This is a genomic window from Caballeronia sp. LZ065, assembly GCF_031450975.1.
Classification (GTDB): domain Bacteria; phylum Pseudomonadota; class Gammaproteobacteria; order Burkholderiales; family Burkholderiaceae; genus Caballeronia.
On sequence record NZ_JARUXV010000002.1, the window covers coordinates 1,132,494 to 1,243,356 of the forward strand.

Annotated in this window: 103 protein-coding genes and 3 pseudogenes (1 of these 106 running past the window's edge); 49 read left to right on the top strand and 57 right to left on the bottom strand. The window is 63.6% G+C overall.

Annotation, left to right across the window (positions count from 1 at the left end):
* From QCE63_RS19250 to QCE63_RS19270, 5 genes are all read right to left on the bottom strand, one after another.
* Window positions 1-844, bottom strand: partial view of a chloride channel protein gene (locus QCE63_RS19250; protein WP_309835195.1) — the 5' portion only. The gene continues 464 nt to the left of window position 1, outside the view; 844 of the gene's 1,308 nt are visible here — the first part of the coding sequence; its start codon is at window positions 842-844; its stop codon lies beyond the left edge, outside the window.
* Window positions 845-924: 80 nt separating this feature from the next.
* A complete protein-coding gene (locus tag QCE63_RS19255) occupies window positions 925-1,350 on the bottom strand; it encodes a MarR family winged helix-turn-helix transcriptional regulator (protein ID WP_309835196.1) in 426 nt (141 codons plus the stop codon).
* Window positions 1,351-1,457: 107 nt separating this feature from the next.
* On the bottom strand, window positions 1,458-1,706 hold the full coding sequence (locus QCE63_RS19260; RefSeq protein WP_309814785.1) for a pentapeptide MXKDX repeat protein: 249 nt from the start codon (window positions 1,704-1,706) through the stop codon (window positions 1,458-1,460).
* A gap of 66 nt (window positions 1,707-1,772) precedes the next feature.
* The gene (locus QCE63_RS19265; RefSeq protein ID WP_309835491.1) at window positions 1,773-2,549 is read right to left on the bottom strand and encodes a molybdopterin-dependent oxidoreductase; all 777 of its coding nucleotides are present in this window, start codon (window positions 2,547-2,549) and stop codon (window positions 1,773-1,775) included.
* Window positions 2,550-2,565: 16 nt separating this feature from the next.
* On the bottom strand, window positions 2,566-3,198 hold the full coding sequence (locus tag QCE63_RS19270) for a cytochrome b/b6 domain-containing protein (protein WP_309835197.1): 633 nt from the start codon (window positions 3,196-3,198) through the stop codon (window positions 2,566-2,568).
* Between the two features lie 264 nt (window positions 3,199-3,462).
* Here QCE63_RS19270 and QCE63_RS19275 point away from each other — a divergent pair, with 264 nt between their 5' ends.
* Both QCE63_RS19275 and QCE63_RS19280 read left to right on the top strand, forming a co-directional pair.
* Window positions 3,463-4,011, top strand: a complete 549-nt coding sequence (locus tag QCE63_RS19275) for a sigma-70 family RNA polymerase sigma factor (protein WP_309835492.1) — start codon at window positions 3,463-3,465, stop codon at window positions 4,009-4,011.
* Entirely contained in the window at window positions 4,008-4,649 is a 642-nt protein-coding gene (locus tag QCE63_RS19280; protein WP_309835198.1) for a DUF1109 domain-containing protein, read from the top strand. The genes QCE63_RS19275 and QCE63_RS19280 overlap by 4 nt, the downstream gene beginning before the upstream one ends.
* A gap of 8 nt (window positions 4,650-4,657) precedes the next feature.
* Here the strand turns inward: QCE63_RS19280 and QCE63_RS19285 are convergent, their stop codons facing one another.
* Together QCE63_RS19285 and QCE63_RS19290 are read right to left on the bottom strand one after the other, a co-directional pair.
* The gene (locus QCE63_RS19285; protein ID WP_309835200.1) at window positions 4,658-5,059 is read right to left on the bottom strand and encodes a hypothetical protein; all 402 of its coding nucleotides are present in this window, start codon (window positions 5,057-5,059) and stop codon (window positions 4,658-4,660) included.
* 28 nt (window positions 5,060-5,087) lie between these two features.
* Window positions 5,088-8,330: an adenylate/guanylate cyclase domain-containing protein gene (locus QCE63_RS19290; protein WP_309835201.1), complete on the bottom strand. Its 3,243-nt coding sequence runs from the start codon at window positions 8,328-8,330 to the stop codon at window positions 5,088-5,090.
* A 194-nt stretch (window positions 8,331-8,524) separates the two neighbouring features.
* Here QCE63_RS19290 and QCE63_RS19295 point away from each other — a divergent pair, with 194 nt between their 5' ends.
* Window positions 8,525-8,785, top strand: a complete 261-nt coding sequence (locus QCE63_RS19295; protein ID WP_309835203.1) for a hypothetical protein — start codon at window positions 8,525-8,527, stop codon at window positions 8,783-8,785.
* A 181-nt stretch (window positions 8,786-8,966) separates the two neighbouring features.
* Window positions 8,967-9,929, top strand: a complete 963-nt coding sequence (locus QCE63_RS19300; RefSeq protein WP_309835204.1) for a DUF1177 domain-containing protein — start codon at window positions 8,967-8,969, stop codon at window positions 9,927-9,929.
* A gap of 34 nt (window positions 9,930-9,963) precedes the next feature.
* On the opposite strand, the gene QCE63_RS19305 is transcribed toward QCE63_RS19300, so the two are convergent.
* The gene (locus QCE63_RS19305) at window positions 9,964-11,130 is read right to left on the bottom strand and encodes a mandelate racemase/muconate lactonizing enzyme family protein (RefSeq protein ID WP_309835205.1); all 1,167 of its coding nucleotides are present in this window, start codon (window positions 11,128-11,130) and stop codon (window positions 9,964-9,966) included.
* Window positions 11,131-11,221: 91 nt separating this feature from the next.
* Between QCE63_RS19305 and QCE63_RS19310 the strand changes: the two genes are divergently transcribed.
* Complete coding sequence (locus tag QCE63_RS19310) at window positions 11,222-12,193, top strand: LysR family transcriptional regulator (protein WP_309835493.1); 972 nt, start codon at window positions 11,222-11,224, stop codon at window positions 12,191-12,193.
* Between the two features lie 30 nt (window positions 12,194-12,223).
* Here QCE63_RS19310 and QCE63_RS19315 read toward each other — a convergent pair whose 3' ends face one another.
* The 5 genes from QCE63_RS19315 to QCE63_RS19335 form a co-directional block, all read right to left on the bottom strand.
* Window positions 12,224-12,520, bottom strand: a complete 297-nt coding sequence (locus QCE63_RS19315; protein WP_309835206.1) for a DUF4148 domain-containing protein — start codon at window positions 12,518-12,520, stop codon at window positions 12,224-12,226.
* A gap of 81 nt (window positions 12,521-12,601) precedes the next feature.
* Entirely contained in the window at window positions 12,602-14,002 is a 1,401-nt protein-coding gene (locus QCE63_RS19320; protein WP_309835494.1) for an FAD-dependent oxidoreductase, read from the bottom strand.
* Between the two features lie 273 nt (window positions 14,003-14,275).
* A complete protein-coding gene (locus tag QCE63_RS19325) occupies window positions 14,276-15,418 on the bottom strand; it encodes a substrate-binding domain-containing protein (RefSeq protein WP_309835207.1) in 1,143 nt (380 codons plus the stop codon).
* Between the two features lie 74 nt (window positions 15,419-15,492).
* A complete protein-coding gene (locus QCE63_RS19330) occupies window positions 15,493-16,497 on the bottom strand; it encodes an ABC transporter permease (RefSeq protein WP_309835208.1) in 1,005 nt (334 codons plus the stop codon).
* Window positions 16,494-18,086: a sugar ABC transporter ATP-binding protein gene (locus QCE63_RS19335; RefSeq protein WP_309835209.1), complete on the bottom strand. Its 1,593-nt coding sequence runs from the start codon at window positions 18,084-18,086 to the stop codon at window positions 16,494-16,496. The genes QCE63_RS19330 and QCE63_RS19335 overlap by 4 nt, the downstream gene beginning before the upstream one ends.
* A gap of 238 nt (window positions 18,087-18,324) precedes the next feature.
* Here QCE63_RS19335 and QCE63_RS19340 point away from each other — a divergent pair, with 238 nt between their 5' ends.
* Together QCE63_RS19340 and QCE63_RS19345 are read left to right on the top strand one after the other, a co-directional pair.
* Window positions 18,325-18,657: a cupin domain-containing protein gene (locus QCE63_RS19340; RefSeq protein WP_309835210.1), complete on the top strand. Its 333-nt coding sequence runs from the start codon at window positions 18,325-18,327 to the stop codon at window positions 18,655-18,657.
* 176 nt (window positions 18,658-18,833) lie between these two features.
* Window positions 18,834-19,031: a hypothetical protein gene (locus QCE63_RS19345; RefSeq protein ID WP_309835212.1), complete on the top strand. Its 198-nt coding sequence runs from the start codon at window positions 18,834-18,836 to the stop codon at window positions 19,029-19,031.
* A gap of 10 nt (window positions 19,032-19,041) precedes the next feature.
* On the opposite strand, the gene QCE63_RS19350 is transcribed toward QCE63_RS19345, so the two are convergent.
* Complete coding sequence (locus QCE63_RS19350) at window positions 19,042-20,340, bottom strand: citrate synthase (RefSeq protein ID WP_309835214.1); 1,299 nt, start codon at window positions 20,338-20,340, stop codon at window positions 19,042-19,044.
* 293 nt (window positions 20,341-20,633) lie between these two features.
* Between QCE63_RS19350 and QCE63_RS36880 the strand changes: the two are divergent.
* The 3 genes and pseudogenes from QCE63_RS36880 to QCE63_RS19370 form a co-directional block, all read left to right on the top strand.
* Window positions 20,634-21,863, top strand: a pseudogene (locus tag QCE63_RS36880) (MFS transporter); the annotation flags it as partial.
* A 1-nt stretch (window position 21,864) separates the two neighbouring features.
* Window positions 21,865-22,854 carry a 4,5-dihydroxyphthalate decarboxylase gene (locus QCE63_RS19365; protein WP_309835215.1) on the top strand — a complete coding sequence of 330 codons (990 nt, stop codon included), beginning with the start codon at window positions 21,865-21,867 and terminating at the stop codon, window positions 22,852-22,854.
* Between the two features lie 27 nt (window positions 22,855-22,881).
* Complete coding sequence (locus QCE63_RS19370) at window positions 22,882-23,643, top strand: class II aldolase/adducin family protein (RefSeq protein ID WP_309835217.1); 762 nt, start codon at window positions 22,882-22,884, stop codon at window positions 23,641-23,643.
* 21 nt (window positions 23,644-23,664) lie between these two features.
* Here the strand turns inward: QCE63_RS19370 and QCE63_RS19375 are convergent, their stop codons facing one another.
* The 9 genes from QCE63_RS19375 to QCE63_RS19415 form a co-directional block, all read right to left on the bottom strand.
* Window positions 23,665-24,813, bottom strand: a complete 1,149-nt coding sequence (locus tag QCE63_RS19375; RefSeq protein ID WP_309835219.1) for a porin — start codon at window positions 24,811-24,813, stop codon at window positions 23,665-23,667.
* 241 nt (window positions 24,814-25,054) lie between these two features.
* A complete protein-coding gene (locus QCE63_RS19380) occupies window positions 25,055-26,140 on the bottom strand; it encodes an amidohydrolase family protein (RefSeq protein ID WP_309835220.1) in 1,086 nt (361 codons plus the stop codon).
* A 52-nt stretch (window positions 26,141-26,192) separates the two neighbouring features.
* Window positions 26,193-27,536 (bottom strand): MFS transporter, encoded by a 1,344-nt coding sequence (locus QCE63_RS19385; RefSeq protein WP_309835221.1) that lies wholly within the window; start codon window positions 27,534-27,536, stop codon window positions 26,193-26,195.
* 61 nt (window positions 27,537-27,597) lie between these two features.
* A complete protein-coding gene (locus QCE63_RS19390; RefSeq protein ID WP_309835223.1) occupies window positions 27,598-28,326 on the bottom strand; it encodes an aldolase/citrate lyase family protein in 729 nt (242 codons plus the stop codon).
* Window positions 28,327-28,355: 29 nt separating this feature from the next.
* Window positions 28,356-29,546 carry an LLM class flavin-dependent oxidoreductase gene (locus QCE63_RS19395; RefSeq protein WP_309835225.1) on the bottom strand — a complete coding sequence of 397 codons (1,191 nt, stop codon included), beginning with the start codon at window positions 29,544-29,546 and terminating at the stop codon, window positions 28,356-28,358.
* Between the two features lie 59 nt (window positions 29,547-29,605).
* The gene (locus QCE63_RS19400; RefSeq protein ID WP_309835226.1) at window positions 29,606-30,292 is read right to left on the bottom strand and encodes a nitroreductase; all 687 of its coding nucleotides are present in this window, start codon (window positions 30,290-30,292) and stop codon (window positions 29,606-29,608) included.
* Window positions 30,289-31,458, bottom strand: coding sequence for a CoA transferase (locus tag QCE63_RS19405; RefSeq protein ID WP_309835227.1), 1,170 nt, complete (start codon window positions 31,456-31,458; stop codon window positions 30,289-30,291). The genes QCE63_RS19400 and QCE63_RS19405 overlap by 4 nt, the downstream gene beginning before the upstream one ends.
* A gap of 38 nt (window positions 31,459-31,496) precedes the next feature.
* Window positions 31,497-32,378, bottom strand: coding sequence for a CoA ester lyase (locus QCE63_RS19410; protein ID WP_309835229.1), 882 nt, complete (start codon window positions 32,376-32,378; stop codon window positions 31,497-31,499).
* A 42-nt stretch (window positions 32,379-32,420) separates the two neighbouring features.
* Window positions 32,421-33,338, bottom strand: a complete 918-nt coding sequence (locus tag QCE63_RS19415; protein ID WP_309835232.1) for an amidohydrolase family protein — start codon at window positions 33,336-33,338, stop codon at window positions 32,421-32,423.
* A 129-nt stretch (window positions 33,339-33,467) separates the two neighbouring features.
* Here QCE63_RS19415 and QCE63_RS19420 point away from each other — a divergent pair, with 129 nt between their 5' ends.
* From QCE63_RS19420 to QCE63_RS19445, 5 genes and pseudogenes are all read left to right on the top strand, one after another.
* Complete coding sequence (locus tag QCE63_RS19420) at window positions 33,468-34,409, top strand: LysR family transcriptional regulator (protein WP_309835233.1); 942 nt, start codon at window positions 33,468-33,470, stop codon at window positions 34,407-34,409.
* Between the two features lie 141 nt (window positions 34,410-34,550).
* Window positions 34,551-35,084: a YbhB/YbcL family Raf kinase inhibitor-like protein gene (locus QCE63_RS19425; RefSeq protein ID WP_309835234.1), complete on the top strand. Its 534-nt coding sequence runs from the start codon at window positions 34,551-34,553 to the stop codon at window positions 35,082-35,084.
* A gap of 66 nt (window positions 35,085-35,150) precedes the next feature.
* Window positions 35,151-35,681, top strand: a complete 531-nt coding sequence (locus QCE63_RS19430; protein WP_309835235.1) for a GNAT family N-acetyltransferase — start codon at window positions 35,151-35,153, stop codon at window positions 35,679-35,681.
* A gap of 57 nt (window positions 35,682-35,738) precedes the next feature.
* The gene (locus QCE63_RS19435) at window positions 35,739-36,017 is read left to right on the top strand and encodes a hypothetical protein (protein ID WP_309835236.1); all 279 of its coding nucleotides are present in this window, start codon (window positions 35,739-35,741) and stop codon (window positions 36,015-36,017) included.
* Window positions 36,018-36,353: 336 nt separating this feature from the next.
* Window positions 36,354-37,206, top strand: a pseudogene (locus QCE63_RS19445) (CPBP family intramembrane glutamic endopeptidase).
* Window positions 37,207-37,226: 20 nt separating this feature from the next.
* Here the strand turns inward: QCE63_RS19445 and QCE63_RS19450 are convergent.
* Both QCE63_RS19450 and QCE63_RS19455 read right to left on the bottom strand, forming a co-directional pair.
* Window positions 37,227-37,664, bottom strand: a pseudogene (locus QCE63_RS19450) (efflux RND transporter permease subunit); the annotation flags it as partial.
* A 142-nt stretch (window positions 37,665-37,806) separates the two neighbouring features.
* A complete protein-coding gene (locus QCE63_RS19455; protein ID WP_309835237.1) occupies window positions 37,807-38,466 on the bottom strand; it encodes a peroxiredoxin-like family protein in 660 nt (219 codons plus the stop codon).
* Window positions 38,467-38,571: 105 nt separating this feature from the next.
* Between QCE63_RS19455 and QCE63_RS19460 the strand changes: the two genes are divergently transcribed.
* From QCE63_RS19460 to QCE63_RS19500, 9 genes are all read left to right on the top strand, one after another.
* Window positions 38,572-39,474 carry a LysR family transcriptional regulator gene (locus QCE63_RS19460; protein WP_309835238.1) on the top strand — a complete coding sequence of 301 codons (903 nt, stop codon included), beginning with the start codon at window positions 38,572-38,574 and terminating at the stop codon, window positions 39,472-39,474.
* A gap of 70 nt (window positions 39,475-39,544) precedes the next feature.
* A complete protein-coding gene (locus QCE63_RS19465; RefSeq protein ID WP_309835239.1) occupies window positions 39,545-41,029 on the top strand; it encodes a HAMP domain-containing sensor histidine kinase in 1,485 nt (494 codons plus the stop codon).
* Window positions 41,014-42,384: a sigma-54 dependent transcriptional regulator gene (locus tag QCE63_RS19470; protein WP_309835240.1), complete on the top strand. Its 1,371-nt coding sequence runs from the start codon at window positions 41,014-41,016 to the stop codon at window positions 42,382-42,384. The genes QCE63_RS19465 and QCE63_RS19470 overlap by 16 nt, the downstream gene beginning before the upstream one ends.
* A 140-nt stretch (window positions 42,385-42,524) precedes the next feature.
* The gene (locus QCE63_RS19475; RefSeq protein WP_309835241.1) at window positions 42,525-43,268 is read left to right on the top strand and encodes a hypothetical protein; all 744 of its coding nucleotides are present in this window, start codon (window positions 42,525-42,527) and stop codon (window positions 43,266-43,268) included.
* Between the two features lie 33 nt (window positions 43,269-43,301).
* Window positions 43,302-43,853: a hypothetical protein gene (locus tag QCE63_RS19480; protein ID WP_309835242.1), complete on the top strand. Its 552-nt coding sequence runs from the start codon at window positions 43,302-43,304 to the stop codon at window positions 43,851-43,853.
* Window positions 43,854-43,885: 32 nt separating this feature from the next.
* Window positions 43,886-45,001 carry a metallophosphoesterase gene (locus QCE63_RS19485; protein ID WP_309835244.1) on the top strand — a complete coding sequence of 372 codons (1,116 nt, stop codon included), beginning with the start codon at window positions 43,886-43,888 and terminating at the stop codon, window positions 44,999-45,001.
* A 3-nt stretch (window positions 45,002-45,004) separates the two neighbouring features.
* Window positions 45,005-46,243 (top strand): MFS transporter, encoded by a 1,239-nt coding sequence (locus QCE63_RS19490; RefSeq protein WP_309835245.1) that lies wholly within the window; start codon window positions 45,005-45,007, stop codon window positions 46,241-46,243.
* Window positions 46,240-47,493, top strand: a complete 1,254-nt coding sequence (locus QCE63_RS19495; protein WP_309835247.1) for an arsenic transporter — start codon at window positions 46,240-46,242, stop codon at window positions 47,491-47,493. The genes QCE63_RS19490 and QCE63_RS19495 overlap by 4 nt, the downstream gene beginning before the upstream one ends.
* Window positions 47,494-47,808: 315 nt before the next feature.
* Complete coding sequence (locus QCE63_RS19500; RefSeq protein ID WP_309835248.1) at window positions 47,809-48,780, top strand: transporter; 972 nt, start codon at window positions 47,809-47,811, stop codon at window positions 48,778-48,780.
* Here the strand turns inward: QCE63_RS19500 and QCE63_RS19505 are convergent.
* From QCE63_RS19505 to QCE63_RS19520, 4 genes are all read right to left on the bottom strand, one after another.
* Window positions 48,777-51,359, bottom strand: a complete 2,583-nt coding sequence (locus tag QCE63_RS19505) for a fused MFS/spermidine synthase (RefSeq protein WP_309835250.1) — start codon at window positions 51,357-51,359, stop codon at window positions 48,777-48,779. The genes QCE63_RS19500 and QCE63_RS19505 overlap by 4 nt on opposite strands.
* A 75-nt stretch (window positions 51,360-51,434) precedes the next feature.
* Entirely contained in the window at window positions 51,435-53,114 is a 1,680-nt protein-coding gene (locus QCE63_RS19510; RefSeq protein ID WP_309835251.1) for an arylsulfatase, read from the bottom strand.
* A gap of 25 nt (window positions 53,115-53,139) precedes the next feature.
* Window positions 53,140-54,213 (bottom strand): HAD family hydrolase, encoded by a 1,074-nt coding sequence (locus QCE63_RS19515; RefSeq protein WP_309835252.1) that lies wholly within the window; start codon window positions 54,211-54,213, stop codon window positions 53,140-53,142.
* Window positions 54,176-55,249 (bottom strand): formylglycine-generating enzyme family protein, encoded by a 1,074-nt coding sequence (locus QCE63_RS19520; protein WP_309835498.1) that lies wholly within the window; start codon window positions 55,247-55,249, stop codon window positions 54,176-54,178. Before QCE63_RS19520 ends, QCE63_RS19515 begins: the two co-directional genes overlap by 38 nt.
* Before the next feature lie 441 nt (window positions 55,250-55,690).
* On the opposite strand from QCE63_RS19520, the gene QCE63_RS19525 reads away from it, so the two are divergent.
* The 15 genes from QCE63_RS19525 (at window position 55,691) to QCE63_RS19595 (ending at window position 72,606) form a co-directional block, all read left to right on the top strand.
* Window positions 55,691-56,650, top strand: a complete 960-nt coding sequence (locus QCE63_RS19525) for a MoxR family ATPase (RefSeq protein WP_309835254.1) — start codon at window positions 55,691-55,693, stop codon at window positions 56,648-56,650.
* 19 nt (window positions 56,651-56,669) lie between these two features.
* On the top strand, window positions 56,670-57,632 hold the full coding sequence (locus tag QCE63_RS19530; protein ID WP_309835256.1) for a DUF58 domain-containing protein: 963 nt from the start codon (window positions 56,670-56,672) through the stop codon (window positions 57,630-57,632).
* On the top strand, window positions 57,629-58,144 hold the full coding sequence (locus QCE63_RS19535; protein ID WP_309835257.1) for a DUF4381 domain-containing protein: 516 nt from the start codon (window positions 57,629-57,631) through the stop codon (window positions 58,142-58,144). The genes QCE63_RS19530 and QCE63_RS19535 overlap by 4 nt, the downstream gene beginning before the upstream one ends.
* Window positions 58,131-59,150, top strand: coding sequence for a VWA domain-containing protein (locus QCE63_RS19540; protein WP_309835258.1), 1,020 nt, complete (start codon window positions 58,131-58,133; stop codon window positions 59,148-59,150). Before QCE63_RS19535 ends, QCE63_RS19540 begins: the two co-directional genes overlap by 14 nt.
* 1 nt (window position 59,151) lies before the next feature.
* Entirely contained in the window at window positions 59,152-60,732 is a 1,581-nt protein-coding gene (locus QCE63_RS19545; protein ID WP_309835259.1) for a VWA domain-containing protein, read from the top strand.
* Window positions 60,729-62,042, top strand: coding sequence for a hypothetical protein (locus QCE63_RS19550; RefSeq protein ID WP_309835261.1), 1,314 nt, complete (start codon window positions 60,729-60,731; stop codon window positions 62,040-62,042). The genes QCE63_RS19545 and QCE63_RS19550 overlap by 4 nt, the downstream gene beginning before the upstream one ends.
* A gap of 1,307 nt (window positions 62,043-63,349) precedes the next feature.
* Window positions 63,350-63,589, top strand: coding sequence for a hypothetical protein (locus QCE63_RS19555; protein WP_309835262.1), 240 nt, complete (start codon window positions 63,350-63,352; stop codon window positions 63,587-63,589).
* Window positions 63,590-63,946: 357 nt separating this feature from the next.
* On the top strand, window positions 63,947-64,675 hold the full coding sequence (locus QCE63_RS19560; RefSeq protein WP_309835263.1) for a gluconate 2-dehydrogenase subunit 3 family protein: 729 nt from the start codon (window positions 63,947-63,949) through the stop codon (window positions 64,673-64,675).
* A gap of 4 nt (window positions 64,676-64,679) precedes the next feature.
* Window positions 64,680-66,458 (top strand): GMC family oxidoreductase, encoded by a 1,779-nt coding sequence (locus QCE63_RS19565; protein WP_309835264.1) that lies wholly within the window; start codon window positions 64,680-64,682, stop codon window positions 66,456-66,458.
* A gap of 10 nt (window positions 66,459-66,468) precedes the next feature.
* Entirely contained in the window at window positions 66,469-67,842 is a 1,374-nt protein-coding gene (locus QCE63_RS19570; protein WP_309835265.1) for a cytochrome c, read from the top strand.
* Between the two features lie 222 nt (window positions 67,843-68,064).
* Window positions 68,065-68,838 (top strand): class II aldolase/adducin family protein, encoded by a 774-nt coding sequence (locus QCE63_RS19575; protein ID WP_309835266.1) that lies wholly within the window; start codon window positions 68,065-68,067, stop codon window positions 68,836-68,838.
* 11 nt (window positions 68,839-68,849) lie between these two features.
* On the top strand, window positions 68,850-69,833 hold the full coding sequence (locus QCE63_RS19580; RefSeq protein ID WP_309835268.1) for an aliphatic sulfonate ABC transporter substrate-binding protein: 984 nt from the start codon (window positions 68,850-68,852) through the stop codon (window positions 69,831-69,833).
* Between the two features lie 19 nt (window positions 69,834-69,852).
* Window positions 69,853-70,668: an ABC transporter permease subunit gene (locus tag QCE63_RS19585; RefSeq protein WP_309835269.1), complete on the top strand. Its 816-nt coding sequence runs from the start codon at window positions 69,853-69,855 to the stop codon at window positions 70,666-70,668.
* A gap of 3 nt (window positions 70,669-70,671) precedes the next feature.
* Entirely contained in the window at window positions 70,672-71,394 is a 723-nt protein-coding gene (locus QCE63_RS19590; protein ID WP_309835270.1) for an ABC transporter ATP-binding protein, read from the top strand.
* A gap of 24 nt (window positions 71,395-71,418) precedes the next feature.
* The gene (locus tag QCE63_RS19595; RefSeq protein ID WP_309835271.1) at window positions 71,419-72,606 is read left to right on the top strand and encodes an acyl-CoA dehydrogenase; all 1,188 of its coding nucleotides are present in this window, start codon (window positions 71,419-71,421) and stop codon (window positions 72,604-72,606) included.
* Between the two features lie 48 nt (window positions 72,607-72,654).
* Here the strand turns inward: QCE63_RS19595 and QCE63_RS19600 are convergent, their stop codons facing one another.
* From QCE63_RS19600 to QCE63_RS19635, 8 genes are all read right to left on the bottom strand, one after another.
* Complete coding sequence (locus tag QCE63_RS19600) at window positions 72,655-73,953, bottom strand: NtaA/DmoA family FMN-dependent monooxygenase (protein WP_309835272.1); 1,299 nt, start codon at window positions 73,951-73,953, stop codon at window positions 72,655-72,657.
* A 14-nt stretch (window positions 73,954-73,967) separates the two neighbouring features.
* A complete protein-coding gene (locus tag QCE63_RS19605; RefSeq protein ID WP_309835273.1) occupies window positions 73,968-74,717 on the bottom strand; it encodes an acyl-CoA dehydrogenase family protein in 750 nt (249 codons plus the stop codon).
* Between the two features lie 114 nt (window positions 74,718-74,831).
* The gene (locus tag QCE63_RS19610) at window positions 74,832-75,197 is read right to left on the bottom strand and encodes an acyl-CoA dehydrogenase family protein (RefSeq protein WP_309835275.1); all 366 of its coding nucleotides are present in this window, start codon (window positions 75,195-75,197) and stop codon (window positions 74,832-74,834) included.
* Window positions 75,198-75,216: 19 nt separating this feature from the next.
* The gene (locus QCE63_RS19615) at window positions 75,217-76,287 is read right to left on the bottom strand and encodes an ABC transporter substrate-binding protein (protein WP_309835277.1); all 1,071 of its coding nucleotides are present in this window, start codon (window positions 76,285-76,287) and stop codon (window positions 75,217-75,219) included.
* A 43-nt stretch (window positions 76,288-76,330) separates the two neighbouring features.
* The gene (locus QCE63_RS19620; RefSeq protein WP_309835278.1) at window positions 76,331-77,149 is read right to left on the bottom strand and encodes an ABC transporter permease; all 819 of its coding nucleotides are present in this window, start codon (window positions 77,147-77,149) and stop codon (window positions 76,331-76,333) included.
* Window positions 77,146-78,051: an ABC transporter permease gene (locus tag QCE63_RS19625; RefSeq protein WP_309835279.1), complete on the bottom strand. Its 906-nt coding sequence runs from the start codon at window positions 78,049-78,051 to the stop codon at window positions 77,146-77,148. Before QCE63_RS19625 ends, QCE63_RS19620 begins: the two co-directional genes overlap by 4 nt.
* On the bottom strand, window positions 78,048-79,124 hold the full coding sequence (locus tag QCE63_RS19630; protein ID WP_309835281.1) for an ABC transporter ATP-binding protein: 1,077 nt from the start codon (window positions 79,122-79,124) through the stop codon (window positions 78,048-78,050). The genes QCE63_RS19625 and QCE63_RS19630 overlap by 4 nt, the downstream gene beginning before the upstream one ends.
* 26 nt (window positions 79,125-79,150) lie before the next feature.
* Window positions 79,151-80,518: an LLM class flavin-dependent oxidoreductase gene (locus QCE63_RS19635; protein ID WP_309835283.1), complete on the bottom strand. Its 1,368-nt coding sequence runs from the start codon at window positions 80,516-80,518 to the stop codon at window positions 79,151-79,153.
* Window positions 80,519-80,759: 241 nt separating this feature from the next.
* Here QCE63_RS19635 and QCE63_RS19640 point away from each other — a divergent pair, with 241 nt between their 5' ends.
* Complete coding sequence (locus QCE63_RS19640; RefSeq protein WP_309835286.1) at window positions 80,760-81,509, top strand: SDR family oxidoreductase; 750 nt, start codon at window positions 80,760-80,762, stop codon at window positions 81,507-81,509.
* Window positions 81,510-81,519: 10 nt separating this feature from the next.
* On the opposite strand, the gene QCE63_RS19645 is transcribed toward QCE63_RS19640, so the two are convergent.
* The 5 genes from QCE63_RS19645 to QCE63_RS19665 form a co-directional block, all read right to left on the bottom strand.
* Window positions 81,520-82,818: an FAD-dependent oxidoreductase gene (locus tag QCE63_RS19645; protein ID WP_309835288.1), complete on the bottom strand. Its 1,299-nt coding sequence runs from the start codon at window positions 82,816-82,818 to the stop codon at window positions 81,520-81,522.
* A 37-nt stretch (window positions 82,819-82,855) separates the two neighbouring features.
* Window positions 82,856-83,380, bottom strand: a complete 525-nt coding sequence (locus QCE63_RS19650; protein ID WP_309835500.1) for a DUF4142 domain-containing protein — start codon at window positions 83,378-83,380, stop codon at window positions 82,856-82,858.
* Window positions 83,381-83,589: 209 nt separating this feature from the next.
* Window positions 83,590-84,324 carry an LrgB family protein gene (locus QCE63_RS19655; RefSeq protein WP_309835290.1) on the bottom strand — a complete coding sequence of 245 codons (735 nt, stop codon included), beginning with the start codon at window positions 84,322-84,324 and terminating at the stop codon, window positions 83,590-83,592.
* Window positions 84,321-84,692 (bottom strand): CidA/LrgA family protein, encoded by a 372-nt coding sequence (locus QCE63_RS19660; protein WP_309835291.1) that lies wholly within the window; start codon window positions 84,690-84,692, stop codon window positions 84,321-84,323. Before QCE63_RS19660 ends, QCE63_RS19655 begins: the two co-directional genes overlap by 4 nt.
* A 154-nt stretch (window positions 84,693-84,846) precedes the next feature.
* Complete coding sequence (locus QCE63_RS19665) at window positions 84,847-85,737, bottom strand: LysR family transcriptional regulator (RefSeq protein ID WP_309835292.1); 891 nt, start codon at window positions 85,735-85,737, stop codon at window positions 84,847-84,849.
* Window positions 85,738-85,837: 100 nt separating this feature from the next.
* Between QCE63_RS19665 and QCE63_RS19670 the strand changes: the two genes are divergently transcribed.
* Both QCE63_RS19670 and QCE63_RS19675 read left to right on the top strand, forming a co-directional pair.
* On the top strand, window positions 85,838-86,779 hold the full coding sequence (locus tag QCE63_RS19670) for an AEC family transporter (protein ID WP_309835294.1): 942 nt from the start codon (window positions 85,838-85,840) through the stop codon (window positions 86,777-86,779).
* A 100-nt stretch (window positions 86,780-86,879) separates the two neighbouring features.
* Window positions 86,880-87,662 carry an SDR family oxidoreductase gene (locus QCE63_RS19675; protein ID WP_309835296.1) on the top strand — a complete coding sequence of 261 codons (783 nt, stop codon included), beginning with the start codon at window positions 86,880-86,882 and terminating at the stop codon, window positions 87,660-87,662.
* Between the two features lie 241 nt (window positions 87,663-87,903).
* On the opposite strand, the gene nadE is transcribed toward QCE63_RS19675, so the two are convergent.
* The 3 genes from nadE to QCE63_RS19690 are packed head-to-tail and all read right to left on the bottom strand — an operon-like array spanning window position 87,904 to window position 92,021.
* On the bottom strand, window positions 87,904-88,737 hold the full coding sequence (nadE, locus tag QCE63_RS19680) for an ammonia-dependent NAD(+) synthetase (protein ID WP_309835297.1): 834 nt from the start codon (window positions 88,735-88,737) through the stop codon (window positions 87,904-87,906).
* A 21-nt stretch (window positions 88,738-88,758) separates the two neighbouring features.
* The gene (locus tag QCE63_RS19685; protein ID WP_309835298.1) at window positions 88,759-90,492 is read right to left on the bottom strand and encodes an ATP-binding protein; all 1,734 of its coding nucleotides are present in this window, start codon (window positions 90,490-90,492) and stop codon (window positions 88,759-88,761) included.
* Window positions 90,489-92,021, bottom strand: a complete 1,533-nt coding sequence (locus tag QCE63_RS19690) for an ATPase domain-containing protein (RefSeq protein WP_309835299.1) — start codon at window positions 92,019-92,021, stop codon at window positions 90,489-90,491. The genes QCE63_RS19685 and QCE63_RS19690 overlap by 4 nt, the downstream gene beginning before the upstream one ends.
* 418 nt (window positions 92,022-92,439) lie before the next feature.
* Here QCE63_RS19690 and QCE63_RS19695 point away from each other — a divergent pair, with 418 nt between their 5' ends.
* Window positions 92,440-93,315 (top strand): manganese catalase family protein, encoded by an 876-nt coding sequence (locus QCE63_RS19695; RefSeq protein ID WP_309835302.1) that lies wholly within the window; start codon window positions 92,440-92,442, stop codon window positions 93,313-93,315.
* A 69-nt stretch (window positions 93,316-93,384) separates the two neighbouring features.
* Window positions 93,385-93,765 (top strand): hypothetical protein, encoded by a 381-nt coding sequence (locus QCE63_RS19700; RefSeq protein WP_309835303.1) that lies wholly within the window; start codon window positions 93,385-93,387, stop codon window positions 93,763-93,765.
* 54 nt (window positions 93,766-93,819) lie between these two features.
* On the opposite strand, the gene QCE63_RS19705 is transcribed toward QCE63_RS19700, so the two are convergent.
* The 6 genes from QCE63_RS19705 to QCE63_RS19730 all read right to left on the bottom strand — a co-directional run bounded on the left by QCE63_RS19705 (window position 93,820) and on the right by QCE63_RS19730 (window position 99,913).
* The gene (locus QCE63_RS19705; protein WP_309835304.1) at window positions 93,820-94,254 is read right to left on the bottom strand and encodes a pyridoxamine 5'-phosphate oxidase family protein; all 435 of its coding nucleotides are present in this window, start codon (window positions 94,252-94,254) and stop codon (window positions 93,820-93,822) included.
* A gap of 79 nt (window positions 94,255-94,333) precedes the next feature.
* Entirely contained in the window at window positions 94,334-96,133 is a 1,800-nt protein-coding gene (locus QCE63_RS19710; RefSeq protein WP_309835305.1) for a methyl-accepting chemotaxis protein, read from the bottom strand.
* Between the two features lie 96 nt (window positions 96,134-96,229).
* Window positions 96,230-98,008, bottom strand: a complete 1,779-nt coding sequence (locus tag QCE63_RS19715; protein WP_309835306.1) for an ABC transporter transmembrane domain-containing protein — start codon at window positions 98,006-98,008, stop codon at window positions 96,230-96,232.
* Window positions 98,009-98,062: 54 nt separating this feature from the next.
* Window positions 98,063-98,395: a hypothetical protein gene (locus tag QCE63_RS19720; RefSeq protein WP_309835307.1), complete on the bottom strand. Its 333-nt coding sequence runs from the start codon at window positions 98,393-98,395 to the stop codon at window positions 98,063-98,065.
* 17 nt (window positions 98,396-98,412) lie between these two features.
* Window positions 98,413-98,985, bottom strand: coding sequence for a sigma-70 family RNA polymerase sigma factor (locus QCE63_RS19725; protein ID WP_309835308.1), 573 nt, complete (start codon window positions 98,983-98,985; stop codon window positions 98,413-98,415).
* A gap of 88 nt (window positions 98,986-99,073) precedes the next feature.
* Window positions 99,074-99,913 carry an oxidoreductase gene (locus tag QCE63_RS19730; protein ID WP_309835309.1) on the bottom strand — a complete coding sequence of 280 codons (840 nt, stop codon included), beginning with the start codon at window positions 99,911-99,913 and terminating at the stop codon, window positions 99,074-99,076.
* Window positions 99,914-100,009: 96 nt separating this feature from the next.
* Here QCE63_RS19730 and QCE63_RS19735 point away from each other — a divergent pair, with 96 nt between their 5' ends.
* Entirely contained in the window at window positions 100,010-100,954 is a 945-nt protein-coding gene (locus tag QCE63_RS19735; RefSeq protein ID WP_309835311.1) for an AraC family transcriptional regulator, read from the top strand.
* Between the two features lie 6 nt (window positions 100,955-100,960).
* Here QCE63_RS19735 and QCE63_RS19740 read toward each other — a convergent pair whose 3' ends face one another.
* The 5 genes from QCE63_RS19740 to QCE63_RS19760 form a co-directional block, all read right to left on the bottom strand.
* Entirely contained in the window at window positions 100,961-102,058 is a 1,098-nt protein-coding gene (locus tag QCE63_RS19740) for a hypothetical protein (protein ID WP_309835312.1), read from the bottom strand.
* Window positions 102,055-103,350: an ATP-grasp domain-containing protein gene (locus QCE63_RS19745; protein WP_309835313.1), complete on the bottom strand. Its 1,296-nt coding sequence runs from the start codon at window positions 103,348-103,350 to the stop codon at window positions 102,055-102,057. Before QCE63_RS19745 ends, QCE63_RS19740 begins: the two co-directional genes overlap by 4 nt.
* Before the next feature lie 19 nt (window positions 103,351-103,369).
* The gene (locus QCE63_RS19750; protein WP_309835314.1) at window positions 103,370-104,083 is read right to left on the bottom strand and encodes a methyltransferase domain-containing protein; all 714 of its coding nucleotides are present in this window, start codon (window positions 104,081-104,083) and stop codon (window positions 103,370-103,372) included.
* The gene (locus tag QCE63_RS36885) at window positions 104,032-105,204 is read right to left on the bottom strand and encodes an aKG-HExxH-type peptide beta-hydroxylase (protein ID WP_404990146.1); all 1,173 of its coding nucleotides are present in this window, start codon (window positions 105,202-105,204) and stop codon (window positions 104,032-104,034) included. The genes QCE63_RS19750 and QCE63_RS36885 overlap by 52 nt, the downstream gene beginning before the upstream one ends.
* A 67-nt stretch (window positions 105,205-105,271) precedes the next feature.
* Window positions 105,272-105,409, bottom strand: a complete 138-nt coding sequence (locus QCE63_RS19760) for a hypothetical protein (RefSeq protein ID WP_309835316.1) — start codon at window positions 105,407-105,409, stop codon at window positions 105,272-105,274.
* A gap of 538 nt (window positions 105,410-105,947) precedes the next feature.
* Between QCE63_RS19760 and QCE63_RS19765 the strand changes: the two genes are divergently transcribed.
* A complete protein-coding gene (locus QCE63_RS19765; protein WP_309835318.1) occupies window positions 105,948-106,715 on the top strand; it encodes a helix-turn-helix transcriptional regulator in 768 nt (255 codons plus the stop codon).
* A 215-nt stretch (window positions 106,716-106,930) separates the two neighbouring features.
* Entirely contained in the window at window positions 106,931-107,620 is a 690-nt protein-coding gene (locus tag QCE63_RS19770) for a response regulator transcription factor (protein WP_309835320.1), read from the top strand.
* A gap of 14 nt (window positions 107,621-107,634) precedes the next feature.
* Here QCE63_RS19770 and QCE63_RS19775 read toward each other — a convergent pair whose 3' ends face one another.
* Complete coding sequence (locus QCE63_RS19775; RefSeq protein WP_309835321.1) at window positions 107,635-108,591, bottom strand: GlxA family transcriptional regulator; 957 nt, start codon at window positions 108,589-108,591, stop codon at window positions 107,635-107,637.
* A 136-nt stretch (window positions 108,592-108,727) separates the two neighbouring features.
* Here QCE63_RS19775 and QCE63_RS19780 point away from each other — a divergent pair, with 136 nt between their 5' ends.
* Both QCE63_RS19780 and QCE63_RS19785 read left to right on the top strand, forming a co-directional pair.
* Window positions 108,728-109,714: a nitrilase-related carbon-nitrogen hydrolase gene (locus tag QCE63_RS19780; protein WP_309835323.1), complete on the top strand. Its 987-nt coding sequence runs from the start codon at window positions 108,728-108,730 to the stop codon at window positions 109,712-109,714.
* Window positions 109,715-109,821: 107 nt separating this feature from the next.
* Window positions 109,822-110,364 (top strand): carbonic anhydrase, encoded by a 543-nt coding sequence (locus QCE63_RS19785; protein ID WP_309835324.1) that lies wholly within the window; start codon window positions 109,822-109,824, stop codon window positions 110,362-110,364.
* Window positions 110,365-110,863: the final 499 nt, after the last annotated feature.

Below are 110,863 nucleotides of genomic sequence, written 5' to 3' on the forward strand. Positions count from 1 at the left end.
ACGCCACCGGATGCGACTGGCGAAAGCTCACGACCGGCGCCGGCATCCAGCGGTGTGTATTCAGCAGCAGCCAGCAGAAGATGCCGCCCGCGACGCCCGTCAGCGCGCCGAGCAGCACCACGGCCAGCGCGAGCGAATTGGGAAACTGCCCGCTCAGGTCGATGGTGCCGAAATACGTGTAGTTGCCTTGCAGTGCAAGCGAAACGACACCTGCAAAAATGATGGCTGTAATGAGCACGCCGCTCGTGCGCTGCTCGAAGCTGCGCGTGAGTTCCTCGATGGCGAACACCACGCCGGCAAGCGGCGCATTGAAGGCGGCGGAGAGGCCGGCCGCCGCGCCCGCCAGCGCGAGATTGCGTTCCAGCGCGCCGCCGCGCATGCTGCGCAGACGCGCGGGATAGAAGCGGCGCAGGCTGAACATCAGGGCCGCGCCTACATGAATGGTCGGACCTTCGCGGCCGATGGTGAAGCCGCCGAGAATCGAAAGAAACGAAATGACGATCTTGCCGACCAGGATGCGCAGCGTGAGCAGTCGCGGGCCGAGTTCGCGCCCGTCATGCAACATTGCGATGACTTGCGGAATGCCGCTGCCCTCGGACCCCGGAAAGAATCGGCGCGTCAGCCAGACGGCCAGCGCGGAGATGGCGGGCGTCAGCAGCAGCGGCAGCCACCAGTGGGCGGCGATCATGCGCAGGAAGGCGTCGTAACCGAAGTCAATCAGCCGCGCATACAGGACCGCAATGAGTCCGGTCGCGACCGCGCCCAGCCAGAACACGCCGTAATGCAGCCACAGCCGCCTGCCGCGCAGCATCGTGCGTCGGTCGATAAATCCAGGGAAGCGCATCGGGAAACGAAGAAGATAATTTAAGGCACATTGTGACATAAATCGAAACAGTCTTCGTCCTCAGCCTTTCAAAAGAGTCATCAGCTTGGCGTCGGCTGCGCCGCGAACACCCAGGAAAACGAGCCGTAATGCGCCTTGTGCTCGGCCGCGAGCTTGAGCAGGCAGCGTGCGCCTTTCGCCGTCAGATGCACTTGCACCTGGCGTCGGTCTGTCTTGTCGGCCTTGCGGGTCACGAGGCCCGCTTCCTCGCAGCGCGAGACCAGCGCGGCCGTGCCGTTCGGCGCCGCTTGCAGCCGCTCCGCCAATTCGCCGACCGTGGCCCATTGCCGCTCGGGAAAACCGCGCACGTGCAAAAGCAGTTGATATTGAAGTGTCGTGATGCCCGCCGCGTTCGATATTTCCTCGGAGACGCGCAGGAACTTGCGCAACTCATAGCGAAAAATCGACATCGCTTCCAGATCGTGCTTGCCCGGAAGCGCGGGCTTGGGTGTGCTGTTCGATGCCATCGGCGATCCTGGTCCGTAGTGGATTCGAGGATCATACCCAGCAGGGATCGCATCGCGCAAAGGACGGTGAGGGATCGGGGCGCTCCCGATCCCCGTGGTTCGCCGCCTTACTGGGACATCGCGCCCGATGCCGGATGACCCATGCCCATCGCGTCGTGCTTCTTCATCTTGCCGCCCTTGCCCATCGAGTCGTGCGACATGCTGTCCTTCTTCATGCCGTCCTTGGACATCGAGTCTTTCGACATCGAATCCTTCGCCATGGAATCCTTCGACATCGCATCGTTCGTCTGCGCGAACGCGGCGCTCGTACCGATGGCCATGGCCGCTGCGATCACTACCGTCATCAATCGTTTCATCTTGCTTCTCCTTGGTCAGTCAAACATGGCATCCGGAACTTCCGGAACCGGTGAGTGGCGCGGGGCTCACGAGCCGCCGAACCAGTTGTATCCCTGATCGACCCAGTAACCGCCCGGGTACGTGTTCGTCACGAATATCTCGACGATATGCTTGGGATTCTTGTAGCCGAGCTTGGTCGGCATGCGCAGCTTCATCGGATAGCCGTACTTCGCGGGCAGGCGCTCTCCGTCGTATTCGAAGGTCAGGAGCGTCTGCGGATGCAGGGCTGTCGGCATGTCGATGCTTTCGTAGTAGTCGTCGGCGCAGCGGAAGCCGACGTACTTCGCACTCGTGTCCGCGCCCACGCGGCGCAGGAACTCGGAGAACGGCGTGCCGCCCCAGCGTCCGATCGCGCTCCAGCCTTCCACGCAGATATGCCGCGTGATCTGCTCCGCGTGCGGCAGCGCATAGAGCTGCGGCAAGGTCCATACGCGCTGCCCGGTAACGAGTCCGCTCACCTTCAGCCGGTAGTCGTCGCCGTTCACGGCGGGCACGTCGTCGATGCCGTAGAACGCGTTGAACGGAAACGGACGCGTGAGTTGCGCTTCGGTATAAGTGGGCGCAAGACGCTGCGGATCGAACAGCAATGCCTGCGCGCGATCGTTGAGACGCGAGACCGCTGTGAGGAAGGTGTTCACGGAGTCGTTGTCGGTGATGGAACATCCGGTCAGCAGCGACAGGCCGCCGAGGGTCAGCATGCGCTTGCCGAACAGACGGCGCGACGGCATGTCCAGTTCGCGACGGGCATCCGCCAGCACGGCCGCACGGTCCACCTGGACGATGCGCCTGGGTTCGTTCTTCATCATGTGATCCCGTCGTTTATTCACGGCCGCGCAGCATCGTGAGCAGCGAGCGCGGTACGAGCGCGACCATCGCCACGTGTACGACGACGAACGCCGCCATGACCGCCATCGCGCAGAAATGCACGACGCGCGCGCGGTCATAGCCGCCCATCAGTTCGCGCAGCAGCGGCAACTGCACCGACTTCCAGATGGCCAGTCCCGAAAGCACGAGCACGATCAGATCGGCGATCACGACGAGGTAAGCCAGCTTCTGCACCGCGTTGTAGCGGCGCGGATCGGCATGCGAAAGCTTGCCGCTCAACGCAGCGCCCAGGTCGCGCAACACCGCGCGCGGCGACAGCGGAAAGAACTTCGACACGAAGCGCCCACTCGCGAGATTGAACGCGAGATAGACGAAGCCGTTGAAGAACAGCAGCCACATGGCCGCGAAATGCCATTGGAGCGCGCCGCCCAGCCAGCCGCCGAGCGTGATCGACGGCGGGATGACAATGCGTTCGAACACCGGCGACGCGTCGTAGATGCGCCAGCCCGAGAACATCATGATCAGCGCGGCGACCGCGTTGAGCCAGTGCGTGACGCGCAGCCAGACCGGGTGCACCGGTGTTCCATGCCGTCGTAATGCGCTTGGCGGCGCGTTCAGGGTGTCCATGCCGGTACTCCTTCCGTTCGTCCGATGTGGGTAAGTTCGCCGCCCATGCCGCGCCGGTTACAGCACGCGAAAAAAGTTTCAGAGCCGCCTGTAACGAGCGGCATGCCGAAAACGAACTGACAGGAAGAGGAGAACCTGGACATGATTCGGAACAACGCCATTGCGGCGCACCATGCCATCGGCTATTCTGAAACGCTCGATCCAAAATGCGGCAGCGCAGCGCTTGAAACCAACTCGTCCAGCCTCTTCCGTTCAACAGGCTCCATGGCGCACGATGCCGAAATCCGTCTGAAAGCATTGCTCACCGGCGGGCTCGAAGGCGACCAGGCCGCCTATCGCGGTTTTCTGCAACTGCTCACGCGGCATCTGCGCGGCTATCTGCGCAAGCGCTTGCCGCATCGGCCCGATGACGTGGAAGACCTCGTCCAGGAAATCCTGCTCGCGGTGCACAACGCACGGCATACCTATCGCCCTGAAGAACCGTTGACGGCCTGGCTGCATGCCATCGCGCGCTACAAGCTGATGGACTTCTTCCGCGCCCACGCGCGCCGCGAAGCGCTGAACGTGCCGCTCGACGATCACGAAGACCTGCTCGCCGCCACCGACGACGAACCCGCCCGCGCGCGTCATGACATCGGCAAGCTGCTCGATCATCTGCCGGACAAGCAACGCCTGCCGATCGTGCATATGAAGCTGGAAGGCCTGTCGGTCACGGAGACGGCGCGCATCACGGGGCTGTCGGAATCGGCGGTGAAGGTGGGCGTGCATCGCGGCCTCAAGGCGCTCGCGGCTAAAATCCGGGGACTGCGATGAATACCGACGACCTCATCTCCCTTCTCTCCAATCAAGTGACACGCGTGGATCGCGCGGCTGTCGCGCGCCGCTTCGTCCAGGCGCTGCTGGCCGGCGCGCTGGGGTCGCTGATCCTGCTGAGCCTCGTGTTCGGGCTGCGTCATGATCTCGGCGAAGTGGCCCGCTCGGGCATCTTCTGGGCGAAGCTGGCGTTTCCGCTGGCAGTGGGCATCGGCGCGCTGCTCACGCTGACGCGCATTGGCCGTCCAGGTGCGCGTGCCGGTCTGACCTGGGCGCTCGTCGCGCTGCCCTTCGTGGCGGTGTGGGGCGCCGGCTGGATGGTCTTCGAACACGCCGAGCCCGCCGCGCGCGCGGCAGTCGTCTTCGGCCACACGTGGCGCACCTGTCCGTTCAATATCCTGCTGTTGTCCGTGCCGACCTTCCCCGCCGCGATGTGGGCCATGCGCTCGCTTGCGCCCACCCGGCTGCGCGTGGCGGGCGCTGTCGCCGGCTTGCTGGCTAGCGCGACGGCAACGGTCGTGTATTGCCTGCATTGCCCGGAGATGAGCCCGGCGTTCTGGAGCGTCTGGTACGCGGCCGGCATGCTGCTGCCGGCCTTGATCGGCGCGTGGCTCGGGCCGAGGCTGCTGCGCTGGTAACGCCGCCGCTACGCGAAGACGCGCGCCCAGAGCGCGCGAACGCGGCGCGCGCGGTCTTCGAAGACGTAGGAGCCGAGCAGCGTCAGCACGCCCGAGGCGAGCCCCGTGATCATGTGCTCGACGAAGGGCAGACGATAGTGGCTCGTGTGCGCGTAGATATCGCCGACTGCCGTGAGCAAACCGACGAGCGCGGCATTGCCGAAGCGGTTCTCGAACAGCCTCGCGGCCGGCGTGAAGGTCAGGAGAATCGCCAGAATGCCGGTGAACAGTCCGGTGCGCAGCGCGTTCGCCCAGTGCGCGCTGCTCGTGATGAACTGCCAGCTACCCGGCATGCAGGTCATGCAGGCGCTCGTCGGCTGCCAGAACCGTTGCGCGAACAGTTTGACGCGAGCCTTCCAGTCCATTTTCATGTGCAGCGTCCTTGTTCAGCGGCTTTGTTCAGCGGCTTCGTCCAGCTTCAGCGAGCGCACCAGCAATGTCCCGTTGCGCATGCAGAAAGCCCAGTTCTGTTGCTTCGACGTCGACACGTGCGAGTTCGTTCAGCACAGCCTGCCCCCTCGCGCCCTTGCCAACCGCCACGAGCGCACGCGCACGCCCCACGAAGAACGCGGAGAAGCGCGACGGCTCGCGGCACGCATAGGCTTCGAGCGCGTCGGCGTGATGCAGGGCGGCGTCCCAGCGACGATGATCGATGCACGCGTCGATGGCGTCGCGCCGGAACAGGAAGTGATTGTGACTGACCGCGCCGGCCGCGAGCACGGCCTCGCCTTCCGCCAGCGCCTGATCGAGTATGTCCGGATTGCTGGTCACGCGGGCAAGCGTGCCGAGATAACTCGGGCCGAGATAGGCCATGCCGGTTTCCCGGCTGAACGCGAGCGCCGCGTTGATATCCTCCAGCACCTCATTCCGCTTTCCCGCCACACGCTGCAACTCGGCGCGCAGCGCCAGCGCCTCGCCTTCGAAGCGCTTCGACTTGAGCTCACGCGCGCAGTGCAACGCGGGTTCGACATGCTCCCACGCACGCGCCCACTCCGCGAGATCGTGCAGGCAATGCCAGGCTGCGTGATGCGCGACAGCCAGTGCCCGCAGATGTCCCACCTTCTCCGCCGCGACGACGCTGGCCAGCGCGGCATCGAGTCCGCCGCGCGCGTCGCCGGTGAACCAGGCGGTGATGGCGCGCATCGGCCGGTTCGCGACTTCGATCCGACCGAATCCGTGGCGCTCGCACAGTTCGACACAGCGGCTGAAGGCATCGTGCGCGCTGATCAGGCGGCCGCGCAGGTATTCGCCATCGCCCAGCCCGCCGAGCGCGGCTGCTTCCTGTTCAGGGTCGGCGGCCGCGCGGGCGAGCGCGAGACTCTGGCCGTGTTCACGCACGCAGCCGTCGGCGTCGCCGCGCGGAAAACACAGGTTGCCCCGCAGGAAGTGAATGCGCGCGGCCTGCGGCAGCAAGCCCTGGGCATCCGCGACGAGGGCAGCCTCATCGAGGTCGGCCCAGGCGCCTTCCAGATCGTCGATCACCCGCTTCACGGTCGCGCGTCCGATCAAGGCCTGGCAGCGCTCGGCGTCCGTCGCGGCGTCGGCGAGCGCGGCTTCGAACGATGCCAGCGCCGACGTCATGTCGCCGGCATCATGCAGGACCGTGCCGCGCAGGCAGGCGAGCGCCACACGATCGGTCGCAGCGCGCGCCTGCGCCAAGCCACGTTCGACGAGCCGCAACGCCAGTTCGTAGCGGTACGCGGCCGCCTGCGCGCGTGCCGCGTCACAATAAGCGCGCGGCGCTTCGCTGTCCGCTGCGCGATCGAGATGTTCGGCCCGCAGGATCAGGTCATGCTCGGCGTACCACGATGCCGCGCGGCGATGCCACTCGCGGCGCCGGCTCTTCAGCAGGCCGTCATAGACGGCATCGCGAATCAGCGCGTGATGAAAGAGGTAGCCCGTGTTCTCGCGGCGCAGCAGAAGACATGCGGCGAGCGATTCCAGCGCGGCCGATGCGCCATCGACGAGACGGTCCAGCACGTCGCGCTCAACGATCTGGCCCAACACCGACGCCGCCTGTAACGCGGTCCTGCCGGCGGGATCGAGCCGGTCCAGGCGGGCCTGTACGAGACTCCGCACCGTTCCGGGCACACCGGTGGTCTCGTCATCCTGCGCGTTGCCGAGCAGTTGTTCCAGAAACAGCGGATTGCCCGCCGCCCGCGCCATGCAGCGCTCCGCAACCTCCTGCGACGCCGCCGGGTACGAGCGCGCCATCCGCTCGGCCTCGTCCGTGCTGAGCGGCGCGAGATCCATCTGCAACACGCGCGCGTTGAACGCTTCAGGCCACGACAGGTCGTGTGCGGGTCGCACGGTCATCGCCAGCATCGCGGGACACGCGCATACCGCCTCCGACAGCACGGCGAGATCGCGTCGTGTCGAAGCATCCGACCAGTGAACGTCTTCGACGAAGATCAGCCGGGGCCGCTCGCGAGCAGTACGCCGCAGGAGCCCGCGCAGTGCATTGGCGCGGCCACGCAGACGTTTCGCGCTGTCCATGGCCTCGTAGACCGTGCGTTCCTCGAGCGTCATCGACACATCGAGCAGGTCCTTGATGAACGGCGCGTCCTCACCTTCGATCATGCCGGTCGCGCTGGCCTGGGCCTCGCTTGCATCGTCGAGTGCGAGCAAGCCGCGCACGATCGTTTGCAGCGCGCCGCGCCCCATGGCCGCGCCGAAATCGAGTACGAGGCCGCCATGAATGGCGAACCCTGCTTTGGCCGCTTCGCGTTTCCACTCTTCCAGCAAGCGTGTCTTGCCGAGCCCGGCTTCGCCGCTGACGATGACCGTCCGTCCTTGTCCGCTCGCCCGGCACGCGGCGAGCATGTCGCGAAACTGCCGCAACTCGTCATGGCGGCCGACGAACGGCCGCACGGATTGAGCGGTGCATCGCAAGCCCGCGAGGCACCACGCCGCGACTGGCTCCACGAAGCCCTTCACGCTCAGCGCCTCGCGCGCGACGCAGTCGAAACGCTCGCCCAATGCGCGCCGCACGCCTTCCGAGATCAGGATTTCTCCGCGACCGGCCGCGCCGGTGAGGCGCGCGGCAAGGTTGACGGTCTCGCCGGTCACGGTATAAGCGCGATGGGTCGCGCTGCCGGTGCCGCTCGCCACGACCTCGCCGCCCGCAATGCCGATGTGCACCGCAAGCGGCCAAGCGGGTTCGCGGTCCAGCGCCGGCATGGCCTCCGCGATGGCAAGCGCCGCGCGCACCGCACGTTCGACATCGTTGCCATGCGAGACGGGCGCGCCGAACACGGCCATGCTGGAATCGCCGATATGTTTGTCGACGTGACCGCCATGCTGCTCGACGATCCGGTCCACCTGCTCGAAGTAACGGTCGAGCACCGCGACGACTTCTTCCGCATCCACCGACCGGCTCATTTCGGTGAAGCCGCACAGGTCCGCGAACAGCACCGTCACCTGACGCCGCTCGCCCGGCTTCGTTAATGAACCGTTTTCATGGGCGCGCAACTCAGCCAGCGCATCGAGCAGCGTGCGGCGATGTCCCACGGACAGCACGCCGAGATCCTTCAGATCATCCGCAGTCAGATGGCGTAGCACGTCGACATCGATGGCGTTCTCGCGGAACACGGCCGCGTAACGTTCCATGCCAAGGCTGTGCAGCCAGAGCGCGATGTCCATGATCCCTCCCATCAGGAAGGCATTCGCTTCCTTTCAACATAGCAGGTTCTGACCGGAGCGCCCTTGCTGCATGGCATGGCTTAAAGCGGGCACCTTTTTTGCGGCAGACATCGCGTTATTCGCATGCGGGTTGATATGACGATTCGCACTCGCGCGCAGAATCGATCCTCACGGCAACGACGAAGGAGAAAACCATGGGACGCGAAAGTCAGCATGCATTTCTGCAAGGCACCGACGCGCACCTGGCAACCGCGAACGAACAGATTCGGCGGCACATCGATCTCGTGCAGACGCTGATCAAGAACGGGCATAGCGCGACGTCCGCCATCGAACTGCTCAACGTGTTTCTCGGCTTGCGGCAGGAAATGATCGACTATAGAAACCTGAGCGCTGCCGTGCTCAAGGAAGCAGAACGCCGCCGTATGCTGACGGACTCAAAGCAAGCCATGCGATAACACTCGCTCGCATTGCATCCTGCAACATTCTTGACAAAATCCTTTCGGCCAATGCGTTATCTTGATGCTCACCCTTGCATGAGCATGGGTGTGTCTTCTTCGCATTTGAATCGCGGATAAAACGTGCAATTCGTTTTGCACTTCTTGTCCGAATGAATTCATCTTCAATCAGGATATCCAAATGGCTCTTTCGCAGGTTCTGACGGCTTACGATTTACTGGATAGCGCGATTGTCACCGGCGCGGACGCCGTTGCCTTGTTCAACTCTTATCAATCGCTTGGCGTCGTCGCGACGAGCACGGCTGTGGCGGACGACCAGCCCGGCACGCAGCCCAGCTGGACCACGTATTTCGTCAAGGTGCTGATTCCCGGCCTCACGGGCAAAACCCTCGGTGGGGCATCGCCCACGCTGGGCATCAATGGCAGAAGCGGCTGCACGGGCGCGCGCCCGCAGCAGATCGGCATGGTGTCGGACGCGGACGGCCCCATCAGCGGGCTCGCGGCGGCGCTCAAACTCGCCGACATGAAGGCAAAAGGCGACAACCTTCCCGGCGATGTGATCGTCACCTTCCATATCAGTCCGCAGGGCTATATCGACAACTCGAAGACACCGCCCATGATGGCGCTGCCGGTGTCGAACGCGACCATGAACCAGTATGAAGTCGATGCCGACATGGACGCCATTCTCTCGGTGGACGCGTCCAAGGCAAATTACCTCCGCAAGCAGCGCGGCTTTGCCCTTTCGCCCACGGCGAAAAACGGATACCTGCTGAAAATGAGCGCCGATCTCGTCGACATCATGGAATCCACCACGGGCCGCCACGCGTTCACTTTTCCGCTGGCCATCCAGGACATCACGCCTTACGACAACGGCATCAGCCACTTCAACAGCATCATGCAGCCGAGCGTCGCGACGGCCGCGCCGGTGGTCGGCGTCGCCATCACAGCGGAATCGCCGGTTTCCGGCGCGGCGCTCAACGCCAATCACGAGGCGGATCTGGCGGAGGCCGTGCAGTTCTGCATCGCGACCGCGAAAGCGTTCACGTCGGGAACCTGCCAGTTCTACGACCCGAACGAATACAACGCGCTGGTGGAGCGCTATGGTTCGCTGAGCGTCTTCCAGACCGAAGGCAACGTGGCCTGAACAGGCTTGGGGCGGACCGTCGCCGAAGTCCTTTTCAGGCCGAGAGCTTCTTCATTTCAGCGATGAGATCCGCCTTGCCTTCGAAGCCGATACCCGGCAAGTCGGGCATGGTCACGAAGCCGTTCTCCACCTTCACGCCATCCGGAAAGCCGCCATAAGGCTGGAACAGATCCGGGTAAGATTCATTGCCGCCCAGGCCCAGGCCCGCGGCAATGTTCAGCGACATCTGGTGGCCGCCGTGAGGAATGCAGCGCGTGCGCGACCAGCCATGTTGATGCAGCATGTCCAGCGTGCGCAGATATTCAACGAGTCCATAGCTTAGCGCGCAGTCAAATTGCAGCCAGTCGCGGTCTGCGCGCATGCCGCCGTATCGAATCAGGTTGCGTGCATCCTGCATGGAGAACAGGTTTTCTCCCGTTGCCATCGGCTTGTCGTAGTAGTTGCGCAGCGCGGCCTGCAATTCGAAGTCGAGCGGATCGCCGGCTTCCTCGTACCAGAACAGATCGTATTGCGAGAGCGCCTTTGCATAGCGCACTGCCGTGTCCAGGTCGAAGCGGCCGTTGGCATCGACGGCGAGTTTTTGCCCGTCCTGCAGCACGCTCAGGATCGAGTCGATACGCCGCAGATCCTCGTCGAGCGAACCGCCGCCAATTTTCTTCTTCACGACCGTATAGCCCCGGTCGAGATAGCTGCGCATTTCGTCCTTCAGCTTCCCGTGGTCCTGGCCCGGATAGTAGTAACCGCCCGCAGCATAAACAAACACCTTGCGATCCGGCTGGCCGTTGCCATAACGGTCCGCAAGCAGCTGGAACAACGGCTTGCCCTCGATCTTCGCAACCGCGTCCCACACCGCCATGTCGATCGTACCAATGGCCACCGACCGCTCGCCATGACCGCCGGGCTTCTCGTTGGTGAACATCGTCGCCCAGATCTTGTGCGGGTCGAGGTTATCGCCCGTGTCGTTCACCAGCGCGGCGGGATCGGCTTCGAGAATGCGCGGAATGAAGCGCTCGCGCATCAGCTTGCCCTGACCATAGCGGCCATTCGAATTGAAGCCATAGCCCACGACCGGCTTGCCGTCGCGTATCACGTCAGTGATGACCGCGACGAGACTCAGCGTCATCTTGCTGAAGTCGATGTAGGCGTTGCGGATGGGCGAACTGATCGGGACGGTTTTCTCGCGAATCTCTACGACTTTCATCTGCGTGCTCCAGGGCATTCGACGGGAGGCCAGCATACTCCCAAAAACCGCTGTTAAACTTCACTTCCATTCATTTCATTCTTCACATCGAGTGAATACTGAAACGCAAGCCGCGAGCGATTTCGAGTTCTTCATTCTGCTGGCGAAACTTCGCAGCCTGTCGGGCGCGGCGCGGGCATTGGACCTGTCGCCGCCGGCTGCCACCAAACGGCTCAGCGTCATCGAACAGCGGCTGGGTGTGCGTCTCGTGAACCGGACCACGCGCAGCGTGAGCCTGACGCCGGAAGGGGAGACCTATCTGCGCCATGCGTTGCAGATCGTCGGGCAGATTCGGGAGATGGAGGAGGAAATCGCCGGTGCGACGCGCGACCCTCAGGGTCTGCTGCGCATCAACGCAACGCTGGGTTTCGGACGGACCACGATTGCGCCGATCGTGTCCGAGTTCGCCCGCAAATTCCCGAGCGTCGAGGTTCAGTTCGAAGTGACCGACCGGCCTGTGGATCTGATAGAAGGCGGCTTCGACATGGCGATCCGCTTCGGCGAATTACCCGACAGCCGCCTGAGCGCGCGGCGCATCATGAGCAATCGCCGCTTTCTGTGTGCGTCGCCGAAGTATCTGGACAGGCATGGAAGACCGGAGCGGGTTGAAGATCTGGCGAATCATCGCTGCATCATCCATCGGCAAAACGACGATGCCTACGGTGTGTGGCGCTACATCGTGAACGATCACATCGAGGCGATCAAGGTCAAGGGCGCGCTGTCGAGCAATGACGGCGATATCGTTCTGCGCTGGGCGCTGGACGGCCACGGCATTTTGATCCGGTCCGAATGGGACCTGGCGAAGTACATCCAGAGCGGCCGGCTGCATCTCGTGCTGCCCAACACCGTTTTGCCTTCCGCCGATCTCTTCGTCTACTACGCGCGGCAGAGAAACCAGACGGCCCGGGCGCGGGCGTTCATCGATTTTCTGGTCAGCCGGTTTCAGGCGCCGTTCACGCCGGTGGAGATCGGCGTCGATCAGCGTGAGCGCAAGCGGCGCAGTTCGCGCGGCGTGAAAGCCTGACGCGAACCGGCCGCCCGTGCACTTCTGCTTCTATTGCGATTGACCCGAGTTCAGCTTCTTCTGGGCGTTCTGAAGATCCTGCGGATAGTTCGGGTCATTGGCCCGTCCGGGGTTGTAGCCCGCGTCTTCGAGCTTCTTCAGTTCGGCGTTCTTCTTCGCGCGCGCCTGCTTTCTCGCGGCCTTCTTCTCGGCCTTGGTGGCGGGCGCGGCCGGGGCCGCGGTGGTGGCGGTGGAACCGTTGTCCTGACCATAAGAGAGTGGAGCGGCCGATACCCCGATGACACCGATGACGAGTGACGCAACAACGCTTGCCAGGCTGGTTCTCACGTTTGATTCTCCGTTTGTTTGAGGTGAAGAAACCGTCGCGCCCAGTATAAGCGGGGAATGCATCAATGTGCCCGATACCCCCTACTTCGCGATGCGCGCCGGCACGGTGGCGAACAGCAGGTTCAGGCCTTCGGTCAAGGTGGGATGAGCGATCGGTGCGTCGCGCAGCACGGTATAGGGCAGTTTGCCGAGCATCGCGATCTGCACGGTCGCGACCACTTCGCCTGCTTCGCTTCCAAACATCGTGAAGCCGAGAATCTCGTCTGACTCGGCCGCGATCAGCGCCTTCATGAAGCCACGCGTATCCGAGTTGGTGCGGGCGCGCGGGACCGCCGCCATCGGCAGTTTCGCGATCCGGACCGCAATGCCTTTCTGGGCCGCTTCGGTTTCGTTCAAGCCGATGCGGCCCAGCTCCGGCTCGATGAAGAGCGCATACGGAATCTCGCGGCCACGCGTCGTTCTGGCTTCGCCACGAAGCTGCGCGCTCAGCACGCGATAGTCATCGAACGATGCATGCGTGAACATCGGCGTGCCGGCGACTTCACCGATCGCATAGACATTCGACGCCGTCGTCCGCAGTTGCTCATTCACCTTGATGAAACCGCGATTGTCGAGCTCGACGCCCGCGAGTTCCAGACCGATATCCTTCGTGTTCGGAATGCGTCCCGTCGCGGCAAGAATATGCGTGCCGTCCACCTGCTCGCCATTGGCGAGTTTCACGCGCACTGGATTGTGCGGATCGCCGGAACGCCCGGACACGGATTCAATCTCGACATTCAAGCGAACATCGATGCCATCCTCCTTCAGCGCGGCGGCAATCGCTTCGCTGACATCGGCGTCCTCGCGCATTGCCACGCGCGGTTCCTTCTGCAGCACTGTCACGCGCGCGCCGAGCCGCAGGAACGCCTGCGCCATTTCCAGCCCGATATAACCGCCGCCGATCACGATCAGATGCTCGGGAATCTCGTCGATGCGAATGGCTTCGACGTGCGTAAGCGGATCGGCTTCGCGAAGACCTGGCACGGAAGGAATGGCCGCATGCGTGCCGGTATTGATGAACACATGCTCGCCTTCGAGCACGCGGACGCCGCCATCGTTGAGATCGACGTGAATCCTGCGCGGCCCGACGAAGCGGCCTTCACCCAGAAGCAGGTCGAAACCTGCCTGGATGAAGCTGTTGAGATTGACATCGACGAGCGCGTCCACCACGCCCTTGACGCGGCTGCTGACACGCTTCATGTCGATACGCGGCTCACCCGCTTCGACGCCGAACGCGCCCGCATGCCGCACGGTGTGCGCGACCCGCGCGCTGCGGATCAGCGCCTTGGTCGGAATACAGGCCACGTTGATGCACGATCCGCCGATCATGCCGCGCTCGACCACTGCAACACGCTTTCCCGCCTTGGCCAGTTCCGTCGCGAGCGATTTGCCGCCCTTGCCGCCGCCGAGGAACAGATACTCGACTTGCTCGATGTTCTGCATGATGAACTCCAGACAGGCATCCATGGATCCGGCGTCTTGCATGGCCGGGCTGAGATCCATGGTAAGGATGCTTGCCCGGCGTGACATGCTTCAGAAGCTCACAATCACTCGCAATCGTCTCAATCGGGTGTGGCGTGACAGGCGGATTGCGTCACATCAGTTGAATGCGACGAGACTGCGACACCGACGCGAGGCGCACCGACACCCGCGTTTCACCATGCAAAAGAGCGAAGCCCGCCAGACTTCGCTCTCCCTTGCTTCCTCGAACCTTCCTCAGTTACAAGCCGGCGCCGCCTTCTTGCACGCATCCGCGAGTTGCGGCGGCGGATCCTTCTTGAACACCGTCTTGTACGACTCCAGCACGTTCGACTGCACCACCGGCAACGACTGCACGCCGATCCACGCAGGCGGCGTCTGGCCGATCAGCGCCTTCATCATCGCCATGGCTTCGGCTACGCCCTGATCGTAGGGACGCTGCGAGCCGGTCGCCTTGAGCGGCCCGCCCTTCGCGATCTCGATGGCCGATTCCAGCCCGAGATCGACCGTCGTCACCGGCGTGTTGATGCCCTGCGCGCGCATCGAGGTCAGCGTATCGAGCGCAGGTTGGTCCCACACCGCGAACACGCCCTTCACATCCGGATTCGCGGTGAGGAAGTCGCCCGCGATCTGCCCGACCTTCGACGGATCCGTGAACGCCACCTGCTTGATCTTGATGTCCGGCCGGTTCTTTTTCAGCCAATCGTTCACGGCCTTGGTGCGCTCCGTCGTGCTGAAATAGTCCACGCCGAAGTTCACCAGCCCCACCGTGCCGCCCTTCGGCACACACGAAGCCAGCACCTTGGCCGCGATCTGGCCGTTGCCTTCGCTGTCGGCGGAAACCATCGCCGCGTATTCCTGCGGATGCTTCAGGCCCTTCGGCACGTTGTCCATGAACACGAGCTTGATGCCTGCCTGCGAGACCTTCTTGTAGGTCGCGGCCGTGGCCGTGCCGTCGACGGGAATCGAAATGATGCCGTCCGGATGACGCTGGATGGTGTTCTCGATGTCGGCGATCTGCTTGTCCACCTGATATTCCGCCGATGCCGTGCCAATCACCTCCACGCCGTATTTCTTGAGCGTGTCCGTGATGCCCGCCACTTGCAGCTGCGACCAGTCGAGGTTCATGGTCTGCATCGAAATGCCAACCTTGAACTTGCCGGCCTTGACCTTCGCGGCCTCGGCGTCCGTGAGCTTCACGGCATCGGACGATGCGGCCTTCTCGCCGTTCGGCCCCTGTCCGACGATGCCCGCGGGCCCGATCGACGCGACCGGCAGTTTCTCGCACGATTGCGCGAATGCCTGCGATGCACACAGCGCCAGGGTCGTCGCCGCTGCGACGCTTGCCAGCCTTGCCCCAGATCCACGACGATGTTTCATGACTTCCCTCCGTTGGTCGTCTTGTTACTGCGTCTCCTGCTTCTTATGGAATCGCGCGCGCTGCGCTCATGTGTTCATTTGCGCGTGAAGGCGACGGCCGCGACGATGATGATGCCCTTGATGACCAGTTGCAGCGACGAGCTCACGCCGAGCAGTACGAGCCCGTTGTTCAGCGTGCCGATGATGAGACTGCCCAGCAGCGTTCCCAGAATGAAGCCGCGTCCGCCGAACAGGCTGCATCCGCCGAGCGTGACCGAGGCGATCACGTCCAGCTCCATGCCTTGCACGACATCCGGCCGCGCGGCATGCGAGCGCGCGGACAAAACGAGCGCGGCGAGGCCCGCCAGCGCGCCCGTCAGCACGAAGGCGAGCGTGGTCACGCGGCGGATGTTGATGCCCGAGTACAGCGCGGCCGTCGGATTGCCGCCCGCCGCATAGATGCGCCGGCCGAACACGCTGTAATGCAGCAGCAGCACGCCGCCGATGACCGCCAGCAAGGTCCACAGGATCGGCACCGGGACGCCCATGATCGAGCCTTCGCCGAAGATGGAGATGAAGGTGTCGTTGGTGATGATTTCGGGGCGCGTCGTGGTGACCATCAGCGCGAGGCCGCGCGCCGCCGAGAGCGAGCCGAGCGTCACGAGAAACGACGGAATGTTGAGGCGCGTCGTCACCAGTCCGTTGATGGCGCCGACGATCGCCCCCGTGCCGATGCCGGCAATCGCGCCAATGATCCAGCTGTCGCCGACATGCGACATCGCCAGCGCGGCGGCCATGCCGGACAGCGCGAGCGACGAGCCCACCGAGAGATCGATCTGCCGCGCGATGATGACGAAGGTCATGCCGATGGCGATGATCGACACCAGCGCGGTCTGCCGGCCGATGTTGAGGAAGTTATCGATCGACAGGAACCAGGGCGAGGCGAAGCTGAACACCACGAGCAGCACGGCGAACGCGATATACAGCATGTAAGGCCGGTCGCCCTGCACGAGCGTGCGCGCGATGCGCCACGCGCGCGAATGGCGCGAAACGGCCTGTTCTCCGGCGGGCAGCGGCGTGGGCGAAACAGAATCGTTCATGTTGCAGGCTCTTCGTGAGTGCGCAAGGTCTGGATGAGGTGATGCAGTTCTTCGGCGTGACGAAGCGCTCCGCGCTCGATGGTCTGCCGGATCGAGCCTTCCACGACAATGGACACGCGGTCACACAGCCGCAGCAGTTCGTCGAGATCCGAGGACACGACCACCACGCCGGTGCCCGCGCGCGCCGCATCGCGCACGACGCCGTAAATCTCCTCGCGCGCGCCGACATCCACGCCGACGGTTGGTTCATCGAGCAGCAGCACGTGCGGGCGCGGGTTGTTCCACTTCGCAAACACCACCTTCTGCTGATTGCCGCCGGAGAGAAACTTCACGCGCGTCGCGGCATCGGGGGCTTTCACGGAAAGCTGCTTCATCGCGCTCAGGGCCTGCTGCGCGGCGGCCTGCGCCCGCAGCCAGCCGCCGCGCGAGAAATGCGGCAGGCGGGGCAAGGTCAGGTTGCGTTCGATCGAATGATCCAGCACGAGTCCCTGCACATGGCGATCTTCCGGCACGAGCGCGATGCCGCGCGCGATGGCATCGGCGGGACGGTGGGCAGCGAGCGGCTGGCCGTCGAGGTCGATGCTGCCGTCCTGAACCGGCAGCAGACCGAAGATGGTTTGCAGGATCTCCGTGCGCCCACTGCCGATCAAGCCCGCCAGACCATGCACCTCGCCTCTGTGCAGCGTCAGGTTCACGTCGCGCAGACGGGCGTTGCTGACGTGCGAAAGCGTCAGCACGGACGGGCTGGTCGACGGTTCGGTGTGTGGCGGCGTTTGCGTCGGCGCGATGCCGGATGCCGTCTCCTGGCGCGCCTGCATCGCCGCATGACGCGGGCCGACGATCGCCGCAACGAGTTGCTTCATGTCGGTTTCGGCGGTGACGAAATGGCCGGCGTTCGCGCCGTCGCGAAAGATGGTCACGCGCTGCGAAATGCGGAACACCTCGTTCAGCCGGTGCGTCACGTAAATCACGCCGACGCCGCGCGCAGTCACGGTGCGGATGGCGTCGAAGAGAATCTGTTCCTCGCCGCCGGTGAGCGCGGACGTGGGTTCGTCGAGGATCAGCACGCGCACGTCGCCCATCAGCGCCTTGCAGATCTCCGTCATCTGCCGATAGGCGAACGGCAGGGAATCCACGGGGGCGCGGGGATCGAGCGGAATGTGGTGTTCGCGCAGAAAGGCGCTGACCTGCGCCATCAGTTCACGCTGCCGGACGAATCCGAAGCGCGTGCGCGGCTCGCGGCCGAGCATGAGATTGGCGCCGACGGAAAGCGATTCGACCAGGCTCAAATCCTGATACACCACCGCCACGCCTGCTTCGCGCGACTTGGCCGGAGAGTCGAAGGCGACCTTCTGCCCGACGATTTCTATCGAGCCTTCGTCGTAGCTATGGACGCCGCTCAGGATCTTGATGAGCGTGGATTTGCCCGCGCCGTTTTCGCCGAGCAGCGCATGCACTTCGCCCGGCAGCACTTCCAGATTCACGCCGCGCAGCGCCTGGACGCCGCCGAATTTCTTGGTGACGCCGGCAACGCGGATCAAGGGCGCACGGGCCGATGAAGCGGCCGCGACCGCAACCGCCTCACTCATCTGTTGTCTCCTTCGCCGCGCGGGCGAATTCTTATGGTTCGCGTCGTGATGCGCGATGTGGGTTGTGATCTTCGCATCACACATTTGGTGCGTCAATCACATTTAACCCCTATTCGGACGGGTGTAAACGAGATGATCACAACAAACACGCACCGTTTTGTGATGATCCTATCGCTTTGGCGCGGGACGCGATCTTCCCTGAACTATTCTTTTGATTGACCTGGAGAGAGGCCGAGACATGCAAATCCGCAGAGGAAATCTTTTCGACGTGCAAACGCAGCGCAGCGCAAAAGAACAGGTCGATGCACTTGCGACCGGGCCCGGCGTCACCGTCGAACGGATCGTGTCGATGGGTCATGCCAGCCCGGCAGGTTTCTGGTACGACGACCCGCGCGCCGAGTGGGTCGTGCTGCTGTCGGGCGAAGCCGTGCTCGAATTCGAAGCCGATGCGAGCCGTCGCCACCTGCGTCCCGGCGATTACGTTCTGATCGAGCCGCACTGCCGGCATCGCGTGGCCTGGACGCATGAGTCGGAGCCCAGCGTCTGGCTTGCGGTCTATCACGAGCGCTGATCCGCTTCCCAAGCATGCTGCCGCGCCAGCTTGCGTCCGAAATCGATCCTTAAAAACTTCCAGCAGACATTTCTTCTCGGGCAGAATTACGCCAAGCGTTCGGCGAAGACCGAAAAAATGACTGAGAGAGCCGTCATGCCGATGACGGCGATGTGTTTGCCTTTCGAGGAGGCGCCATGTCTGCAACAACACCGAGCGCGTCGTTCAGCGTGACCCTGCGCATGGACGGCAGTGGCGCGTGGAGCATCGCCATGCCTCACGCGGAACGCCCGGACGACGTCTTCGTCACGTTCGTCAAGGATCAGGAAGAAGGCACGTGGCTGGCCGAACAAATGCGGCCCGGCTTCAACATCGTGCTGGACGTCGCCACCTGAAGTCGCTTCATCAGGCCAGCGCGCCGGAATCGCCGGAAGCGGACATCTCATATTTCGCGCGCGGACGCAGCAAGAACGCCTGCGTGCGCTGCTCCATCACATGCGCGACCCATCCGGCCGTGCGGCTCACGATCCAGATGGCCGTTGCCGACCCGTCGGGCAAGCCGAGCGCGCGCGCCAGCGTCACGAGACCCAACGCCACGCCCGGATGCGCCCCCAGTTCGCGCCGCATGCGTTCAAGAAAGGCCAGCGTCAGCCCGGTGGCTTCGCCCGCCGCCGGTGTGCATCCCGTGTGCGCCGCGACTTCAGCAGCCGCCTGGAGCATCAGATCCGCGCGGGGATCGCCGCCGGCATACAGCGGATGATTGAAGCCGAACAAGCTCGCACCATACTCGCGCACGCGGTCCGCGCGCGACTCCAGCGCCGACAAGGGTTCGCACAGCAGCAGCGTCTCGACCTTCTCGGTGCCGGTTCCGGTGGAGAAGCCAATGTGCGAGCCGATGGCCGCCGCGACGCAACTGAACATGTCCGCATTCGTCGATGCCGCTACACGCGCGGAGAAAGTGGCGGGCGCCAGTTCGTTGTCGGCGAGCACGACGAGCGCCGTGCCCAGTGCACGCAGCGTCACGGGCGTCACTGGCGCACCCGCCGCGCGCAGGATCTGTCCGGCGATGCTCTCATCGGCCGCACGCGGACAGAACACGCGCGCCGGCCCGAGAAAGCCGACGCAGCCCGCCATGCTCTGCAACATGAGCCGCGCGGCCTGTACCGCGCCGCCATCGGTGATCTCGCGCGTGCCGCGTCCCTGCATGCCCAATGCGAAGGGCACCATGCCCAGCAGCGCGCCGATATCGCCGCTCGCCACCCCGCCTTCATGCACCGACAGGACGCGCAGCACGTCGGGCGGCGTCTCGATGGGCGCCCAGACCGCGAGCCCGCTTTGCCACACGCCGGTCATCAGCAGATGCACGACGGATTCGAACGCGGCGCCTGAACTCGCCAGATCGACGGCCAGACGATTGCGATAACGCGGCCCGTGCGGCGTGACTTGCGTGATGGCCGAATGCAGCACCGGATCGCCGAGACGCAGCGTGGATTCCGCCACCGCGCCGCTGGGCGCGCGGCCGCGTTTGCGCGCGGCGAGCCGTTCGATATCGCGACGCAGATACAGCCGCTTGCGTCCGTCTTCATGGGGCGTCGCGCGCACCAGTCCGCGACTGACGTAGGCATAGAGCGTCGCGGCCTTGATATTGAGCCGCGCCAGCGCTTCCTCGCAGCTCAACACGTCGTTCCAGTTTCCGTCACTCATGTTCCTGGGCCCCCAACAGCTTCAATCTCTTTATATTGATTTTAAAACTCAATATTGATAGCTATAAAGGCTATCAGTAAAGTGACCTCCGGAACATGAAAAAAGGCCGTCGCGAACCATCCGGTTCGAACGACAGGCCACCGATATCCGGAGACACCGCATGACCCTGGACACCACGCCGGCTCAGCGCAATCGGGTTGATCTGCGCGAGACATTGCAGGCCGCGCCGCTCGGCGCTTATCACTTCCGCCTCGCGCTGATGCTCGCGCTGATCCTCTGGTACGACGGCTTCGATCTCTACAACGCGTCGTACATCGTTCACGACGTCACGCCGGCGTGGCATCTTTCGCCGAGCCAGATCGGCCTGTTGCTCTCGTGCGGACTGGGCGGATTTGCGATCGGCTCGGCGGTGTCGGGTCTGTTCGGCGACCGCTTCGGAAGGCGTCGCGTGATCCTGCCGGGCGTGTGGGTATCGAGCGCAATGAGCCTCGCAATCGCTCTCTTCGCTCATGACCTGTCCTCGTTCGTCATGCTGACGTTTCATCATGGGCCTCGCGCTCGGGCTGCTGATGCCGATGTGCGTGACCTATATCAACGAGATCGCGCCGAAGCGTTCGAATAATGTCTTCACCATCGGCTTCTTTTCGCTCGGCTGGATCGGCGGGGCGACTTGCTCGGGCTTCATCGCCGCCTGGCTGATGCCGCGCTTCGGCTGGCAGAGCATGTACTACACCGGCGCGCTGGCGATGGCGCTCGCCGTCGTGCTGCAATTCGTGCTGCCTGAATCCATCGCGTTCCTCGGCAGCCGCAACCGCATGGACGAGGTGCGCACGCAACTGACGCGTTTCTGGCCCGCGCGAGCGGCGGAGTTTCGCGCGGCCGAAGTCGTCGTGCCCGCGCCTACGGTGAAAGCCGGATCGTTCCGCGCGCTGTTCACTGTGCGGTTTCGCCGCCAGACGCTGTGTTTCTGGGCCATGGGCGCGCTCTCGCTGTTCTCGTCTTATGGACTCTCCGGCTGGCTGCCGACCATCCTGCTCAAGCGTGGCGAGAATCTCTCGCATAGCTTCGCGTATGGGTCGCTGCTCGTGTTTGCATCGGCGTTTGGCAGTTTGCTGTCAGGGTTCGTCGCCGATCGCACCGGCAACCGGCGTCTCACCATGTCGATTGCGTGGCTGCTCGGCGCGAGCGCCATCGGCATGCTTGCGCTGCTGGAGAACGCGCAGGTCTTCTGGATCATCGTGATTGCGGGGATGTTCGTGATCGGCACGCAGACGGTGCTCAACAATCTCGTCGCCGTCAGTTATCCCACCGAGATTCGCAGCACGGGCGTGGGCGTGTTCTTCGGCATCGCGCGCTTCGGAGCCATGTGCGGACCGGCCATCTCCGGCGTGCTGCAACAAGCGACCGGCGGGCCCGGCGCGATGTTCTCCGTGCTCGCGGCCTCGCTCGTCACGGCGGCCTTGCTGGTCTTTCTCGTCGAGCGGCCGGAACGCCTGCCCGATGCCACCGCCTTCGGACACTGACATGCCCAGGCTCACGCTATCGCTTGCTGTGAATGACTACGACCACGTGCGCGACCTGCTCGACGCGCGCGTGCGGGCCGAAGGCATCGACCTGATTCCTACGGTATTGCCGGTCGAAGAGATCTTTTATCGCACGACGCATTTCCAGGAGTGGGACGTGTCCGAGATGTCGCTCGGCAAGTACGCCTCGCTGCGCTCGCAGGGCGATGACCGGCTCATTGGACTGCCGGTGTTTCCATCGCGCGTGTTTCGGCTCTCGTCGCTGTATGTGCGGCGTGGGGGCGGTATTGAACGGCCGGGCGACTTGCGGGGAAAGCGCATCGGCGTGCCGGAGTGGGCGCAGACGGCGTCGGTGTATTCGCGCGGCTGGCTGGCGCACGATCAACACGTGCCGCTCGATGAAGTGGAATGGATTCAGGCCGGCGTGAATCAGGCGGGACGCCGTGAGAAGGTCGAGGTGCGTGTGCCCGAGGGCGTGCGCTATCGGCCGGTGCCGGAGCGGTCACTGACGGCGATGCTGCTCGCGGGCGACATCGACGCCATTCTGAGCGCGCGTCCGCCCGCGCCGCCGCCCGGTCATGGCGATGACATCGTGCGCATGTTCGAACCGTTCGAGCCGGTGGAGCGCGCTTATTTCAGCGCGACTGGAATCTTTCCGATCATGCATCTGATCGTGCTGCGGCGTGAGGTGTTCGAGCGGCATCGATGGATTGCAGGGAATCTGTTCAAGGCTTTCACGCAGGCGAAGGAGAACAGTCTCCAGCGTCTCGCGGACATTACCTGCTCGCATTTTCCGCTGCCGTGGATGAACGCGCGCGCCGATGAGGCCCGCGAGTTGTTCGGCGGCGATCCCTGGCCATATGGCGTCGAGCCGAACCGCATCACGCTCGATGCCTTCCTGCGCTACGCGCATGAACAAGGCGTGTGCCATCGACGGCTCGCGCCTGAAGATCTGTTTCCCATCGAGATGTCGGCCGCCGTGCGCGTCTGACCTTTTCTCTAGCCGATGAGTTTGAATATGACGCAAAACACGACCTACACCGCGGCTCCCGTTACGCACGACGCGCTCGATATGCCGCGCCTGCTCGACGACCTTGCCGCCGCCAATCACATCCTCGCGCAGCATGAAGTGCTCGATGGCTTCGGTCACGTCAGCGTGCGCGATCCGCGCGATCCGCTGCGGTTTCTGATCGCGCAGTCCATGGCGCCGGAGCTCGTGCAGCCCGAAGACATTCTCACGCTCGACTTCGATTGCCAGCCGGTGGACGGCGACACGCGCAAGCGTTATCTGGAAACATGGATCCATGCCGAGATCTATCGTGCAAGGCCCGACGTGCAAGCGGTCGTGCATAGCCATTCGCCTTCGGTGATTCCGTTCGCGGCTTCGTCGGTGCGGCTGCGGCCGATTTATCACATGGCGGGCTTTCTCGCGACAGGGTCGCCGGTGTTCGATATCCGCCATTGCTTCGGCTGTACAGACATGCTGGTCCGCAACGGCGCGCAAGGGCGTGCGCTGGCGGAGACGCTGGGGGCGTCGGACGTGGCGTTGATGCGCGGGCATGGTTTCGTGGCGACGGGGCCTTCGTTGCCGGCGGCGGTTTATCGGGCGATCTATACCGAGCTGAATGCAGGGATGCAGCAGAAGGCGATCGCATTGGGTGGAGAGGTCACGTATCTCGATGAAGGCGAAGGCCGCGCCAGCACGGAAACCAATCTCGGCGTGATGGAACGGCCCTGGACGTTGTGGAAACGGCAAGTGGAAGCGCTGCGGCGCCGCTGAGGCGCCCGCAGGCCGCAGACGTCAGAACTTGTGCCGGACGCCCACGACTCCGGCAACCTGCGATTGCGTGCTCGAAGGCGCGCCCGTCAAGAACATCCATGCATGAAGATTGTCGGAGGTTCTTTGATACAGCGCGCTGACATAGACGTTCGTGCGCTTGGACAGGAAGTATTCGAGTCCGAGGCTCGTCTGCCAGTAATTTCCTGAACCCTCGCCCTGGGTTGCATGGGTATAGGTTTCCGCCACGCTGCCGACCAGAAACGGCGTGATGAAGTAACGGATATTGCCTTCGATATTCTGAAACCTGACTGAGCCGGTCTCTCCACCGCTGCCCGTCGTGCCGGAAAAGAGCGATCCGGCAGACGGCCGTTCGAAGATGGCGCCCGTATAGATCAGGCCGATCGTCGCCGGTCCGAAGACATACGCGCCGCCCGCACCGAATTGCTGGACGACCTGCGCCGTCGCCAGCGCCGGTGTAACGGACAGGCTGTAGTAGTTATCGGAGGACGTGGCTCCGCTGCCATCGCGCACGAACGCAGGCTGAGTCAGCCGGATATAGGCGGCCGCAAGCGTGAGCCCGCTCTGTTTGAAGCTGGCGGCAAAGCTATAAGAGCGATTTGCCGCGAAGCCTGGCGCATTCGAAAAGGCATACATTGCTTCAGCCTGGAAGCCGCCGTAGACAGGGCTCTTGTACTTGACCATATTGTTCTCGCGATACGTGTTGCTCGTGTTGTCGTTATCGAGCGGATGGCCGCTGTACACCGACGAGTCCGTCGTGATCGCGGCCGTGAGCGGCGCCAGCATGTCCTGCATCGGGTTGTACTGCCGCCCGAACGACAACATTCCGAACGTCTTCGAGGACAGCCCCACATAAGCCTGGCGACCAAACTCCCGCCCGCCTTGCAGCGCATTGCCGTTCATGACGCTGAAGCCGTTCTCCAGTTGCGCGACGGCGCTGAGACCATCGCCGAGGTCTTCAACGACCCGCAAGCCCCAGCGCGACTGCTGCTGGTTTCCGCTTGCGGCCTGCCATGCCGAATGACCGCCCTGATTGTTGACATAGAGCACACCGGCATCCGCGACGCCGTACAAGGTTACGCCGCTCTGCGCCTGTGCCTCGACGGATGCGGCGCACAGCAGCGAAAGGACAGCAAGCGACTTCTTTTTCATGACTCGATCTCCATTGAATTGTTATTGGCAGGCGGTTTGAATGAGCGCCTGTTCTGTTTCTTTTTGCTTCCCGATCGCACCGTGCGCGCGCGACAAAACTCACCTCGACGCATAGCGCCGAAGTGCATGAACACAGAGTGAAGGGAAAGCGGGCTCGCGCCCGGGATCACGCGCGAGCGATGACATCACCGGCCCCCGATGCCTGGGGCCGGCTGCCGCAGATCAATGCGGCGTCACGGCCTCATACGCGGCTGTCCGGACTCAGATCGAGTCCATATACGCGGCTTGCCGTTCCGGAAAAGAGCGCTGTGCGTTCGTCGTCGCTCGCGTGTTGCGTAAGACGCTTGAACGCGTTCCATAACGCCGCATAAGAAACACCGACCTTCTCGACCGGATAGTTACTCTCGAACATGCAGCGCTCGGCGCCGAACGCTTCAATGCACGGTTCGATCCACTGCCGCCACAAGTCGGCCAGTGCGCTGGAATCGATCGGCCGCTCGGCATGCAGATAGTCGAACGCCGCCGAACGGTTCAGCACGCCATTGAGCTTGCACACCACGTTCGGATAGCGCGCGATGCGCTCCATGCCGCGCCGCCATCTCGCGTAGTTCTCTTCCTTGTTGGCCACGTAAGGGCCATAGCCCAGCGGGCCGCCGCAATGATTGAGGACGATCGTCAGATTGGGAAAGTGTTCGGCGGCATCGGCCACGTCATCGAGCTGGGTGAAGAAGGCATAGCAATCGAACACGAGGTTCATTTCCGCCAGCACGCCCATTCCCTCGCGTACCGCAGCGTCCTTCAACAAGCCCGGGCTCGCGGTTCTGCCGCTCCTGATCGCACTGCTCGCATCCCAGTTGGCCTGGAGCCGGACGCCCTTGAAGAAGCCCTCCGCGACGTTGACATGCGCGTCGAGCACCTCACGCACCGCCCGTCCGAGCCGCAGGTCCGCATGACCGAACATGCCTGCGGCCACGCGTGTCGGACCGTACTGTCCGCTCGCCGATTGCGCCCGCTGGCCCAGCACGAACTCCGTTTCGCCCACGGGCTTCATGGCCTCGGGGCCGCTCGCGCGATACATCGAGGAACAATCGGCATACACGGTCGCCACGACGTTGTGACCGGTCGCCAGATCCGCCGCGAACTCGGGCAGCAGATAGGTATAGCCCGGACGGTCCCAGAGATGATGATGGGGATCGACGATCGGCAGGTCTGAAAACAGGATCGCTTCGGGCACGGCCTTCTCAAGCCATTCGAGATCGGGTGCCGACAAGGCGCCGAACGTCGACCTCGGCGCACTCGCGTCCTGTTTGATGGGTGCTTCAGTCATTCATATGTCTCCGGGGTTCGACGAAGTTCGATACACAAATTTGATCAGGGCGTCAGGCATTCGATGTGCCGTTCACGACACGGTCATCCCGCGCGGCAGGCGAGCGTGCAATCCCGATCAGCACGGCGAACGCGGCCGACACCATGAGCGCGCCGATCATGTAGATGCCGTTGTTCAGACTGCCGGTCGCCGTCTTGATCGTGCCGAGCGCGAACGGACTTGTCACGCCCGCGAGGTCGGAGATGCTGACGATGACGGCAATGCCCGCGACGTTGGCGCGCGCCGACAGCACACCGGTTGCCATGGCCCAGAAGATCGGAATCGACGACGAGATGCACGACTTGGCGATGGCGAACAGCACGATCGACAACCCCAGGCTGTGACTGGTCAGTGAGGTCGCGCACAACGCCGCCGCACCGACGATCATGCCGAGGCCGAAATGCCAGCGGCGTTCTTTGCGGGCATCCGAATGCCGCCCGTAGAGAATCATCGCGCAGGCCGCGCAGATATCCGGGATGGTCGCGTACAGGCCGAGATGCTGGAGATTCTTCACGCCCAGTTCATGAATCATCGTGGGCAGCCAGAAGGCGAGCGTATAGGATCCGCACAACGCGCAGAACAGCGCGAAGCTCAGCACATAGACCCTGGGTTCCATGAACGGCGAACGCGTGGCCGGACCGTGGGCCTCGGCGTGCGCAGCCCCGGCCTCCGCAATCTCGCGGGCGATGATGTCCTTCTCGGCATCGTTCAGCCACCGCGCCTGCGCCGGCTTGTCCACGAGCAGCCAGTAGACCAGCAGACCGAACAGACAAGCAGGCAGCCCTTCGAGCAGGAACATCCATTGCCAGGCCTGGAGGCCGAATGCGCCGCCCATGTTCTGCAGGATCCAGCCGGACACCACGCCGCCCGTGAAGCCCGCCGTGACGGTGGCCAGCATGAACATCGAAACGATCCGTGCGCGCCGCGCCGGCGGATACCAGTAGGTCAGATAGAGAATGATGCCCGGGAAGAAGCCCGCCTCGAACATGCCGACCAGGAATCGCGCGATGTAGAACTGCATCGGCGTCTTGACGAGCATCGTGCCGGCCGATGCAAGGCCCCAGCAGAACATGATGCGCAGGATGGTCTTGCGCGCCCCGATACGCGGCAACATCAGGTTGCTCGGCAGCGTGAACGCCATATAGCCGACGAAATAGACCGCTGCGCCGAGCCCGTAGATGGCGTCGCTGAAATGCAGGTCCTGCTTCATCTGCAGCTGCGCATAGCCGATGTTCAGCCGGTCGAGATAATTGAGCACGTAAGAGATGAACAGCAACGGCAGGATGCGCAGCGTGACCTTCCGGAACAGGGCATCGGATGCCGTGTGCGCGGCGGTGGACGAAGGGTTTGAATACACGATGTCTCCAACTGTTTTTTTCTGATCGATGTGTGAACCTGAAAGCCAGCTTGCGCCGTGCTCAGGCCGGTTCCCGCACGGCCGCGCAATCCGCCGCCGCGGCGCGGCTCAGCAAGGCGGCGTCGCTGATGACCGTGACCATGGAGAAACCCAGTTCGGCCATTTTCCTGGCATAGCCGGGACTCGCGCAGTAGATGCCGACGGTCTTGCCCGCCCGCTTCGCCGCCCCGATGATCCGGCGGTAAGCGTCCAGCAACAGCGCTTCCTCGCGGTCCTGTCCCGGCTCGAGCCCGAGCGCCAGCGCCAGATCGCTCGGACCGACGAACAGGCCCGTGATGCCGTCCACGGCTGCGATGTCATCGACGGCATCGAGCGCCTCGCGCGTTTCGATCATCGCCAGCACTTCGATGGCCTGCGCCGGACCCTTCTGATACGGCAGGCCCCCCGTGCGCAGCGCGGCGAGGACCGGACCGAACGAGCGCCTGCCCTTCGGCGGATACCAGCATGCGTCCGCCAGTGCGCGCGCTTCGTCGGCGCTGTTGATCATCGGCGCGATGATGCCGTCGGCGCTTGCGTCGAGCACCTTGCCGATGTAGCCGGCCTCGTTGCGCGGCACCCGCACCAGACGTCGCGGCCTGGCGTCCGACAGCGCCTGTAGCGATGCAACGATCGTCGCATGGTCGAATAGTCCGTGCTGTGCATCGAGCGTCACGCTGTCCCAGCCGCCGCGTGCAAACAGCCTGTTGGCGAACGTGTCGGGGATGCTCATCCAGCCGTTGATCTGCAACATTGATCTGTCTCCTCGCGATGTGCGGAATGTCATGCCTGCGCGGCAGGCAGGCTGAACTTCTGCCGCAAGCCTTTCGCTTCCAGACGCGGCAGCACGCCCTGCGCCAGACGCGTGATGCCGTCCGCGAAGTCCACGAAGCCGATCAGCAACCCATCCACCCCGCAATCCGATAACGCTTCGAGTTGTTCGGCGACCCGGTCCGCATCGCCGATGATCGGCGTACCGCCCGCGCCAATCCCTGCACGCCGACGGCGGGCGTCGAGATCCGGACGTGAAAGCGCCTTGCTGTTGGCGTTCTGCATCTCGATCCACGCATCGATGGACGCCTTGTCGGCATGATCGATCGCGAAGTGTTTGACGTAGGCTTCCGCTTCCGCGTTGGTGTCGCGCTGCACGATATTGCCCATCACCCACACCTTGACGTCGCGGCCATACTTCTCGCGCGCGAGTTGCTTGTAGGAGTCGACATGCGCGCGACGTTCGGACGGGTCGGTGGAAGCCAGCTGCACGAAGCACATGTCGGCGCTGCGCAAGGCGAACTCACGTCCCGTGCCCGAGCTGCCCGCGCTCATGATGGGCGGATGCGGACGCTGCACCGGCTTCGGCCGCGAGCCTCCGCGAACAATCTTGAAGTGCCCGCCTTCGAAGTCGAATTCCTCGTCTTCGCTCCACAGCCGCTTGACGATGTTCAGCCACTCTTCGAGATGAGCATAGCGCTCCTCGTGTTCCTTCAGCGGGGCGCCGAACATCTCGAGTTCCGGGCGGTTCCAGCCGGCCACCACGTTCAGGCCGAAGCGTCCGCCCGAGATGATGTCGATGGTCGCGCACATCTTTGCAGCGGTGACCGGATGAATGGTCGGCGCATGCGAGGTGGCGAACACGGCCGAATGACGCGTGGCCTGCGCGACGCCCGCAGCCCACGTGAACGGATCGAGCACCACGCCCGACGGATGGTCGAGCTTGCCGAGTTCGTGGCCCTTCCAGCGCGAATAGGCGACGATGGCTTCGAGGCCCGCCGCATCCGCCATTTGCGCGGCGCGAATGATGGTCGGCCATTCCGGACGATGCGCTTCGGGCACGAGCGTGTTGGCCGTGCCCTTGCCATTCAGCCCGAAAATCCCGAGCTTGAGCTTGTTCGGTCCGAAGATCGGATTGGTGCTGCGAACCGCCGCGCCGCCGGTTTCGTCAAGGCTTCTTTCAAGCGTCTGCGTACTCATCATGCAATTCCTCTTCGGTCGATGAAAACACCGCGCAATGGCGGCGGCTGCTCGGTTGCGGCTCAATCCAGGAACGTGACGAAGGCGTCCAGTTCCTCGCGTTCGGTGACGAGCGTATTGGTGGGTTCGTCGGGATCCGCGTGGCCCAGCGCCATGCCGCATATCACGAGTTCGCTCTCTTTTAAGCGGAGATGGCGGCGCAGCACGTCCGGGTAATTGGCGAGCGCGGCTTGCGCGCAGGTATCCAGACCGTGACCGCGCGCCACCACCATGACGTTCTGCAGGAACATCCCGACGTCGAGCCATGCGCCGCGTCCGAGCGTTCTGTCGATCGTGAAGATGAGGCCGACCGGCGCGCCGAAGAACTGATAGTTGCGGGCACGTTGACGATGCGCCGCCTCGCGATCGCCTCTCGATACCCCGGCGAGCTGATACAGCCCCCAGCCCGCTTTCCTGCGCCGGTCCAGATACGGGTCGTGCCATTCGTCGGCGTAGTAGCGATACTCCGGCGCAGTCGGCGCATGGGCGACATGCAGCGCGGTCAGTTCGCTCTTCACGGCGTCGAGCGTGCTTCCGCTCAACGCGTAGACTCGCCACGGCTGGATGTTGCTGCCGCTCGGCGCGCGGCTCGCCACGGTCAGGATGTGCTGCAATTCCTGCTTCGATACCGGACGTGGCAGGAAGCCGCGAATGCTTCGGCGCGACACCACGGCGTCATCGACGGGATTGGCCAGCGTGTCCGGACTCACCGCACCGCTCCTTCGCTGCGCAGCCGTTCGATCTCATCGGCATCGAAACCGAAATCGTCGAGCACTTCGTTGGTGTGCTCGCCCAGCAAGGGCGCGCGCGTGGTGTTCTGCAAGCTCGCGCCCAGACGGACCGCGGTGTTCATCGCGCGGTATTTGCCGACCACCGGATGCTCGTGCTCGACAACCAGATCTTCCGCGAGCACTTGCGGATGATCGAACATGTCTTCGATGCCGCGCACGGCAATCGCCGGCACCTTGCCCAACATCAGCGCTTCCCATTCCTTCGCGGGCCGCGCCAGCAGCGCCTGTTTGAGTTGCGGCATCAGGACGTCCGCATGCTCATAGCGCTTCTTCAGCGTGTCGTAGCGCGGGTCATCGGCGAGTTCGGGCAGGCCGAGAATCGCGCACAGCGCACGCCAGAACGCTGGCGTGCTCGACTGGAAATACAGATAACCTTCCTGCGTCGGGAACGCGCCCGTCACGCGGCCGGCCGACGATTCGCGCGGTACATCCCGCTCTTCGTTCTCGGCCCAGATGAAACGCCCGACCTGCAAGGCCAGCGACGAACGCAACAGCGAAGCCTCCACGTGCTGCCCTTCTCCGGTACGCAAGCGATGCACCAATGCGGACGTGACGCCATACGCAATCAGGCTCGAAGCAAAGAAGTCGACGATGGACCCGCGCAGCACCTGCGGCGAACCGCTTGCTTCGCCCTGCGATTGAGCGATGCCCGTGAAGCATTGCAGCATCTGGTCGTATCCTGGATGACGGCGCAGCGGGCCGCGTTCGCCATAACCGGTCAGCGAGCAATAGATCAGGTCGGCGCGCAAGCCACGCAGCGTTTCATAGTCGATGGACAGCGATTCGGGCACGCCGGGGCGGAAGTTGTGCACGAACACGTCGGCCTTCTTGACCAGCCGGTGCAGCGTTTCGCGGCCCGCCGCCGTCTTGAGGTCGATCACAATCGAGCGCTTGTTCCGGTTTGCGCCCAGGAAGGCGCGGTTCTCGCCGTCGAGAGTGGACGGATACTGGCGCATGTTGTCGCCGGCGGGCGGCTCCACCTTGATGATGGTCGCGCCCACGTCGCCAAGCAGCGCGCATCCATAAGGGCCCGCAAGATAACTGGTGAGGTCCAGCACGATGATGTTGTCCAGCGCAGACGGCATGACAGGGCTCCGTTGAATCAGGTTATCGGCGTTTGCGCTTATGCTTCGCGCGTGGCTTGTTCGATGACTTCGCGCGCCCGGACCACAATGGGATCGTCGATCATCTTTCCATCGAGCAGAAACGCGCCTTCGCCGAGCGCGGCCCTTTCGGCGGCGGCTTCCACCACGCGCCGCGCCCACACCACTTCGTCACGAGTGGGCCGGTAGACCTCCTCGATCACCGCAATCTGTTTCGGATGGATGGCCGACTTGCCGCCATAACCGAGGCGCTTGCCGCGTAGCGCGCTCTCCCGCAGACCTTGTTCGTCGGCGACATCGACGAACACCGAATCGCGCGGACGGCCGAGTCCGGCCGCACGCGAGACGATCGGCACCCAGGCGCGCGGCACCGCGCATTCCGCTTCGTCGCGCGTCCATTCGATGCCGATGTCCGTGGTGAAGTCGCCCATGCCGAAGGAGAGGCGCATGGGCCTCGCGAGCCCTGCCCGCGCTATCTCCACCAGATTGACCACGCCGAGCGCGGTCTCGATCGTGACGCCCAGCTCGATGCTTCCGGGCGCGACCGAAGCGGCCCGTTCCGCCGCGCGGATGGCCTCGTCGATGTGGCGGAGCGCGTCCGCCGTCTCGATCTTCGGCGCAATCAGCCCGCCGATGCCGCTGCTGACGACAGCGGCGAGATCCTCGGCGCCGCAAGCCGAGCCGAAGCTTTTTGTCACCACCAGCGGATTGATGCGGACATGGCAGCGTCCTGGAAGCAGCCGGATCAGTTCGACCGCGCCTGCGCGTGCGGCGGCTTTTTCCGTGCCGGGCACGGCGTCTTCGAGATCGATGAGCACGGTTTCGATATCGAGCTCGACGGCCTTGTCACGCAAGCGGCGCATGTGGCCTGGAACGAACAAGGGTGCAACGGACATAGGCATGGCTTTCCCCGATGGATGCGAAGGACGTATTGACTGGCTGGCTCACTCGATCCGATAGAGGCGAGCCGCATTGCGATAGAAGAGGCGGTCCTGTTCATCGGCGCTGAAATCGCGCACAGTGTCGAGATAGCGCGCCCACAGCGTGTGGTAGGAACACGCGAGACGATCGATCGGGAAGTTGCTTCCGAAGACACAGCGGTCCACGCCGAAGACGTCGATCATCTCCAGCACGACGGGCCGTATGCTCTCAACGCTCCACGCGAGATCGAAGATCATGAACGCGGAGAGCTTCATGTTGACGTTGGGCAAGGCCGCGAGCCGGCGGATGCCCTTGCGCCAGATCTCAAGCAGGTGCGCATCGTGGTAGTTCACGAGCCCGGCGTGATCGATGATGAACACGGTATCGGGCTGCTCCGCGATCACCTCGCTCAGCGCGGCCAGCTGCACGGGATGGAGTTGCAGGTCGCACGACCAGCCGGGCGCCTCGAGCCTGCGCAGGGCCGCGCGCCACGCAGGCGACGCGGAGATGTCCGCATGCTGCGCCGTGACGGCGCCGCTCAGGATCTGCCGGATGCCGCGCAGGTTGCGGTGAGTGTGGTACCAGTCGATATCCGCATCGAGCGTCGGGCTCAGCAAGTCGGCCTTGGGAACGATTGCGTGAGGAAAGCCCTTTGATTGCGCCGTGTCGTCGGCAATGGCCTGCAACCACGCGGTTTCCTTGACCGGGTCGGTGGTTGCGCCGAGATGCACGGACCGCGTCACCGGAAGATCGCCGATGTCCTCGTGGAAATGCTGGATCAGATAGTCCCGGCAGATCGAGGAATAGTCGCCGTACGGCTTCGGTTCGACGCGGTCCGTCAGCACCGGGTAATAGAGCCGGGAAAGGTCCCAGAGATGATGATGCGTATCGATGATCCGCGTCACGCCGTCTTTCGTCGCCGGCGAACCTGAATGGTGCATGAGGCTGTCTCCTGCCGGCGTGGACACCGGTCGTTGATCTGGCATGAGTCGATTGTTCGCGATTACATGTATATGGACAATTTGTTAAATTCGATACACTGATAAGCGTGGTCAATCAGTGAGCGGAACATGCCCATCGCAATGAGAAACACGCTGCAACGTATCGACCTCGCCGAACTCGAGACTTTTATCGCCGTCGCCGAACTGGGTAGTTTTCGCGCTGCTGCCGCTCAACTGAACCTCTCTCAGCCCTCCGTGTCGGGCCGCATCCAGCGACTCGAAACCGCGCTGCATACCAAGCTGCTGATTCGCACGACACGTCATGTGGAGCCGACCGCGGACGGCGCACTGCTGCTCGCCGAGGCAACGCGGGCGCTGGCGTCGCTGGGCGATCTGGTGGAGTCGTTCCTGCAACGCGCGGGACAGGCGCGCCAGCGCGTGAGCATTGCCGCCACGCCGCTGATTGCCGCGCTCTATATGCCTGCGCTCATTCGCGACTACTGCGCGCGTTACACCGATGTCGAGGTCCAGTTGCTGGACCTGCGTTACCCCGAGATCCTCAATGCGCTGGACTCGGGTGAAGCGGACATGGCCGTGGTGTCGTTCGATCGCGCCGACGACCGCTTCAGCGCCACGCCCATTGCCAGCGATGAAGTCGTGATGGTGGTGCCCGAGACCCATGCGCTGTTCGGCGCGGGACGTATCGGGCTGGAGAAGCTGGTGGGCGAGACCCTGATGTTGATCGATCAGTATCAGCCGATGCTCGAGATGATCAACACGGCCATGGAAGCGCGCCGCCTCAAGCCGCCGCGCACCACGACGGTCAGCGATGTGACCACCCTGACCGGCATGCTCGACGCCGGGCTCGGTATCGCCCTGCTCTCGCACAATGTGACCAAGCGGCGGCGCGCGCCCGAAGGGACCGTGGTTCATCTGGACGGTTTGAATCTGCGGCGTAACTACAGCCTGGTGGTATCGCGCAGGGCCGAGCACGGGACTGCGGCGCTCAGCTTCGGCGACTATGTGTGCAAGGCGCTGGCTGACCGGTGGCCGTTGCGGCCGGGCGAGTGAACATGGGCGGTATTGCGAATATCGGCAATTAAGTCGCGCGGTGCCGGGAATGACTTGCGGTATGCGTAGACGCTAGCATTGGCTCTTTGCCCTTTAGCCTTTGTTCGCACGATGCCCATGCTTCTTCTTGATTCTAAATTCTTGCGCCCTTTCACCGGCGCGGCCGCCCTTGCCTTGTCGACGCTCGCCTGCACCGCGCACGCAGCCAGCTTCAGCGTGACCAGTCCCGCGTTCGAAGACGGCGGGACCATCGCCGCACGCTATGCCGGTCCCGGCGTGTGCGGCGGTGAGAACGTCAGCCTGCCCGTGGCTTGGCATGATCTGCCGCCCGCCACCCGCAGCGTCGTGGTCACGCTCACGGACCCGAACGGGCCGAAGGGCATCGGCGTGACGCACTGGATTGCCTATAACCTCGCGCCGGAGCCTTCGAAGCTGGATGCGGGGGCGGTTGCTTCAGCGGCAGCGTCGGTGGGGTTGAATATGACAGGGGCCGCTGAATATCGCGGTCCTTGCCCGCCTGTGGGCGATACGCCGCATCATTATCTGCTGACTGTCACCGCTACTGATCTTGCGCCCGGCGAGTTGCCTGCGGGGCTGAACTATGCGGCGCTGCAAGGGCGGATTGCGGGACATACGCTCACGGGGTCGACGGTTGTCGGGCGGTACCGGCGATGAACGGCCACTCTACAATGGCTTGATGTTTGTCCGACAATCAAGCTCTCTGACTACGGAGCGGGCACGATGAGTGAAAACATAAGCATCCGTGCCCTGCATCCCGGGGAAGCTGCTTCATACATCGATGCGTTGGCCGATGTGCTCATCGACTGCGTAGAAGGAGGCGCTTCCGTCAGCTTCATGCTGCCGATCTCGAGGGAGACCGCGGTCCGCTTCTGGACGGACGTCGCGCATGGCGTGACCCGCAATGAACGGATCCTCCTGATTGCCGAGGACGCAGAAGGCCGGGTGGTCGGCACGGTGCAATTGATCGTCGCGCAGCCGGAAAACCAGCCTCATCGCGCCGATGTAGCCAAGATGCTGGTGCGCCGCGACGCGAGGCGTCGAGGCATCGCCGCGCGGTTGATGGAAGCAGTCGATGACTTCGCGCGTCAGGCCCGCAAGTCTGTGCTCGTGCTGGATACTGTGACGGGCGGCGATGCTGAGCGACTGTACCGACGCACAGGATGGCAATGCGTAGGCGGTGTTCCGAACTACGCGCTGATGCCCGACGGCGGCTTGTGTGGCACGACGTTTTTCCACAAGCAGTTGCGTTGACATGCTGCATGAAGATATTGAAATCCCGGGGCCGGCCGGCCGCTGAGGGGTAGGCTGGTGTCGCCTGCTGCAAGCGATGTTCCGGTAGTGTTGATCGTGCCGGGACCGGGTTCGACCGATAGGGACGGCAACAATCCATTCGGCGTTCAAGCGGCAACCTACCGGCTGCTTGCCGAAGGACTGTTCGATCGAGGTATCGCGTCGGTTCGAATCGACAAGCGCGGCATGTACGGCAGCGCATCAGCAATGCCCGATGCCGATGACGTCACCTCGACGATTACGCGAAAGACATCAAAGGTAAAAGCGCTCGTCCGCTGCGGTGATGAATCCATCTAACGCCCTTCTAATAAATCAGGCTTACATTCATCGCCGGGCGCTGGTTCTCATTCGAGAAACGAAGCGCTTTCTTTCCAGCGGACCGTCGCGGATCTGGCGCTCCACGAGTACGTGGGCATCGTCCGTTACGACATCTTCAACGCGCTCGGATGGAACGCTGCCAGAACCGCGCCGGGTCAGGCGTGAAATCGGGCCTCGCTGATATGGCGTGCCGATGCCACGATTTCTCAAACGGCGATCCGTCCGCCGTGCGCATGCGCATCAGCCGGCTTCGGCTTTAACCCGAAGCCGTCATCATTCACGTCTCGACAGACATACACTCGACGAATCATGCTCATGATCGCCGCACCTTTCATCGCGCTCTTTCTCGCCGTGCCGGCTGTGTGGTCGCCTGCTGCGCGATGGCTCGTCCCCGGTCTGCTCATCCTCGGCTATGCTGCGGCATTGTCCAACGGGCAACTCACGCCGCTTGCCGCCCTGTCACTCGGCCTGCTGCTGGCTGCGGCGTTTGCCGTCGCTCCGCAGCGTCAGGCGTGGATGCGCTATGCCGGGCACGCCGTTTTTATCGTGCTGGCTGTGGCACTGAGCATGCACTGGATGCCGGGTTTCAATAACCTGCGCGTCATCGGACCCGAGCGCTTTACAGCGGACGCCGCGCCGTTCACGATGTTCTTGAATCTCGACAAACCGCTCGTCGGATTCTGGCTGCTGCTTGCCTGCCCATGGATACGGCCGCGCCATGCACCGGCAGCATCGTTGAAAGCGGGCGTCGCAGGCGTCGCGGGAACTACGATCGTCTGTTTGCTGCTTGCGCTGGCGTTGGGACTCGTGAGATGGGAGCCGAAGCTTCCTGCATCCACATGGCTCTTCATGTTGAACAATGTGCTGCTCGTCACGGTGACCGAAGAAGCTCTTTTCCGCGGTTACCTCCAGGGCGGCCTGTCGCGCCTGCTCAAGCGCTTCGCGTATGCGGACGTCATCGCGTTATGCATCGCGGCGCTCGTGTTCGGCCTGGCGCATTTCCCCGGCGGCTGGCAATGGATGGTGCTGGCAACCGTCGCGGGTATCGGCTATGGACTGGCGTACCGCCATGGCGGCCTGGGCGCCGCGATCCTTGCACTTCGGGCTGAACGCGGCGCACTTCCTGCTCTTTACTTATCCGATGCTTCAGGCGCCCGGCATGCCGTAACCGGCGATGCCGCTCGCCTGCGACACGACATTCACGCCCATCGTCAAGGTGGGCGACGACTTCACGGTCATCACGCCGAGCCGCTGCACGTCTTGCGGCAGGCGCGGCAAGGCTTGCGACACACGGTTCTGCACGAGTTGCTGCGCCTTGTCGGGATCGGTGCCGAGCTTGAACGTCACGGTGGTCGTCAGGTTGCCGTCGCTGTTCGCTTGCGACTGCATACACAGCATGTTCTCGACGCCGTTGATCTGCTCCTCGATGGGCGCGGCCACCGTCTCGGCAATCACCTTCGGGTTGGCGCCCGGATACTGCGCACGCACCACCACCGAAGGCGGCACGACTTCGGGATACTCCGCCGTCGGCAGCTTCGTGAGCGCGATGAGCGCGGCGAGCAGGATGACCACCGAGAGCATGGCCGCGAAGATCGGCCGGTCGATGAAGAATTGGGAAATGTTCATGAAGTGCCTCCGGATCTCTTCGCCTGTGCGAGTCCTGGTGATGGCCATGAGTATGGCGATGGCCCGAGCGCGGATAAACGCGCGATCGGGCGACGCTCTGGCGCTTCACACGAGACAATCGAGATCTACATCGCCATGCTTTTCAGGCGGTTTCCTTCATGCGCTGGAGCACGGCAACGAGTTCGCTCGGGTCGGGGCGCTGCGTGTAGTCGGGGCTGACTTCGGCGTAGGCAATCGTGCCGTCGCGTGCAATCACGTAACGCGCAGGCATCGGCAGCGTCCAGCTCGGCTCGCCATTGATGGCGGGCAGATCGACGTTGAAGCCCTTGTACGCATCGATCAGTTCGTCCTGCAGGCGGAAGCGGATACCGAAGGCATCGGCCGTCTTGCCGCCTTCATCCACGAGGATCGGATAGCTGAGCTTGTTCTGACGTTGCGACTTCAGGCTGTTGTCCGCGGTCTGCATCGAGAGCGATACGAGCGTCGCGCCGAGCGCGCGGATCTCGTCCGCCACTTCTTCGATAGCCTGCAAGTCGAGATTGCAGTACGGACACCAGACGCCGCGATAGAACGTGACGACGAGCGGCCCCTGTTCGAGCATCTCCGTCGACGAGACGCGCTCGCCTTCGGCCGTGGTGAGCGTGAAAGTTGGCGCAGGGTCGCCCACCTTGAGCGATCGTTCGGCCTGGCCGCTTGCCACCAGCTCGGCGGTGGTCCGGTGAAAAATCTCGACAACTTCGCGCGGTGCAACCTTGCTTTCGAAGTGCGACTTGAAGGCATCCAGTTTTGCTTGCAGTGTCATGTTCCGCTCCTGATTGACTCGCCGGTGTTGGCGTGAAGTCATAGTGATTCATTCGCACGAAGGCCGGTAGAATGCGCGGATGACTTTCAGTTATCCGCCCGACAAATGAATGACAAGCTTTCGACGCTGCGGCTCTTCGTGCGGGTCGCCCATACATCGAGCTTCAGCCGGGCCGGCCGCGAACTCGGTCTGAGCCAGCCGTCGGTATCGAGGCAGATCGCCGAACTGGAAGCGGACGTCGGCGCGGCGCTCTTTACCCGAAGCACGCGGGCCGTGAAGCTGACCGACGCCGGCGCGGACTATCTGACGCGTGTGGAAGCGATTCTCGACGCGCTCGAAGAAGCGGATCACGTGGCGCGCGGCAGTTCGGAGCTGCGCGGGCAACTGCGCGTGGCGCTGTCGACGAGCTTCGGAATTCGCGAAGTGATTCCGCGCATCGGCCGGTTCATGGCCTTGCATCCGGCATTGCATGTCGAGTTGCTGATGGCGGACGATCGCCAGGACTTGATTGCGGAAGGCGCGGACGTCGCGATCCGTTTCGGCACGCTGCCAGATTCGAGCGCGCGATCGCGCTTGCTGGGGCGTTCCGCCCGCTTGCTGGTGGCCGCGCCAAGTTATCTGGAGCGAGCGGGCCGTCCGCTCGAACCCGCCGATCTGAGCGACCACGCGTTCGTGCTCGGGCCGTCGAGCGTGGCGTCGCTGGGCTGGACGCTCAGGAAGGATAGACGCGAGGTTTCGTTTCGCGGCGAGGGGCGCTTTGCGACTTCCGTGAACGAAGGGGCGACGGCCGCGGCGGTTGCGGGGCTGGGAATACTGACGGTGGGCTATTGGGGATGCCGGAACGAGATCGCCGATGGACGGCTCGTGCGGGTTCTGGAGGACTGGGCGCTCGATCCTGTCGAGGTTCACGCCGTGTTTCCGCCGGGTCGGGGTTCACGGCCCGCCGCGCGCGCGTTGGTCGATTACCTCGTGGAGGAAGTCGCGCCGATTTCAGTCGAGAGAGGTTAAGACCCGCGTCTTACGCTTGGCAGAAGACTTGCTATAAAGTCCGCCACATCAGATCCCTCATGGTCCCTTCATGCCGAGACCGTCGTTTTCAACTCAGCTGCTCACGCTCTGGACGCTCATCGCCGTGCTCTGCGGCCTGCTGAGTGTCGCGGTATGGCTCATGTTGTCGTCAGCGCTGGGCGAGCGTGTCGTCACCGCAAAGCAGCAGGCGGCGGCCGCCTGCACGGCGGTTGCCTCGCGCTACGACCTGTCGATGCAGCGTCCCGGCGAAACCAACGTCGATCTGATGCACGCCGTGCTCGATCTCGTGCTGATCCAGACCGAGGGTATCGAAGGCGGCTTCTGGACCAGCGAACCGCCTTCGAATGCATCGAACGGCTTCATTGCGTACGCGTTTCCGACCTATGGCGGCAGCGGCGTCAAGCGCGACATTCCCGAAGCCGAGACGCCGCTCATTCTGCGCGCGCTGAAGAGCGCATCGAGTGCGGGACAGTTGCAGTCCGATATCGTGTCGAGCGGCAGCGACGCCGTGCTCGCCGTGGCCTGTCCGGTGCCGCGTCACGCGGACCTGCTCGCCTGGACGCTCACGCGCGCGCGCCCGCCGCTCGGACCTTACGGCGAACGCGCCAGCGCGATTCTGGCGGGCGTGCTCGCGGTCATCGTCGTGCTGGCGCTGTTTCTGGCGCTGACGCTCAGGCGATGGAGACGGAACCTCGCCCGGCTGGAACATGCGCTCGCACCCGACAGCGGATTCGAGCAGGGCACGCGGCTCGAGCGTTTCGGCGAGCGCGATCTCGACCCGATCGTCGATGCACTCAACCGCTATGGCGAGCGGGCCGAGCGACTCAAGCGCGATGCCAGCACGCTGAACCAGCAACTCGCACAGGCCGAGCGCTTCAGCACGCTGGGGAAGATGGCGGCGCAGATCGCGCATGAGATTCGCAATCCGGCGGGCGCGATGCGGCTCAAGGCCGAGAACGCGCTGGCCGGCGACGGCGCACGTCGGGAAGCCGCGTTGAAGACGATCATCGAGCAAGTGGGACGCATCGAATTGCAGGTGACGAGCCTGCTGGCTCTGACGCAATCGGTGACGGTCCACGCCCGTGAAGTCGATCTGCGCGCATGGCTCGACGATATCGTTCACACGCACGAATCGCACGCGGAAAGCAGGCATGTCACGCTCGGCGCCGATGTCGCGCCAGGCTCGACGCAGCCGGTGTTCGATCCCGCGCAATTGGCGCGTGCGCTCGACAATCTGCTCGTGAACGCGCTCAGGCATACGCCGACGGGATCGAATGTGATGGTTCGCGCGTACCGGACCGTGGCGGAAGGAAGTGAACGGCTCAGGCTCGAAGTCATCGATAATGGTCCCGGCGTCAGCCCCGCCGAACGGGAGCGGATCTTCGAACCGTTCGTGACGGGCCGTCCTGACGGATCGGGCCTTGGTCTCGCCGTCGTGCGTGAGATCGCGTCGGCGCATGGCGGCCGCGCCTGGCTTGCGGAAGATTCGAACGTGACACGCTTTGTGATCGACTTGCCATGGCGACCATCCTGATCATCGACGACGACGACGCGTTCCGCGAAGGCCTCGCGGAAACCGTGCAGGACCTGGGCTACGCGGCGTCCGAGGCGCGTTCCGGCGACGACGCGTTCGCGCAGTTGCGCGGGCGTCCCGCGCCCGACTGCATCTTTCTCGATTTCCGCTTGCCGGGCGCGGACGGCCTCGTCGTGCTGGAGAAGCTGCGCAACACGCCGGGGCTACAGACCGTGCCGGTCGTGATGCTCACCGCGCACGCCACCAGCGACAACACCATCGGCGCGATGCGGCTCGGCGCGTTCGAGCACCTCACCAAGCCGGTTGGACGCGACGAGATTGCCGCGCTGCTGAAACGCATTCTGTCGGCGCGGGTCGAGACGCCTGCCGCGACCGTGTTCGCCGACGAGGCACGCTCCGATGAGCCGCAACTCCTCGGCGTGAGCGAGGCCATGCGTGAGGTGCAGAAGCGCCTCGGCCGCGCGGCGAGTGGCCATTCGACCGTGCTGATCACCGGCGAAACGGGCACCGGCAAGGAGATCGCGGCACGCGTGCTGCACCGTGCTTCGGCGCGGGCGAGCGGTCCGTTCGTCGCGGTGAACTGCGCGGCCATTCCCGACGACCTGCTCGAAAGCGAACTCTTCGGGCACGGCAAGGGCGCGTTCACCGGCGCGCACAGCGACCGGCGAGGACGCATCGAAGAGGCGCATGGCGGCACGCTGTTTCTCGATGAAATCGGCGACATGCCGCTGTCCATGCAGGCCAAACTCCTGCGCGTGCTTCAGGAGCGGCAAGTGACGCCGTTGGGCACCAACCGGATCGTAACGGTCGATGTGCGCGTGGTCGCCGCCACGCATCGCAATCTCGCCGCGATGGTCGAGACGGGCGCGTTCCGGCAGGACCTGCTGTTCCGGCTGAACGTGATTCCGTTGCATATGCCGCCGCTGCGCGAGCGCGTCGCCGATATCCTGCCGCTTGCCGAGCATTTCCTGGCGGGCGCATCGACTGATGTCGCGCGCAAGCATCTTTCCGCCGATGCCCAGCGCCTGCTCGCCACGTTTGCGTGGCCGGGCAACGTGCGGGAACTGGCCAATGCGATCGAACGGGCCAGCGCGCTTGCGCCCGGACCGGTGCTGACGCGTGAAGACTTCGCGTTTCTGATCGCGACCCGAGACGGAGAGGATGACGCGATTCCTGCTGCGCTGCTCGACCTTCCGCTGCCGCAAGCAGTGGCGCAACTGGAGCGCGCGCTGATCGTTCATGCGCTGTCGGCGTCGGGCGGCAATCGCGCAGAGGCGGCGCGGCGGCTCGGCATCAGCCGCCAGTCGCTCTATACGCGCATGGCGGCGCTGGGCATGTCGGAGGCTTCGGCCTAGAGCGTCAAAGAACCGGACACGTGCTGTCGGGTTCCTTGACACTTCCTCACGGCTCGATCGCGCAACGCCTTGAGCCAGCGGCGTTTTCCGAATGGCATGGCCCTTGCAAATGATTCCTCGCTACGCGAAAGGAGTGAATCATGCCATCGACCCTGTACCCGAACTTGCGAATCGCTGTGCTCTCGGCCTTGCTCGCGGCGAGCGCCGGCTGCGCTGCACAACCCGCTGCAACGCCGAACCCTCCGCCTGTCGGGCCGGATGCGCCTCCGCCGCCCGTCGCCGGAGCGCCGATGCCTCCGCCGCCTCCGCTCGCCGATGCGGCTTCCATGGCGACCACGCAAGGCACGGTCGCGCGCTTCCTGACGAATCCGGATGGCGATGTCGATGGCTTCATGACCGACGACGGCGTTCTCGTGCGCTTTCCTCCGCATATGAGCGCGCAACTGACCTCGGCGGTGCGTCGCGGCGATTCCGTGCAAGTGAGCGGAAGGCGCGAGGAAGGCGGCAGCTTCGCGGCCCAGCGCATCACCGACACGCAGACGGGCCGGCAAGTCATCGACGAACCGCCGATGCGCGGCGACCCGCCGCTGCCACGCGCGGCGCGCGGCGCGGGACTCTCGCCGCTGAGCGCGCAAGGACAGGTGGCGCACATCACGACCGCGCCGCGCGGCGAACCCGACGGCGTGATCCTCTCCGACGGCACGGTCATCAAGCTCACGCCGCCCGTGGCTCAACAGTTCGCGGCGCTGGTGCGTACAGGCGCGACGGTATCGGCGCAAGGCTATGGCACGAAGAATCAATACGGCACCGCGCTTCAGGCAACAGCCTTTGGCTCGCCGGGCAAGCTGACTCCGCTCTACGACCGCAACGCGCCGATGCCCTGAAGCCACGCAACCACAACATAAAGGATCATGAACATGCATTGGATCGACCCCACGAGCCTTCCTGAAACCCGCGGCAAGGTCACACGCTTTTTATTGAACCCGCATGGTGAAGTCGACGGCCTCGTCGTCGGCTCGCGTCAGGTTCACGTTCCTCCGCATCTGTCAAAACAACTCGCGCGTCACGTTGCGCTCGGCGACTCCATACGCGTACGCGGCGTCAAGCCTCGCGATGCCGACATGCTCGCCGCCGTCTCGCTGACCACTAAAAGCGGCGTCGTGATTCTCGACGAAGGCCCGCATCACGACGGCAAGCCGCATCACAAGCCCGACGTCGAACGCAAACCGATGGACGCATCCGGCGAAGTGGCGCTGTCGCTGTTCGGTCCGAAAGGCGAATTGCGCGGGGCGCTGCTGGACGACGGCACATCGTTGCGCATGCCGCCTCATGCCGCCGCCGAACTGGCCTCCTATCTGATGCCGGGCGCGCACGTTCACGCTTGGGGGCATGGCGTGAAGAACCGGCACGGGCGCACGATCGAGGTCGATGAAATTGCCGCACTCGTCGATGCACCCCAAGCCGACTGACAAGGCCGCACCACATTCAAGGAGCATGTGCGATGTTGAGCTGGGTGCATTTCGGCGACCTTCATGCGTCGAACGATGACCGCTATGAAAGCCTCGACCATCTGAAGTCGATGATCCAGCAGGTCAATCGACACTTGGCCGGCCGTGTCGACTTCGCCTTCCTGCCGGGCGACAACGCCAATAACGGAACGCCCGAGCAGTTTCATCGCATCTTCGCTGAAGTGTCGAAACTGAAGCCGCCGCTCCATGCCATTCCCGGCGATCACGACTACGAGCCTGGCAACCTGGACGCGTTCAACGCCTTCGCCAATGCGCCGTTGCCGATGTCGCGCCTCGTGAACGGCCATCGATGCCTCTTCCTGGATGTCATCTCGGCCGGGTGCGGGGGTGCGGATTTCAGGCTGTCGAGCGCGGACGTTGTGTGGCTCGAAGCGGAACTCGCTTCGTCCGCGCAGGACCTTGAACCGCCGGTCGTGTTCATGCACGCCTATCCCGGCGATATCGCCGATGGGCACGCATTGGCGTACGCGTTTGCACGCGCCAATGTCGCCATGGTCGACACCGGTCACACGCACTACAACGAGTTGCTCAACGACGGCTGGGTGGTTTACGCGGCGACTCGTTCCACGGGGCAGATCGAGGAAGACGACGGTCGCCCGGGGTTTTCGGTGGCGGCAGTCGACGGCGGCGTCGTGAGCTGGAAGTTTCGAGCGCTGGATGCCGCTTGGCCGTTCGTCATGATTACGCGTCCGTCCGATTGGCGGCTGCATCGCAGCCGCTCGGCGCCGCGCTCCACCGGCGAACATTGCGTGCGCGTGCTGGTGTCGGATGACGAGATCGTGTCCGTCACAGGAAGTCTCGAAGGCATTCCCATCGAGTTTTCTCCGCGCGCCGATGAAGCCGGGATCTGGCAGGCGCATCTGCCTGCTGTCACCGCAAGCTATCGGCTGCCTTTGACGGTGACTGCCCGCACGGCTGACGGGCGCAGCGGCGAGGATTCCATCGCGCTTCCGGCAGTGGGCCGCGCGGACCGGCACATCAGGCATCACTCGGCGCTCGGCACCGATGCGCACGCTGTCGAACCCTGGCCGGAACACGGCATCGTCGGCTCGCAGTTCGGGCCCAACAAGAACGGACGTCATTGGTGAGCCATGAATCCCCGCTACGCGCTCGAAGGACTGAACTTCTTCATGGCCGATGTTCAGGCGGGCATCGGGCCGTTCCTTGGCGTCTTTCTTCAGGCGCATGGCTGGCTTCCCGAGGCGATCGGCACGGTCATGACGCTGGGCGGCATCGCGGGCATGCTCGCGACTTCTCCGGCAGGTGCGCTGGTCGATGCCACGCATCACAAGCGCGGCATCATCGTCATCGCGGGTGTGATGACGACGCTTGCGTCGCTCGTGCTGTGGGTATCGCACAGTTACTGGATGGTGGCGGCGTCGCAGATCTTCACGGCCGTGACGGGGGCGGCGCTTGGGCCGGCGGTGGCCGGCGTGACCTTGGGCATCGTGCGCGAGAAAGGTTTCGACCGGCAGTTCGGGCGTAATCAGGTGGCGAATCACGCGGGCAATGTGGTTGGCGCGGCGCTGTCGGGCTGGCTCGGCTGGCGATACGGATTCGGTGCGGTGTTCGGATTGGCCGGTGTGTTCGCCGTTCTGATGGTCATCTCGACGCTGCTCATCCGCCGCGATGCGATCGATCATGACAGCGCGCGGGGGCTTGGGGGCTCGGGAGCGTCGGATCCTGAGCATGAGCATGCGAGCGGCTTTCGCGTCTTGTTGACGTGCCGGCCCTTGCTGCTGCTCGCCGCGTCGCTCGCGATGTTTCATCTCGGCAATGCGGCGATGCTGCCGCTTTATGGCCTCGCAGTCGTTGCAGCGCATCAGGGCGATCCGAGCGCCTTTACCGCGCAGACGATCGTCGTCGCGCAACTCGTGATGGTCGTCGCGGCATGCTTCGCGAACCGCCTCATTCAGCGAATCGGCTACTGGGGCGTGATCCTGATCACGTTCTTCGCGCTGCCGTTGCGCGGCATGATTGCCGCGATGTTCATCACCGCCTGGGGCGTGTGGCCGGTTCAGGCGCTCGATGGCATCGGCGCGGGTTTGCAGAGCGTCGCGGTGCCTGCGTTGGTGGTGCGACTGCTGCAAGGGACGGGACGGGTGAATGTCGGTCAGGGCGTGGTCATGACGGTGCAAGGCGCGGGCGCGGCGCTGAGCCCGGCGCTGGGTGGCATGCTCGCTCAACACTTCGGTTATGCGAGCGCCTTTCTCGTGCTCGGCGGTGTATCGACGGGATCGCTCGCGCTGTGGCTCCTCTTCGGCACGACGCTTAAAAAAGCGTGCGGTCTTGGCCGCGACGTGACTCACGACGCTCCTCTGACGACATGAATCCGATTTTTCTTTCATGGGGCATCGCGTTCGCCGCGACTGCCGGTGTGATCCTGCGGCCGTTCCGCTGGCCCGAAGCGATCTGGGCCGTGGCCGGCGCAATCATCCTCGTCGTGCTCGGGTTGATTCCCGCGCAGCTTGCCTGGCAGGCGATTGGCAAGGGTACGGATGTTTATCTGTTTCTCATCGGCATGATGCTGCTTTCGGAACTCGGACGCCGTGAAGGCTTGTTCGACTGGGTGGCGGTACATGCCGTCAATTGCGCTAAGGGTTCGCCGCGCAGGTTGTTCCTGCTCGTCTATCTTGTGGGCGTGGTGGTGACGACGTTTCTGTCGAACGACGCGGCCGCCGTCGTTCTCACGCCTGCGGTGTTCGCTGCTGCAAGGAAGGCGAATACGAAGCCGCTTCCCTTGCTGTACGTATGCGCGTTCATTGCCAATGCGGCGAGCTTCGTCCTGCCGATCTCGAATCCGGCGAACCTCGTGCTCTATGCGAACCACACGCCCGCGCTCGGTTTGTGGGTGGCGCGCTTTGCGTTGCCATCGGCGTTGTCGATCATCGCTACGTTCGTCATGTTGCGCTGGACTCAGCGCGCGAATCTGAGCGGTGCGTGCGCGCGCGATCTGCCGGTTGAACCGCTCAGCACGAACGGCAAGCTCACGCTGGCGAGCATGGGCGTGACGGCGATTGCGCTTCTGGTCGTTTCCGCGTTCGATCTGCAACTCGGTCTGCCTACTGCCGTTCTTGGCATCGTCACGGCATCGGTCGTGTTGATCAAGGAGCGCCAGTCTCCCGTCGAACTTGTCAGCGAAATCTCGTGGAGCGTGTTGCCGCTCGTCGCGGGGCTTTTCGTACTCGTCGAGGTGCTCGATCATACGGGCGTCATACGCGAACTCTCGGCGTTTCTGGGGCAGGCAAGCCAGCAGAATCAACCGATGACGGCCGCGGTATCGGGTCTCGTCATCGCGTTCGGAAGCAACGCGATCAATAACCTGCCCGCCGGACTCATCGCCAGCGCGACGGCCTTGCAGGCGCACAGTCCGGAGCGCGTCATCGATGCGCTGTTGATCGGCGTGGACCTCGGACCGAATCTTTCGATCACCGGCTCGCTCGCGACGATCCTCTGGCTGTCGTCGATTCGTCGGGAAGGCGAGGAAGTGAGCTTCATGCAGTTTCTGAAGGTCGGGTTTGTTGTCATGGTTCCAGCGCTCGTTTTGGCGCTTGGCTGTCGGCTTTTGCTTGCGCATTGAGGTTTGCCTTGCCTGCGGAGACATGAAACATGAGCAGCGCGTGGATTTATCCCTTCATCATCCCGCGACGCCGTCGCATGCCGCGTGCGGCGATGGACGTGGGAAACCATACAGGCTGCTTGCGTGTTCGTTTTCCTATGTCGCGCTGGGCGGTGTGGGGGGTGTACAGACCTTCAACATGGGGAGACGTCGATCACAGCAACACTTCAAGGCGCGTCTTTACAAAGCCGATAAATTCCAATATTGCTGTAGGCGGTAATCGCTCCAGGCGGATGCAGACTGAAAGCGGATGGAGGCCAATTCATGAGAGCGCGGATGAATGCACGACAGCATCGCTCGAAGAGGCGCTTGCAGAAGGCGGTATTGGCAGCGGTATCGATACTCTGCGCAGGCAGCGCGTCGGCGACGGAAGGCGCGCTCGGACGTCCCGTCGCGGGCACGAGCGTGCTCTCGGGCGTGGGCATCGTGCCGACGGAGCCGATGTGGATCGCGAACCTGCAAACGATCTACCTCGACGGTTCGATCACCGGCGGCCGTCAGGTGCCGATCGCGGGCCAGAGTTCACTCGGCCTGAACGGCGAATTGTCGCTCACGCTCGCGAGCCTGCTTAAAGTATGGGGCAGCTACGGCGGCTGGTCGTTCGCCTCGGGCATCACGCTGCCGTACATCTGGGAGAAGGTGACCGGCACCTTCGCCGTCGGCCAGCTCAACAGAACGACGAGCGACCGCACGTCGAATCTGTACGACATGCTCCTCACGCCGATCGAGGCGGGCTACCATTTCTCGGCGACTGATCACATCGCGCTGTCGTTCAACGTCTGGGCGCCGACGGGCCAGTACGAAGCGAATGCCCTCGCCAATCCGAGCCTGAACAACTGGACCTTCGTGCCACAGATCGCCTACACGAAGCTCGTGCCTAAATACGGCCTCGAGTTCGATGCGGTGATGGGCTTTCAGTTCTATACGAAGAACACGGCGACCAATTATCAGAACGCGCCCTTGTTCACGCTCGACGTGATGGCCCTGAAGAAGTTCGTGAACGGCGTCGGCATGGGCGTCGTGATGGGTACGGTGCAGCAGCTCGGGCACGATACCGGCCCGACCGCCGACCGTCTCGACGGTTTCGTCGGGCACGACTTCACGGTCGGTCCTATCGTCACTTATGACACCAAGCTCGACGGCAAGCGGCCGCTCTCCGCGAGCCTGCGCTGGGTGCCTTCGGTCACGAGCACGAACCGGCTGAAGAGCACGAAGACCATCATGGCGACGGCCACGCTCGTGTTCTAGTCCGGTGTGCCGATCACCCAGCGATAGTACGGATTCGTGCGATCCGCCTGCATCACCGCGCCGATGTCGCGCGTCCACGCATCGCGGTCCCCGCGATACGCGTCGAGTCCCGCGCGGTAGAACGTATGCAGCGTGCGGCGCTCGGCGGCGAGCGTGTCGGTGAACGCGGCGTCGGCGCGGGTCAGCGGCGGCTCGCTCTGCAGCGCGAGCAAACGCGCGAGCGTGACGGGGAAATCGCCGCGACGCACCCACGGCGCGTATTCGATACTCGGATCGTCGTCGGTGACGGGACGCGCGTCTTCCGCGTAATAGGCGAGCGCGGAGCGGTCCGCGACCCACGTCGCCGCGAACGCTTCGGGCGACGCGATGCCGACCTCGCGCAGTGCGCGTGCGACATCGGGCTGCGCGAAACGCGCGCGCAGGCGCGGCACGTCGAGCGGCATCGGCAGCATCGAACCGACGAGCATCATTTCGTGAAACTCGGTCGTCCATAGCGCCGCATGCGGAAACACGCGGAGGAAGCTCTGGATGAGCGAGCGCGTCTGATCCTCGTTCTGCGTCGCGAGCGGCAGCCATTGCGCGACGATGCCGCCCTCGTTCAGCCGCGCCGCCGCGAGGCGATAGAAGTCCGTCGAGTACAGATTGACGACGCCCGCGGCGGACGGCGGCGGCGGCTCCAGCGTGACGAGATCGTAGTGCTCGCTGCGCGCAAGGAGCTCGCGGCGGCCATCCGCGACGCGTAGATCGATGCGCGGATCGGCGCTCATGCCGAAGTTGCCGTCGAAACGCGCTGACGCGCGCACGACCGAAGGCAGCAACTCCGCAACGACGCGCTTTTCGAGCGTCGGCCAGGTGAGCAGCGCGCCGCCCGTGATGCCCGTGCCGAGCCCGATCACGAGCGCCGAGCGCGGCGTGCCCGTGTGCGCCATCAGCGGCGCTAGCGCCTGCAGGCGCATGTAGCGGCGCGAGGTCATGGCATCGCCGGAATTCGAGACGCCCTGAATGTAGAGCCGGCGAAAGCGCTGCGGCCCGTCGCCCCGTTCGAGCACGGCGACCGTGCCGCCCGCGCTTTCCTCGTAGTACGCGAGGCTGCCGCCATGCGCCTTCGCGAGCAACGCGCCGAGCCGGTCGGCGGGCGTGACGATCGCGACGATCACCGAGAGCGCCGCAATCGACGCGCACGCGACGATGCCCGCCCGCCGCGCCGCATTCCCGCTCAACGCCGCCGACAGACCGATGAGCGCCGCCGCCACCGCGAGCACGCCCAGCGAGCGAATGAGCCCGAGCGAGGGCACGAGCTCGAAGCCCGCGAACAGCGTGCCCGCGATGCCGCCGGCCGTATTGAGCGCGAGCACGCGCCCGACATCCGCGCCGATGCCGGACTTCGCGCGGTCCGCGTGGCCGTTCGCGACCATGCGCAATGCAAAGGGGAACGCGGCGCCGAGCAGGAGCGTCGGCACGAGGACGATCGCGGAGGCGGCCACCGCGAAGCTCGCGCACATCGATGTGAGCAGATTGCCGGTCGCGGCGAGCGCGAGCGCGGATGCATGCCGTTGCGCCGCCGTGAGCCAGCCGCCCGCGCCCGCGACGCCGCCGAGCGCGGCGAGCCCCGCCAGGCCAATCAGCACGCCGAAGGCGCTCCACGGATCGCGCACGCGGTCGACCCAGCGCGCCGCGATCGCGCTGCCGAGCGCGAGCCCGAGCAAATAGGTCGCGAGCACGATGGAAAACGCGAAGCTGCGCGTGCTGATGAACTGCGCGATGGCCTGTGACCACACAATCTCATAGCCGAGCGCGATCCCGCCCGCGACCGCATACAGCGCGACCGCGACGCGCGCGCGGCCGGCGTCGGCGGGGCTATGCGCGTTCGGCGCATCGGCGGCGAGCGACGGTGGCGCGTGACGCGCGATCGCCATCGCGCCGAGCGCCGCGACGGCGTTCAGTCCGGCGGCGGCCAGCGCGCTTCCTTGCACGCCCAGCAGTGGAATCAGCAGAAACGCGGGTAGCAGCGCGCCGGTGATCGCGCCTGCGGTGTTGGCCGCATAGAGCCGTCCGCCCGTGCCGCCCACGCCGCGCCGCGAGGGCGCTAGCGCGCGCGTGAGCACGGGCACCGTGCCGCCCATCGCGATGGCGGGCAGCCCGACGAGCGCGAAGGGCAGCGCCCACGCGAGCGGGCCCGCGCTCGCCTGCAACGTGGCGAACGATGCGGCGCTGTGCGCGAGCGCATGCGTCGCGCCGATCCCGAGCAGCAACGCGGCGATCTCCAGCGCGGCATACAGCAGGAAGGGCCGCGCGACGCGATCGGCGAGCTTGCCGAAGCACCATCCGCCGATGGCGAGGCCCGCGAAGAACGCGCCAATCGCGATAGTGATCGCCTGCACCTCGATGCCCACGACTAGCGTGAGCTGCTTCACCCACAACACCTGATAGATGAGCGCGGCCATGCCGGACGCGAACAGCAGCAGCGCGGGCACGGTGGTGCGTTGCGCGACGGGCGTGTCATCCGTATGCGCGCGGCGCGTCTCGCTGGCCGCGGCGCGTCGGTTCGATTTCGGATGGTCGGCGCTGAGATGGCTCATCGTGTGAGTGCGTCCTTGCAAAAAAGCCCGCTGCGTCTTGCGATGCAGCGGGCGTGGCCGTCGAACGAATGATGCTTACTTGCCGGTGCTGCCGAGGTTCTTCATCAGCGCTTCGGTCATCTGGTCGATGCTGAAGCTGGCCGGCCGCTGGCTCGGCGGATAGTCCTTGAACGTCGCGAGGAACGGTGCGACTTTCGACGACGCGTACGAGATAAAATAAGCGTTCTTCGTCGTCCAGTCGTAGTACTGGTTGGAGACGATGTCCGCGCGTTCATACGGATCCATGCGCAGGTTGAACATCTTCGGCACGCGCAGGCAGGTGAACGGATTCGCCCACACCACGAAGCCGCCCGGCTCGCGCTGTTCGCAGAAGACGAACTTCCAGTCGTTATAGCGCATCGCGACGAGCACGCCATCGTCGTTGAAATAGTAGAACTCGTGGCGCGGCCCTTCCTTCGCCTGTCCCGTCAGATAGGGCAGGAAGTTATAGCCGTCCAGGTGGTTCTTGAAGGTCTTGCCGCCGATCGATGCGCCCTTCAGCAGACGGTCGCCGATATTCGTATCGCCCGCGGCGGCCAGTAGCGTCGGGAACCAGTCGAGCCCTGACATCATCTGCCGCGAGACGCTCGCCGGTTTGATGTGCCCCGGCCATCGGACCATCGCGGGCACGCGGAACGCGCCTTCCCAGTTGGTGTCTTTTTCGCTGCGGAACGGTGTGGTCGCGGCATCGGGCCATGAGAACTGGTTCGGCCCGTTGTCCGTCGTGTAGACGACGATCGTGTTGTCGGTGATCTTCAGATCGTCCAGCGCCTTTAGCAGCTTGCCCACGTCGCCGTCGTGCTCGATCATGCCGTCTGCATATTCGTTGCCCGGCATGCCACTCTGACCCTGCATCGAAGGACGCACGTGCGTGAAGAGGTGCATGCGCGTCGTGTTCATCCACACGAAGAACGGCTTGTCTGCCTTCGCCTGCTTGTTCATGAAGTCGATCGCGGCCTGCGTGGTTTCGTCGTCGATCGTCTCCATGCGCTTGGTGTTGAGCGGGCCCGTGTCCTGGACCTTGCCGTCCGCGAACGAATGGATCACGCCGCGCGGGGCGTTGGCCTTCACCCATGCCTGATCGTTCTTCGGATAGTAGGGACGTTCCGGCTCCTCTTCCGCGTTCAGGTGGTACAGATTGCCGAAGAACTCGTCGAAACCGTGTGCGGTCGGCAGATACTCGTTGCGATCACCGAGATGGTTCTTGCCGAACTGGCCGGTCGCATAGCCGAGCGGCTTCAACGCCTGCGCGATCGTGATGTTCGACGCCTGCAACCCGACCGGCGCGCCCGGAACGCCGACCTTCGACAGGCCCGTGCGCAGCGTCACTTCGCCGGTGATGAAGGTCGAGCGGCCCGCCGTGCAACTGTTCTCCGCGTAGTAATCGGTAAAGAGCATTCCTTCGCTGGCGATGCGGTCGATGTTTGGCGTCTCATAGCCGACCACGCCCTTGCTATACGCGCTGATGTTGGTCTGCCCGATGTCGTCGCCGAAGATCACGAGGATGTTTGGCTTCTTCGAGTTCTGGTTCTGATTCTGGTTGTCGGCGGGCTTGGCGTTGTTCTGCGCGGCGGGTTTCGCGGGCGCGGCGGGCTTCGCGGTGTTTTGCGTTTGCGCCGTCGAGATCATCGGCGGGACGATCAGCACGCTTAACGCCGCGATCGCAGCGAGCGCCCCGGCGAGATAGCGCATGCGTCGAAGCTTCAGTTTTGTCATCGTTGTTCTCCAATGGCGATGCAAACTACTGTCCCGGCGGATAAATCGCGTTCCAGTCGTCCTTCATGCTCACGACGATCCAACCCTTCGCAAGTGCTTCGTCCCAGGCTCTATCAAGCTTGCCGACCTTCGATTGCCGGTCGTACGCGAACTCGCGCGTAGCGTCGTCGTGATGCACGATGAGCGCAAGATGCGGCCGCGTTTGTTCGGCGGTGTATTGCAGCATCTGCAGATCGCCGTCCGAGTTGCCGAAAGCGAGGATCGGCCTGCGCCCGATGTTGCGATAGATGCCGACGGGCTTGCCCGGACCGTCATCGACGAAATCGATCTTCGGCTCGCGCACGAGCGCGAGCTTGCCGTCGTGCATTTCATACTTCACGACCTGGCTTGATCCCACCACTTGCTCGGGTGGAATGCCGTAGACGCGCTCGGCGAACACGCGCATGAATTCGACCGTCCCGCCCGACACGATGAACGTCTTGAAGCCGTTCGCGCGCAGATACGCGAGCAATTCGAGCTGCGGCTGATAGACGAGCTCGGTGTAGGGCCGCTGGAACTTCGGATGCTTCGCCGTCGCGAGCCATGCGCGGATCGCGCTGTCGTATTCATCGACCGTCATGCCGCTGTTCGCGATCGCGACGAGCTTCATCACTTCTTTCTGCTGGGCCGCGATCGCCGCCTGATCGTGCGCGGCGAGTGCACGAAACGCCGGATTGTTGCGCCACTCGGGATGTTTCGGCGCGACCGTCTTCACTTCTTCCAGCATGAACACGAACTGGAAGTAGAGCGGCTGCTCGCTCCATAAGGTGCCGTCGTTGTCGAAGACCGCGATGCGTTCGGCGGGCGGCACGTAAGAAGGCGAGCCTTCGCGGGTCACGCCGTCGACGAACTTGATGATCGCTTCGCGCGCGGGGCCTTCGCGCCACGACGGCAGGACCGTGGTCGCGGCGGGCTGGGTCTGCGCGCTCTGCGCGGGCGCGACGCTCGCGGTGTCGCCGCGGCTCGCGCAACCGGCGATGACCAGCGCGGCGAGCAGCGTCGCTGCGAATGCGAGCAGACGCTCAGCGCGCTGCCGTATTGATCGATGTCGGCTGGCCATGCGTCCGATCCCAAGTGTCCTTGTCCATCACGAGCCGGAACCCCAGATGCGACATGCTGTTATACGGATCGGTGCCGCGCCGCGCGCTCGGGCGATAGCTCAGGCAATAGGCTTCGTTGCACAGGAACGAGCCGCCGCGCGTGACGCGCTTGGGCGCCTGCACGGGCACGCCGGGATCGGCCGGGTCCCACGACTCGGACGGGCCTTTCGGTTCGTCGACCACGCCGCCGATGGACGCCTCGCGCCTGAACTGGTCCGCACGATACCAGTCGGCGGTCCATTGCCATGCGTTGCCGGTCATGTCGGAGAGGCCGTAGCCATTCGCGGGGAAGCTGCCCACGGAACTCGTGCCCGCCGCGCCGCCGGCCTTGGCGTTGACCACGGGAAAGGCCTGCTGCTGCTGGCCTTGCCAGACGTTGGCCATCTGCTTGCCTTCGGGCGTGAACTGATTGCCCCATGCATACGTGGCCTGATCGAGACCGCCGCGCGCGGCGAACTCCCATTCGGCTTCGGTCGGCAGACGCTTGCCGGCCCACTTCGCGTAGGTTTCGGCGTCTTCATACGAGACCTGCACGACCGGGTGATCGTCCTTGCCGTCAATATTGCTGGACGGTCCGGTCGGATGCCGCCAGTCCGCGCCGGGCACGAAGCGCCACCAGCGCGAGTAGTCCTGCAGCGAGACCTGTTCCTTCGTGCCGACGAACACCATCGCGCCGGCCACGAGTGCGCTGTCGGGCGGGCGCGGCGTGCCGCGCGGCAGTTGCACCTTGAGGGTGTCCCAGTCGGGCTTCTTTTCGGCGGTGGTGACGTAACCAGTCGCCTGGACAAACCTGCGGAACTCCGCGTTGGTTACGTGATGCTCGTCCATCCAGAAGCCGTGCACCCGCGCCTTGTGCGCGGGACGCTCGTTCGGTTGGGCGAGTGTGCTGTCGCTGCCCATCAGGAATTCGCCGCCCGGCACCCATGCCATGCCTTGCGGACCGTGCACGCCGTCGCCAAGCACGATGCGAACCTGTGGCTTGGCGTGTTCGGTCATGGCCCAGCCCACGGCATAGCCGACGAGCGCAGGGCACAGAAGCAGCAGCACGGCCCAGAGCGCCATGCGGCGCGTGCGTGCGCCACGAGCAGCCGGTAACAGTGATGGTGCGCGCCCTGCGTCTGCTTCGCGTGCCGCCGGTTTCCGCTTAGTGGATCTGTCCGCCATGTGCGTTACTCCGCTCGCGCATCGACCACTGTTTCGACGATAGCCGGCTCCACCAATATACGAACGCATACCCGAATTCAATCTTTTTTTAAGCGATGTCACGCAGGCACAAATGCCCGCCGACCTGCATCTCAACTCGCAGAAAATTCCAAAATAAGAAGCGACGCGATGTTTTGACGAAAGCGCCCGGCTCCAGTAACTTGTCGCTCACGCGGGCGTCGAACGCGACGGGCCGCTGCACGAGATGGACCAACCATCGGGAACGAGCCAGTCATGCGCGATACCATCCGGCGTTTCGAAGCGAGCATCGGGCAAGCGGTCGTGGGACAGGAAGCCGTCGTGCGGCAGATCATGATCGCACTGCTCGCCGATGGCCATGTGCTGCTCGAAAGTCTGCCGGGCCTCGCGAAGACGCGCACCGTGAAGGCCATCGCCGCGCGCCTCGCCGCCACGATGAAGCGCATCCAGTTCACGCCCGACCTGCTGCCTTCGGACATCACCGGCGGCGAAACGCTGCTGCAGTCGGGCACGGAACGCGCGCTCACGTTTCAGCCCGGCCCAATCTTCGGCAATCTGATCCTCGCCGACGAAATCAACCGCGCGCCCGCGAAGGTGCAGTCCGCCTTGCTCGAAGCGATGGAAGAACGGCAGATCTCGGTATCCGGCAAGACCCATGCAATGCCCGATCTCTTCCTTGTGATGGCGACGCAAAATCCCATCGAACAAGAGGGAACGTACCCGCTGCCCGAAGCGCAGATGGACCGTTTCCTTCTGAAGGTGCTGATCACGTATCCGTCGCCGCAAAGCGAGTGCGAGATGCTGCGCATGCTGCGGCGTGAGAGCGAGGGCGAGACGTCGCGTTTCGACATGCTCTCGCAGGAAGACATCTTCGCGGCGCGCGCGGCGGCGCGGCGCGTGAGCGTGGCGCCCGCCATCGACGATTACGTCGTCTCGCTCGTGAATGCGACGCGGCACGGCGAAACGATCGATGCCGATCTCGGCAAGTGGATTGACGTGGGCGCAAGTCCGCGCGGCGCGATCGGGCTGGACCGCGCGAGCCGCGTGCATGCGTGGCTCGATGCGCGCGAGTTCGTCACGCCCGACGACGTGCGCGCGGTGATTCATCCCGTGTTGCGTCATCGTCTGTTGCTGTCGTACGACGCGAACGCGGACAACGTCAGCGCGGACAAAGTGATCGACCGGCTGGTGGAGAAAGTGGCCGTGCCTGCGTAATTCCGGAGGAACGTTGTCGATGACGGCGAGCGCGGAGGATCCGATCGGAACCGTGTATGTCGATGCCGCGCATCTCGCGCGCCTCGAATTGCGCGCGCGCGGCCTGAGCTTTCTCGCGCCCGCGCCGGTGTCGAGCATTCTGTCGGGGCGGCATGCGTCACGCATGCGCGGACGCGGCATGAACTTCGAGGAATTGCGCGGCTATCTTCCGGGCGACGATATCCGTCACCTCGACTGGCGCGTGAGCCTGCGCACCGGCAAGCCGCATGTGCGCGTGTACACCGAGGAGCGCGACCGTCCGTTGCTCGTGGTGGTGGATCAGCGCATGAGCATGTTCTTCGGATCGAATCACGCGTTCAAGTCGGTCGTCGCCGCCGAAGCCGCCGCGCTCGCCGTATGGATGGGCTTCGCCGCGGGCGATCGCGTGGGCGGCGTCGTCTTCGGCGACGATGAACTCGTGCGCGTGAGGCCTTTGCGCAGCAGGACGCGCATTGAGATGCTGTTCGGCGCGATCGGGCGCATGAACCGCGCGCTCGCCGCCGACAGCGCCGCGCGCACGAACTACGCCCAACTGAACGCCGCGCTCGAAGGCGTGCTGCAGATCTCGGGCCATGATTTTCTCGTGTGCATCATGAGCGATTTTGCCGGCGCCGATGAACGCACGCGACAGCTCTTGCGCCAGCTCGCGGCGCACAACGACGTGATCGCCGCGCTCGTCTTCGACCCGATGTGGCAACGCATGCCCGAGCCTCGCGCGCTCGTCGTGAGCGAAGGGCGCCTGCAAGTGGAATTGCGCGTCGAGAACGAACGCGTGCGCGCGCCGCTCGCGAGTCTCTTCAAGGGACGCGCTGCCGAGATCGCGGACTTGCTGCGCGCGAGCGGCGTGCCGTTGATGGCTTTGTCGACGGCGGAGCCGGTCGTGGATCAGGTGCGCAAACTGTTCGGCGAGCGTCCGCGTCATACGTTGAGAAGCGGCCTATGAGCGACGCGCTCGTTCCGCGCGACACGCCCGCCGCGCTCTATTCGCTGCGCGAGTTGCCGTTGCCCGCGCCGGTTTCCTATGTGCCGCAAACCATCGGCTGGGTGTTCGTCGCGGTGCTGCTCGTGGTGATCGCACTGGCTATTGCATGGCGCGCGTGGCGCCGTTACGAGAAGGCGCGTTACCGCCGCGAGGCGCTGGCCGAACTCGCGCGGATCGAAGCGCAACTCGGCGATGAAGCCATGCGCCCGGCGGCGCTCGGCGACATCGCGCCGCTCATCAAGCGCACGGCGCTCGCGGCCGCGCCGCGTGCCGAAGTCGCATCGTTGAGCGGGGCATCGTGGCTCGCGTATCTGAAGAAGACACACGACTCGTTCGACGACGAAAGCGGCGCGCTGCTCTATATGGCAAGTTATGCGCCGCGCGAGCGTCTCGCGGAGATCACGCAGCAAGAGGCGCAGAGGCTCATCGACGCCGCGCGCGAGTGGATCGGTCATCACCATGTGGAAGTTTGAGTTTCCGTGGATGTTCGTGCTCTCGCCGCTGCCCGCGCTCGTGTGGTGGCTCGTGCCCGCGTATCGCACGGCGGCGTCGGCCGTGCGGGTGCCTTTCTTTCAGGAGATGGCCGAAGCCGCCGGCGAGAAGCCCGCGCCCGGCGGTGTGCGTCTGCGCAGCAACTGGCTGCAGCGCCTCCTGATGCCCTTCCTGTGGGTGCTGTTGCTGATCGCGGCGGCGCGGCCCGTCTTCGTCGAAGCACCGGTCACGCGCGACATGCCCGCGCGCGATCTGCTGCTCGCGATCGATCTGTCGCAGTCGATGAGCGAGCGCGATTTCATCGACACCGCGACCAACGGGCGCATGGATCGCCTGAGCGCGGTGAAACGCGTGGTCGCGGATTTCATCGCGAAGCGTAAGGAAGACCGCATCGGTCTCGTCGTGTTCGGCGATGCCGCGTATCCGCAGGCGCCGCTCACGCTCGATCACGAGAGCGTGCTGATGCTGCTCGACACGATGCGCATCGGCATGGCGGGGCCGCGCACGGCTATCGGCGATGCGATCGGTCTTTCGGTAAAGCTGATGGAGGACACGCCCACGCAGGAGAAAGTGCTCGTGCTGCTCACCGACGGCAACGACACCGCGAGTGCGATTCCGCCCGAGCAGGCGGCGCGCATCGCGAAGCAGCACGGCATCGTCGTGCATACGATCGGCATCGGCGATCCGGGCACGCAAGGCGAGGACAAGGTCGATCTCGACGCGCTCGCGCGCATCGCGAAAACGACGGGCGGCAGCACCTTTCGCGCACTCGGCCGCGAGCAGGATCTCGCCGCCGTCTATGCGGAGATCGACAAGATGACGCCTGAAAAGATCAAGCGCGAGATCTACCGGCCGCAGCGCGAGTTCTATTGGGTGCCGCTTGCGCTGGCCGTGTCGCTCCTCGCGTTGTATCACGTCCTCGCGTATTGCATCGCGCTGCTGCGTGCGCCGCGCCACGCGAGCGCGACGGACGAGGCGGAGGCCTGACATGGCCATCGACCTCACCGCGTTTCATTTTCTGCGGCCGCTATGGCTCTTACTGTTGATTCCCGCCGTGCTGCTGCCCTTCGTCTGGCTGCGGCGCAACGATATGCGCGCGCGTTGGCGCAATATCATCGCACCGCATTTGCTCGAACATCTGATCGTCGGCGGCGATGCGCGACGACGCGTGCAGCCCGTGCATACGCTATCCGCGCTGATCGCGCTCGGCGCGATATCGGTGGCGGGACCGACATGGCAGCAGGAGCGCCCGCCGTTCGATCAGGACAAGGCGCCGCTCGTCGTCGTGCTCGAACTCGCGCGTTCGATGGATGCGGCCGATATCGCGCCCACGCGCATCGAGCGTGCGAAGCAGAAGGTGCTCGATCTCGCGACGGCGAGAAAGGGCGCGCGCATGGGGCTCGTCGTGTTCGCGTCGAGCGGGCATCTCGTCGTGCCGCCGACGGAAGACCCGGCCATGCTCGAACTTTATGTGCCCGCGCTCGGGCCCGAGCTCATGCCGCGCGACGGCAAGAACGCGGCGGCCGGTCTGGCGATTGCGGAACGCATGCTGCAAAAGGACGAAGCGGCTGGCACGATCGTCTTCATGAGCGACGGTTTCGACGAAAGCGGCACCGACGCGTTTCTGCGAATCGCGAAGGCGTCGAAGCATCAGCTGCTATGGCTCGCGGTGGGCACGGAGAACGGCGGGCCGATACGCAAAGCCGACGGCCAACTCGCGACGGACGACGCGGGCCATCCGCTCACCGGCACGTTCGATGCAGCCGCTATCCGCAAGATCACGCAGGCGGCGTCGATTCCGCTCGCGAGCATGCGTCCCGATGACGACGATATCGAATGGGTGCAGCGGCGCGCGCAGGTCTATCTCGAAGCGGCGCAGGAATCGAAGATCGTGCCGCGCTGGAAGGAAACGGGCTACTGGCTCGTTCTGCCGTTGCTGCTGCTCGCGCTGTATGGATTCAGGCGCGGCTGGACGGTGAAGTGGCTGCCCGTCATAATCGTTGCGCTTGCAACTACTGGCACGCCGGGCGTTGCGCGCGCGGCATCGTTCGAATGGCTCGATCTCTTCGCGACGCACGATCAGCAAGGCCGATGGCGCTTCGAGCACGGCGACTACAAACGCGCCGCGCAACGCTTCGACAATCCGATGTGGAAAGGCCGCGCGCAATATCTCGTGGGCGACTATGCGGATGCGCTCGAAACCTTCTCGCGTATGAATACGGCCGAGGCGTACTTTTATGCGGGCAACACGCTCGCGCATCTGAAAGATTACGAAGGCGCGTCGAGGGCCTACGACAACGCGGTCGCCCGCCGCGCCGATTTCGCCGATGCGCGCGCGAACCGCGAACTGATGCAGAAGCTCATCAAGGACGAGAAGAACGAGGGCGACGAATCCACGACGCTGAAGCCGGATCAGATCGACGTGCAAAAGAAGAAGGGCAAGGAAGACAAGCAAGTGCTCGTGCAGGGACAGCGCCCGTCGGAAGAGGCGTGGATGCGCAATCTCAACACCTCGCCCGCGGTATTCCTGCATCAGCGCTTCGCACAGGAAGCCGGAGGCGGGCCATGATGCGTTGTTTCGTCTCGATGCTCTGTCTGTTGATCGCGTGCTCGTTCGCCCGGGCCGACGATGCCCCGCGCACAATGCTGCGCGCGCATCTCGAACCCGCCGGACCGGTGGTCGCGGGCAGCGCGGTCAAGCTCGTCGTCGATGCGCTCACGACGAGCTGGTTCACCGCCGCGCCCGACTGGCCTACCTTCGAGATCCACGACGCATTCGTCACGCTGCCCGACGACAACGCGCTCAATCTCAACGAGACGATCGACGGCGTGCAATGGTTCGGCGTGAGCCGCGTGTATCGCATCGTGCCGCGCGCGTCGGGTGCGTTCGATGTGCCCGCGCTCAGCATCACGCTGCATACCGGCGGCACGGACACGCCGGTCACGCTGCAAACACCGCCGCAAACATTCACCGCGACGCTGCCGGCCGGCGCCGAAGGCATGACGTCGTTCTTTCCCGCGCCGAACGTCACGGCGACACAGCGCATCGAGCCGCAGGACGGCAAGCTCGAAGTAGGCGGCACGATCTCCCGCATCGTCACGCAACACGCGGACGCGACCGAGTCGATGCTGATCGCGCCGGTGCAGTTCGGCGAGATCGACGGCTTGCGGCGCTATGCGAAGCCGCCCGCGACGCGCAATATCTCGGCGGATCGAACCGGCCTCGTCGCGGGCGAACGCACCGATACGGTCACGTATGTCGTGAACAGGCGCGGACGCTACGCGCTGCCGCCCATCGACATCGAATGGTGGAACACGATCACACATCAGCGCGAAACGATCCATCTGCCTGCCGTGAACTTCACCGCGCGCGCGGCGCACGAGAAGCCGCTATGGGAAATCCCCGCCGATGCGCTCGCCGGCGCCGCGCGGCATACGGTGATCTTCCTGAATGCGCGCGACGTGGTTTATGCGTGCATCGCGCTGGCTTGCATCGTGGCGGGCGCGTGGTTCTATCCGCGCATGCGCGCGGCGTGGGAGCGCGTGCGGCGCGCGTGGATCGCGGCGCGCAGGAAGCGCGCGGAAGGCGAGTTCGCCGCGTGGCGCGCATTGAAGCAGGCGACCGACTCGGGTTCCATGCGACGCGTGATACCGGCGCTGTATCGATGGATGGATGCGAATCCGCGCTTCGCTCATCCCGCGCGGGTCGATGAAATCGCCGAGCCCGATCTGCAGGATCTCGCGAAGGCAGTCGAGACGCACTATGAAAGAGCGGAGTCCGTGGAAAGCGGCGTGCGCGTAAAGCTGCATCGACGGATGGGGTGGCGGCGCTCGCGTCGTGCAAGAGGGCCGGCGCTGCCGCCGCTGAACTCGCAATAAGGTAGCCAGCAAGAGCGGAAGTCGGCGGCTTTTCGGCCAGGCGCGATAGATAACGACTTTCGGCTCCTGCGACAAGGGCGCCTGGCCTGCCGTTCAGCATCGTAGAGTTGCGGGCTTCTTCAGCGCGCCGGGGCGTAGCGATCGAGAAGGCACTCGGTTTTCAGCGCTACGGTGACAGCAGGGGTGCGATCGGGTTTGCGCAGGTCTCATCGGCTCGCGGCGCAACGGGCTTGCGATGCGTGAGGCCGGGAGCCGTGCCAATGTTCCACATCGCTGGAGCGATCTACAAATGGATTGGCGTCCAGCGACAAAGCTGAGCGCAAAGAGGCCGAGCATAGGCTGAAGTATGCGGACCGTAGCAAAGACGAGTTTCTCGCCACGCTGAGTCATGAGCTGAGAAATCGTTTGCGTCTTGTTACCGCAAAGAGACGACAGAGCCTCGAAGAGGCGGCAAGACAACGAGTGTCATGCACTTGCATCCTGGTAACACATAACCAAGGAGCGGGGATAAAGCGCCGCAGTTGTCACTATCTAGAGCACGTTCCTGAGCGTGTCGTGCGCATTGAACGGACCAAAGGTCAGCGGTCTATTGGCTTTCCGTAAGAAACCCCTCGCCAATTCAACGGGTTAGCTATATCGATACTCGATTTTCTTTAACTCAGTCCCGACGATGAATGATTGACTGCCAGAGGTAATCTTGCATTCAACGGGGCGATACCGACGTCGCGGCGTCAGGCTCGATGAAGATTTTGCCGCTCTTGGGACGAAAGTTTCGCGCTTGCCGTCTTGCTCGCGCCGATCATCTTTGTGCCTGCCACATGGGGAGAGTTTCGCATCCTGCTTTTCATAAGAACCGCGACAGGTCCGCTTACACTCATCCCCGCGAGTACCGAACGTCGCGTGCAAACACAGCCCCCCCGTCGCGTTGCTAAGCGCCATGATCAGTCTCGTGATTGAGTGTGAGCGGGTCGATGCCGTTCACACTCCCGAGCGCGCCGCGTCCTTTCATCACCCCATCGCTGATCGACGGTCACCATTCCTGATGGCTTCAGCTTGTCGACGAACCCACCCTCCGAACGCCTCTGAAATGTCTGGCGTTTGCCGACATCCAACGATCAGACTGTTGCTCAAGTCCATCGCGTGATGGCATCAACACACGCGCAGATTCGACTTCGAGCACCTGCATAAGCCTCCAGGTCTGCCACAGCCCAGTAATCAACGACCTTCACGCTCATTGGCACGCCCCATGCAAAAGACCAACCGGCGACATCCCCGCCACTCACTCTACTTTTGCTTGGAGACCCATCATGCCTATGCTGATCATCACCGACCTGCCACGCGCCGACACGCTGCATCACACCGCGATGTCTTCCATTCGCGGCGGCATCGCCACGATCACCTTGCCGCCCAACGGCAACCCGGGCCCCCTGCCGCCCTCCATTCCGAAGTCCTGGCCGGGCGTTGCCGAACTTCTGAAGGCGTGGAACATTCCGGTGACGTGGCCTGGACAACCGGCTCCCCAGTCACAAGATCCGCGTCTGCAGTGAACCCAGGCCTCAAACCCGCATCCGCCGCCCTCGGCGACGGACGCGCCATTAAAAAAACAAAATCTATCTTCCAGAAGATAGCGTCATATAGTTTATTTATTCAACCGACCTATCTAAACTTCGCGCCAAAGCAGCGAACGCCGGATCGGGGAAAGCAACAAAGCATCAAAAAACCGTTCGCTCTTGCCGCACACATTCCTGTCCGCCCGCCACACCGCGAAGCCATAACAGTCGATCACGACATTTCGCGATGCCGGGCGCGTCCCCGCTCCGCCTTGACGTGGAGCCGCTTCCACCACAGAAGCGGCCGGCCACGCACGCATCCTCTCCCCACAGACGACAAAGACGAGAAAGAGCATGTCGAACGACAAAGAGCCGCGCCGTCGCTTCCTGCGGCAGGTGCTGGCCATCGTGCCCGCGGCCACCGTGGTCCCGGGCGCGGCGCTCACGCAGAGCGCCTGCAGCAACACCACACCGCCCGCCCCTGCTGCCGCGAGCAACAAGCCGTACGCCCCCACCTACTTCACCGATGCCGAATGGGCCTTCATCCAGGCCGCCATCGATCGCCTGATCCCCACTGACGATCACGGCCCCGGCGCGCTCGCGGCCAACGTGCACGAGTACATCGACCGGCAGATGGAAACGCCCTATGGCCACGGCAAGCTGTGGTACATGCAAGGCCCGTTTCATCCGGAACAGCCGCCCGAGATGGGCTATCAGATGAACCTCGCGCCGCGCGACCTCTATCGCCACGGCATCAAGGCCTGCGACGACCACTGCACGAAGCAGTACGGCGGCAAGACCTTCGCGCAACTCGACCACAAGACTCAGGAAACGATCCTCGGCGAGATGGAGCACGCGAAGATCGAATTCGACGTCGTGCCCGCACGCACCTTCTTCTCCTACCTCCTCGGCAACACCAAGGAAGGCTTCCTGGCCGATCCGATCTACGGCGGCAACAAGGACATGGTGGGCTGGAAGATGGTCGGCTTCCCGGGTGCCCGGGCGGATTTCATGGACTTGATCGAACAGCCGGGTACGAAGTATCCGTACGGCCCGGTATCGATCGACGGCAGGCGGGGGTAAGCAGGTGGCAATCAAGAAAGACAAGGTCGATTGCGTGATCGTCGGGTTCGGCTGGACCGGCGCGATTCTCGGCCAGGAACTGACCGACGCAGGTTTGAACGTACTCGCACTCGAACGCGGTGCAATGCGCGATACGCCAACGGACGCCAACTATCCAAAGGTCATCGACGAACTCAAATACGCCGTGCGCGGCGAACTGTTCCAGGACCTCTCGGGCGAGACTGTGACGATCCGCCATGGCGTCGACGATCTCGCCACACCGTATCGTCAGAACGGCTCGTTCCTGCTGGGCAACGGCGTCGGCGGCGCGGGCTTCCACTGGAACGGCATGCACTACCGCATGCTTCCCGAAGAGCTGCAACTGCGCACGCGCTATGAAGAGCGCTACGGCAAGAAATTTATCCCCGAAGGCATGCAGGTGCAGGACTTCGGCGTGACCTACGACGAGATGGAGCCGTTCTTCGACTTCGCCGAGAAGGTGTTCGGCACGTCCGGCAAGGCAGGCAATCTCAACGGCCAGATCCAGGCCGGCGGCAATCCGCTGGAAGGTGCGCGCAAGAGCGAATTCCCGACGCCCGCGCTGCAAAACGGTCTCGGCGCGCAACTCTTCGAGAAGGCCGCGCGCGAAGTGGGCTTCCATCCGTATCCGGCGCCCGCAGCCAATACATCGCAGCCGTACACGAATCCGTATGGCGTGCGCCTCGGGCCGTGCAACTTCTGCGGCTTCTGCGAAAACTTCGGCTGCTACATGTATTCGAAGGCCTCTCCGCAGACCACCATCCTGCCGGTGCTGCTCAAGAAGCCGAACTTCGAACTGCGCACGCGTTCGCACGTCACCAAGGTCCTGCTCTCACCGGACGGCAAGACCGCGACCGGCGTGCAGTACATCGACGCGCAAGGCCGTGAAGTCGAACAGCCCGCCGACATGGTCATCATCGCCGCGTTCCAGATGCACAACGTGCGTCTGCTCTTGTTGTCCGGCATCGGCAAGCCGTACGATCCGCGCACCGGCACGGGGACGGTCGGCCGCAACTACGCATATCAGATGAACGGCGGCATCAACGTGCTGCTGCCCAAGGGCACGCAGCTCAATCCGTTTGCCGGAGCAGGCGCAGGCGGCGTCGGCATGGACGACCTGAATGGCGACCAGTTCGATCACGGTCCGCTCGGCTTCGTCGGCGGTGCGAGCATTCGCCATATCCGCACGGGCGGCCGTCCCATCAAGCAGGCCCAGACCGTTCCGGGCACGCCGAACTGGGGCAGCGGCTGGAAAGCGGGCGTCAGCGACGCTTACCAACGCTACATGACCATCGGCATCTCGGGTTCGGTGATGCCGTATCGCGATGCCTATCTCGACCTCGATCCCACCTACCGCGACAAGTACGGCCAGCCGCTGCTGCGCATGACCTTCGACTGGCACGACAACGAATACGCGATGCTGGACTACATCGGCACGCGCATGGAAGACGTGGCCAAGGCGATGAATCCGGAGAAATACTTCCGCGCGATCCGCAAGAAGGGACAGCACTACGACACGCGCGTCTATCAGTCCACGCACACGACGGGCGGCGCGGTGATGGGTACGTCGCCGGAAACGAGCGTCGTCAACAAGTACCTCCAAAGCTGGGACGTGCCGAACGTGTTCGTGATGGGCGCTTCCGCGTTCCCGCAGAACATGGGCTACAACCCGACGGGCATCGTGGCCGCGCTCGCCTATCACTCGGCGAAAGCGATCCGCGAGCAATACCTGAAGAACCCTGGCGCTCCGCTGGTTCAGGCTTGAGGAAACAGCGATGACGAAGAAACAACTCACGATGACCGCGCTGTCGTCGGCCATCGTCGCGGGCGCCGCATGGGCCGCGCTCGCGTTCGCGCAGCAACCGGCCTCCGCGCCGCGCGTCGAAACCAAGGTCGCGCAGCCGCAGGCGCAAGCATTGAGCGACGCCGACCGCGCGTTGATCGAGAAAGGCCGCTATCTCGCGGCGGCAGCAGACTGCGTGGCCTGTCACACGGCGAAGGGCGGCAAGCCGTTCGCGGGCGGGCTCGGCATCGATTCGCCGATCGGCCGCATCTACTCGACCAACATCACGCCCGACAAGCAAACCGGCATCGGCGACTACTCGTTCGAGGACTTCGATAATGCCGTGCGTCATGGCGTCGCGAAGAACGGTTCGTCGCTCTATCCGGCGATGCCCTATGTCTCCTACGCGAAGGTCAAGCCGTCGGACGTGAAGGCGCTGTATGCGTACTTCATGCAAGGCGTGCAGCCGGTAAATCAGGCGAACCGCGCAGAGGACATCGTCTGGCCGCTGTCGATGCGCTGGCCGCTGCGTTTCTGGCGCATGGCCTTCGCGCCGGACGTGGTTGTCGACGATACGCCCGTGCCCGCCGATCCGGTAACGCGCGGACGCTATCTCGTCGAAGGTCTCGCGCATTGCAGCGCATGCCACACGCCGCGCGGCGTCGGCTTGCAGGAGAAGGCGCTGACCGACGACGGCCACACCTTCCTGTCGGGCGGCGTGATCGACGGCTATCTCGCGAAGAACCTGCGCGGCGACAAGAAGGACGGTCTCGCGAGCTGGAGCGAAGCGGACATCGTCGCGTTCCTGAAGAGCGGGCGCACCGCGCATACGGCGGCGTTCGGCGGCATGGCTGAAGTGGTCGAGAACAGCACGCAGCACATGAGCGATGCCGATCTCGGCGCGATCGCCGCGTACCTGAAGACGCTCGCGCCCGTGGATGCCTCATCGCAGCCGCTGACCGCGAACGCCGATGCCGCGCACGCATTGCGCGCGGGCACGGATCGCGGCAATGGCGCGCTGACTTTCCTCGATAACTGCGCGGCATGCCATCGCACGAGCGGCAGCGGTTATGACGCGACGTTCCCGACGCTCGCGCTCTCGACCGTGATCAACTCCGACGATCCCGCCTCGCTGATTCACATCGTGCTTCAGGGCGGCGCAATGCCGTGGACCCAGGCGGCTCCCACGCATTACGCGATGCCCGGTTTCGCCGAACGTCTCACCGACCGCGATATCGCCGACGTGCTGACCTTCGTGCGCACGAGCTGGGGCAATCATGCGCCGGCTGTATCGACGGAGCAGGTTGCGAAGGAACGCAAGGCGATCCACGCTTCGGCGCAACCGACGCGCGCTGAAAACCAGTAAGGCAACACAACGCGGGTATGACGATCACGTCATACCCGCGCCCCTCCCCTCGCCTGCCTCTTCAATCCCCGCGTCATAAGCTCGACGCGCACGTCCTGATATAGATCGAACAATCCATTCGTTTGAACGCTGCTTCGGCTGACTTATGGTCGTGCCAGTGCCGCGCGCCAGCTTCATCGCGCGCGCGGCCGCACGATCCGTCACTGTAGGGAGTCCACACGCATGGCTGAAGCAGATCTTGCAGCGATTGAACACACTGGCCGCATCGATCTGGCCGCCGCGCATCGCATCGCGGTGATGCAGGACTTGCACGAAGGCATCGCCAATCATTTCTCACTGTCGCTGCCGAATCCGCGCGGACGCTTTCTGGTCGCGCCCTTCGGACGTCACTGGTCCGAGATCAAGGCGAGCGACTTCCTGACGCTCGACTACGATGCGCAGCGCATCGCGGGCGAAGGCGTGGTCGAGCAATCGGCGCTGTGCATCCATCTGCCGATTCATCACTCCGATCCGGTCCGGCACGCCGCCGTGCTGCATACGCACATGCCCTACACGACGGCGCTCACGCGTCTGGCCGATCAGCGTCTGCTGCCCATCGGTCAGGCGAAGTTGCTGTTGCTGCGCCATATCGCTTACGACGATGAATACAACGGCCTCGCCTACGACATCGACGAAGGCCGCCGCCTCGCAAGGCGGCTCGGCGACAAGAGCATCCTGTTCCTCGCGAATCACGGCGTGATCGTCACCGGTCGCAGTGTTTCGCAAGCCTACGACCGGCTCTATCTGCTCGAACGCGCGGCGCGCTTTCAGGTGCTCGCGTACTCCACCGGCAAGCCGCTGCGACTGCTCTCACAGGAGCAACAAGACCTCGTGCACCGTCAATACACCGAGCACGCACGCGAGGGCGCGGCGTGGTCCGGACGTCCCTATCACGTCGAACATTTCGAGGCCCTCAAGCGGCTCGTCGATCGACACAACCCTGGCTACGAACATTGAGCGACGACAGCATGACATCCAGACACGATCGACCCGCATCATTCAACCGTCGCAAGCTCGTGGCGGGCGGCCTCGCCGCCGCAGCGGGCTTCATGATCGGCGGCCCGGCGCGCGCCGCGACGGTGCTGCGCGTGGGCGACATGAACTCCATCGGCTGGAAGGCGTTTCTCGAAGCCTCCGGCGAAGCGAAGAATCTTCCGTATGAAATCGAATGGAGCAAGTTCCCCGCAGGCCAGCAGGAACTGCAAGCCTTCAATGCGGACGCGCTCGATGTCGGCCAGACCGGCGACGTCGTGTTTCTCTTCGCCTACGCCGCCGGCTGCCCGGCGCGCGCGGTCAGCGCCATCACGTTCGCGCCGAGCTTCATTCCGTTGCTCGCGCAACGCGATTCAGGCATCAAACGCGTGGCTGACCTGAAGGGCAAGAGGCTCGCGGTGAACGCGGGAGGCGGCCCCGAACTGATGACTTACGGCCTGCTGGAGAAAGCGGGCCTCAAGCGCAGTGACGTAAATATCGTGTTCCTCGATCCCACCGCAGCGAAACCGGCTTTCGCATCCGGCGCCGTCGATGCGTGGCTCACCTGGGCACCCTACTCCACGCTCGCGATCCAGCAGAACGGCGCCTATCCGATCGCCAATCTGAGTGACGTGCCGAACCTCTTCAGCGGCAACAACTTCCTGCTGGTTCACGAGAAAGCGGCGCGCGACAAGCGCGATGCGATCCGCGACTTCCTCGCCCGCAGCGAACGCGCGCAACGCTGGGCGCTCGCCAACGTGGATGCGGCAGCGGCTGCGCTCGTCAAGGACACGAAGCTCGATCCCGCCACCGCGCGTTCCCTGCTGGCCGATTTCAAGCCGACGCCCGCGCCGCTCAATGCAGACGTGCGCCGCGCGCTGCAACAGTCGGCTGACGGCTTCTATCGCTACGGAATGATCAAACAGTCGATCGGCAATATCAGCGCAGCCTTCGACGGACAACTTGCCACCACCGCCTGAACCTTCACGGAGATTCGTCATGTCTCATCCAACGATCGCCGTCGATGCGCCACGCGCGCCGCTCGCACGGCGCAGGCTGCGTGTTCGCTGGCAGCGCTTCGCGGTCCCTGCCGTACTGCTTCTCGCATGGGAGCTTGCCGCGACAACCGGCTTCGTCAGCGAGCGGCGCTTCTCGTCGCCTTCGCAGATCGCCGCGACGCTATGGCAACTCGGGGTCAGCGGCGAGCTGGGCATGCATCTGCTCGCGTCGCTGGCGCGTGCGGGCAGCGGACTGGCCATTGGACTCTCGCTCGGCGTGGCGCTCGCGCTGCTGTCGGGGCTGTCGCGACGCGGCGAAGACGCCGTTGATGCGCTCCTGCAAATGGCCCGCACCCTGCCGCACCTCGCGCTCGTGCCGCTGTTCATCCTGTGGTTCGGCATCGGCGAGACGCCGAAGATTGCGCTCGTTGCGCTCGGCTGCATGATCCCCGTGTATCTCAACCTGTTCTCAGGCATTCGCGGCGCCGACGCGAAGATCATCGAAATGGCCGGCACGCTCGGCCTCACGCGCACCGAACAGATCGTGCATATCGTGTTGCCGGGCGCGCTGCCTTCGTTTCTCGTCGGCCTGCGCTATTCGCTCAGCATCGCATGGCTCTCGCTGGTGGTGGGCGAGCAGATCAATGCGTCGAGCGGGATCGGCTATCTCGCGATCAACGCGCAGAACTTCATGCGCACCGACATCATCATGGCGTGCCTGCTGATCTACGCGCTGCTCGGTCTCTTCACCGACGCCCTCGTGCGCGCCGCCGAACGACGCTTGCTGGCATGGCGTCCCGCGGTCATCAAGGACTGAGTCATGGCGACCTACACCCCAACCGAACCGCTGATCCGCGTGCGTCAATTGACGCGGCGCTTCGGCGAGCACACTGTGCTGGACCGTCTGGATCTCGACATCGAAGCCGGCGCCTTCGTCGCCTTGCTGGGACGCTCCGGTTCCGGCAAGTCCACCTTGCTGCGCACGCTGGCCCGGCTCGACAGCGCACCTGCTGGCACCGTCCAGGTCCCCGACAAGCGCGCCGTCGTGTTCCAGGAACCGCGTCTGGTGCCGTGGAAGACAGTCGAACAGAATCTCGCGCTGGGTCTGCGCAAACCCGACGCACGCGCCGTGATTGCAGCGGCGCTGAAGGAGGTGGGCGTGGCGCACCGGCTGAATGCGTGGCCGCTGACGCTATCGGGCGGCGAAGCGCAACGCGTCGCGCTCGCGCGTGCGCTGGTCCGCGATCCGAAAGTCTGGCTGCTCGACGAACCCTTCGCCGCACTCGACGCGCTCACCCGCATCCAGATGCAGCGGCTGATTGCGAAGGTATCGAAGGCGCATGCCGCGACGGTCCTGCTCGTCACGCATGACGTCGATGAAGCGCTCTTGCTCGCGGACCGTGTGGTGATGCTGGAGCATGGCCGCATCGGCAGCGACATCGAGATCGATCTTCCGCGTCCACGCCGTCCTGCCGATCCCGCTTTCGCCGTCTTGCGCGAACGTCTGCTGGCCGCGCTCGGCGTAGCCGCTGAAACTGCCTGAAGCTCCTTTACTTCATTTGAAACCGTGACCACATCCCATCTCGAACTGAGTGATCTGCGCGCATTGCTGCCGTGGGTCGCCGAACAGGAAGCCACTCCGCATCGCGATACCGCCGCTTTCAAGGCAACGATGCAGCGCCTGAAGGACGCGCGTCTGGGCGCTTTGCGATTGCCGCGCGAACATGGCGGCGCGGGCATCACGCTCGTGCAGTTGTTCGACTTCGTCATCGATCTCGCCGCCGCCGATCCCAACGTCGCGCATGCGTTCCGCAATCCGCTGAACTTCGTCGAAGGTCTGTTGATTGATCGAACGCGCGTGCCCGTCTATGAGACCTTCATCGAACGGGTCGCGCGCGGCGAGACGTTCGGCGCGTCAGCGACGGAACTGGGCAAGCGCAACGTCGGCAACTTTGACTACGAGACCGCCGTCACGCACGGCCCGGACGGCCTGCGCCTCAACGGCAGGAAGTTCTACAGCACGGGCAATCTGTACGCGGACCATATTCACGTCTATGCCGTCGATGCGCAAGGCAAGCCGGTCAAGGTCGTTGTACCGGCTGCGCGCGAAGGCGTCCATATCGCGGATGACTGGGACGGCTTCGGCCAGCAGTTCACGGCGAGCGGAACGACCACGTACACCGATGTGCGCGTGGCGCCCGAAGAGATCATCGACAACGAAAACGTGACGAAGCTTCCTTATGTGGCGACGTTCGCGCAGTTGTATCTCTCGGCGGTGGTGGCGGGCGTGCTGCAACGCGTGGTCAAGGATGCCGCGCTGCTGCTCAAGTCGCGCGAACGCAACTTCTATCACGCGGTCGCGGAAGTGCCAGGCGACGATCCCTTGTTGCTGAGCGTGATCGGACGGCTTGAAAGCGTCGCGCATCTGGCGCGCGTCGGCGTGCTGGAAGCGACGCAATGGCTGGAACGCGGCTTCGCAAGCGCAGCTTCCGGCGATGTCTCGTCGCATGCGTTCGAACAGGCGGCCGCGAGCACGGCGAAGACCAAGGTCGTCATCGACGATCTGGCCATCCGTGCCGCCGGGGAGCTGTTCGAAGTGGGCGGTGCGTCGAGCACGCGCATCGGCAAGCGGCTCGACCGGCACTGGCGAGCATTGCGCACGGTGACCGCGCACAATCCGCTGATCTACAAGGCGCTGGCGATAGGCCGGCAAGCGACACACGACACGCCGTTGCCCAACCTGTCCTACTTCTGATCCTTGCAACGACGCCGGCGCAGGGCCGGCGTCTTCGCAACAACAACATCATCCCGCGCGCACGCGTTCACGCAGCGTCGCGTGCTCGTAGGTTTCGGGACGAAGACCGCGCCGCTTCAGTTCAGGCACGACAAGATCGACGAACTCGTCCATGCAGGCCGGCAGCGCATGCGTGATGCAGATGAAGCCATCGCCGCCGCCTTCGTCCAGCAGCGTCTGCAACTGGTCCGCCACCTCGGCCGCCGTGCCCACCACGTGCGGTCCCTGACCCGCCGCAAAATGCCGCGCAATCTCGCCGAGCGGCGTATCCGGCGCGAAGTCCTCGGTGATGGTCGCGAGATGCCCGCGTATGCCGCTCGTCCCGCCGATATCCGGAAACGGCGCGTTTGCATCGAAGCGCGAAAGGTCCGTGTTGAGAAACGCCGAGAGCATCGTCAAGCCCGCTTCTACCGTCACGTTGTCGCGGATCGCCTGCTGCTTCTGCAACGCTTCTTCGCGCGTCTGCCCGACGATCGGCACAATGCCCCACAGGATGCGCACGTCATCTACGTCGCGTCCGGCTTGCGTCGCTTCGCCCTTCACCTTGTCGACGAACTCCCGCATGCCGCGCGCCGAATGCCGCAAGCCGAACACGAGATCCGCGTGACGGCCCGCGAAGGCCGCGCCCGCACTCGACGATCCCGCCTGCGCGATCAGCGGCCTGCCCTGCGGCGAACGCGGCACGGTGAAGCGTCCGTGGCTCGAAAAGAACTCGCCGTCGAAGTTGATCTTCGCGACCTTCGATGGATCCGCGAACACGCCCGACGCACGATCCCCGACGATTGCATCCGGCTCCCAGCTATCCCATAGGGTCTGGCACAGGCGCAAATACTCGTCGGCACGGCGATAGCGCGTGTCGTGCTCATCGAGTGCCTGGCCGAATTGGCGTGCTTCCGGCTCGCCGGCTGTCGTGACGAGGTTCCAGCCAACGCGCCCTTCGGTCAGATGATCGAGCGTGGCGAACTGGCGCGCGACCCAGTACGGCGGCAAGAAAGCGGTGCTCAAGGTCGTGATAAGCCCGACATGCTGCGTCACACGCGCCATGATTGAAACCAGCGGCAACGGATCGTGACGCGGACACTGCACGGCCCAGCGCAGCGTGTCGTCGCTGTCGCCGCGATAGGTTTCGTAGATGGAGTAGGAATCGGACAGAAAGATCGTGTCGATGCCGCCGCGTTCCGCCGTGCGCGCGACATGCTCCCAATACGGCGCCCGATCATAACGATAGCCTTGGAACGAGCGCGGCAGCCGCCATTGCCCGACCGTATGCGGCGACGCCGAATGCGAAAGAAAGAATGCCAGCAGCACGGTCCGCCTCCTTGTCAGCGCGTGGACACATTGGGACGCTCGACGCCCAGCACATGCCGCGCAACGATGCCCTTCTGCTTGTCGACGGAATCGTGCAGCGAGAGCGTGCGTGCATTGCGCCAGTGCCGGTCCGCCGCCACGCTGCGAGTGGCCGAGCGCGCGCCGCCAATCTGGAACAGGCGCGAGCCCGCTTCGATCGAACTGCCGCTCGCATGCACCTTGGCCTGATACACAGCGACGAAAACATCGGCGATATCCGCTTCGCCGCGTGTGAAGGCGTCCATCTTGCGCGCCGCCTCGGCAATCAGCGCACGGCTCGCCGTAAGCGCGATGCGCACATCCGCGACATGCGCCTGGAGCGCCGGTTCCTCGGCCGCACGCGCATAACCGTTGGTCGGCTTCTGCACGTGATGGATGAAATGCAGCGTGTCGTCGAGCGCCGCTTCGCCGATGCCCGCGAGGATCGCCGCGAAGCCGAGTTGATAGAACGGCGCGAAGATGGCCGCCGCCGGCACGTTGGCCGGATTGCCGACGATCTGCCGCGCATCGACGATCGTTTCGTCGACAATCAATTTGCCGCTGGTCGTCGAACGCTGACCGATGCCGTCCCACGTATCCAGCACGCGTACCGCTTCATGCCCGCGCGGCAGCACCACCAGCACGGACTCGGGCGGACGGTTCGGGTCGGCGCTCACCGTCGCGCACTGGAACAGCGCGAAGCCGCAGCCCACCGAGCCCGTCGCGAAGGCCTTCTCTGCTTTCACGCGCCAGCGGCCATCGACGAGACGTTCGGCGCTGGACTTGATGTTGATGCGCTTGTTGTCGTAAGTGAAGCGCTCGTCCGGTTCGGCGGCCGTGAAGCAGAAAGTCGCGCCTTGCTAGCGCACCGCCTGCGCCACTTCATCGACCAGCGCGGTTTTGCCCAGTAGTTCGAGCGAGAACAGCGCGCCCGTCTGCACGGTGAACAACTGCGCCGTGTTGCTGCACGCACGGGCGATTGCGGTGACGGTATCGAAGTAATGCGCGAAGCTCGTCGTGCGGCCGAAGTCCGCACCGCCGCGTGCGCTCGACAAGCCCGCGGCAAGCAGACCGGCTTCATGCAGCGTGCGAATCTGCTCGTAAGGATAAGACGCGGCTTCGTCCACTTGCGCCGCACGTTGTTTCAGCAGCGGCGTCGCTACGTCGAGCGCGCGTTGCAGGCGCGCAGGAACATCGTCGAAATGTGCGGGGTCGATCTGGTTCATCGCCATGCTCCTCGTCTTGTTAGCGGCCCGACACGATGGTCCGGTTCCACAGGTCCTGCGCGCGTTCATGCGCGGCCCAGAACTTGTCCCAGTTCGGGTGATAGAGCGTCTTGGCCTGCTCGGGCTTGTAGATGAGCTTGGCGGCCAGTTGCGCATCGCCGTCGATGACCGGCGTCAACAGGCGATTGGTCGGGCCGTAATAGAAGTCCGTGGCATTGCCGAGCTGATACAGCGCGCCATAAATCTCGTTGAGGAACTGCGCGGCGAGTTCCGGATGCGGCGTGCCCTTCACGATATCCGCCGTCGAGGCGAACGCAATCGAGCCTTCTTTCGGACGCACCGCGCGCGCGGGCTTGTAAGCGTCCTGCAGCGCATACGCGCGGCCGTCGGCGATGACGGTCAGCCAGATGTCGCCCGACTTGATGAGCTGTTCCGCCTGTTGCGAGGTCTGCCAGAAGGTGCGCGCCTTGACCTTCGCAATCTCGGCAACGGCCTTGTCGAGATTGCCTTCGTCGCCGCCATTGAGACGCGAGGTTTCGATCAGCAACGCGCGCCCCGCGCCGTTCGCGAGATCGGGCAGCGCGACATGTCCCGCGAGCTTCGGGTTCCACAGATCCTTCCACGAGGTCGGCGCGGGAATGCCCGCTTGCGCGAACTTGTCCGCGTTGTAGACGAAGATCGCCGACACGAAGTCGAAGTCCGGGCCATAGCCTTGCGCGTTCTTCGCTTCGTCGAAGGCGAAGCGCGTGTTCGGCACCTTCGCCGGATCGAACTTCTGCAGCACGCCCGCCTTGATGGCCTGCGCGCGCACGTCGCCATCGAGCAGCACGATGTCATACGGCACGTTGCGGCCGTTGGCGGCAATCAGCTTGGCGACGTGATCGATCGACGCGCCGTCGATGAACTGCACTTTCACGCCGGTCTTGTTGGTGAAGATGTCGCCCGCATACTTGATCTGCGTCTGCGTGGACTTGCCGCCCCACGACGACACGCGCAACACGACGTCCTTCTGGTCGGCGCCTTGCGCCTGCGCGACGCACGTGAAGAGAGAGGCGGTCAGCGCCAACGCGAGTTTGCCGAATACTTTCAAAATGAGCCTTTCGTTTATGAGCGGATGGATGGATGAAGCGCGCTCAGCGCCGGGAAAACAGGCGTTCGAGACGGAAGAAGCGGTTGAGCACGAGCGCGAGCACCGCCCAGAAGGCGACGATCAGCGTGGACAGCGCGGTGATGGCGTTGTCGAACTCGACTTCCATCGCGTTGAAGAGCTTGACGGGCAGAGTCGGGCGGCTCGGATCGCCCATGAACCACGCGACCACGACATCGTCGAAAGAGAGGACGAACGCGAACAACATGCCTGCGATCACACCCGGCGCGATGAGCGGCGCTGTAATGCGCCAGAACACTTGCCACGGCGTGGCGCCGAGGTTTTGCGCGGCTTCGTCGAGCGCGATGTCGTAGTGCGCAAAGCTGGCGATCACGGCGCGGACCACGAGCGGCAATGTGAAGACGGCCTGCATCCACACGATCGCGGCCGTGGTCCCGTTCAGCCCGATGTCCTGGAACTGCGCGGCCAGCATGAAGAACTTGAAGCCCGCCACCGCGATGACGATGGTCGGCACGCCAAGCGGCGCGACACACAGTGCATTGACAAGGCCGCGTCCCGCGAAGCGCCCGCGCACGATCGACAGCGCAAGGGGCACGCCGAGCACAGTAGCAAGCGCCGTAGTCGCCGCGCCGAGCCAGACGCTGTACCGCAGCGCGTCGTACCAGCCGGGCGCGATGCCGCGATACCAGGCGAGCGTCCAGTCGCTAGGCGGAAACGCGAGCGCGCCGCTCTTCGAGAACGATGCACCGACGATGCCGACGAACGGCAGCAGCAGGAACACCGGCACCGCGAATATGGCGATACGCAGCAGCCATTTCGGCAGAAAGGAAGCGACGGCGTTCATGTGCGCGCTCCGCTCACGCGCAGCGCGAGCCACATCGACGCGAGCGCGGCGAACATCGTGAGCATGGCGGCGGTGGAGCCGACCGGATAGTTGAGCACGTTATGCATCTCTTGATCGATATAGAGCGCCATGAACATCACGCGATGCCCGCCGAGGATTCCCGGCGTCACCAGCGCGCTGATCGCGGCCATGAAGACCATCGACGCACCCGCTGCGAGTCCGGGCCGGCACAGTGGCAGCACCACGCGCGCGAAAGCTTGCGCGGGCGTCGCGCCGAGATTGATGGCGGCCTCTTCGAGCGCCGGATCGATCTTGCGGATCGCGCCCGTCAGCATCAGCACCATGAAGGGAAACTCCACATGCACCATGCCGATCAGCGCGCCGGTGGTGTTGAAGATCCATTCGAGCGGCGTTTTGATCACGCCGAGCGCGAGCAGCACGCTGTTGAGCATGCCGTGTTCGGTCAGCACCGGAATCCAGCCGAGATTGCGGATCACCGCGCTGATGAGCAGGGGCAGGACGGTGACGAAGAGCATCGGTGTGCGCCAACGTGAGTGCGTGCGCGCGAGCCAGTAGCTGAACGGAAAGCCGCCCACCGCGCAGATCAGCGCGGTCAATGCGCCGAAGCCCAGCGTATCGAGCAGGATGTGCAGGTAGTACGCGTCCGACAGGAAGCGCACGTAGTTCGCGAGGGTCCAGGCTTCATCAACACGTCCCAGCGAGCCGCCGCCATGCAGCGACAGCACCAGCAGATAGCCGAGCGGCGCCACGAAGAACACGCCGAGGAACGCGAGTCCCGGCAAGGCGAGCGCGCCATAGGCCGCCTGCCGCCGACGTTCGAGGGAGGGTTGCGCCGCCGCAGGGCCGAGGTCCGCTGTGACGAGCAGCGTGTCGTCGCTCATGCGGGCACCTCGTCATGCAGCAGGACGCCGTCAGCGCGATCCCAGCCCAGCGCGACATGCTCGCCGGGAGCGGGCGCGGCGCGGCCCGTGGTGCGCACGATAAGCGGATCGCCCGCGGACGTGCGGACTTCGAGATACCAGCCGTCGCCGGCATAGGTCGCCAGTTCGACGCGGCCCTGCACGCGATTCGCCGCGCCCTCGCCCAGGATGATGCGTTCCGGCCTGAGCGCCAGCAGCAGCGGATCGCCAGGATGGGGCGCAGGGCGGCCTTCGAGATCGACCTCAAAGGTTTCAGAGGACTTCGCGCGCACATGCAAAAGGCCGTCGGCATCCACGTGCGACGCGGCGACTTCGAGCAGATTGATCTTGCCGATGAAACTCGCGACATGGCGATCCACCGGCCGGTCATAGAGTTCCTGCGGCGAACCGATCTGGCCTATGACTCCCTGTCGCATCACCACAATGCGATCCGAAAGACTGAGCGCTTCGTTCTGATCGTGCGTGACGAAGATCGTCGTGATGCCGACTTCGCGCTGGATGCGCTTGATCTCGGCCTGCAATTCCTCGCGCAGTTTCTGGTCGAGCGCGCCGAGGGGTTCGTCGAGCAGCAGCACGCGCGGATTGATGACCAGCGCCCGCGCCAGCGCGACGCGCTGTTTCTGTCCGCCCGACAGTTGCTCCGGATAGCGATCCGCATAGCCGGACAGTCGCACCAGCGCGAGCGCCTCGGCCACGCGCGCTCGGATCTCCTTGCTCGCCAGCTTGCGGATGCGCAGGCCGAACGCGAGATTCTGCGCCACCGTCAGATGCGGAAACAGCGCGTACTGCTGGAACACCATGCCCGTGTTGCGCCGGTGCGCGGCCACACGCGTCACGTCATCGCCGCCGATATGCACCGACCCCGCATCCGGCTGCACGAAGCCGGCGACCATGCGCAGGCAAGTGGTCTTGCCGCATCCGCTCGGGCCGAGCAGCGTGAGGAATTCGCCGTCGCGCACGGCGAGCGAGACCGTATCGACGACGGGTGCGCCGTCATAGCGCTTAACGACGTTATGCAGCTGGACAGTTGCCATGATGAATCCTTGTCAGCGCGACGCGTTCAAATCGCGCGATAACGCGCGCCCGGATGGGTGTCGCGCAGATGCGGCCCACGTCCCGCGAACAGCTTTTCGCGCAAGGTGCCTTCCGCGTATGCCGTGCGATAGCGTCCCCGGTTCTGCAACTCGGGCACCACCAGATCGACGAAGGCATGCAGGCTTTCCGGCATCACGGTACGGCGCAGATTGAAGCCGTCGACGCCGGTTTCATCGGCCCAGGCGATGAGCTGATCGGCCACCTCGGCGGGACTGCCGACGATGAACGGCCCGCGCCCGCCCGTCTGATCGAAGTGCGTCATGTCGCGCGGGGTGATGGGCCGCCCGGCCCGTTTCGTCAGATTCTCGACCGTCGATTGCAGCGCGTTGCTCTTCACATAGCGGATCGGTTCGTCGAGGTCCATGGCCGCGAAGTCGATGCCGGTCCATCCCGACACCAGCGCCAGCTGGCCGAGCGTATCGACGTATTCCGCGTATTCGGCGTGCAGTTCGCGTGCTTCCTGCGACGTGCGCGCCACCACCACGGTCGCGCCGAGATAGAGCAGCAGGTCGTCGGCGGCGCGACCGGCTTCGACGGCTTGCGCGCGAATGTCACGCGCCGCAGCCGCGACAATGGCAGGCGTCTGGCCTTCGAGGAATACGCACTCGGCATGCTTGCCCGCGAACGCCTTGCCGCGTCCGGACGCGCCGGCCTGATACAGCACCGGCGTGCGTTGCGGCGAGGGCTCGACGAGATTGAAGCCATCGACGCGGAAATACGGCCCTTCATGTTGCACACGGCGAATCCGCGACGGGTCCGTATAAGGCTTGCCCGCGCGCTTGTCGCGCACCACGGCGCCTTCCAGCCAGCTTCCTTCCCATAGCTTGTACGCGGCTTCCAGGAAGTCCTCGCCGGCCGCATAGCGTTCGTCGTGCTCGCGCGCCTTGTCGAGTCCCATACCGCGCGCCGCGCTCTCCAGATAGCCCGTGACGACGTTCCATCCCGCGCGTCCGCCGGTCAGGTGATCGAGCGTCGAGAAACGCCGCGCGAACTGATACGGATGCTCGTAAGTCAGGTTGGCCGTCACGCCGAAGCCCAGGTGCTTCGTCGCATGCGCCATCGCGGGGACGGTCAGCAGCGGATCGTGTGAAGGCGATTGCGCGGCGGAGAACAGCGTGGCGTCCACGCCGCCGCCGTAGACATCGTAGATGCCGAAGACATCCGCGAGAAACACGCCGTCGAACAGGCCGCGCTCGGCGGTCTGCGCCAGCTCGACCCAGTAGCCGAGCGTGTTGTGTTCGAGCGAGCGGTCGCGCGGATGCCGCCAGAATCCGGCCCACGAATGCGCCGGGGCATTCATGTGGAACGCGTTGAAATGCAGATGTGTGGTCATGTGCGGGCCTGCGGCCAGTGGTCAGCGCCGACGAATGCGGAGCCATACAGACTAGGAGGGCGTGGGCCATGGACCAACCAAGTTTGTCTGCTAAGGAAAGCGTGTCGCGGCTGCATTAAGCATCGCAAGCCGGATGGATAACTTTGTCACGCGACGCTCGGAAGCTTTCGCGAAATCATCCGTTGGTTCGGCTTGTGTGAAGAAGCACCATGGCAGGCTTTCAGCCACGGTGACTTCAACCATGTCCAGTCAGGATCAGGAACACTTCAAAGAGCGCGTGTACTGGGTCACGGGCGCATTCGGCGCGCTCGGCGCGGCCACCGTGCGGCGGCTCGCTGAGGCGGGCGCGCATGTGGTGGCGTCATCGCGTCATGTCGACGACACGCTGTTCGCCGACTTGCCGCGCGTCGTGCCCTTGTCGGTCGATGTCGCCGACGATACGCGCGTGCGCGAAGCATTCAGGCAGATTGAAGAGCGCTTCCAGCGTCTGGACGGCCTTGTGCTGAGCACGAATGTCGGCGCGTTTGGCGACTTCCTCGACGTCACCGACGCCGACTGGCAACGCGTCATCGATGCGAAGCTGCTCGGTTCCGTGCGGCCCATACGCGCTGCGCTGCCGCGCTTCATTGCGCAGGGCAAGGGGGCGATCGTCGCGATCTCGGGGCGCGGCGGCATCGCGCCGCCGCCGAATCATTTTCCGGGTTCGAGCGTGAATGCAGCCCTCGATCTGCTCGTGCAGGGACTCGGGCGCAAGTACGGGCCGCATGGCGTGCGCGTCAACGCCGTCGCGCCGGGGCCGATCCAGTCGCCGCGTTTCGCGTCGATGGCGTCGGGACAGACCGACACAGAACCCACGCGCCTCACCGCGCTCGATGGCCCCGGCACGCCGGAAGACGTCGCGGCGGCGGTTGCTTATCTGTTGTCGGATGAAGCGCGCTTCGTCACCGGGACGCGGTTGTATGTGGATGGCGGCGGGCCGCCTTATGCTTGATGCTTGAGGGTCAGCCGGCGAAGCGCGACATCGAGAAAGGATCGAGTTCAGGCGCGGGTTCGCCGTGGATCGCCTTCGCCAGCAGACGCCCGGTGGTCGCGGAACCCGTCAATCCGAGGTGCCCGTGACCGCATGCGAGCCATAGCCCGGCGTGACGCGCCACGGCGCCGAGCACGGGCATCGAGTCAGGCATGCAGGGCCGATGGCCCATCCAGGTGCTCGATCCACCGAGCAGATCGAGCGACGGCAAGCCTTCCTTCGCATGCCGCGCCAGCAACGCCGCGCGACGCGGATTCGCTTCCTTCACCAGTCCGCCGAATTCCACCGTGCCCGCGATGCGCAGGCCGGTGTCCATCGGCGTGATGAACACCTTGCGGTCGGTCAGCACGATGGTGCGGGACAGGCGCGTGCCGCTCTCCGGTACGTGGACGTGATAGCCGCGTTGCGATTCCAGCGGAACACGCACGCCAAGCGGTGCGAGCAAGTGCGTGGACCAGGCGCCCGCTGCGACGACTACATCACGCGCGAACAGTGTCGAATCGTCCGCGAGTGTCAGCGCCCAGCCTTGCGCGTCGGGACGCAATGCCTTCACTTCCGTGCGGCTGAAACTCGCGCCCGCCTGCACGAGGGCGCGTGCAATCGCCAGCGCATAGCCATGCGGGTTGAGCACCGAGTGATCGTTTTCCACGAACAGGCCCAGCGTGTAGTCCGGTGAAACGTCCGGCTCCGTCTCCTGAATCTCGCCGCCCGACAAACGCTTGAGCTTCGCGCCATGTTCGGTCTTGAGCGCCCAGCCGAGTGCGTCCTTGGCCAATTGCGCATCCGACCGGTAGAGATGCAGTTGCCCCGTCGTCCGCAGGCCGGCGGCATAACCGACCTCTTCCGCAAGTTGACGGTGATCCGCTTCGGCCCTGTCGAAGAATGCGCTCAGCGAGCCTGCAATCTCGCGCACACGGCTTTCGCCCGCCGAGCGCACGAAGCGCCAAAGCCAGCCCGCTGCATGGGGCAAGTAGGACGGCGGGAGACAGAGCGGGCCGTCTTCGTCACGCAGCATCGTCATGGCGTTCTTCAGCACGCCCGGCATGGCGAGCGGCGCGACAGAATGATAAGAGAGCGCACCGGCATTGCCCATCGAACATTGCGACGCGGGCTCGGCACGATCGATCAGCGTGACGCTGCGGCCCCGCTTGCGCACGTGATGCGCGACCGCGAGGCCCACAATGCCTGCGCCGATGACGGCGACGTCAGTGGAAACGGAAGATGAAGGCGTGCTGGGCATCGAAGAGAAAGAGGTGAACGCGGCGATCAAGACTCTAGCATCGACGCGTCACCCTCACGGCTCCGACTTACTGCATGCCCTTCGTTGCCGCGAGGTCCTGCGCCATCTTCAGATGCTTCTGGATCGTGGGCAGCGCCTTTTGCGCGGCCTTCTTGAGATCCGCGTTCTGGCCTTCCTGCGCTTCCTTCTGGAATGCAGCGACGGCCTTCTCATGCCCTTCCACGCCGACCTTCTGGACATACATCTTGTCGAACTCCTTGCCCTTCAGCGGCTTGAGGGCATCGATCACCGAGGTATCCGAGTTGTCCTTCGGCACCGCGACGCCATGCGGCGCGGCCATCTTGAGCTGCAAGGTCAGCTTTGTATGGTCGATCATCATGTGATGCGCGAAGTTCTTCACGTCCTTGTCCTGCGATTGCTTCGTAGCGAGCTTGGCGGTATCGATCTCCGTGGAACTGGATTGGCTGGCGGCCTGGACAAACGCCTTGTCGACCTCCGGCAGATCGTTTGCCTGCGTGGTGCTGGCGGCTTGCGTTTGTGCCAGGGCTGCGAGCGGCGTCATGCCGATCAGCGCGGAAGCACACAAGGTCATCAGGGCGGGGCTGGTTTTCATGAGAGTCTCCTCGATTGAACATTCACATTGGTTCTGATGCAACAGCAATGGGAATGCCACGTCGCCTGCACCGCGCCCGCTTGCCTGCACAAAAAAAGCCCGCTGAAACACCGCGGGCCAATGCCATCTCACCGTCACGTCCCGGAGCAGGGACACGCAACATCAAGCAACGCGCGGACCTGCCCGCTTCAAATCAGCCGCGACAGAAATGGCAACAGCACCGGCACGACGAACGCCGTCAGAATCCCGTTCAATCCCATTCCGAGTCCCGCGAACGCGCCCATCTCCTCGCTGACCTGAAACGCGCGCGCCGTGCCAATCCCATGCGATGCCACGCCCAATGCGAAACCGCGCGCCTCGACCTCGGTCACGCGCAGCAGGTTGAGCAGACCTCGCGCAATCACCGCGCCGAACACGCCCGTCGTGATGACCAGCACCGCCGTCAACGAAGGCACGCCGCCTATCTCCTTCGCAACCGCCATCGCGATGGGCGTCGTTGCCGACTTGGGCGCGAGCGAAGCGATCGACTGATGCGATGCGCCGAGCAGCTTCGCCACCGCCACCGCCGAGACGATCGCCGTCAACGAACCCGCCACGAGACTGACGACGATGGGTATCGCCAGCCGCTTCAGATTCGGCAACTGGCGATAGAGCGGCAGCGCCAGCGCAACAGTCGCGGGTCCGAGCAGGAAGTGCACGAACTGGGCGCCGTCGAAGTAGGTGTCGTAGGGCGTAGCACTCGTCTTCAGCACGACGACGACGATCGCCACGGCAATGAGCACCGGATTCGCAAGCGGATTGAAGCGGCACGCAGCATAGATGCGCTGCGCGATCAGGTAGGCGAGCAGCGTAATGGTGAGTCCCAGCAGCGGCGTAGCCGCGAGGTAGACCCAGATTGCGCCGAAACGGGGAGTCGGAATCACGCGCGTCCTCCTGTCGGGCCGGAAAGACGGCGTTGACGCCGCAGCATCGCGCGCATGACGAGCGCGGTAACCGTGATGGCCAGCGCAGTGCTGATCGCAACCGAGAGCACGACGGCCAGCACATCGCCACGCAGCGCGCCCGCCGACACCATGATGCCGACGCCCGCCGGCACGAACAGCAGCGACAGATGCCGAAGCAGTTCGAGCGCGGTGCCTTCGAGCGCGGCGGCTTGCGCGGGACGCAGCGTCATCCAGACGAGCAACAGCAGCATGCCGACCACGGGGCCGGGAACGGGAAGGTGGAAGAGATAGGCGAGCCCTTCTCCGAGACACTGGAAGACGAGCAGAGTGGCGATGGCGGCAAGCATGATGAGGAGCCTCGGGCATGGGATAGGTCGTGAACCTGTCCCGCGCTCGGCGCATGCGCGGCATGCACGGCAACACGCACGTGGCGGCCGCACCGGCCGAATGCGGGGCGATCATTCTACTGCCGCGAGCGCGTTGCGGCCCTCGCGCACGAAGTCAGTCCGCAGAGACCTCCTGCCCCTGCACCAACTCGATAAACCGCTTCAGGCAGGGATTGCGGTTTGCGCGCGACCACACGAGCACCTGCTCGACGCACGGCGCATCGACGAGTTCGCGGAACACGACGCCGGCCAGCCTCGCCTTGCTCATCGAACGCGGCACGAGCGCCACGCCCGCTTCCTCATTGACGAGGCTCAGCACGGTCTGCTGCAATTGCACCTCGAAGCCGACGACAGGCTCGAACCCACCCGAACGGCAATGCTGATCGATGACCGCTCTGAACTTGGGCGCCACCTCCTCCATGGCGAGCACGAAGGTTTCTTCCGCGAGCTGCGCGATCTTTATGCGCCGCTGTTTCGCGAGCCGATGCCCGCGCGGCAGCGCCACGCACAACGGCTCCGAGAAGATGGTCTCGGTCGTCAGGCTCTTGTCGAAGATGCCGGGAAACATGATGGCCGCGTCCAGACTGCCATCGACGACCCGTTGCGACAGATCGTTTGATACGACCTCGCGAAGACTCACATCGACATCGGGACAGGCCACGCTGAAGCGGCGCGCATAACCGGGCACCACGCTATAGGCGGCGCACATCGTGAAGCCCAGCGACAACGCGCCCGCCGTGCCCGCCGCCGCCGCCCGGCAGTTCGTCTGCGCCTGTTCCAGCGCGGCGAGCACGGCTTTCGCATCGACGTAGAAGCGCTCACCGGCGGCCGTCAGCGTCACGCCGCGCGGCCCGCGTTCGATCAGCCTCACGCCCAGTTCCTTTTCGAGCGCGATCAACTGCCGGCTGAGCGGCGGCTGCGACAGGTGCAGCCGCGCCGCTGCCCGCCCGAAATGCCGCGTCTCAGCGAGAACCACGAAGTAGCGCAAACGCTTGAAGTCGATCATCGATGCAAAAAAGGTTTCGAAGGGGGTCGAAGACGGTATTGGATTGTATCGTCCCTAGGGATTACCCTTGTTTCGTTCTTTCTTTCTCGATAACTGCATCATGCTTTCGACGCTTGGGATCCTGCTTCCCGTCTTCGCGCTCATCCTGGCGGGCTTTGTCTGCCGCAGGCGCGGCGTGCTTGGCCCCACTGCCGCATCCGAACTCAACCGCTTCGTGGTCTGGCTGGCCTTGCCTGCACTGTTGTTCAACACGATGGCGCATGCCACGTGGAAGCAACTCGATCAACCTGCGTTCATCGCGGTATTCAGCATTGCCGGGGGCGTGACGTTCCTGCTGATCCTCGCTTACCGGATGATCGGCGGCCTGCACCTCGCGGACGCAAGCATCGACGCCATCGCAGGCGCCTATCCGAACACCGGCTACGTGGGCTTTCCGTTGTGCCTCATGGCATTCGGCCCGGAGAGCCTGACGCCGACCACCATCGCCACCATCCTGATTGCGTGCGTGTTGTTCGCCATTGCGATCGTGCTGATTGAACTGAGTCTGCAAGCCGAGCGGCGGCCGCACAAGCTCGCGAGCAAAGTGCTGGTTTCGCTGGGCAAGAATCCGTTGATCGTCTCGCCGCTGGCGGGCGTCTTGTTCTCGGCCGCGCATGTCGCGCTGCCCGACAGCGTGGTCGCGTTCCTCAAGCTCCTGAGCGGCGCCGCGAGTCCCTGCGCGCTGGTCAGTCTTGGGCTGTTTCTCGCCGAGCGCAGGGCCGCGGTCGCCACACAACGCAGCGCGCTGCTTCTGACAGGCACCAAGCTGCTCCTGCAACCCGCGCTTGCATGGTGGCTGGCCGCGCGCGTCTTCTCGATGCCAACGCCGATGGTCAACATGACGCTCGTGCTCGCCGCTTTGCCCACGGGCACGGGGCCATTCATGCTCGCGGAGTTCTATCGACGGGAAGCGCAGGTGACGTCGCGCACGATCCTCTTCACCACGCTGGCCTCGCTCGTCACGCTTTCGATCATCCTCGTGTACGTTCGGTCGGGCGCTTAGTGCGCTGAGGCGTCACCTTCACTCGCTATTGCACCCGACCCGGCTGTGGAACGACGCTTGCAGCACCGCAAGCTCCATCACCCATCCCTCCACATCCGCCATGAACGACTTCAACCACACCGCTCGCTTCGAAGCGAAAACCGTCATCGTGACGGGCGCCGGTTCAGGTATCGGCGAAGGCACGGCGCGGCGCTTCGCCAGCGAAGGCGCTTCAGTCGTGCTGGCCGGGCGCACGCGCGAGAAGCTTGACCGCCTCGCGAACGATCTCGATCCGGCACGCACGCTCGTGCACACTTTCGACGCCTCGAAGCCTGACGACGCAAAACAACTGATCGATGCGGCCATCGACCGCTTCGGCGGCATCGACGTCCTTGTCAACAACGCCGGCGTGGCGCCGACGGGCCGCATCGACGAAGCCTCGCTCGACGACTGGCGCGCGGTCATGTCCACCGATCTCGACGGCGTGTTCTATTGCTGCCGTGCGGCGATCCGGCATCTGATCGACTCGCGGGGCTGCATCGTCAATGTGTCGTCGGTATCGGGACTGGGCGGCGACTGGGGCATGAGCTTTTACAACGCGGCCAAGGGGGCCGTGACCAATTTCACGCGCGCGCTTGCCATGGATCATGGCCGCGACGGCGTCCGGGTGAATGCCGTGTGCCCGAGCCTGACCGCGACCGATCTGACGCAAGACATGCTCGGTGATGAAAAGCTGATGGCGAAGTTCAAGGAGCGCATTCCGCTCGGCCGCGTGGCGACGCCTGAAGATATCGCGGCCGTCATCGCCTTTCTCGCAAGCAACGACGCACGCTTTGTCACCGGCGTGAATCTTCCTGTGGATGGCGGGCTCAGCGCCTCCAACGGACAGCCGCCGCAGGCGTGATGCTTTTAAAACCCGTGCAGATGCCGGATGTCCTCGAACGCCTGTTTGACGGCCGCGTCTGTCTCGGGTGAGTGAGGGTGCCAGTCCCATCCTGTTGCTTGGGGCTCCTGGCATCCGCGCGGCGTGAGGAAGACGACGAGGTCCGGCGTATAACCTTGTTTATCCGGTAGAAGCTCGTTGATCTGCTTGATGAAAAGTTCAGGTGCAATGGGTGGCAGAGGCATGAAAGTCGAATTAGTGGTTATGCGCCGACTTCCACCGGCAAAGCGCGCTTGTGGCATGTCGCCATGTAAAAACGGCGGATCGTCTTCAGGATCTCTTCAGCGACTTCCTTGCCCTCCAGGAAGTCATCGATGTTCTCGTAGGTGATGCCGTAGCTGTCCTCGTCCGGACGCTGCGGCGTGAGCGTTTCGAGATCGGCTGTCGGCACCTTCATCGCGAGTTGCGCCGAAGCGCCCATCGACATCGCCAGCGCCCGCACACGACGCTTGGTAAGACCGGAGAGCGGCAGCACGTCCGCGCCGCCATCGCCGAACTTGGTGAAGAAGCCCATCAGCGATTCGGCGGCGTGATCCGTGCCGATCACCACACCGTTACGCGCCCCGGCTATCGCGTATTGCGCAATCATGCGCTGGCGCGCCTTGATGTTGCCGAGCACGAAGTCCTTCTGGAAGTCATCGGCGTACTGCGCGCCGCCCTGTTCGAGCGCCGCCAGCATCTCGTCCGATGCGCCCTGGATGTTGACTTCCAGCGTCTCGTCGGGCTGCACGAATTCGAGCGCGAGCCGGGCGTCGTCTTCATCGCGCTGCACGCCATACGGCAGCCTTATCGCGACGAAGCGTGCTTCATAAGATTTCGCGCGCAGACGTTCGACGGCCCGTTGCGCGAGCCGCCCCGCCGTCGATGAATCCACCCCGCCGCTGATGCCCAACACGTAAGTCCGCAATCCGTGCGACATCAGGTAGTCGCACAGGAAGCCGATGCGGCGCTCGCGTTCACTGTCCACGTCGAAGCTTGCTGCCACGTTCAACTCGCGGATCACCCGCGCCTGCCACGCTCGCCAGTCTTCGCTCATGGTTCCTCCCTGATGCCCCGATTACGGTCCCGCTGCCGAGCGCCGCAGCCTCGCGATATGCCCGCTCAGCTCCGCAAGCGAAAACGGCTTGCGCAGCACTTCGGCGTTCGCCACGCCATCCAGCGCCGCCGTATCCGAATAGCCGGTCACCATCACAATCGGCAAGCCGGGCCGGATCTTCTGCGCAGCCCGCGCCACCTCCGCACCGTTCATCGCGGGCATGGCGTAATCGACGACCAGCACGTTCGGGAAGTCTTCGCCGATCATTGCAAGCCCTTCGCGGCCACTGGGCGCATCGCGCACTTCGAACGCGTCCATCTCCAGACCGGCCACGAGCGATTCGCGCACGTTGTCGTCGTCATCGATGATCAGGACGGACGTGCCTTCGGCGCCCGCAGCATCCGCCGCGAATCCGTCCGATGCAGGCAGCGTCCCGGCCGGCTCTTCGCTTCCCGACCCGGCGACGGGCAGCAGAATCGAAAAGGAAGCGCCCTTGCCGAACTCGCTCTCGACCTTGACCGTGCCGCCGCACTGGTGAGCGATGCCCCAGACCTGCGCGAGCCCGAGCCCGGTGCCCTTGCCCACCGGCTTGGTGGTGAAGAACGGATCGAAGATGCGGTGCAGGGCCACTTCGCTGATGCCCGTGCCGGTATCCGATACCTTGATCTCGACATACTCGCCGCGCGGCAGCTCTGTGTCCGCGTCGTCCAGCACGCGCGTACGCGTGGACAGCGTGATGACGCCGCCGCTCTGCATGGCGTCGCGCGCGTTGTTCACGAGATTGAGGATAGCGAGTTCGATCTGGTTCGAATCCGCAATCACGAAGCGCGACTCTGCCGCGAAGTGCGCTTCGATCGTATGGGACACGCCGAGCGAGTGACGCGCCAGGTCCATGAGGTCGCGCATGCGCGCATCGATGTCCACCGGCTGCAAGACCAGCTTCTGGATGCGCGAAAACGCAAGCAGCTGGCCGGATAGCTTCGAGCCGCGTTCGGTCACGCGCAGCGCGTTGTTCAGCAATGGCAGCACGGCGTGATCGCGGTCCAGTTTCCGGCGCGCAAGTTCGAGATTGGCGACCAGCGCCATCAACAGGTTATTGAAGTCATGCGCGATGCCGCCCGTCAACCGCCCGACCGCTTCCATCTTCTGCGCGTGCGCCAAGGCCTCTTCCGCGCGCGTGCGCTCCTGAATTTCCTCCATGAGCCGGCGATTCGTCTCGCGCAGTTCATGAGTACGGTCCTCAACCTGTCGTTCAAGCTCGGCATGACTGCGCGCCAGCCGTTCCTCGGCTGCACTCAGACGTTCGTTCATCGTCGCCGCCGCGCGCAGTTCATCGCGAATCTGAAACTGTCGCTCGCGGCCGGCAAGCGCGGCCTCGACAGCGCTCGTCAACGCAAGGGCGCTCGCCGGCCGCTCGATAAAGACGAGATTGGTCATGCGCGCGGGCAGCATTCCCGCCAGACCCCGATGATGCACACGCTCGAACCGGCTGCGCTGCGTCAGGATGATGAACGGCACATCGGACCAGGATGGCAGTGCGTGGAGCTTGTCTTCCAGCGAAGACAGATTCGCGCCGGACAGCGATTCGTCGGTGAGCAGCACGCCGCCGATGTGGGGATCGATAGCCTCGACGAGCGCGTCGAAGCTGTCCACCGTCGTGGTGGCGATCGCGCGCTTGTGCAACAGCATTTCGGCGACCCGCGCGTCGCGGCCGAAGCGGGCGAAGATGACGATATGGCGCGAGAAAGCCTTCATTCCCGGGGAGCGCCGTTCTCGCCGCCGGGCGGGTTCGAATCGCGCTGCCTGCCAAGCGCAGCCGCGCCGCCTGTGTACGTGGGCGTACCGCTCAGCACGCCGTTGAACCGTGTCAGCGGTTCGCTCAGTTCCAGGCCGCGCGCGCTGATGATCAGCTCGCGAATCGTGCTCTCGTGCAGATTGCCGCGGTTCTTGAGCACCGAGAGCGCCTTGCGCACGCGTCCTTCGGCTTCGAAGAAACGCAGCAGGATCACGGCGTCGGCGATATAGCTGATGTTGAGCGAACCCCCATGCATGTTCCCGATCAACCCCTGCTGCGGGTTGATGAGGAAGGTCGCGACGCCCTGCTGGTTCAGGAACGACAGCAACTCATGAAGCTGGAGGATGAGCTGCTGTTCCTGCGGCATCGCGGCAAGATAGCCGTTCAGGCTGTCGATGATGATGAGCCGGGCATCGTTGCGAGTGACTTCCGAACGCACGAGGCTGTTGAACTCGCCGGGCGAAATCTCGGACGGGTCGATCTGCCTGATGTGCAGCAGGCCGGAATCGATATGCGGTTGCAAGTCGATTCCGACGCCCCTCGACCGCACGAGCAACGTGCCGATACGTTCGTCGAATTCGTAGATGATGCAGCGCTCGCCGCGTGAGCACGCCTGCGCCGCATATTGCAAGGACATCGTGGTCTTGCCGGTTCCGGCGGGGCCCGTGATCAGCGTGCTCGTGCCGCGCAGCGGGCCGCCGCCCAGCAACGCATCGAGCGCCGCAGAGCCACTCGGCAGGACGTCCCCGACGAATTCCGTGTGATGTTCCAGTGCAACCAGGCGCGGAAAAATTTGCAGCCCGCCCTCGCGGATCGCGAAATCGTGAAAACCTTCCCGGAACGCGCTTCCCCTGAGCTTCTGCACTTGCAGGCGCCGCCGCGCCACGCCGAAATCGAGCGTGAGTCGCTCCAGCGTCACCACGCCATGGCAGAGGCTGTGCAGATCGACGTCATGCATGCCGCGCGCGCTCATGTCGTCCATCAGCAGGACAGTGGCGGCGTTGCTGTTGAAGAAGTGCTTGAGCGACAGAAGCTGACGCCGGAAGCGCAGCGGATCCTGTGCGAGCAGACGCAGCTCCGACAAGCTGTCGAACACGATGCGCGACGGCTTGACGCGCTCGACATGTTCCGTGATGTGGCGAATCACCTCGCCGAGTTCGATTTCCCACGAATGCAGGAGGCTCTGATCGCCGTCGATGCCGAGCTTCAGTTCGGCCTCTTCCATCTCGAAGACGGTGATGCCGTCCATCGACCAGCCGTGCGCGGCCGCGACTTCGTCCAGTTCCGAAGACGTCTCCGAGAGCGTGATGAAGAGCACGGTCTCCCCGGCGGCCACGCCGTCCCGCAGGAACTGAAGACCCAGCGTCGTCTTCCCCGAGCCCGGCCGGCCCTCAACCAGATAGAGCCTGCTGGCAGGCCAGCCGCCGTTCAGGATGTCGTCGAGCTCGGTGAGGCCGGTAGAAATGCGGGGAGGTTTCGGGTCTGTCATGGATTCGAAGCGATAGCTTTGAGGATCGATATTGTGTGGTGCGCGCTGAGTTGAATCCTCGGGTTATCAGGCGCGATGATCAAAGTGTAGCGTGTACTTCTTTCCATGTGCACGTCCGATCGCATTGGTCTGCGGAGTGTGCCGGGCGCAGGGCTCGCTTGAACCGTGGGCACAGCCATTGCTCGACAGACTACGCAACCGAGGCATCGATCATCCAAGGCTCGGTTCATCTTCGTTGACCTGCGGCACGCCGCATCAAGCCAGCGCACATTCGTTGCGCTGAGACTCGGAAAGCACGACTGCAAGTGACGCCACGGCGCTCCTCTCAGTCCTTTTTTCGAGCATCCAATTTTTACTTTCGACATTTGCGCAGTCCGTGCAAGGACTGTGCTCGTCCCTACGATAAGGAGCTTTCGCCATGTTCGTGCATAACAAGCGCTTGCAATATACGGTTCGCGTCGCATCCCCGAATCCGGGGCTGGCCAATCTGCTGCTCGAGCAATTCGGCGGGCCGCAAGGCGAACTCGCTGCCGCCTGCCGCTACTTCACCCAGGCCGTGGCCGAAGACGATCCGGGCCGCAAGGATCTGCTGTTCGATATCGCCACCGAAGAGCTCAGCCATCTTGAAGTGATCGGTTCGATCGTCGCCATGCTGAACAAGGGCGCCAAGGGCCAGTTGGCCGAGGGCGTCCAGTCCGAGGCGGAGATGTATCGCTCGCTGACCGGCGCAGGCAATGACTCGCATATCACATCGATTCTGTATGGCGGCGGCGCGCCGTTGACTAACTCGGCGGGCGTGCCCTGGACCTCGGCATATATCGACACCATCGGTGAGCCGACCGCCGACCTGCGCTCCAACATCGCCGCCGAGGCGCGCGCGAAGATCGTCTATGAACGCCTCATCAACGTGACCGACGATCCCGGCATCAAGGAGGCGCTGGGCTTTCTGATGACGCGTGAAATCGCGCACCAGAAGTCCTTCGAGAAGGCGCTGCATTCCATCCAGCCGAACTTCCCGCAAGGCAAGTTGCCCGGCGATCCGGAGTTCACGAGCGTCTACTTCAACATGTCCAAAGGCGAAGACATGCGCGGTCCGTGGAATGAAGGCGGCGACTGGCGCTTCATCGAAGACCCGCAACCGGCCGTAGATGGCGGCGATGGACTGGCAACCGTGAACGTCTCGGAGCAGGACGTCGAGACGCTTCAGGCGATGGCGTCGCGCACGGCATCGGACCCGGCGGCGGATCCGACTACCGGTGCGGATCTGGGCTCGGGCAAGGCCAACAAGGTGTGAGAGTGCGCGTCCTCGGAGGCGCGTGCCGCCTCCGAGGCATCCTTCATCGAACTTCATTCAGGAGTCACCATGCTGTCACCTACGCTTACCCCGCCGGGCTTCGACTTCGTACGCGCCAACGTCGAGACCTGTCTTCGCCTGACACTGACGATGAACGACGCGCTCCGGCAGTTCAGTGAACTCAACCGGAAGACGATCGACACGGCACTTGCCGGCGAGGCTTACCAGTCTCCCCTGTTGGCCCGCTGGCCGAGCCATGCGCTGAACTATGCAACCGAGGCATTCGAGACCCTGCATGCCACCGCTGCGGATGTCATGGCGACGCTCATCGCGCCCACCACCACGGACCATGCGCGCATCGTGTACGACGTGAGCGACACCGCCGACGCGCCGCGCCCGAACGTGATTCTCGATGCGCAAGGAGAAGTGGTGAAGCGCCTGACGCCTTGAACATGCGCTACACAACGAACGCGCCATCGTGAAGATGGCGCGTTCGTTGAAGCATTACAGCACGATCTCGCCGTCTTCCTCGCCGAGCCAGTAATGAACGCGCTCGGCGCTCACCTTGATAAGTACGATACCCGGCGTGGCAAAGCCGTCCGAGAACCACTTCGCGATGTCGGCGTTCCAGTGCTCCTTCATTGCGGGCTTCTCGCGGATCAGTTCGGCATTGCCTTCCACGGCCACGAACAACTGCGGCTTTCCGCCCGCGCCCGGCGCGCCGGTGAAGGACAGCGCAACCTTCGCCTCCGCCTTGATCTCCTTCACCATGTGCGTCTCTTCGGACGTGAAGTAATAACTGTCGCCGTCGAAGCGGACATCGCGGTTATTGCTCATCGGCCGGACGGCGATGTTGCCGTTCAGCGCGCGCGTGGAGAGCATCGCGAAGTCGATCTCAGCCATTTTTTGCGCAACTTGTTCCAGGTTCAGTGTAGTCATGGCTCATGCTCCTGATAGTGGTTTCAGAGGGTCATGAGCCGGACTCACGCAACCGGCATGCCACGCGTCGCACGCAATGCTATGACAGCTTGAACTCACTGACCGCCATGGCCAGTTCCATCGCCTGCGTTTGCAAGGCCGAAGCAGCCGCAGCCGATTGCTCAACCAGCGCAGCGTTCTGCTGAACCATCTGATCGAGCTGGGACACGGCCTTGTTCACTTCCTGGATACCGCGCGTCTGCTCGTTCGCCGCGTCGGTGATTTCCGCCATGATGGTCGAGACATTCGCCACGCTGCCGACAATCTCGTTCATCGTCTCGCCCGCGCTGCGGACCTGTTGCGAACCGGACGCGACTGCATCGACCGTCGACGTCACGAGGCTCTTGATCTCCTTCGCCGCCTGCGCGCTGCGCGCAGCAAGCCCGCGCACTTCCGACGCCACCACCGCGAAGCCGCGTCCTTGTTCGCCGGCACGCGCCGCCTCGACGGCCGCGTTCAACGCAAGGATGTTGGTCTGGAAGGCAATGGCATCGATCACGCCGATAATGGACCCAATCTGGTTCGACGAGTCCTCGATCTCGGTCATCATGGTGATCGCCTCGCCAACCACCTGACCGCCCGCCGATGCCGTCGCCGCTGCCGATGCCGCCGTCACGTTGGCCTGATTGGCGGCCTTGGTGGAGTGCGCGATGGTCGAGCTGATTTCCTCGACCGACGCCGCCGTCTGCTGCAAGCTCGCCGCCGCCGATTCCGTGCGGCCCGACAAGTCCTGATTGCCCGCCGCGATCTCGCTCGATGCAAGCCGCACCGATTCGCTCGAATCCCGTACGCGCGTCATCACGTCATGCAGCTTCTTGATGAAGGTGTTGAAGGCGCGCGCGATCTGCGCGACTTCGTCATTGCCGTCGGCGGGCAGCCGTTGTGTGAGATCACCCGTGCCTGAGCCGATCGAATCCATCGCGTCGCGAATCGACGAGAGCCGCTTGAGCGCAATCGACGTCACCAGTCCGACGACCAGCGCGCCCAGCGCAATGACCACGAACAAAGCGATGGCGGAGGTGAGGATCATCGAGCGCATGCCGGCAGTGGCCTCGGCCTTGTCGAGCGCGATGATCAGGGTCCAGTCCGTGCCGGGCACAGCGCGGGCATGCGCGAGCACGTCCTGCGTGCCGGCGTGGGTATCGAGCGGCTCCGCTGCGCCGACCAGGTTCTTCAACGCCGTGCCGGACAGGTCCGGGAACAGGTCCGTGAGCGGCTTGCCGGTCAGCTTGCGATCCGCATGCGCGACGATCGAGCCCTTGCCGTCCACGAGCACGGCAAAGCTGGCGGGCGTCGGATGCACGGAGAGCACGTTGTCGATGACCGAGTCCATCGCCACTGCGCCCGACACTACACCCGCGAGCTTGCCGTCGCGCTTCAGCGCCTGCGTGAACGCGACGATCAGCTTGCCCGTCGACACATCCATGTACGGCGCCGTGACCACCGGGCCGCCGGCGCTGACAGCCGCCGTGTACCAGGGGCGCGTGCGCGGATCATAGTCGGGCGGGAGCTTGGTGGGCTCGGAGAAGAGCGAAGTCTTGTCCTCATAGCCCGCGAGCACGTTGACGAAATTGCCCGCCGACGCAATCTGCTTGAAGACCGGCACCGGATCCGGCGAGAGCGCGGCATCCTGGATCGACACGATCATCTGCTTCTTCGACGCAATCCATTCGCCGATCCCGCTGACATGGCCGCTCGCCACGGCGGACAGGTTCTCGCTGATCGTCTTGTTGTTATAGGAGCGCGCGACTGTATAGCTGAGCGCGGCGTTGGCAATGAGCGCGATCACCAGCACAGCAATGCTGGCCGAGACGACGCGCGAACGAATGGTCGAAAACATGTATCCCCTTAAGTGCCTGCTGAAAAGTATTTTCAGACATTACGGCCCTGTCAGGAGAAACTTGAGACGCGATAAGCAGAGTTTTAGCGGAAAGTTCTAAACGGCATCGCTGGCGGCCATTGCACCAAACTGGAGCGCCGCGAGTTGGGCGTACAAGGGCGAGTCGCGCAACAGTTCAGCGTGACGTCCCTGCGCGACGATCCGGCCGTGCTCCAGCACCACGATCCGGTCGGCCTGTTGCACGGTGGCGAGCCGATGCGCGATGACCAGCGTCGTGCGGTTCTGCGCCGCGTTGTCGAGGGCGGTTTGCACGAGGCGCTCGCTGGCGGCGTCGAGGGCGCTGGTGGCTTCGTCGAGCAGCAGGATGGGCGGATTGCGCAGAATGGCGCGCGCAATGGCAATACGCTGCCGCTGTCCGCCCGAGAGCCGCACGCCGCGCTCGCCGAGGAAGGTGTCATAACCTTCCGGAAGCTGCTCGATGAAGTCCGCCGCAGCCGCCATTTCCGCCGCGCGACGCACCTGCGCGGGCGATGCGTCGGGCATGCCGTAGCGAATGTTGTCGAGCACGCTGCCCGAGAAGATGACCGAATCCTGCAGCACGACGCCGATCGACTGCCGCAACGCGCCGAGCGACAGATGGCGCGTCGGCACGCCGTTGATCGAGATGCTGCCGGATTGTGGATCGTAGAAGCGCAGCAGCAACTGGAACAGTGTCGTCTTGCCCGCGCCGGACGGCCCGACCAGCGCGACGTGTTCACCGGGACGCACCGCAAGCGAAAACGATGACAGCGCCTCGATGCCCGGACGCGACGGATACGAGAAGCCCACCTGATCGAAACGAATGCCTTCGCCGTTGGACGGCATCGGTACGGGCGTGGATGGCTCCGTCACTGGCGAGCGTGCCGCGAGCAGTTGCATGAGCCGGTCGGTGGCGCCGGCGGCGCGCTGGAGATCGCCCCAGACTTCGGCCAGCGTGCCGACCGCGCCCGCCGTGAACACCGCATAGAGAATGAACTGCGACAACTGTCCCGCCGACATTTGCCCCGCCAGCACCGCCTGCGCGCCGAGCCAGAGCACGAACACGATGGCCGCGAAGACGAACACGATGACCACGGCCGTCAGCGCGGCGCGCGCGCGGATACGGGCCAGCGCGGTCTGGAAAGCCCGTTCCACGGCCGCGCCGAAGCGCTTCGACTCGTATGTCTCCTGCGTGTAGGACTGCACGGTCGGCATCGCGTTGAGCACTTCGCCGGCCAGCGCGCTCGCGTTCGCGACCGTGTCCTGACTGGCGCGCGAGAGCCGGCGCACGCGCCGTCCGAAGAGCACGATCGGCGCGACCACCACGATCAGCACGGCAATGATGTAGCCGGACAACACCGGGCTCGTCAGCACCAGCATGCCGATGCCGCCCGCAGCCAGCAGCGCGTTGCGCAAGCCGAGCGAGAGACTGGTGCCGACGACCGTCTGGATCAGCGTGGTATCGGTGGTGAGGCGCGAGAGGACTTCGCCCGTCTGCGTGAACTCGAAGAACTGCGGGCTCATGCGCATGATGTGGTCATAGACCGCGCGGCGCAGGTCGGCGGTTACGCGTTCGCCGAGCCATGACACCCAGTAGAAGCGCAACGCCGTGGCGCCCGCGAGGATCAGCGAGACGATGAACAGCGCGATGAAATAGCGATCGATGTGCGCGCGGCTGCCGCTCGCGAAACCGCGGTCGATCAGATACCGGAAGGCCATCGGCAAGGCGAGCGTCGCGCCCGCCGAGGTCAGCAGCGCCAGGAACGCGAGCGCCCAGCGCCCGGCATAAGGGCGCAGGAACGGACCGAGCGCGAAGAGCGGACTTAGACGGCGGGTAGAAGCTTCAGCAGATGACATGTTCGGGAACGGTGTGTGAATGAGCCGATGGTATCAATCTATCGAGGCACGGATTCACAGGCCGCTTTCCGGATTGCCAGGATTGCCGCGCGCAGCGGCGCTCATCTTGTCGCGCAGTTGCTCGCGTTCCTCGGGCGTCATGCGCTGCCAGCGTTGCCAGTGCCGGCCTCCGCGGCAGCCGCCGTGTCCGCCGCGTGCCCGGAAGCCGCCGAACAGAATGCGGCACAGCACCAGCAGGCCCAGTGCGCGCGGATAGTCGATCATCCGGGCATCGACGAAAAGCCCCGGCACGATCCAGTTCCACAGTTGCATGACCACCCAGCCCACCGCCGCGATGACAAACACGAGCAGCACTGCCTTGGCGAAAAACTTGCGGCGAAACATCATGTCTTCTCTCCTTCCGTTCAAGATTCGAAATCGTCATGGGACGCCTGCAAGCGGTTGCGCAGATGCAGGACCGCGTAACGCTTGCGCGCCAATAGCGTGTTGATGCCGATACCCGTCGCGGCCGCGATGTCCTTGAAGCTGCGGCCGTCGAGTTCATGGGCGATGAAGACATCGCGTTGATTGGGCGGCAGTTCGTCGAGCGCGGCCTGTAGCGCGGCAAGCAGCGCCGCGCGTTCGTATGCGGCCTCGGGGCCCGCTTCGGGCGATGGCAACTCGAGATCCAGCCGATAGTCTTCGTCGGTCTCGTTCTCGTCGATGGAAAGCCGCGTTTCCTTCTTCTTGCGAAACCGGTCGATGATCCGGTTGCGCGCGACACGGAACAGCCATGCGCCCATCTGCTCGATCGGATCCGTCAGCCGGTAGGCCTCGACCAGTTCTTCGAACACGTCCTGAAGAATGTCCTCGGCGTCGTCCTGATCGATCACGCGCCGGCGAATGAAATTGCGCAGCCGCGGCCGCTCACGGGCGACGGCAGCTGCGATTTCAAGATCCTGTTCCGGCAGTGGGCTCGGGGTGTGCGGCGTTTCCATACCCGTGATGACGTTTCGGGGACGGAGATATTGTGGCGTGCCCGGATTATTTTTTATTTCTCTTGCCGGGCAGGTGCAGCAGCTTGCCTTAGCCGTCGGTGGAGACCGTCACGGTTTCCCACTCCCGCAACTCGCTTTCCATGGCGGTCAGCTTGCCTCTCACCAGCCCGAGCGCATCGCTGCCGAGCAGAAGATGCGCAGGCGGATGGTCCGACGCGATGGCAGTGAGCATCGCCTGCGCCGCCTTGCGCGGATCGCCCAGTTGCTTGCCGCTCTTCTCCTCGCGCGCCTGGCGGATCGGATCGAAGACCGCGTCGTAATCCGCGATGGAACGCGGCGTGCGACGCATCGAGCGGCCCGCCCAGTCCGTGCGGAATGAACCGGGCGCCACGGCGGTCACGGCGATGCCGAACGACGCGACTTCCTTACCGAGCGCTTCGGAAATGCCTTCAAGAGCGAACTTGCTGCCGCAGTAGTAGGTGATGCCGGGCATGGTAATGAAGCCGCCCATCGACGTGATGTTCAGGATGTGGCCTCGCCGACGTTCACGCATGAAGGGCAGGACGGCCTTCATCATCGCGACCGCGCCGAACACGTTCACGTCGAACTGCTTGCGCATCTCCGACAGGGGCGATTCCTCCATGACGCCTTCGTGACCATAGCCGGCGTTGTTCACGAGGACATCGACGGGTCCGATGGTGCGCTCGATCTCCGCGACGGCAGGCTCGATGGCGTCGAAGTCGGTCACGTCCAGCACGCGCGCGAAGGCGCTGTGATTCGAGGACAAAGCCTCGAATTCACGCTTCGCTTCTTCACTTCTCACGGTACCGACGACCTTGTGTCCCGCCGCCAGCGCCTCCAGTGCGAGCGCCCGGCCGAAGCCGCTGCTGACGCCCGTGATGAGCAAGGTTTTCTGGGTGGATGCCATGGAATATTTTCTCCGTGATGTGTTTCGGAGTAGGCAGAATAGTATGCTTTGGCGAGACGGATCAGCCACAAATCGCTATTTATGTTGCCTAAAACTATGAACACTCAGTCCTCATCTGGCCGCAAACGCACGATTGCGCTGCTGCGCTCGCTCGCGCCCGAGGAAGGCTATAACCTCACGACGCTGCCCAGCGTGCGCATCCTGCGCTCGAACCGGCCGCTGGCGCGCACGCCGGTTCTGTATGACCCGGGCATTGTGATCGTGTGTCAGGGGCGCAAGCGCGGGTATTTCGGCGAGCGTCTGTATTTGTACGACGAGGATCATTATCTGGCGGTGTCCGTGCCCGTACCGTTCAGCATGGAAACCGATGCAAGCGCCGAGCGCCCTTTGCTCGCACTGTATCTCCATCTCGACTTCACGCTGGCGGCGGAACTTGCGGTGGAGATCGATCGCTCAGGATTTGCGGCGCCGGTGCAGGCGCCTCAAAGCATGATGTCAACGCCCATGGACGATGCGATGCAAGGCTCCGTCCTGCGCTTTCTCGAAGCGCTGCACAGGCCGCTGGAGGCCGCCGTGCTGGGTCCGGGCCTGCTGCGCGAACTTTACTTCAGGGTGCTCACCGGAGCGCAGGGCAGCGCGATGCGTGAAGCGCTGGCCATGCGCGGGCAGTTCGGGAGGATCGGGAGGTCATTGCGCATGATCCACGCCGGGTACGCGCAAGCGCTCGACGTCACGCAACTGGCCGATGAAGCCGGAATGAGCGTGCCGAGCTTTCACAGTCACTTCAAGACCATTACCCAGGTTTCGCCGATGCAATACGTCAAGTCGACGCGCCTTCATCAGGCACGCTTGCTGATGGTGCGAGAGGAACTGACCGCGGAGGCGGCGTGCATGGCTGTGGGCTATGCCAGCGCATCGCAGTTCAATCGGGAATTCAAACGCTTGTTCGGCCTGACGCCGGCGGCGGAAACCCGACGCATGCGCGAGAGTTTCGCCATACCGGCAGCGTTCGACAATGCAGAGTATGTGTCGTCGCATTGAAGCGGGTCAGGCAGCCGTCGATGCAGTGCGTTTCGCATCGGTGCAGGCGGAGTGGAATGCATCGACCACGCGCCGGAAAGGCGAGGCGTCGTGTATATCTCTTGCAAGCATGAAATAGCAGAGATAGGGAAAGATCTGCTCGCTCAGCATGTCGCTGCATTCCACGGGCAGCATCGCCGTGATGTTATCGATGGCCATGATGTCGATGCCCGACTTCGCGCGGCGGACCGGCGCGGCAAAGCTTGTCGGACTCGTATACAGCGGAAGCGGATTGCGTGGATGCGTTGCCTCGCAACTCACGTCACCGATTAACCTGATCTTCGTATGCGGGCCGATCATTGCATCGTTCAGGAACAGCGGGGTATCGGCGGCAAGCTTGACGCAATTGAAGACGAGTTCGTAGTCGTGAAGCCGCTCACGAAGCTCGGGGTGATCTGGCGTGATCTTCGGTGAGCGATCGTACGCGAGTCCAAGTTCGTCGAGCAGCCACGTCACGCCGCTGCCGGACTTCCCGCGATGCCCGATCACCAGCGTGCGCGGTGCGCGGAAATCATTGCGGACAATGGCTCGTGCATATTGGACGAGAGCGCTTACGTTCGGGAATTCATCCGGTACGTGGTAGGCCCCGGCGCGGACGCCTTGCTTTTGCTTCCAGATGTCGAGGCATGCCGTTGCCGCGGCCATGCCGGCGAGATAGCCCGCGCCGCCCGTGACCAGTTGCGCGCTGAAGTTGTCCTTGATCTGTTCGAGGTCGTACAGGAAGCCGCCGCCGCGTTCGAAGCGTTCGAGCAGACTGGCCGACCCCTGCTGCCGCTCATAGGCATGCGCGAAATACATATGCCGATGCCGCAACGGGAATGTCGCATCAGGCAATTCCTTGAGGCCGAGAATCAGCGTGTCACGATGGGAGAAACGCCAGCTGCCGCTTTCGACAAGCGTGCATCCCACGTCCGAATAAGCGGAGTTGGGATAGATGCGCTTCTCCGATGATTCGACGCAGACCCTGAAACCGTTCTTGACCAGAATGCCCGCATGAATGGGAATCAGCGGGGTCCGACGTTCCTTTGCTCTGTATTCGGCGCGTAGCCATAGGGTGTGGTTCATGCTGCGTGCTCCCATTGAGCGTCTGCATCGGGTTTCGTGGCTTCGTGAAAGAACCTGGTTTCGATCGCGCGGAAGTGGGCGTAATCGCGGGCCAGTTGTTGCGGGCTATCCGCGACTAGCATCGCGTAACCGGGATGTCCGAACGTCTGCCCGGTTCGTTCGAGTCTCGCGCCCTTTCCGAAAGTCAGCTTGATGCTCATCAGGCCGGGCACGGACAGGAAGCACGCGAGATCGGGTTGCGAGGCCACCGTACCGGCAAACTGCGAATTCATGTAGATGAAGCGGGCATGACGCGCGGGCGCCTTCACGCATGCCGACTGCCTGGCATCGAAGAGATAAGGCGCGACCACACTGTCCGCCAGTACCGATATCTGGCTATAACCGTTGCATTCCTCGACGACCGAATAGTCGATGCCGCCTGCAAGCCTCGCCCCCGTTTCGATCAGACGCGGGCCATTTGCCGTCAGCATGACTTCCGTGTGGGCGGGGCCGTTGTGGATCTGCAATGCATCGAGGACGTCGTGCACATAGGCTGACAGAACGGGGAACTCGGGGGCGTCGCGGCGTACCGAGTTTGCGTATTCATCGATGATCTGCGTGCCCCGCTGATGATTCACTTCATGCCAGATATCCGTCACGAAGTGCCGCCCTTCTACTGACACGGTATTCACGACGAAATGCCGGCCCTCCAGATATTCCTGGACGACGTATTCATCCTTGAGCTCGCCGACTACATTCAAGCGGCCGATATTGCGCTCGAAGATAGCGGCGATCTCGGCCTTGCTTTCGCAGATGCCGACGCCGTCCGAATACGCGCCGAGCGCGGGCTTCATGACCACGCGCCTGAAGCCGGACGTTTCATACCACTTGAGGATGGCATCGAGATCATGCGAATGGAATTGCGCCGCGCACGGTACGCCATTGAGGCGCAGCGCCTCGACCATATGGTACTTGTGGCGATGAAGGTGTGAACTGCCGGCGGGATTGCAGGGAACGTCGAAGAACTGGGCCAGCTTGTTCGCGGGAATGACGCCGCTGTCCCCCGCCACGACGATAGCCTTGATCCGGTAGGGCTTCAGTTGGGAGACGAGTTCGAGGATTGCCGCGTCATCGTGCGATGTCAGCTGGAACTCGCGGCTGCACCAGTCGGGGCACGCCGAAGCTGGCTCCGCCGCAATCGGACCCATTCTTACATGCACGCATTGATAACCGCGCCCATGCAGCGTCGGCCCAATATAGAAGCCCTTGCGGTCCGCACCGACAATAACAATGACCTGTCTCTGAAGTTTCACGGAAAGTCCCTCTACGAAGTTATGCGTTTGCGCGCGCGGGCGCCTTCCTGACGACAACGATCGTCTGACCGGCTTCGGTCGCTGCGCCCACGGGCAAGGTCTTGAGCAAGTGATTGAGCCGCCAGCGCAGGTAGTGATCGTGGGATAGCTTGTCGATCCAGGGTTTGAGGTCCGCAAGCCAGTGCTGAACGTCCCAGCGTGAAATGTGCAGTTCCTGATGCACTTCGGCGGACACCGCCGCGAAGTCGATTGATTCAAGAATCTCGCCAGCGGACAAGCCGGCACGATGAAAGAATCCAAAGCTTTGCAGCAATGCATTCGACCATTCGCACAGTGTGCAAGTCGTGCGCTGCGAAGCGATCGTCTGGTCCAGCCATGGCTCGCAAATGACAAGACCATGGCGGGCCACGCGCGCGCCTTCCCGGATTGCGTCCTTGGGATTGGCTATGTGATGCAACGAGTTGGCGATCAGCACCCAGTCGAAGGAGTTGTCTTCGAATGGAAGGCGGCGCATGTCGCACGCTCTGGCATCGATGCCAGCGTGCTTCAAGGCGGACAGTGAAGGCTCGTATACGTCCACGCCACTGACGTGCATGCCGTGCTCGTGTTTCAAGGCGAGCAGCGTGCGGCCTTCGCCGCATCCCATCTCCAGCAGCGTGTCGGGATGCGGCGTCAACTGGCTCAAGCGCTCGACAAGACGTTGCTCGAGCACGCGCAAAGGAGAATCACACATGACACAGGGTCTCCGTCATTGCATCGAAAAAGCGCTGGCCGCACGGCGTGAATGCCGCCGATGACCGGAGGATCGCGTCCCCCTGGATGAACTTGTCGAGATAGACGGCCTCTCGTGCAGCGAAGGGACTGCGGCAGCGCGGAAAGGCTCATGCGGTCCATCTCGGCGCGCGGCGGACAGGGCGCTTCCGTGCGGCGAATAGCGTCCGGCGCGTGCCGATAGGCATGCAGCAGACGGAAGAACACGAAATGCGCATGCAGAACGCCCTTCAGGGGCCGCAGCGTCTGCCGCGCAGGCGACGCGGCGAGCGCTGCGCCATTCGTCAGCAGTGGGTCGAAGGTCATGAGCATGTTGAGATAGATATGCGCGGACTCGTGAACGATGCGATCGAAGTAAAAGAAATGCGTGGATTTCTCGGGCGTATCCATCGGCGGCCGCACGAGGACCATACCGAACGCCGAAAGACTCGATGCGGCTTCGGCGGAAAACGACTGCGGCATCAACTGCACGACGGAAACCAGACTGGAGAGTTCGTCCGCGAGATGAGGCTCGCTCGCGGCGAGCGCCATTTGCAGCGTCTCGAGATGACGCCGCGCCGATGCGGCTATCCAGCGCGGAATGCTATCGGTGTAATCGAGGTACGTATCGGATTCGTGTGTGTCAATCGCGAGATGACTTGCTTCGGAAAGCGTCGCGGCGCGATGAGCGCGCATGAACGACAGCGTGATTTCATCCATTCGCTCGCGAACTTCGAAGCGATCCGCGTAAGGCATGTGCAGACATCGGCGCAAGGCGGCACAGCGCGCGGCGACGGCACGCACGTCCGACTTCGCCATGCCTTGAAGCAAAGTGAAGTAGTCGAAGTACAGACGCGGAGAAAAGCGTCGCGCGGTATCCAGTCCTTCGACTTCTTCGCCAAGACCGGCAGCTGAATCCGGCAATACACGAGCGATCTGTAGCAGAACCTTTTGCAGAGAGTCTTTCATGTTCTCCTGCAAGGCGGTGCGTATGACGGTGCTGCGTCCGGATGACGGCAGCACGAAGTCTTGCCATGGGTCCGGTTCACGGAGAAATCGAGGAGAGGTTTTCATCGGACTGGCGAACGCATGACGCGTCCGCATGAACGGAAAAGGTGCGGGGCGGCGAGCGACTGCATGAGGGCGTAGCACCTGCCCACCCCGCGTGCGGTCACATCAGGTATTGGACGGTGGGAACCAAATCTGTGCCGTCGGCGACGATGCCTTCGGGCAGCGTGAACGCTTGATCCTGCGGCGAGATGAGGTCGTTGATGACTTGCTCGTTGGTCAGATTCACGGTTGCATTCATGATGCTTCTCCAAAGTGAGGGGATTTGGATCAATCTGCTTTCTCAGGTGAGAACCAGTGTCCAGTCATGAATGTAGGCCGCGTCTGTTAGCGCAAAGTTATGGGTGCGATGGTTGCCCTGGCGGGTTCGGCGCCAGCCACGCGGAAGAATCGAAAACCATCCAGCCCGCGACACGCATATGCCGTAAAACGACGAGCCGTCCCGAACGTTCGGATTGATTTGCTGCGATGCGACATCTATAGGACCAGTTGCACGACCGTGCGAATACCGAATCATGAAATTGTGCTGAAATCGTCGCTTTTTATTGGCTGCAGTGACAAGACTGGCTTGTTTGGCGTTCTTAAGATAGCGCCCACTGAACCACTGGTATTCAAGTGGACATATAGCGGATAGTAAGCTTCCCGCTGGTTCAGACGGAGTGACGCGTGCTTTTGAGCCGCGCATTCGCAGTGGTAGACGACCTGCGCTCAGTCGACTATCTGCTCATGGTGCCCGAGCGCGATCCCACGGCATCGTTTTCAAGGCTATGAGCAATCTTATGAACCCGCGAGACTGTGCAGGCATTCTTCCCTTCTCTCACTGCGTCCGCTCGGCTGGCACCGAGGACTTCGGCATCGGCTTGATTGGTGCGCTCGAAGGACTTGTCGAGATCGATCACTGTGCACTGGTGAACGTCAAGCCGCGACATGCAGAAATGGCGGCGTTTGCGAGCCGCCGCAGAGGTGCTGGTGTTGGCATTGGTGTTGGGGCGCAATTGACGCAGGCGTATATCGGCGGATGCTATCGGGAAGATCCGCTGGTGCGCGAATTCTCTATCTCTGGAGACGCGCTGGCCACGCCGTCGATGCGGTCCCTGATGCCCGCATCGACGTTCAATGAAGCTTACTTCGAGCGCTTCTTCGTGGAGCCGGGCCTGGTGGACAAGTTGTCCATCGTCGTTCCCGATGTGGAGCACATGTCTTATCTCAGCCTCTATCGCTCGAAGGAAATGGGCTGCTTCACGGATCAGGACAAGGCGCGCATCTGGGCCTTTACCGAGCTGCTCGCTTCCCTCGTTTCGATTCATACACGGCTGTGCGCCACGCCTCGCGTACCACGTGAGGTGTCGGTGAAGTGGCATACGGCGTTATCGGAACGCGAGCGCTGTGTCGCGAAGCTGCTCGGACGCGGTGAGACCGCGAAGACCGTGGGCGCGATGCTCGAACTCTCTCCGGCTAGTGTGGTTACGTACAAGCAACGCGCGCTTGCCAAGCTCGGCATCACGACTCAGCGCGAACTCGTCGCGCTGACGGCATTGCTCGGCTGATGCACGATACATCTCTGTCCTGTTTCGATAGGACAGACATGCACAATTGATCGCTCTACACTGCAATTGCTCGACTGATCGCAATCAACGAAACGCGGCGCCGGGCTCATCTTCTGAAGCGTCTGTTCACCCTAGTTTGGATCTCGAATGAACAGACGTAGTTCAGCCTCCTTGAATTGATCGCGACGAACCGTCGCCAGGAAAGAAGGGACATCATGCGCGTGTTACTCATTGAAGACGATCTGCAAGTCGGTCAAAGCCTTTTTCGTGCGCTGAAGGAAGCGGATTATCAAGTCGACTGGGTGCGCGATGCTCGCGCCGGCGGGCTTGCCATTCATGCAGCTTATTACGCTTTTGTGCTGCTCGATCTTGGGCTTGAATGTGGTGGCGGGCTTGATCTGCTGCGTGCTTCGCGCGAAGCGGGCAACAAGGTGCCGGTCCTGACCTTCACCACGTCGAGCGATCCGCATGCGCGTGTGCGCAGTCTCGATATCGGCGCGGATGACTGCGTGATCAAACCGTTCGACGAGCGTGAAGTGCTCGCGCGGATTCGTGCTGTTCTGCGGCGGCAGGCGGGGTATGCGACGTCGCGTATCGGCGATGAACAGATCGGGCTCGATCTCGATCACCGGACCCTGTGGAGGGATGGGGCGGCTTCGTTGCTGTCGGCGCGGGAGTTCGCGCTTATGCATGCGCTGTTTGAACGGCCTGGGGCGATACTCTCGCGCTCGCAACTGGAAGAGCGGATTTATGGGTGGGGCAAGGAAGTCGAGAGCAATGCCCTCGACGTGCTTATTCATTCAATGCGCAAGCGGTATGGGCGTGCGCTGATTCGGAATGTACGCGGGATGGGATGGATGCTGGTTCGGGGGGAACAGGGTAATCGTGCGGCTATGGCGCATTGATGTGATCGCGCGCTTTAGTTGTCCGTGGCCGGTTCTCGCCGGGCGCTCCTGCGCAAGATGTCTGCGGGCACGCCAAAGGTACGGAGAAACGCGCGACGCATCCGTTCCCGGTCCGCGAACCCCGTTTCCTGTGCCACCACGTTGATCGTATGCCGGCCCTGTTCAATCATGAATCGGGCTGCTTCCAGGCGAAGTTGCTCCACGGCTTTGGCCGGTGATTGCCCCGTCTCTGCCGCGAAGGCTCGGCTGAATTGACGAGGACTGAGGTTGGCGACGTCGGCAAGTTCCTCGATGGTGAGCGGGTTGCGCAGGTTGCGGCGAATGTGCGTGAGGACGAGCTCGATACGGTCTGACTTGGGCGTCATGTCGAGCAATGCGGAGTGCTGCATCTGCCCGCCAAGACGACGCTGATTCATGACGAGGAGCCGTGCGACCCTTTTTGAGGTCTCGGCGCCGAGGTCATTGTCGAGCAATGCCAGCGCGAGATCGATGCCCGCCGTCATGCCGGCTGACGTCCAGATGGGGCCGTCGTTGACGAAGATCCGGTCTTCCTGCGTGATGACGTTCGGGAACCGCGCCCTGAATTCTGCTGCATGCGCCCAGTGCATCGTGGCGCGCCTGCTGTCCAGCAGCCCGGCTTCGGCCAGGACAAATGCGCCGCTGCATATCGATGTGATCCTTCTTGATGCTCTGGCTGCTTCTTTCACGAACGCCACTACGGCTGGGGCGGAAGACGGGATGCTCATCTCCGTGATGGAGCCTACGATGACCGTGTCGAATGCGGTATCGCCGAAAGCTTCAGTCTCCAGCTTCATGCCGCCCGAAGACTCCACCGGACCACCTCGTTCAGACAACACATGGACGTCGTAGCTTTGGCCTCCGTGCGGAAGGTTCGCGATCTCAAACACCGTCAGGGCTGCGAGGCTCATCATCTGGAATCTTCTCGGCACTATGAAGCCAACACGGTGCATGGTTGATCCTTTGGGCCTGTGGTTCTGGGTTTGGGGATGTCATGAAAGGTGGCAACAACGACATGGATCGTAATAGCTCGCGACGATAAGGTACAAGCACTTCTCTCACCGCTTCGCAGCAACAAGGATCACTGTCATGTCGAAAATCATTCGGGCCGCCGCTGTGCAGATCGCACCTGTTCTTTATAGCCGGGAAGGGACTGTTGATAAGGTCGTTGGAAAGATTCTGGAGCTTGGTAGGCAGGGGGTGCAGTTTGCGACGTTTCCTGAGACCGTCGTTCCCTATTATCCGTACTTTTCGTTTATCGAGTCGCCGTTTGCGATGGGGGCTGAGCATTACAAGCTGATGGAGCAGGCGGTGACGGTGCCTTCGGATACGACGCGGGCAATCGGTGAAGCGGCGCGGCAGGCGGGGATGGTGGTGTCCATCGGCGTCAATGAGCGCGACGGTGGGACGCTGTACAACACTCAACTGCTGTTCGGTGCCGATGGCACGCTCGTGCAGCGGCGTCGGAAGCTGTCGCCGACTTATCACGAACGAATGGTCTGGGGAATGGGTGATGGGTCGGGGCTGCGGGCTGTTGATACGGCTGTCGGGCGGGTTGGACAGTTGGCCTGCTGGGAGCACTACAATCCGCTCGCCCGTTATGCGCTCATGGCCGATGGGGAAGAAATTCATTCGGCTATGTATCCGGGGTCGTTTGCTGGGGATCTTTTTTCGGAGCAGATTTCGGTGAATATCCGGCAGCACGCGCTGGAGGCAGGGGCGTTTGTCGTCAACGCTACGGCTTGGCTGAGTTCTGAGCAGCAGCAGCAGATTTTGCGGGATACCAATACGACTCAGGTCGGGCCGATTTCTAGCGGATGTTTTACCGCGATTGTTTCGCCTGATGGGGAGTTTCTGGGTGGAGCGCCGTTGAGGGAGGGTGAAGGCGAAGTCATTGCGGATCTGGACTTCTGGCAGATCGATAAGCGCAAACGGATGATGGATTCACGAGGGCATTACAGTCGGCCGGATGTGCTCGGGCTTGTCATCGATCGGGAGCCGAAGTTGCATGTTGTGGAGAGGTCGGGGGTTGCGGTGGGTAACGAGGCGGTAGGTGGGTTGGACGAGATTGCTTGAACTCTTTCTTGCGTGTGATCGTCGACTGCGCGTCGCTTGATATGTGATGCATGAGACGCGTGGAGTCTAATCGAGCAGCTTTTGAACCGTGTATGAAGGAGCGGGCAATGAACCTCAACGATGTCTTGCTGGACCGCAATGCAGAGTTTGCGAATGCCGAGTTCGCACCGGAGTTGAAGATGATGCCGTCGACAGGGACCATCGTCGTCGGATGTGTTGATCCGAGGGTTGATCCTTCTTTCGTGCTTGGGTTGAAGCAGGGGGAGGCGGCTGTTATTCGTAATGTTGGCGGGCGGGTTAACAAGAACCTGCTGGAAACACTGGCGGTGCTGAAGGTCGTCTCGAAGGCCGCAGGACGGCCCGATGGGGCGCGGAATCTTGTGCTGCTCCAGCATACGGATTGCGGGATCATCGGGTGCTATAAGCATGCGCCTGCTTTGTTGGCGAAGCATCTCGATGTTGAGTTAGACAAGCTTGATGGTCTCGCTGTCACCGATCCGTATGAGGCGGTGGCTATTGATGTTGCTGCGATTCGCGCGAATAGGGATCTTGACGATAGCCTCGTCGTGTCGGGTGTGGTCTATGACGTTAAGACGGGGCGCGTGAAGGTTGTCGTTCCTCCAGAGCCTTTGCGGGAGACTTCGGGTTGAGACGGGCGGCCCCGTGACGTTTCGCCGTCAGGTCACGGGATCCAGCTTACGCGCGCAAGGCGAGTATTCCGTGTAGGCGGTGGTCGAGTTCCGTCGCATTGAAAATCAGCAGAATGTCGAGCGCCTATACGGTGTTGAAGGCGGCCGTTCGGCTCGCTTAACGCGAGCGCGATTCCAGATGAGTCGATGAAAGGCTTGCTTCAGTCCGTGATGATGTCCTTGCGACCTATTTGGCAGGCCGTCAACATGTCTTTTCGGTCCGCGCGCTTAGATTTATGTCGTTGATGAAGGGCCCATTAATAGCTAGTCCATAGCCGCCCAACAGGGCATTTTTGCGAGAAACACTTAGAGGTGGTTTCAAAAAGACGTTGAAGGGGCTGTTAACTCCATGGGCATCCTGTTAACCTTGAGCATCGTAGCGATGAGATCGAGGGCATGGATAAGCCAATCATTGACGACGAATTGTGGAAAAGAATCGAGCATTTACTCCCGCAGCCGA

Bases quoted from the DNA above. Each gene is read 5' to 3' on its own strand.
- QCE63_RS19750 (WP_309835314.1), bottom strand. From the start codon at position 104,083: ATGTGTGATTCTCCTTTGCGCGTGCTCGAGCAACGTCTTGTCGAGCGC.
- QCE63_RS19285 (WP_309835200.1), bottom strand. From the start codon at position 5,059: ATGAAAATGGACTGGAAGGCTCGCGTCAAACTGTTCGCGCAACGGTTC.
- QCE63_RS19490 (WP_309835245.1), top strand. From the start codon at position 45,005: ATGAATCCCCGCTACGCGCTCGAAGGACTGAACTTCTTCATGGCCGAT.
- QCE63_RS19725 (WP_309835308.1), bottom strand. From the start codon at position 98,985: ATGGAAACGCCGCACACCCCGAGCCCACTGCCGGAACAGGATCTTGAA.
- QCE63_RS19765 (WP_309835318.1), top strand. From the start codon at position 105,948: ATGAACCCGCGAGACTGTGCAGGCATTCTTCCCTTCTCTCACTGCGTC.
- QCE63_RS19665 (WP_309835292.1), bottom strand. From the start codon at position 85,737: ATGATCGACTTCAAGCGTTTGCGCTACTTCGTGGTTCTCGCTGAGACG.
- QCE63_RS19330 (WP_309835208.1), bottom strand. From the start codon at position 16,497: ATGAACGATTCTGTTTCGCCCACGCCGCTGCCCGCCGGAGAACAGGCC.
- QCE63_RS19495 (WP_309835247.1), top strand. From the start codon at position 46,240: ATGAATCCGATTTTTCTTTCATGGGGCATCGCGTTCGCCGCGACTGCC.
- QCE63_RS19650 (WP_309835500.1), bottom strand. From the start codon at position 83,380: ATGACCTTGTGTGCTTCCGCGCTGATCGGCATGACGCCGCTCGCAGCC.
- QCE63_RS19635 (WP_309835283.1), bottom strand. From the start codon at position 80,518: ATGACCACACATCTGCATTTCAACGCGTTCCACATGAATGCCCCGGCG.
- QCE63_RS19685 (WP_309835298.1), bottom strand. From the start codon at position 90,492: ATGAAGGCTTTCTCGCGCCATATCGTCATCTTCGCCCGCTTCGGCCGC.
- QCE63_RS19540 (WP_309835258.1), top strand. From the start codon at position 58,131: ATGTGGAAGTTTGAGTTTCCGTGGATGTTCGTGCTCTCGCCGCTGCCC.
- QCE63_RS19520 (WP_309835498.1), bottom strand. From the start codon at position 55,249: ATGACCGAACACGCCAAGCCACAGGTTCGCATCGTGCTTGGCGACGGC.
- QCE63_RS19320 (WP_309835494.1), bottom strand. From the start codon at position 14,002: ATGCAGAACATCGAGCAAGTCGAGTATCTGTTCCTCGGCGGCGGCAAG.
- QCE63_RS19515 (WP_309835252.1), bottom strand. From the start codon at position 54,213: ATGGCCAGCCGACATCGATCAATACGGCAGCGCGCTGAGCGTCTGCTC.
- QCE63_RS36885 (WP_404990146.1), bottom strand. From the start codon at position 105,204: ATGCGGACGCGTCATGCGTTCGCCAGTCCGATGAAAACCTCTCCTCGA.
- QCE63_RS19660 (WP_309835291.1), bottom strand. From the start codon at position 84,692: ATGCTTGCCGCCATCGCCACTCTGCTCGTCTTCCAGTGTCTCGGAGAA.
- QCE63_RS19325 (WP_309835207.1), bottom strand. From the start codon at position 15,418: ATGAAACATCGTCGTGGATCTGGGGCAAGGCTGGCAAGCGTCGCAGCG.
- QCE63_RS19430 (WP_309835235.1), top strand. From the start codon at position 35,151: ATGAGTGAAAACATAAGCATCCGTGCCCTGCATCCCGGGGAAGCTGCT.
- QCE63_RS19460 (WP_309835238.1), top strand. From the start codon at position 38,572: ATGAATGACAAGCTTTCGACGCTGCGGCTCTTCGTGCGGGTCGCCCAT.
- QCE63_RS19690 (WP_309835299.1), bottom strand. From the start codon at position 92,021: ATGACAGACCCGAAACCTCCCCGCATTTCTACCGGCCTCACCGAGCTC.
- QCE63_RS19545 (WP_309835259.1), top strand. From the start codon at position 59,152: ATGGCCATCGACCTCACCGCGTTTCATTTTCTGCGGCCGCTATGGCTC.
- QCE63_RS19630 (WP_309835281.1), bottom strand. From the start codon at position 79,124: ATGGCAACTGTCCAGCTGCATAACGTCGTTAAGCGCTATGACGGCGCA.
- QCE63_RS19575 (WP_309835266.1), top strand. From the start codon at position 68,065: ATGGCTGAAGCAGATCTTGCAGCGATTGAACACACTGGCCGCATCGAT.
- QCE63_RS19525 (WP_309835254.1), top strand. From the start codon at position 55,691: ATGCGCGATACCATCCGGCGTTTCGAAGCGAGCATCGGGCAAGCGGTC.
- QCE63_RS19695 (WP_309835302.1), top strand. From the start codon at position 92,440: ATGTTCGTGCATAACAAGCGCTTGCAATATACGGTTCGCGTCGCATCC.
- QCE63_RS19770 (WP_309835320.1), top strand. From the start codon at position 106,931: ATGCGCGTGTTACTCATTGAAGACGATCTGCAAGTCGGTCAAAGCCTT.
- QCE63_RS19365 (WP_309835215.1), top strand. From the start codon at position 21,865: ATGCCCAGGCTCACGCTATCGCTTGCTGTGAATGACTACGACCACGTG.
- QCE63_RS19780 (WP_309835323.1), top strand. From the start codon at position 108,728: ATGTCGAAAATCATTCGGGCCGCCGCTGTGCAGATCGCACCTGTTCTT.
- QCE63_RS19420 (WP_309835233.1), top strand. From the start codon at position 33,468: ATGCCCATCGCAATGAGAAACACGCTGCAACGTATCGACCTCGCCGAA.
- QCE63_RS19625 (WP_309835279.1), bottom strand. From the start codon at position 78,051: ATGAGCGACGACACGCTGCTCGTCACAGCGGACCTCGGCCCTGCGGCG.
- QCE63_RS19640 (WP_309835286.1), top strand. From the start codon at position 80,760: ATGTCCAGTCAGGATCAGGAACACTTCAAAGAGCGCGTGTACTGGGTC.
- QCE63_RS19280 (WP_309835198.1), top strand. From the start codon at position 4,008: ATGAATACCGACGACCTCATCTCCCTTCTCTCCAATCAAGTGACACGC.
- QCE63_RS19480 (WP_309835242.1), top strand. From the start codon at position 43,302: ATGCATTGGATCGACCCCACGAGCCTTCCTGAAACCCGCGGCAAGGTC.
- QCE63_RS19675 (WP_309835296.1), top strand. From the start codon at position 86,880: ATGAACGACTTCAACCACACCGCTCGCTTCGAAGCGAAAACCGTCATC.
- QCE63_RS19345 (WP_309835212.1), top strand. From the start codon at position 18,834: ATGTCTGCAACAACACCGAGCGCGTCGTTCAGCGTGACCCTGCGCATG.
- QCE63_RS19295 (WP_309835203.1), top strand. From the start codon at position 8,525: ATGGGACGCGAAAGTCAGCATGCATTTCTGCAAGGCACCGACGCGCAC.
- QCE63_RS19530 (WP_309835256.1), top strand. From the start codon at position 56,670: ATGACGGCGAGCGCGGAGGATCCGATCGGAACCGTGTATGTCGATGCC.
- QCE63_RS19610 (WP_309835275.1), bottom strand. From the start codon at position 75,197: ATGAACCAGATCGACCCCGCACATTTCGACGATGTTCCTGCGCGCCTG.
- QCE63_RS19705 (WP_309835304.1), bottom strand. From the start codon at position 94,254: ATGACTACACTGAACCTGGAACAAGTTGCGCAAAAAATGGCTGAGATC.
- QCE63_RS19335 (WP_309835209.1), bottom strand. From the start codon at position 18,086: ATGAGTGAGGCGGTTGCGGTCGCGGCCGCTTCATCGGCCCGTGCGCCC.
- QCE63_RS19580 (WP_309835268.1), top strand. From the start codon at position 68,850: ATGACATCCAGACACGATCGACCCGCATCATTCAACCGTCGCAAGCTC.
- QCE63_RS19570 (WP_309835265.1), top strand. From the start codon at position 66,469: ATGACGAAGAAACAACTCACGATGACCGCGCTGTCGTCGGCCATCGTC.
- QCE63_RS19380 (WP_309835220.1), bottom strand. From the start codon at position 26,140: ATGACTGAAGCACCCATCAAACAGGACGCGAGTGCGCCGAGGTCGACG.
- QCE63_RS19290 (WP_309835201.1), bottom strand. From the start codon at position 8,330: ATGGACATCGCGCTCTGGCTGCACAGCCTTGGCATGGAACGTTACGCG.
- QCE63_RS19620 (WP_309835278.1), bottom strand. From the start codon at position 77,149: ATGAACGCCGTCGCTTCCTTTCTGCCGAAATGGCTGCTGCGTATCGCC.
- QCE63_RS19300 (WP_309835204.1), top strand. From the start codon at position 8,967: ATGGCTCTTTCGCAGGTTCTGACGGCTTACGATTTACTGGATAGCGCG.
- QCE63_RS19785 (WP_309835324.1), top strand. From the start codon at position 109,822: ATGAACCTCAACGATGTCTTGCTGGACCGCAATGCAGAGTTTGCGAAT.
- QCE63_RS19730 (WP_309835309.1), bottom strand. From the start codon at position 99,913: ATGGCATCCACCCAGAAAACCTTGCTCATCACGGGCGTCAGCAGCGGC.
- QCE63_RS19760 (WP_309835316.1), bottom strand. From the start codon at position 105,409: ATGAATGCAACCGTGAATCTGACCAACGAGCAAGTCATCAACGACCTC.
- QCE63_RS19260 (WP_309814785.1), bottom strand. From the start codon at position 1,706: ATGAAACGATTGATGACGGTAGTGATCGCAGCGGCCATGGCCATCGGT.
- QCE63_RS19550 (WP_309835261.1), top strand. From the start codon at position 60,729: ATGATGCGTTGTTTCGTCTCGATGCTCTGTCTGTTGATCGCGTGCTCG.
- QCE63_RS19340 (WP_309835210.1), top strand. From the start codon at position 18,325: ATGCAAATCCGCAGAGGAAATCTTTTCGACGTGCAAACGCAGCGCAGC.
- QCE63_RS19710 (WP_309835305.1), bottom strand. From the start codon at position 96,133: ATGTTTTCGACCATTCGTTCGCGCGTCGTCTCGGCCAGCATTGCTGTG.
- QCE63_RS19510 (WP_309835251.1), bottom strand. From the start codon at position 53,114: ATGACAAAACTGAAGCTTCGACGCATGCGCTATCTCGCCGGGGCGCTC.
- QCE63_RS19735 (WP_309835311.1), top strand. From the start codon at position 100,010: ATGAACACTCAGTCCTCATCTGGCCGCAAACGCACGATTGCGCTGCTG.
- QCE63_RS19715 (WP_309835306.1), bottom strand. From the start codon at position 98,008: ATGTCATCTGCTGAAGCTTCTACCCGCCGTCTAAGTCCGCTCTTCGCG.
- QCE63_RS19370 (WP_309835217.1), top strand. From the start codon at position 22,882: ATGACGCAAAACACGACCTACACCGCGGCTCCCGTTACGCACGACGCG.
- QCE63_RS19670 (WP_309835294.1), top strand. From the start codon at position 85,838: ATGCTTTCGACGCTTGGGATCCTGCTTCCCGTCTTCGCGCTCATCCTG.
- QCE63_RS19470 (WP_309835240.1), top strand. From the start codon at position 41,014: ATGGCGACCATCCTGATCATCGACGACGACGACGCGTTCCGCGAAGGC.
- QCE63_RS19455 (WP_309835237.1), bottom strand. From the start codon at position 38,466: ATGACACTGCAAGCAAAACTGGATGCCTTCAAGTCGCACTTCGAAAGC.
- QCE63_RS19255 (WP_309835196.1), bottom strand. From the start codon at position 1,350: ATGGCATCGAACAGCACACCCAAGCCCGCGCTTCCGGGCAAGCACGAT.
- nadE (WP_309835297.1), bottom strand. From the start codon at position 88,737: ATGAGCGAAGACTGGCGAGCGTGGCAGGCGCGGGTGATCCGCGAGTTG.
- QCE63_RS19350 (WP_309835214.1), bottom strand. From the start codon at position 20,340: ATGAGTGACGGAAACTGGAACGACGTGTTGAGCTGCGAGGAAGCGCTG.
- QCE63_RS19410 (WP_309835229.1), bottom strand. From the start codon at position 32,378: ATGCCTATGTCCGTTGCACCCTTGTTCGTTCCAGGCCACATGCGCCGC.
- QCE63_RS19475 (WP_309835241.1), top strand. From the start codon at position 42,525: ATGCCATCGACCCTGTACCCGAACTTGCGAATCGCTGTGCTCTCGGCC.
- QCE63_RS19395 (WP_309835225.1), bottom strand. From the start codon at position 29,546: ATGATGAGTACGCAGACGCTTGAAAGAAGCCTTGACGAAACCGGCGGC.
- QCE63_RS19500 (WP_309835248.1), top strand. From the start codon at position 47,809: ATGAATGCACGACAGCATCGCTCGAAGAGGCGCTTGCAGAAGGCGGTA.
- QCE63_RS19265 (WP_309835491.1), bottom strand. From the start codon at position 2,549: ATGAAGAACGAACCCAGGCGCATCGTCCAGGTGGACCGTGCGGCCGTG.
- QCE63_RS19390 (WP_309835223.1), bottom strand. From the start codon at position 28,326: ATGTTGCAGATCAACGGCTGGATGAGCATCCCCGACACGTTCGCCAAC.
- QCE63_RS19270 (WP_309835197.1), bottom strand. From the start codon at position 3,198: ATGGACACCCTGAACGCGCCGCCAAGCGCATTACGACGGCATGGAACA.
- QCE63_RS19560 (WP_309835263.1), top strand. From the start codon at position 63,947: ATGTCGAACGACAAAGAGCCGCGCCGTCGCTTCCTGCGGCAGGTGCTG.
- QCE63_RS19485 (WP_309835244.1), top strand. From the start codon at position 43,886: ATGTTGAGCTGGGTGCATTTCGGCGACCTTCATGCGTCGAACGATGAC.
- QCE63_RS19275 (WP_309835492.1), top strand. From the start codon at position 3,463: ATGGCGCACGATGCCGAAATCCGTCTGAAAGCATTGCTCACCGGCGGG.
- QCE63_RS19585 (WP_309835269.1), top strand. From the start codon at position 69,853: ATGTCTCATCCAACGATCGCCGTCGATGCGCCACGCGCGCCGCTCGCA.
- QCE63_RS19555 (WP_309835262.1), top strand. From the start codon at position 63,350: ATGCCTATGCTGATCATCACCGACCTGCCACGCGCCGACACGCTGCAT.
- QCE63_RS19720 (WP_309835307.1), bottom strand. From the start codon at position 98,395: ATGATGTTTCGCCGCAAGTTTTTCGCCAAGGCAGTGCTGCTCGTGTTT.
- QCE63_RS19740 (WP_309835312.1), bottom strand. From the start codon at position 102,058: ATGAACCACACCCTATGGCTACGCGCCGAATACAGAGCAAAGGAACGT.
- QCE63_RS19405 (WP_309835227.1), bottom strand. From the start codon at position 31,458: ATGCCGTCTGCGCTGGACAACATCATCGTGCTGGACCTCACCAGTTAT.
- QCE63_RS19415 (WP_309835232.1), bottom strand. From the start codon at position 33,338: ATGCACCATTCAGGTTCGCCGGCGACGAAAGACGGCGTGACGCGGATC.
- QCE63_RS19305 (WP_309835205.1), bottom strand. From the start codon at position 11,130: ATGAAAGTCGTAGAGATTCGCGAGAAAACCGTCCCGATCAGTTCGCCC.
- QCE63_RS19375 (WP_309835219.1), bottom strand. From the start codon at position 24,813: ATGAAAAAGAAGTCGCTTGCTGTCCTTTCGCTGCTGTGCGCCGCATCC.
- QCE63_RS19590 (WP_309835270.1), top strand. From the start codon at position 70,672: ATGGCGACCTACACCCCAACCGAACCGCTGATCCGCGTGCGTCAATTG.
- QCE63_RS19535 (WP_309835257.1), top strand. From the start codon at position 57,629: ATGAGCGACGCGCTCGTTCCGCGCGACACGCCCGCCGCGCTCTATTCG.
- QCE63_RS19700 (WP_309835303.1), top strand. From the start codon at position 93,385: ATGCTGTCACCTACGCTTACCCCGCCGGGCTTCGACTTCGTACGCGCC.
- QCE63_RS19465 (WP_309835239.1), top strand. From the start codon at position 39,545: ATGCCGAGACCGTCGTTTTCAACTCAGCTGCTCACGCTCTGGACGCTC.
- QCE63_RS19775 (WP_309835321.1), bottom strand. From the start codon at position 108,591: ATGCACCGTGTTGGCTTCATAGTGCCGAGAAGATTCCAGATGATGAGC.
- QCE63_RS19505 (WP_309835250.1), bottom strand. From the start codon at position 51,359: ATGAGCCATCTCAGCGCCGACCATCCGAAATCGAACCGACGCGCCGCG.